The following is a 113,892-nucleotide window of genomic DNA, read 5'->3' as shown; positions in this document are numbered from 1 at the left end:
GCGACGACGGTCGGTCTCCCGCTAGGGACGGCTCTGGGGTTCCCGCTCGGGTTCGCGTGCGGCCTGCTGGTGCTCCGCCGATCGCTGGCGCTGCGGCGTCTCGCGCTCGGGAACGTCGGCGTCGAGGTCCCACGACGGCAGCTCGTGCTGCTTCCAACCCTGTCGGAGCGTCCGGACCGACCGGTCGAACTCCACCATGACGTCGATGTGCGGCCGGACGAGCATCTGGATCTGCAGTCCCTCGTACACCGCGAGCAGTTGCGTGGCCGCCTGGTACGCCGGGATCGCCGACTCCTCGGCACCGTTGTCGAAGTCGCGCTGCAGACCGTTGCTGAGCTGCTCGACGTACTCGTCGAAGCGCTTGCGGAACAGCTCGGCGAAGCCCGACTCCGAGCTCGCGACCGTGATCACGCCCGCCAGGACCCGGACGAGGCCCGGGTCGGCGACGTCCTCGGCCAGGGTCAGCCGGACGTGGTCGATCGTGCACGCCGGCGGAGCCTTCCGACGGGTGCCACGCAGCTGCGTCCACCGGTCGTACGTCACCAGCAACAGGGCTTCCCACGCGGGGAACAAGCGCTCCACGGTCTCGAGCGGGACGCCCGCGACCTCGGCCACGACCGAGGCGTCGACCGCGTCGAAGGGGTGCAGCCGGTAGGCGCGGATCGCTCCGCGAACGGTGCGCTCGGCGAGGGATTCATCATCCTCGACGCGTTCGCCGTGCAGGGGTTCCATCCGACCATCCCATCGTGTGCGGTACCCCATTGTCTCGTCCCAGAGCGGGGGCCGTCACATCCACGCCGGATCGGCGTGGACCGGATCGAAGTGGGCGGGCCGTCCAGCCGAGTCTTCAGCCGACCGTGACGGGAGCTGCCGGGGGCTTCACCCGCTGCTTCGCCCAGACGAAGAAGCCGGTCAGCGTGAAGACGCCGTAGAAGACGTACATGAGGCCCGACGCGTAGTACCCGGCCGAGAACAGGAGCGGGACACCGACCAGGTCGACCGCGACCCAGATGAGCCAGAACTCGACCCAGCCCTTCGCCATGCCGTAGGTGGCGAGCAGTGAGCCGACGAAGATCCAGGCGTCGCTCCACACCGGCTCGTACGACCCGAGGGCGCGGAACACCGGGGTGAGCAGGGCGGTCCCGCCGACCATGCCGACGACCAGCAGGAGGCGGGTCCGCCACGACGCCCAGTGCGGTTCGATCACGGTGGACGTGTCGTCGGGGCGGTGGGTCCAGCGGTACCAGCCGTAGATGCTCACGATGATGAACATCACCTGGCGGCCAGCCTGCCCGAGCAGGTTGACCGGGTTCGGGGTGTCGAACAGCGCGCCCATGAAGACGGTGAACAGGAGCGCGTTGCCGACCAGACCGACCGGCCACGCCCAGACCTTGCGGCGCATCCCGCCGAGCGCACTCAGCAGCCCGAAGACGTTGCCGATCACCTCGCGCCAGAGCACCGTCTGGTCGCCGATGACGATCTGCGCGTCGAACAGCCAGCGCACGATGCCCATGGGCCCTCCTCGTTTCCGGTCGGTGCAACGGCCGGGGGACGTCCCGCATTCCAGTGACGATCGGGGTACAAACATGTCCTCCACAGGGTGGACAAAAATCACCCCCGTTTTGGGTCCATGCGAAAGCATGTTCCCACTTGTCCGCACTTTGGGGGACGAGTAGCGTCGTCACCAGAGCGAGTCCAGCCCGCCCGAGCAGCAGATCTGCGCTCCGGAGCCCGGCGACCACTCTCGGCACCGGTCAGCCGCGACCCCTCACCCGCGAGGTCGATGACACCGTCCCACCGGCACAACGACCCGAATCACGAGCCGGTGGTGCTCAGCGCGCCCCGAAGCGCAGAACGGACCACTCCCCCATGCACAAGATCGTCACCGGCACCATCGCCGGCGCAGCCGGCATCGCCCTCCTCCTCGGTGGAGCAGGCACCTTCGCCCTCTGGAACGCCAGCGCCTCCAGCGCCGCGTCCTCGGTGAGCTCCGGCACGCTGACCCTCAGCGCGAACAACGACGGCGCCTGGACGGACATCACGAACGGCCGCTCGACCGCGATCAACCCCACCACCGCCCTGATGGTGCCGGGCAACACGTTCCAGTTCACGCAGACGCTGAACATCGGCGCGACCGGCCAGGACCTCAAGGCGAACCTGACCTACGCCAGCCAGTCCATCACCGGCGACTCCGCACTCCTCGCCGCGACGCAGAAGACCCTCGCCGTGACGTCCTCGAGCGCCACCGTCGTGCAGTCGACGTCGAACGCGAACACCTTCGTCGTCTCGCCGTCGGCGTCCACCTCGGCCGTCAAGGTCGTCTTCACGATCACGCTGCCGTCCTCGGCGACGACCGGGCAGAACGGATCGATCAACGTCGGCGCCCTGGCCTTCACCCTCACCCAGACCGCGATCGGTTCCTGATCCACCGATCGCACTGACGCGGGCCAGGCCCCTGATCCGCCGGTCGCGGCCCGCCCGGGTCCTTGTGGCCCGTCTGGGCCCCTTGTGGTCCGTCTGGGCCACGTGTGGTCCGCACCAGCAGAGGCTCACGAGCACCAGGGGACGCACATGACCGGGACACCGACGACGGCGGGCCGCCACCGCGCGGCGCGACGCCACCGGTGGGTCCTGCCCGTCGCACTCGCCCTGGTCGTCGCGGTCGCCACGGCACTGCTCGGCGTCGGCGGGACCTACGCCCTCTGGAACGGCACCGCCAGCACCGCGGCCACCACCGTCAAGTCCGCGACGGCGACGATCACCGTCGGCACCCTGTCGACGATGAACACGACCGTCCTCGGACCGGGTACCGGAGTCACCGGCACCTTCGCCGTGAAGAACACCGGCTCGATCCCGCTGTCGATGCGCGTCGCCACGACGTCCACGAAGGTCGCCTCCGCGACGAACGCGTCGTCGGCGGCCGTGCTCGGCGAGCTGACGCTCCGACTGACCAACGTGTCGTCGGCGGCGGCCTGCACCGCCGGGCTGTCCGGCGCGAGCGGCCGTCTCGCCGCCTTCGACACCGGCGCCAGTTCGTTCACGCTGCAGCCCGGCGCGAGCACGGTCGGCTGTGTCGAGCTGGTCCTCGACGCCGACGCGCCGCAGAGCGTGTCCGGAGCCGTCACCGACTTCACCCTCACCGTCACCGGAACGCAGGTCTCCGCATGAACCGCCGCCTCCGACTCGTCGTCGCCGTGCTGCTCACCGCCGTGTTCGTCGGCGGCGGATCGAGCGCCGCCTGGGCACTGTGGAGCGCGTCCGGCACCACGGCCGCGAGCGTCACGATCGGCAAGGTCTCCGCCTCGATCGCCGGCACGAGCGCGCTGACCACCACCTTCTCGTCCACGGTGACGTCGGTCACGAAGCCGATCACGCTGACCAACTCCGGTTCCCTCGCTGGCACCGCGACGACCACCGTGTCCGTCGTCTCCGGTAGCTCGACCGCACTCGCCCAGGCGGTCACCGTCGTCGCGTGGCCCGTGGCCTCGACAGCAGCGTGCACGACGAGCACCGCGGTCGGCAGCGGCTCGGTCACCGGCACCTGGGCGTCGCTGCCGAGCATGACGTCCAAGCTCGCCGCCGGCGCCTCGGCCATCTGGTGCACTCGCAGCACGCCCAAGTCCTCGGCGCCGGCGTCCGCCACGGCCACCGTGAACGTGAACCTCACCGTGGCGAGCGGCAGCTGGACCTCGGGCGTCGTGCAGGGCGGCTTCACCCTGACCACCCCGGCGACGGCCGCGGACACCGGTCCCGCTCTGGTCTGCACGGACCACGACGGCTGGTACGTCGAGGTGCGCTGGGACGCCGCGAACCGACCGAAGGACACCTGGTACGGCGCCTTCGTCGGCACCACCGCGGTCGGCCAGAAGGCGCAGGACTACTCGGCGTTCATCACCATCGCCCCGAACGACGTCCCGGCGAGCGCCGGCACCTCCGGGACGCTCACCGTGACCGTCAAGGTCCTCGACAGCGCCGGCAACCCGACCTCGACCGTCGCTGGCAGCGGCCCGGTCACGCTCTTCACGCAGAACAACGGCGCGGCGATCCGGTGTGGCGCATGACCCGCGCGACCGCCCGTCCCGAACGTGCCGAGCGCTCCGGCGCGCGCGCCGTCGTGCACGCCGTCGTCCTCGGCGTGAGCACCGGACTGCTCCTGCTCGTCGCGGCCCTCGCCGTCGTGCTCATCGTGGTGCCCAAGGCCACCGGCTCGATGCCGCTGACGGTCTTGACCCAGTCGATGGAGCCGACGCTGCCCCCGGGCACCCTGCTCGTCGTCCGTCCCACCGCCGTCGACGACATCGAGGTGGGCGACGTCGTCACCTACCAGATCGTCTCCGGCCAGCCTGCCGTCATCAGCCACCGCGTGGTCTCGGTGTCCTCGGCGTCGAACGGCGAACGCACCTTCGTCCTCAAGGGCGACAACAACGCGGAGGCCGACCCGCACCCCGTCTCCGCCGCGCAGATCCGGGGCCTGGTCTGGTACAGCATCCCCGAGATCGGTGTCGTCAACCAGCTCGTCAACGGGTCGCGGAGCTGGCTCATCCCGACCGTCGCCGGGGTCCTGTTGGCGTACGGCGGCGTGATGATCACCATCGGCACCGTCGCGGCCGCCCGCCGGCGACATTCGACGACCGGCCACGGGCGACGTGCGACGTCCGGTCGCGGGCGGCGTGCGACGTCCGGTCACGGGCGACGCAACGCATCGCACCGGGGTTCGGGGCAGGCTCCGGTCTAGGCTCGGTGGACGTGACCGACGGAGTGCAGCGAGCGAGGGAACTGCTCGACGACGCCGCACGACAGCTCCGTGCCGCCGGGGTGCCGGACGAGGCACTCGGCGAGTACGCGCAGCCGAAGGCGGTGCTCGGCATCCGCCGCGAAGCGACCATGCGGCCGCTCGGTCGCGTGTGGCGCGTCGGTGCCCTGCTCATCGGTTCGTCGCTCGAGTCCGGCGGTCGGGTCTGGGCCACCGGGTCGATCACCCGTGTGACCGATCCAGGCCGAGCGCAGTTCCAGTCGGTCTCGGCCGAGGTCCGTCGGGCCTACCGCGCTGCTGCGGCGAAGGGACACTTCGCGGCCGGCGACACTGTCAACCACGGCGCCACGGCGGTCGCGTTGGACGGAACGCTCGTCGGCTCGACCGGGGTGCTCTTCGTCGAGGACGACGTGCCGCTCGTCCGCTGGTCACCGGCCGCGGGCTCCGCCGTCCCGCTCGCCGACTACCTGGCCGATCGCGTCGGGTTGCTCGTCGAACCACCGCGGGGTGCGACCGACTGACCCGCTATCGTGACGGCATGGACGGACAGCAGCCGCGCGAACGACGCAACCCCTGGTGGGCGGTGCTGCTCGTCTTCATGTTCGGAGGCGTCCTGTCGCTGGTCGCCGGCCGGATGCTCCCCTGGCAGGACCAGGACCGGCAGGACCCCGACTACTGAGGCAGGACAGCGGCCGGAGCAACGATGTGGTGCTCCAGCCGCGCGTCGTGCGTTCAGTCGAACTCGTCGTGCCGGTACGGCCCCGATGCGCCGGCGAAGAAGACGACCTGGGCGCCAACGCCGACATCGGCTTGGATGCGCGCCGCCGTCCGGAGCCCGACGGGGCGGGTCTCGGCATCACCGAACGGCGTCCCGGCTCGTTCGGTGAGGGCACGCCAGTGCACGATCGCCTTGGCGGTGCCATCACCAGTACCCGCGGCGCGTGCCGTCCGGACGTCCCGCTCCCCGTCACGCAAGAACTCGACATCGGTTCCGGGTCGTGCACTCGGCAGCACGACGGCACTACCCGCCTCGGCCACCGTGTCGATGCCGCCGCCGGCTCCGCACCAGACATGAGCGTTGTCGCCGAGCTCGAGTTGCACACGGCTCGCGAGCACGAACGCTTCGACGCGATGAGCGTCACGGACCGCTCCGGACGGCCAGTCGAAGTCGGGCTCCCCGCGGGAATCGAAGACGTCGTTCCACGCCCGGAGGTCGTCGCGCAGCGGCCTGCTCAGCCCGAGAGCTCCAGCATCAACGCTCCCGGTGCACTCGCGCGACCCGCGGAACCAGAGCGGGGAGTCGTCGACCATGTACTCGGCCATCACGAGGACGATCGCGCTCACCACTCGCCCAGCGTACGACGCCAGAACGGGAGGGTGCGGGAGCGGCCGGCGTGCGCGACACTGTGATCGACATGAATGCCTCGTCTGCGCACGACCACCTTCGCCGCGGCCGATGGAGCAGCGTCATCGGGCTGACGCTCGTGAGCGTGGTGTCGCTCAACGCCTGCTCCGGCCGTGCGACGCCGGTCGACGACGCTTCCGCCTGGATGGAGAACGTCCGGGATCGGTGGGCCGAACAGCCCGGTGAACTCGGCGCTGGTGCCGGGACCAACGACGCATCCAGTCGGCTGTCCCTGGGCGTCGCAGACGGCGGCGAGCGCGCACACGTCCGCGTGTCCGTCGCCTGCCAGGGACACGGAACCATCCGCATGGCCGTCTGGGGCGGTCGCATCGCCGACGGCGCAGACACCGGCAGGGAACTCGCGGCGCGCTCGGTCCAGTGCGGCCACGACGAAGACCTCTACGTCGTGACGTCGGCCGACTCGATCACCATCGGGCCCACGTCGGGCGACTCGACAGTCAGCTGGTACGCCGCCGCCTACGCCGACCTCGCGGCGCAGACGCACTGAGCAGGGCGTCCGCCAGCCGACTGGCTGGTGGACGGCTTCCCGCACTGCGGACACCTCCCCGGCGAACCAAGCCGCCTCCCGACCACCGCGACGTCGAAGCGAAGGCGTCGGCTCCACCGTGCGAGCCGAGCGTGTGCAGCATGCTGAGGCCGCGGATCCGCAGGCGCGGAACGGTCTACCCGTCCCCGCACGGCTCAGACGGGCGTGACGTCGTGCGCGCGGAAGAAGTAGCCGTCCTGCCCCGGTGGGAACGGCTCGACGTCGAACCGAACGCGATCCCCGGGCTGGAGCGTGTGACACCCGTCCATGCTCAGGTTCGAGAAGTGCGCGAACACCTCCGACTCGACATCGTCCGAACGGAGCGCACCCCATCCGTCTTCATCGCTCCACCAGACGCACTCGCCTTCGACGTTCTGCACGAGGGCACGTTACCGCGCAGCGTGGTCCGGGCAGATCGCCGATGCTCGCCTCAAGGCCAGTCTCCTCACGCAGTTCGCCGCTGATCTGACGCGCATCTGGCTGGCGCACCACGAAACGCCCGGCCGTGCCGCACGGCCCGGCGTCGCGGTGTCCCGATCGACGATCGGCAGCCGGACGGTTCGGCTGCTTGGGCGGGCTTTCGTTCGTTGGGCAGGCTTAGGCTGATGCCATGCGCCCAGAGGACGAGCCGGAGCGCCCGCGGTCGGACAGAGTCGTGATGCCCCGGCGCCTGTACGAGTCGATCTTCGGGTCCGCGTCGGGAGTCACTCGTCCGTCACTTGTCCCACGAACGCCGACGCCGCCGGTGCCGCCCGAGGACACGGTGCCAGCCCTCAGGGAAGGGGAGTCAGACGTCTGGCTCACCGAGTGGCAGATCGAGGAAGACGGCTATGTCGTAGCGGTCGGCGATGAGATCGCCTGGGCGTTGTACGCGATGGACCAGCTGTGGGTCGGCCGCATCCTCAAGGTGCCTCGAAACGTCCCGCTGCAGCTCGACTTCTCCGCCGACGAACTCACCGAAGTGGATCGAGCGACTCGGAGAGACCTCCGCGGAGCCATCGTTCGCATCGACCAGGTCTCGGTGCGGTTCGTCAACGATCCGGACAGCCGTGGCGTCTCCGTGCCCGAGACCAACGGCGGGCAGCAGCACAGCGTTTCGTCACTGTCCGACCGCCGACCGCACCGCGGCGACATCATCGGGTGGATCGTCCGCGTCCGAAGCTGATGGGTACCTCGTCCGCGGCGACGCTGCCATCCGGAAGCCGGTCGCTCGCTGGGCGTTCGGAAGCAGTAGCTTCAGCGAATGGACACCGTGAGCGCGAAAGTACTGGGCACAGGTGCGATCGTGTTCGGGCTCATCTTCATCGTGACGTCCATCGTGCGCTTGAGCCGTCCAGACCTCGACGTCCTGCTCGCGGTTCTGAACATCGTCTTCGGCGCCCTCTTGCTCTACACCGGCTTCAGACTGTGGCGATCCGCTCTTCGCGGAACGAAGCGCGACCGTTAGGCGATCCTGGTGACCTCCTCCAGGTAAGAGGCCAAGCCGATCCTGTCGATCTGTTCGAAGTCACCACACCCCGGTCGCGTTCAAGATCGTGGTGATGACGACGAATGCCACGACGACGCCGATGACGACCCAGGCGCCGGGAGTCACCTGTCCGCGAGGCTCATCGTCTTGGCCCACCGGGAAGCAAGGATGTGGCTGCAGCCAATGCACAGAAGCACCGCAAGGATGCTGAGCACTGGATTGCCCTGGCCCTCCGTGGAGGATGTTGCAGAGAGCATGCGGTCACGCTACAAGGTGGATGCGGCGGGTTGTTCGGTCGATCAGCGGACGAGTCGGACGGTTGTCTCGATGGGGCCGAAGCTGGACGTGCTGCCGTCAGGTGTGAAGCCGTTCCGTCGGTAGAACGAATGAGCGCGCGGGTTGTCGGCGGCGACCCAGAGCGATGCCGGTCGTCCACCGAGTGTGGCGTCGAGAAGTGCCTGACCAGCTCCGCCTCCGTGCGCACGCGCGAGGACGTAGAGCATGGTGAGCTCTTCAGGGCGACCAGCGTCGGGCTCCGGGGTGGCTTGTACGGCGGCGAACCCGACGACGCCCGTCTGGTCCACCGCGACTGCGGTGGAGAACGTCGCCTCGTCGAGGTTCGACCGCCACATCTCGCTACGCCGATCGACGTCGAACCATGGGTTGGCATCTGGGTCGTCGACGAGGTGACCGTAGGTCTCCCGCCAGGATGCGGCGTGGACGCGTCCGATGCTCTCCGCGTCATCGGCGACTGCCGGTCGGATCACCACGGCGCGCAGCTGGCGTTCTCCCATGTCCCGACCGTATCGATCACGGGTGTCTCGGGGTGGGAATGCGTCTCACGCCGGTGGGCCGCCGGGACGGCGGCCGCCACTGTCTGCGTGACCAACTGGCTGACCCTGTTCGGAATCGCAAGGATGATCTTCGGCCCCGCCGATGCTGCCGGGAAGGTCATCGTCGCGGTGGCCCTCATCGTCCCCGGGTTGCCCGGGAGCGACGTCGCGGCCACGCTCCCGCATCACGATCCGGTGACGAGCTCCGTGCTCTCCCCCGCGCTCTGTCAGGATGCCGCTCATGGGGGACCACAGAACGACCGCATCGGTGACCGGAGCGCTGCTCGCGCTGATCCTGCTGACGGGCTGCGCCACCGAGAGCGGCCCGGCCTCCGGTGGCCCGTCGACGAGCAGCGCGCAGACCGGCACCACGACCAGAGAGCCGACGGGCGCCGCGGGCACGTACGCCGCTTCCGGGGACGGCGCCGGCCCCGGCGCCGACAGCCCACCGCAGTACGGGCTCAACGAGCGGCACCACGACCGCACCGACCTGAGCGCGGAGTCGGCGGCGGCGCTCGACGTCGCACGCGCTCAGGTGGTGCGGGAGGTCGCCGCGGAGCCGACCCCGGTCCTGCAGCCGGCGATCGAGAGGATCCTCGACGGCGTCGGAGCACCGAACCGCTGGATCGTGACGACGCAGACCGGCGAGAAGGTGCTGTTCGAGGCGCAGGTCGAGATGTCCGGTTGCCTGATCGGCGAGGTCCAGCGGGACGGCACGGCCGAGGTCACGACCGCGGGCTGGGTCCTCGACGGCGGATGCCACGCCCTCGACGGGCACTGAGCCCCCGACAGAACCTAATCTGGTCGGATGCTCTCCCGACGCGACGCCGCCGTTCGACTCGACATCACCCTCGAGATGGCGACCCACCACGGAATCCCCTCGCGTCTCAGCGAAGCCGAACTCGACGCGATCGAACAGGATCCGCCGGCGTGGCTCGCGCAGTCGCGGGCGAACCGGACGGGTGCCAAGAAGGTCTGGGTCCGCCTCGAATGCGTCGTCTGCGCGTTCGCCGAAGAAGCGCGGCCGAAGAAGTGGTGGCCCGAGTGGGACTACCTGATGTGCGACTACCACGAGCCGTACCAGGCGCCGGAACCGACCGCGGGGCTCACCCGGCGTGAGGTCGAGGGCATCGGCAGCCGGTTCATCGCCCTCGTCGACGAACGCCCCTGACTGACAGTTCGGCCCAACCCGCTGGGTACGGTCCACCCATGCCCACCGAACGTCGTCGCCTGGTCCTGCCGGGCCAGTACGGACCCCTGTTCGACGACGGTGGCCCAGCCCTCGTCGTCGAGGCACGCGAGTTCTTCACCGCTCGCCCCGTCCACCGGGCGAAGGCCCACCTGTGGCTGAGCGCCCTGCGCCACCGCGTCCACGAACTCGGTGACCGTGCCGAGCACGTCCAGGTCGACACCCTCCGCGAAGCGTTGACCGGCCGCGACGACCTCGAGGCGATCGATCCGCCGTCCCGCACCCTCCGCGCGCAGATCCGCCACTGGGGCCGCGGCACCGTGATCCTGCCGAGCCGCGGCTTCGTGACCGACGAGGACGACTTCGCGGAGTGGGCGGCCCAGGGCACGGGTCGGTTCCGCATGGAGGACCACTACGAGCGTGTCCGGCGCCGCGAGGGCTGGCTGCTGCGCGACGGCAAGCCGATCGGCGGGAAGTTCAGCCTCGACGACCAGAACCGCGAGCCGCCGCCGAAGGGCGCGGCGACCCTCGGGCTGCCCGAGCCGTGGTGGCCGGATGAGGACGACATCGACGACCAGGTGCGGCACGATCTGGACCGGTGGGAGCGGGACGGCACCGCCCGGTTCGTCGGCCGCGACGACACCCGTCGGTTCGCGGTGACGGCGGACGAGGCCCAGCGTGCGCTCGACGACTTCGTCGCGGTGCGCCTGGGCGACTTCGGGCCGTTCGAGGACGCCACGTTGACGAACGACTGGACGATGGCGCACTCGCTGCTCAGCGTGCCGATGAACCTCGGAGTGCTCGATCCGCGGCAGGCGATCGACGCCGCCCTCGAAGCACACCGCACCGAGGCCGCCCCGCTCGCCAGCGTCGAGGGCTTCGTCCGCCAGGTCGCCGGCTGGCGCGACTACGTCTGGCACCTCTACTGGTGGTTCGGCGACGACTACGGCGCGTCCGAGAACGCCCTCGGCGCGCACGGACGGCTGCCCGACTGGTGGCGCGAGCTCGACGCGTCCGAGGTCGAGGCCGTCTGCGTGCGGACCGCGATCGAGGGCCTGCACGACCACGGCTGGCTGCACCACATCCAGCGCCTCATGGTGCTCGGCAACTGGGCACTGCAGCGCGGCTACGACCCGGTGCACCTGACGGAGTGGTTCACCGACGTGTTCGTCGACGGCACCGACTGGGTGATGCCCGCGAACATCATCGGCATGTCCCAGCACGCCGACGGCGGGATGGTCGCCACCAAGCCGTACACGTCGGGCGGTCGTTACATCGACCGCATGTCGGACCACTGCGGGGGCTGCCGGTTCGACCCGACGAAGCGGGTCGGGGATGACGCCTGCCCGTTCACGGCCGGGTACTGGGCGTTCCTGTCGCGGGTCGAACCGGCGCTCCGTGACAACCACCGGATGGCCCGCCCGCTGCAGCAGATGCGGTCGCTGGCGGACCTCGACGAGGTCGTCGCGCAGGAGGCCCGTCGCACCTTGCCGTGACGTCACCCGGTCCCGATAGGGTCGTGAGCGTGAGCAACGAGGCATTCGACGACCGCTACGAGCTGCGCGAGTTCGCGCCCGGGACGGATCACGAGGGGGCACCGAACGCCGAGACGGCTGCGTGGATGCAGGCCGTCGGCCTCGGGTTCCACGAAGCCGATCCGGACGCCGAAGGCGCAGCCCGCATGGCGTCCCACTTCATCGCCGACGAGGAGACCTTCCTGGGCGTCTACGTCCAGAAGCCCTTCACCGGTTCCGTCGACGAGACCTGGCCCGCCGGCACCTTCACGTGGTTCCGCAAGGCGTTGAGCTGGGGCGACGGTTCGTCCGTCGACACGCAGGCCATCTCCGCGGTCACGGTCCGACCCACCGAGCGTCGCCGCGGCATCCTGCGCCGCATGATGACGCACGCGCTCGAGCGCGGTGTCGCCGAGGGCTACGCCGTGGCGTCCCTGACCGCGTCCGAGGGCACGATCTACCGCCGCTTCGGCTTCGGCAGCGCGATCCGTGAGCGTGCGGTGCGCGTGCGTCGCGAACGCGCACTCCCCCTCCTCGCCCCGACGTCGGGCTCGGTGTCCGTCGTCACGCCGCAGTGGCTCGCCGACGGCCCCGGCAAGGCGGTCTTCGAGCGCTTCCACACCCGCACGCCCGGCTCGATGGTCCGCAACGCGGGCACCTGGCCGGTCGTCTTCGGACTGCTCGGCAACGACGGGCAGAAGGCGAAGGACGTCCGTGCGGCGGTGCACCGTGCCGAGGGCACCGACGAGATCGACGGCTACGTCACCTGGCGCGTCAAGGAGGACCGGGGTTCCGACACCGCACTCGAGATCGTCGATCTGGTCTACGCGGACGACCAGGCCTACACGGCACTGTGGGAGTTCCTGCTGTCGATCGACCTGAACGACGTCGTGAAGTACAACCGCTCGCGGCTCGACGACCCGATCGTCGCGGCCCTCGGCGACAACCGCGCCTACGACGTCGACCACGAAGAGGACCACGTCTGGCTGCGCGTCCTCGACGTGGCCGCGGTGCTCGAGTCGCGGCCGTTCGCCGTCGACGGCTCGCTGACACTCGCGGTCACCGATGCGCTCGGCCACACGACCGGCACGTACCGGCTGGACGTCCAGGAGGCCCGTGGCAGCGTCACGCGCATCGCCGACGACGCCGACGTGGCCGGTTCCGACGTCCAGCTCGACGTGGCAGAGCTCGGTGCGCTGCTCATCGGCTCGGTCTCGCCCGTCACCCTGGCCGCCGCCGGCCTGGTCCGCGCTGCCGACCCCGCGTCGGTCGAGCTGCTGCGCGCGATGCTCCTGCCCCCTCGGACCCCGCACGGCATCACCTACTTCTGATCCACCGCCCGGGTCGTCGCTCGGTGCCGAGTTGTTCACTCGGTGCGAGGTTGTTCCCCCGCACGGAGTGAACAACCTCGCACCAGCCGCCCCCACACGACCGCGCGTGCGCCGCACGGCGTAGCCTCCGCGCCATGAGCGACGACGCGGTGGTCGAGTGGCTGCTCGACGCGGACCCGGCACTCCGGTGGCAGGTCGAGCGGGACCTGACCGGTGCGCCGCCGTCCGTGTGGCAGCAGACCCGGGCACGGGTCGCGACCGAGGGCCTCGGGGCGGCGATGCTCGCACACCAGGACCCCGACGGGCAGTGGGCCGGCGGCGCGTACTTCCCGGCGGACTTCGACTTCGACGGTCCCGAGGCGGACGAGCCCGGACAGCCCTACACGGCGACGACCTGGTCGCTGAACGCCCTGCGCGACTGGGGACTCGACTCCGCGGTCCTCGGGGACACGGCCGCACGGCTCGCGACGAACAGCCGCTGGGAGTACGAGGACCTGCCCTACTGGAGCGGCGAGGTCGACTGCTGCATCAACGCCTTCACCCTGGCGAACGGCGCCTGGCTCGGTGCCGACGTCGGTCAACTGGCGGACTGGTTCCTCGACCACCAGCTCGACGACGGCGGCTGGAACTGCGAGTGGATCGAGGGGTCGACGGTGTCGTCGTTCCACTCGACCCTCAACGTGATCGAGGGGCTCCTGCAGCACGAGCAGCTGACCGGCGGCACCCACCCGCGCGCGGCGGAACTCCGAGCGGCTCGACACCGCGGCACCGAGTACCTGCTCGAACGAAGACTGCTGTTCCGCAAGCACGACGGCGAGCTCGTCGGGCCGTGGGCGACCCGGTTCGCGTACCCGCTGCGGTGGATCTACTCGGCGCTGCGGGTCGCCGACCACCTGCGCGTGGCCGGGCTGCCGGACGGCACCGCGCCGGACCCTCGCGCCACCGAGGCGATCGAGGTCGTCCGTGCCGCCCGCAACGAGGACGGGACGTGGACCCAGGGCACCCGGCCGCCGGGTCGGCAGTGGTTCGAGGTGGACGTCCCCGAAGGCGAGCCGTCGAAGTGGCTCACGCTGTACGGCACCCGTGTGCTGCGCTGGTGGGACGCGCCCTGAGCTACGCCCGGCGCCGCACCCGCGGGTCGACGAACGCGTAGACCACGTCCACGATCACGTTCGCCGTGACGATCAGCAGTGCCGAGAACAACGTGAAGCCGACGACGACCTGCAGGTCGAGGGTGTGCACGGCATCGATGAGCAGCGCGCCGAGGCCCTGCATCGAGAACACCTTCTCGGTGATGACCGCGCCGCCGAGCAGTGACCCGAGGTCGAGCCCGAACAGCGTCACCACCGGCAGGATCGCGGTGCGCAGTCCGTGCCGCACGACGACCTGGCGCTCCCGAACCCCCTTGGCCCGAGCGGTGCGCACGAAGTCCTGCGACATCGACTCGAGCATCTCGCCACGGGTCAGACGGGCGTAGATCGCGGCGCTGATGAACGCGAGCACGCACCACGGCAGGATCAGGTGGGTGAACCAGCCGACCGGGTCGTCCGTGAACGCGACGTACCCGCTCGTCGGCAGGATGCCGAGCACGAACCCGAACAGCAGGATGCCGAGCAACCCGATCAGGTACGCCGGCGACGAGACCCCGGCGACCGCGACGGTCATCACGGCCCGGTCGACGAACGTGCCGCGACGGAGTGCCGAGACGGCTCCGCCGAACACCCCGGCGACGAGCCAGAGCACGGCGGCACCGACGGCGATCGACGCGGTGACGGGCAGGCGGGACAGGATCAGCTCGGTGACGCTCTCGTGCAGCTGGAACGAGTACCCGAAGCACGGTGCGGCGCAGGTGATCACGGACGCGCCGCTGCCGAACGTCCGACCGGTGAAGATCCCCGCCAGGTAGGCGCCGAACTGTGCGATCCACGGCTTGTCGGTGCCCAGGAACGCCTGCACCTCGCGCAGCCGGTCCGGCGTGCAGGGCTTGTCGCAGATCGCACGCGCAGGGTTCGTCGGCAGCAGCATGAACAGTGCGTAGGTGATCGCGGCGACGACGAGCAGCACGACGGCTGCACCGAGGACGCGGATCGCGATGAAGCGGAACGTGCTCATCGGCGTGCTCCTCTCGGATCGAGGGCGTCACGCAGGGCATCGCCGAGCACGTTGAACGCGAGGGTGATGAGGAACAGGGCCACTCCGGGGAACACGAGGTACATGGGGTCGGTCTGCACCCAGCCGACGGCGTCGCCGATGCTGCGGCCCCACGACGGCGTCGGCGGGGTCACGCCGACGGCCAGGAACGACAGCGCCGCCTCGGCTCCGATCATCGACGGGATCGAGATCGTCGCGTAGACGGTGATCGTCGCCGCCAGGTTCGGCAGCAGCTGGGTGCGGATGACGTGCCACCGGCCGGCGCCCATCGCGGTGGAGGCGACGACGTAGTTCCGGCTGACGAGCGACAGTGTCTGGCCGCGGACCACGCGGGCGACGGACGGCCAGCCGAAGAACCCGATGACGAGCACGACCAGGACGGGCTTCGGGAACGACGTCGGCACGATCGCGGTGAGGGCGATCATGAAGACCAGCGACGGGAAGCCGAAGATCACGTCGACCACACGGGAGAGCACCCGGTCGTACCAGCCGCCGAAGAAGCCGGTGGTGACGCCGACGAGCACCCCGATCACGATCGACAGGAAGGTCGCGGCGAGCCCGATGCCGAGCGACGTCCGGGCACCGTAGGTCACGATCGCGAACAGGTCGCGACCCGTCAGCGGCTCGACGCCGAACCAGTGCTCGCCGCTGATCCCCCCGCCGAAGCCCTTCGGCGCTCCGAACGAGTTGAGCGCGTCGATGTTGTACCCGTACGGGTCCTGCCCGGTCACGGCACTGATGAGCGGCGCCGCGACGGCGACCACGAGGAACACGACGATGACGACGGCCGAGGTCACGGCCCAGCGGTCCTGACGGACGCGGCGCACCACGGCGCGGAAGCCGGTGGTGCGTCCGGACGAGGCCACGGGGCGCTCGACGACGTTGGCGGTCACGAGGACACTCCTTCCCAGACGCGCCAGGCTTCGCGGCGGGCCGCCTGTCGCACGGGATCGGCGACGGGCGCCGCTGCGAGCAGCATGCGTGTGTAGTCCTGCTGCGGGTCGTCGAGCACGGCGTCCGTGGTCCCCCGCTCGACCACGCGACCGTCGTGCAGGACGAGCACCTGATCGGCGAGCTGCCGGACGACGGCGAGGTCGTGGCTGATGAGGAGCATGCCGAACCCGAACTCGTCCTGCAGCTGCGCGAGCAGGTCGAGCACGGCCGCCTGCACGGTGACGTCGAGCGCCGAGGTGGGTTCGTCCGCGATGACGAGTGCCGGACGGAGCGCGAGCGCCCGCGCGACGGCGACCCGCTGGCGCTGCCCGCCGGAGAGCTGGTGCGGGAACCGCTCGGCCCACGACGGGTCGAGCTGCACGGCGGTCAGCAGGTCACGGACGCGTTCCGCACGGTCGGCCGCCGAGGCCGTCCCGTGCACGAGGAGCGGTTCGGCGATGCTCCAGCCGATGGTCTGCCGCGGGTTGAGCGACGACGCCGGGTCCTGGAAGACGATGCCGACGCGGCTGCGGAGCTCGCGGAGCCGTCGGCCCCTGGCGGTGCGCAGGTCACTGCCGTCGACCTCGACCGAGCCGGCGACGACGGGCACCAGGCCCGCGAGCGCGCGTCCGATGGTCGACTTGCCGGACCCGGACTCCCCCACCAGCCCGACGGTCTCGCCGGCCCGCAGGTCCAGGTCGATGCCCGTCACGGTCGGTCCGCCGCGACGCGAGTACCGCACGGCGACGTCGCGCAGCTGCGCGACCAGCGGTGGGGAGGCGCGGCTCGTCTCCGCGAGACTCGCTTCGGTCGTGGCGAGACTCGCGTTCGACGACACGGCGTGCGTCCCGGGGGCCGCGTCCTGTCGTCCAGGCCGAGTCTCGGGGTCCGCAGCCGGCGTGGCGGACGCGGGACGGGCCTCCAGGCTGGGGACTGCGGCGAGGAGCTCGCGCGTGTAGTCGGCGGACGGGTGCGTGAAGACCTCGGCGACGGTGCCGTGTTCGACGGGGTCGCCGCGGCGCATCACCAGGAGTTCGTCCGCGACGTCCGCCACCACACCCATGTCGTGCGTGATGAGCAGGACGGCCAGGGAGCGCTCGCGACCGAGCCGGCGCAGCAGGTCGAGGATGCCGGCCTGCACCGTGACGTCGAGGGCGGTCGTCGGCTCGTCGGCGATCAGCGCGACCGGATCCCCGGCCAGGGCCATCGCGATCATGGCGCGCTGCAGCTGCCCGCCGGACAGTTCGTGCGGGTACGCCTTGCGGATCCGCTCGGGGTCGGTGAGGCCTGCGGCACGCAGGAGCTCGTCGACGCGCGCCGAGACCGCCGCACGATCGAGGCCCGTCGGGTGCGCCCGGATCGCCTCGGCGACCTGCGTGCCGATGGACAGCACCGGCGTGAAGGAGTTCATCGGTTCCTGGAACACGACGCCGATCCCGGCGCCGCGAACGGCACGGAGCGTGTCGTCGGAGGCGCCGACGAGCTCCTCGCCGCGGAACCGGACGCTGCCGGAGACCCGCGCCTCGGGCGGCAGCAAGCCGAGCACGCTCATGGCGCTGACGGACTTGCCGGAACCGGACTCCCCGACGAGGGCGAGCACACGACCGGGGGTCAGGGTGAAGGAGACGTCACGGACGACGGGCTCCGCGTCGCCGAACGCGACGCGGAGCCCCTCGACCTCGAGCAGCGGCGAACTCACTTCGCGAGCGAGACCTTGAGGTAGTTCGGGTACGCCGGGAAGTCCGCGACCTGGAAGTTCTGCACGTTCGAACCAGCGAGGAACGACTGCTTCGCGTACGTCAGCGGGACGATCGGCGCGTCGGCCATGATCGCCTTGTCGGCTTCGACCCAGAGCTTCTGCGCGTCCTGCTGGTCGACGGTGGCGCTGGCCTTCTCGATCAGCGCGTCGACCTTCGGGTTGCTGTACTTCGAGACGTTGTAGCCGCCGCCACCGATCTGCGACGAGTCGTAGAGCGGCTGGATGTTGGCGTTCGCGCTCGGGAAGTCCGGCTGCCAGCTGAACAGCGCGAGGTCGAAGTCGGTGCCGTCGGTCGTGGCGGTGTAGAACGAGTCCGTGTCGAGCGGCTTCAGCGTGACGGTGATGCCCGCACGCTTCAGGCCGGCCTGCAGCGCCTGCGCCTGCGCGAGGTAGGTCGGGTCGTTCTGGGTTGCCAGGGTCAGCTTGAGGTCGGACACACCCGCTTCCTTGAGCAGCTGCTTCGCCTTGGCGACGTCACCGCTCGCACCCGGCTTGTACAGGTCGTAGTCCTCGCGGCCCGCGATGCCCGGGGTGATCAGGGTCGTGGCGTAGGAACCGGCGAGCGCGCCACCCGCAGCGATCCGGTACGACTTCTTGTCGACGGCGTACTGCAGGGCCTGACGGACCTTGAGGTCCTTCAGCGAGCCCTTCTGCGTGTTGATCGCCATGTAGTTGATCGGGCCGGCCTTCGACGTGACGAGGCGGTCCTGGGCGGCGGGGTTGCTCCGCACCTGGTTCAGCTCGGCTGCGCCCAGGTAGCCCGCACCGAAGGAGTCCTTCGCGTCACCGTTGTCGGCGATCAGCGTCTGCGTGACGGTCGACGGGTCCTGGCTCTCCTTGAAGACGATCTTCGACGGGCCGGCCGTGCGGACGTCGTCGGTCTTCGCGCTCCACTCCTTGTTGCGGACGAGGGTGACCTGCGTGCCCTGCGTGTTCGACTGCACCTGGTACGGACCGGACGCGACCGGCTTCAGGTCGTAGGCGCCCGTGTCCGTGCCGTCGCCCTCGGGGACCGGGGTGAACGCGGGCATCGAGGCCAGCCAGGGCCAGTCACCGTAGGCGTTGTTCAACTTGAAGACGATGGTCTTGTCGTTCGGGGTCTCGATGCTGTCGAGGGTCTTGCCGTCGAACGGACCCTTGTAGCTGTCGCCGCCGACCAGGAGCGACTTGTGGTAGCTCAGGCCGCCGGTCAGCGTGGGAGCGAACGAGCGCTCGATGCCCCACTTGATGTCCTTCGTGGTGATCGGGGTGCCGTCCTGGAACTTCAGCCCGTCCTTCAGCGTGTACGTCCACGTCTTGCCGCCGTCACTGGACTTCCCGGTGTCCGTCGCGAGGTCCGGCACGACCTTCGCGGTCTTGCCGGGCTCGACGTCCCACGTGGTCAGGCGCCGCGCGACGAGAGCGAGTGACGTGATGCCCAGGCTCTGGCTCGTCGCCGGGTCGAGGTGGAACGCCGTCTGCGGCAGCAGGATGTTGAGCGTGCCGCCCTTGGCCGTGCCGTTCGCCGCGTCGTCCGAGGAGCTGCCGCCCGAGCAGCCGGTCAGGACCAGGGCTGCTGCTGCGGCGACGGCCGCGGTGATCGTCAGGCGGTTCGGGCGTCTCATGACGGTGGTGCTCCTCGTGGGAAGGGTGGTGGCGACCGTGCTGCAGCCGCTGTGGTTGCACGGACCGGGTCGCCGGGCGGCGTCCATCCTGACACCGCGGCGGTCGCCCGTCCGAATCCCGCGTGCGACAGACGTCGCACGACGAAACAATCCAAGTGCCGTGCGACGTCCGTCTATTCCCGATGGATCTGCACCGAGTCCACCCGAGGGCGTGGGTCAGCGGTCGAACAGTCCCCCGAGGAAGTCGTTGCCCAGGTTCGAGGCCTGCTCGCCGAGTCCCGACGCCTGCTCACCGAGGCCACCGAGGAGCTGCTCGCCCTCGCCCGCGATCCCCTCGAAGCCGCCGCCGAGGTCGGCACCGAGGTCGGCCAGTCCGAGGTCGCCGATGCCCGAGGCGATGCCCTCGAAGTCGACGCCGAGGTTCGCGGCCTCTGCCAGCACGGGTCCGGCGGCGGCACTGAGAACCGCTCCCCCGGCGACCGCGACACCGATGCCCCCGAGTGCCATCGCACCGGCACCGACCGCGGCACCGCCGGCGAAGGCGCCACCACGCCCACCGCCGTTGCCGTTGCCGTTGCTCGAGCCACCGAGGACACGGCGGATCAGGCCCGGACGGCGGACCTCGCCGCGAGTCATCGCGCGCGCCATGCCGCCGGCCGAGTCGTCGCGCAGGTGCTCGTGCGGCGGGAGTTCGGAGTTCAGGCGGTTGCGCACCTGCTGCCGCTGCGCAGGGGTGAGGCGGGCGAAGGCGTCGTGGTGGACCTGCTCGAGCTGGTCCGGCGACGAGGTGCGGAGCAGGTAGTCGTACTTGGCCAGCGCGACCTTGTCCGAGTCGGCCGGACTGTGCTGCTGCGGCTGGCCGTGCTGCTGCTGCGGCTGGCCGTACTGCTGCGGCTGGCCGTACTGCTGCGGCTGGCCGTACTGCTGCGGCTGGCCGTACTGCTGCGGCTGTCCGTACTGCTGCTGCGGCGGCCGCTGCTGGCCTCGGTCGTCGCCGGTCAGCCGGTCTGCCGCGCCGCGGACGACGTCACGCCAGTCGGTCCCGCCGGCGCGCTGCGCACCGTTGCCGGGCGCACCGTCCCCCTGCCCACGCTTCTGGAGCTGCTTGTCGATGACCTTCGAGGCCATGCCGAGGATGCGGTTGAAGTTCGCCATCCCCCGACCTTTGTGGATGCACATGTGCGCTCCCAGCGACGAACCGGCGGGTCGCCCCCACATCCGACGGGAAACCGCTGTGAGCGACGACCGGAATGTCACCGGACAGTTCGTCGTAGGCTTGACCCCGGTCGCGCCACAGCCGGAGCGCGATCCGGGCGAAAGTACGAAGCCCGGGACTGCGACAACAGTTCCGGGCTTCGATTCGCCTTCCGAGTGGAAAGCCAAGGGATGCACCAACCATCCCGAGTCCAACGCTCGGAACCGATGGTAGCCGAGCACGCTCGGCGACGCATCCCTCGGTCGAAGCTCCTCGTGTCAGCCGGCGACGACACCAGGAGGTCACCGATGTCGAACGACACCGATGATCGGTCCAGGCGTCGGGTGCCCTGGCTGGGGATCGCGAGCTTGCTCGTGACCGTGGTCAGGCTCCTGATCGACCTGTCCCGCAGGGACTGAGGACCCGGGTGTCCCGCATCGCGCTCGACGGTGCGGGACACCTGTCGTCACGCGAGTAGCTGTGCCGCTCGGACGACGAAGGCAGCCGATGCCGCCAGCCCGAGGATGACCGCTGCGAGTGAGACTCCGAATCCGGTGATCCGTTGCCCGGTGAGCTGCCCGGCGCGTGCCAGGCCGATCGCGCCGAAGACGATCCCCAGGACGCCGGGGATCGCGAACACGTTGACGATGAACCCGAGCAGCGCGAGGACCAGCCCGGCGTATCCGAACGGATTCGCTGCACGGGTCGCCCGGTCCTTGGCGATCCGTGCCTTCCGCCCTCGGAGCGGTTGCTCGGTGACGGCCGCGCGGTACTCCGACGGCGCGGGCGGACGCGGTGCCGGCTCCCACTGTGGTGTGGGGACAGCTGCAGCAGGTTGGGGTGCGAGTGCTCCCCAACGTGCTCCGTCCCACCACCGTGTGCGGTTCGAGTCTTGCGGGTCCGGGTACCACCCGGCGATCGGCAGCGTCACTGTGCTCCCCTCCGTTGCCTCCGAGGAGGCTACGGAACCGGTGTCGTCACGCGCACGCCCCAGTCGTGGTGCCACGCGGCACGCCCCGTCAGGACAGGACGCGCGCCAGGTACGCGTTGCGGAACCGGCCCGTGGGGTCGACGTCGCGCGCGATCGCGGCGAAGTCCGTCAGCCTCGGGTACGCGTCGTGCAGACCCTCGACGCTCATGCCGGAGACCTTGCCCCAGTGCGGCCGCGGGTCGAAGGGTGCGAGCGCCTCCTCGATCCGCGACACCGCGGCCGCCACGGCGGCAGCGTCCCGGCGGAACGTGAAGTGGATGCCGACCGACTGCCGACCGGACGACGGTGCGAGCCATGCGGTGTCGGGCGCGATCGTGCGGATCTCGGCGGCGATGAGGATCGGCGCGAACACCGACGCGAGTGGACGGAGGGCCTCGAGCGCCGTCACGGCCGAGGCCGCGGGGATCAGGTACTCGGCCTGGATCTCGGCACCGGTCGACGGCGTGAACGAGGACCGGAAGTGCGGCAGCCGCTCGGCCCACGGCCCGGGGACGCCGCCCTGCTCGGTGACGCCGGCGGGGTCGTTCTCCCCCGGGTGCACGGGGCCGGTGGCGGGCCGCGCTCCGAGGGCGACGAGGTTGACGGCCGGCGCAGCCTCGTCCACGCGGTGCTTCACCCAGACCTGCCGGGCGCCGCGGTGGTCGAACGAGGTGAACATCGACACCGAGTACGCGTCGGACATGACCTCGTCGAAGTGGGCGGACACCGCGTCCCACGGCAGGTCGAGGTGCACCGTCGTGGCGACCTGGAACGTCGGCTCGATCGCGAGCTCCACCGCGGTGACGACGCCGAGCGCGCCGATGGCCACGCGGTGGGCGTCGAGGGCCCCGTCCGGCGAGGACGCATCGACGTGCTCGATCGCGCCGGAGGCGCGGACGACGTCGAGCCCGACCACCGCCTGCGCGAGCGACGGGTTGCGGACGCCGGAGCCGTGCGTTCCTGTGGCGACGGCCCCGGCCGTGGAGATGTGCGGCAGGGACGCGAGGTTCGCGAGTGCCCAGCCACGGGCCTCCAGACCGGCCGCGACCTGACTGTGCGTCATGCCGGCGGCCACACGGACCACACGACGCGACGTGTCGATGTCGAGCACCGGCGGCAGGTCCTGCAGCGACACCTGCACGGCGTCGGTGTCGGCGATGGTGTTGAACGAGTGTCGCGAGCCGAGCGCCGTCAGGCGCGGCGTCGACGCGACGAGCCGCTGGAGCTCGTCCGTCGACGTCGGGTGCGCCAGCGCCGAGGCGCGGTAGGTGACGTTGCCCGCCCAGTTCGTCCGGGTGCGCTCGGTCGCGATCACGTCGCTCATCGTGGGGTCCTGACTCCTCAGAAGCCGCGGTCGAGACGGTGCCACGTCTGCTGGAGACGCAGCTCGTCACGGAAACCGCGGGCGGTGGTGTGCTCGTCGATGACCAGGAACTCGGTGCCGACCATGGTCGCGAGGTCCTCGACGACCTGCAGACCGACGGCCGTCGTCATGACGGTGTGGTGGGCGGCGCCGGCGGTGAGCCAGGCCTCGGCGGCGACGGGGAACGACGGGCGCGGCTCCCAGACGGCACGGCCGACGGGGAGCTTCGGCAGGGCTTCGGTCGGCGGCACGACGTCGACGACGTTCGCGGTCAGGCGGAAGCCGTCGCGGGTGTCGGAGAGCGCGACCACCACGGCCTCACCGGAGTCGGCGGTGAAGACCAGGCGGACCGGGTCGTCCTTGCCGCCGATGCCGAGCGGGTGGATCTCCAGCGTCGGCTTCGTGGTGGTGAGCGTGGGCGAGACCTCGAGCATGTGGGCACCGAGGATCTTCTCGGCACCGGGCGTGAGGTCGTAGGTGTAGTCCTCCATCAGGCTCGCACCACCGGGCAGTCCGGCGCCGGCGACGTTCATCGCACGGACCAGGACGGCCGTCTTCCAGTCGCCCTCGGCGCCGAAGCCGTAACCGTCGGCCATCAGGCGCTGGACGGCGAGGCCGGGCAGCTGCTTGAGGGTGCCGAGGTCCTCGAAGTTGGTGGTGAAGGCGGCGGACCCGTTCTGCGCGAGCAGGGTGCGGAGGCCGATCTCGATGGCGGCGCCGTCGCGGAGCGCGGCACGGCGTGGTCCGCCGTCACGCAGGTCGTCGACGACGTCGTACTGCGCGTCGTACTGCGCCACGAGCGCGTCCACCGCGGCCGTGTCCGCCGCGGCGGCGTCCACCGCCGCCGCGAGCTCGTTCACCGCCCAGGTGTTGACCTGCACGCCGAGCTCGATCTCGGCCTCGGTCTTGTCGCCCTCGGTGACGGCGACGTAGCGCATGTTGTCGCCGAAGCGGGTGAGCTTCAGCTCGCGGACGGCGGCGGCACCGGCCGCGGCACGGGTCCAGTTCGACACTCGCTGCTGCACGCGGGGGTCCGAGACGTGCCCGACCGCGGTGGCGTGCCGGACGCCGAGGCGCGCGAGGGCGTAACCGAACTCGCGGTCGCCGTGCGCGGCCTGGTTGAGGTTCATGAAGTCGAAGTCGATGTCCGCCCACGGCAGGGTGACGTTCGCCTGCGTGTGGAGGTGCAGCAGCGGCTTCGTCAGCGCCTGCAGACCACCGATCCACATCTTCGCGGGGCTGAAGGTGTGCATCCACGTGGTGACGCCGATGACCCGATCGTCGGCGCTGGCCTCGATCAGGGCGCGGCGGATGCCGTCGGCGTCCTTCAGGACCGGCTTCCAGACGAGCTTCACCGGCAGGGCGGCGGCCAGCTCGGCGTGCACGGCCTTGCTCTGCTCCTCGACCTGGCGGAGCGTCTCCTCGCCGTACAGCCCCTGGGAGCCGGTGAGGAACCAGACCTCGTAGCCCGCCAGCGTTTCGGCGGGGTCGACGACGTGCGTCATGAGAGCGCTCCTTCGGGGTTCTGTCCGTAGACGTTCTGGTAGCGATCGAAGAGTCGATCGATGTCTGGTTGTGCGATCGGGACCACGTCCCCGCCCTGCTTCGCGATGTGCACCGTCCGGGCGACGTCCTCGCACATCACGGCGGCCTTGACGGCGTCCTTCGCGTCGCGGCCGATGGTGAAGACGCCGTGGTTCTGCATGAGGACCGCGCGGGATCGGTGGCCGGTCAGCGTCTCGACGATGCCGTGGCCGATGGAGTCGTCGCCGATGATCGCGAACGGCCCGACCGGGATCGGCCCGCCGAACTCGTCCGCCATCGCGGTGATCACGCACGGGATGGGCTCCGCTCGTGCGGCCCACGCCGTCGCGTACGTCGAGTGGGTGTGCACGACACCGCCGACCTCGGGCATGTTCCGGTACACGTGGGCGTGCGCGGCGGTGTCGGAGCTCGGCCCGTGGCTGTTCTCCCAACCGTCGGCCGGCTCGCCGTCGAGGGTGCAGACGACCTGGTTCTCGGGGGTCAGGTCGTCGCTCGACACGCCGCTCGGCTTGATGACGAACAGGTCGGTGCCGGGCACGCGCTCGGAGACGTTGCCGCCGGTCCAGATGACCAGGCCGTAGCGGACGAGTTCGCCGTGCAGTCGGGCGACGCGTTCACGGGTGGCCGCGACGGCGGCCGCGGTCGCGTCGGTCCGGGTCGCGTCGGTCTCGGCCGCGTCCTGCTGGGTCGCGTCGGTCATCGGGTCACTTCCTGCTCTGCCGGGAGGCGCGGCTCGGCTCCCGCCGTCCCCTCGCCTCGGTCGGTGGTCGCGTCGGCGCCGGGGGCGGCTGCCGCACCGGTTCCGGTCGCGTCTGGTCGGGTCGCCGCTGCCGCCACGGCCTGGACGGGCAGGGCAGCGCGGTACCGGCCGAGGTACGTCTGGAAGCCCGCGACGTCGCGCGGCTCGGGCTCGGCCACGTGCACGGCGTCCCCGCCGAACACGGTCTCCGACAGGAAGTCGGCGAGCTGCTGGTCGGTGTGCTCGAGGTACGCGGCCAGGACGGCGATGCCCCAGGCCCCGCCCTCGCCCGCTGTCTCCTCGAGGGCGATCGGCACCCGCAGTGCCGCGGCGAGCAGTCGCTGCGGAGCACCGGGCGTGCGGAAGAGCCCCCCGTGCGCGGTCATCCGGTCGACCTGCACCTGCTCGCCGTGCAGCACGTCCATGCCGATCGCCAGGGTGGCGAACGCGCCGTGCACCTCGGAGCGGACCAGGTTGCCCAGGGTGAAGCGGGCTTCGGGGGTGCGGAGCAGCAGGGGCCGGCCGTCCTCGACGTGGGTGACGGGTTCACCGGCCAGGTAGTTGAACGAGAGCAGGCCGCCGGCGTCGGGGTCGGTGCTGTCCGCGATCGATTCGGTGAGCAGTGTCGCGTAGACGGTGTCGACGTCGAGGGGCTGCCCGGCCGCTTCGGCGAACCGTCCGAAGACCTTCGCCCAACTCGCGATCTCGCTCGCGCCGTTGTTGCAGTGCACCATCGCGACGGCGTCGCCCGCCGGGGTGGTGACGACGTCGAGTTCCTCGTGCGGGGTGCTGAGCGGGTGTTCGAGGACCACCATCGCGAAGATGCTCGTGCCGACGCTGACGTTGCCGGTGCGGGGTGCGACGGCGTTCGTCGCGACCATGCCGGTGCCGGCGTCACCCTCGGGCGGGCAGAGGGGCGCGCCGGGTTCGAGCGTGCCGGTGGGGTCGAGCCACGCGGCGCCGTCGGGGGTGAGCGATCCGGCTTCCTCGCCCGCGACGAGCACCTCGGGCAGGACCGCGCGGAGGTCGGGGACGTGCTCGCCGAGCAGGCCCTGCGTCGTGGCGAGCATGTGCCCGTCCCAGTCGCGGGAGCCGGGTTCGCCGGGACCGCTGTCGACGGGTCCGCCCTCGATCGGGAACACGCCGGAGGCATCCCCGACACCGAGCACGTTCCGTCCGGTGAGTCGTCGGTGCACGTAGCCCGCGAGCGTCGTGATGCCCGCGACCTCGGCCACGTGCGGCTCCTCGTCGAGGACCGCCTGGTACAGGTGTGCGATCGACCAGCGGAGCGGGATGTTGAACGAGAGTGCCTCGCTGAGCTGTTCGGCCGCGGGCCCGGTCGAGGTGTTCCGCCAGGTCCGGAACGGCACGAGCAGGTCGCCCGCTGCGTCGAACGCCAGGTAGCCGTGCATCATCGCGCTCACGCCGACCGCGCGGAAGGTGGTCGGACGCACGCCGAACTGCGCTTCGACGTCGGCGACGAGCGCGGCGTACGCGGCTCGGAGGCCGGTCTCGACGGCGTCGAGCGAGTAGGTCCAGCGGCCGTCGACGAACTCGTTCTCCCATTCGTGGGAGCCGGCGGCGATGGGGACGAGGTCCTCGTCCACCAGGCATGCCTTGATGCGGGTGGAGCCGAGCTCGATCCCGAGTGTCGTGCGGCCGTTCGCGACCTGCTGGGTGGGGTCGTCGCCCATGCGTTCCTCCAGAACTCCGTCGTCCTCCGTGAGCGCTCACATCCTGGCACGTGAGCGCTCACTCTCGCAACGTCCGGGCGCGCCGCTGGTCTCGGCTGCCCCACCGGTCGAGACACCCCGCTCAGTTCCCCCGGCCGGTCACGAACCGTCGTCCGGAGCAACTGCAGTCGACCGTTCCTGACCGGTCGGCGTCCGACGCACGGCAGGTCGTGACCGCGCGACGGACGAGGCCGACGACGACGTGCGACGCACTGGCGCCCACACTCGCGCACGTCTCGACCACCCGCCGCCCCGCGCCCGCGCATGCGGGGCTCGCCGAATCGTGCCACTCCGAACGACGGCACCGGGTACGGTCACGACATCTCGTTGCCTTCCACCGCGCGGTCACGAACTGTCAGCTGGAGGCACGCCGAGCGACGAGTCGTGACCACTCGGCGACGGGCGGCGGGGTGTCGTGACCACCCAGGGCCGACCGCGACGCGAACCAGATACCGGCACCGGGCACGGGGCACGGGGCACGGGGCCCGCGGGCTACGCGCCGGCGGTGCTCTCGCGGACGACGAGGGCCGGGGTGACCGTCGCCGAGGCCGCCGCGCCGCCGTCGATCAGACCGAGCAACGCCTGCCCGGCAACGCGCCCGAGCTCCTCGAGCCGCAGGTCCACCGTCGTCAGCGGCGGCCTCGAGGCGAGCGCCATCACGTCCCAGTCGTCGTACCCGGTGACGGCGACGTCCTCGGGGACCGATCGTCCGAGCTCCCGCAGCCGATCGCACACGCCGCGGGCGATCTGGTCACTGCCGCACACGATCGCGTCGACGTCGGGTGACTGCCGCGCGAGCACGTCGACGGCCTGGCGCCCCCACCGCTCCGACCACTCGCCGAACAGCGGCGGCGTGACCAGTCGTGGCCCGAGCACGGATGCCGCCCCCACCACCCGACGTTCGGCGGAACGGTGCCGCGCGGGCCCGGTGACGACGGCGACCCGCTGCCGCCCGAGCGCCAACACGTGCGAGGCGACGAGTGCGGACCCGGCGGAGTCGTCGAGGGTGATCGACACGTCGTCGGCCGAGGTCGACGGCGTGAACGCGTACACGACCGGGATCGCCACGTCGATCGGGGGTCGTGCGTCGGCGGACCGCCCGGTCACGATGATGCCGTCGACCCCGCGGGCCGCGAGGGAGCGGAGGTAGTGGGCCTCGCGGACGTGGTCGTCGCGGGTGTCGCAGAGCAGCACCGCCATCTGCCCGGCGGACAGGGCGTCCTCGGCGCCGAGGAGCACCGGGATCGAGAACCGACCGAAGGAGTCGGTGGTGATCATGCCGACCGTGTAGGTCCGGCCGGAGGACAGCGCGCGGGCCCGGGCGTCACCGACGAACCCCAGCTTCTCGGCGGCGTCCTTGACCCGTGCCCGCGTGGAGTCGCGGAGCTGTCCGGTGCCGTTGAGCGCCTTCGACGCCGTCCCGATCGACACCCCGGCGAGCGCGGCGACGTCGGTGATCCGGACGGGCTGCGTGCCGCGGTCGACACCGGTGCGCTCGAGGGTCACGGCAAGTTCCTTTCCGGATCGCGGGACGTGACGATGAGCATACGCAGAAAAGCGATCCCAACACTTGCGCACGCCGGATCGATGTCGTAGCGTCCCCGCCAGAAACCGTTTTCCGAAACGGATCACGTCACATCGCAAGGAGGCGACATGACCACCACACTCGCGACCGACAGCCGTGCGCACACCGCGACCCCGGTCCTCCCGACCGCCGACGCGCACCTCACGCTCCGGCCCCTGCCGACGGGCGATGCCCGGATCACCGGCGGCTTCTGGGCACTCCGGCAGGAGCGCAACGGCCGTGACGCGGTCCGCGGCGGGTACGCCCTGCTCGAGACCGCCGGCAACTTCCGGAACCTGCGGATCGCCGCCGGGCTCGAGGAGGGCGAGGCCACCGGCCCGATCTTCATGGACTCCGACGTGACGAAGTGGCTCGAGGCGGTGGCGTGGGAGTACGGCCGCGCCCCGTCCGAGGACCTGCTCGAACTGCAGCGCGAGGTCACCGCCCTGTACGCCCAGGCGCAGGCCGACGACGGCTACCTCGACTCCGTGCAGCAGATCCGTGGGAAGGGCGAGCGGTACACGGACCTCAAGTGGAGCCACGAGATGTACTGCGCCGGGCACCTGTACCAGGCGGCCGTGGCGCAGCACCGCGCGACGGGCGACACCGGCCTGCTCGAGGTCGCGGTCAAGAACGCCGACCACCTCGTCCGCACGTTCGGCGACGGCACCGCACCGGACGGCACGCCGAAGACCCGTGACGTCGACGGCCACCCCGTCGTCGAGATGGGCCTCGTCGAGCTGTACCGCGAGACCGGCAACCGCGACTACCTCGACCTGGCGCACTGGTTCGTCGACGCCCGCGGCACGGGCATCATCGAGCGCGCCGGCGGCGAGCCGACGTACTTCTCCGACCGGGTGCCGAGCCGGCAGGCCACGACCGTCGAGGGCCACGCGGTCCGCGCCGTGTACCTGGCAGCCGGCGCCGTCGACGTCGCGATCGAGACCGGCGACACCGAGCTGCTGGCCGCGAGCGAGCGGCAGTTCGCCGACATGATGGCGACGAAGGCGTTCATCACCGGCGGCCTCGGCGCGCGCTGGGACTGGGAGGCGTTCGGCGACCCGTACGAGCTCCCGACCGACCGCGGCTACGCCGAGACCTGCGCGGCCATCGGCGGTGTCCAGTGGGCGTGGCGCCTGCTGCTCGCCACCGGCAAGCCGGTCTACGCCGACGCGATCGAGCGCCTGCTGTACAACGCGTTCCTGGCCGGCGTGAGCCTGGCGGGCACCGAGTACTTCTACGTGAACCCCCTGCAGCAGCGGGACCACGCGCACCAGGACGAGAACCGCTCCCCCGCCCACGGGCGTCGCGGCTGGTTCGACTGCGCCTGCTGCCCGCCGAACATCATGCGCACGTTCGCGAGCCTGGACGGCTACCTGGCGACCGCGACCGACGGCGGCCTGCAGATCCACCAGTACGCGACGGCAGAACTCGGGCCGGTGTCGGTCGAGACCGGCTACCCGCACGACGGCCGCGTGGTCGTCACGGTGACCGAGGACGGCCCGCTCGCCCTCGGCCTGCGGATCCCGGCGTGGTCGGACACGACGACGGTGCAGGGACCGGACGGTGCCGCACACCCGGAGCCGGGCACGCTGCACGTCGTCGACCGGCACTGGACCGTCGGCGACACGGTGGAGCTCGTCTTCGACACGACGCCGCACCGGTACGTGGCCGACACCCGCATCGACGCCGCCCGCGGTCAGGTCGCCATCGAGCGTGGCCCCCTCGTGTACGCCGTGGAGCAGGCGGACCAGCAGGGCTTCACGGTCGACGACCTGACGGTCGACGCGGTCGCCCCGATCGCCGAGGAACGTCGCGACGACCTGCTCGACGGCATCGTCACGCTGCGCGTGCCCGGACACGCCCCTGCCGGACACGAGCAGGCAGCGTGGCCGTACCAGCGGCTGGACGCAAACCGGTCTGGGCCCACGCGTGCCGGTTCCGACGCGTCGCGGAGCCTGCGGAGCGACGTGGCGGCCGAGCACGTGGGGGGAGGGACGGATCACGCCGTGGACGCGACCAGCGTCGACGACGCGGCCGGCTCGCAGGGCGCCACCACGGGCCTCCCGGCCGTCACCGCGACAGCGGTTCCCTACTACACCTGGGCGAACCGCGGGGCTGCGCCGATGCGCGTGTGGCTCCCGCTGGCGCGGTGACGTGATGGACCGCAGAGCGTTCCTGGTCGGTGGTGTCGCCGGCGGCGCAGCACTCGCCCTGGCGGGGTGTTCCGGCACCCTGCCGAAGGTCGACGCGAAGGTGGCGAGCTTGGGGAAGGACGCGACCGGCACCGTGCACGTCTGGTGCCGGTCCGCGACCCAGGCCGGACTGACCTCGGCCGTGGCCGGGTTCAACAAGGCGAACCCGAAGCTGCAGGTCGAACTGACCCCGGTGCCGGACGGGCAGTACGTGACGAAGCTCGCGACGGCCATCCGCGGTGGTGAGCCGCCGGACGTCGTGGACATCGACGACATCAACTCGCAGCTGTTCATCTTCCGCGAGGCGTTCGCCGACCTGACCGACGTCGTCAAAGGCCTCGACTACTTCGACGCGATCTCGCCGGGGCACCTGCGGCTGCTCGAGTACCGCGACCGGTACTACGGGCTGCCCTACCTGGCGGACAACTCGCAGCTGTTCGTCAACACCGAACTGTTCGACCGGGCCGGGCTCGACGTCGAGGACTCCACGAAGGACCTCGACTCCCTGCTGGCGGCGGCGAAGGCCATCCGGAAGACCGGCGACGACGTCTACGGGTGGTCGATCTCCGGCAACGCCGCGGGCATCATCGGCTTCGTCACCCAGCCGCACGTCTGGGCGACCGGTGTCGACATGATGTCCGGCGAGGTCGGCTCCCAGAAGGCGAACATCACCGGCAACGAGGCGCTGGAACGGATGCTCGAGTTCTACCGGCAGCTCTGGAAGGACGGCGCGCTGTCGAAGGCGACGTACTCGGACGCCGGCACCACCTGGGGCGCGGACTTCCGGGCCGGCAAGGTGGGGATCTTCCCGACCTCGTACGGCGCCACCGTGCCCGCGGCCACCAAGGCCATGCGGGCGAAGATGCAGACGGTGCTCATCCCGTCGTGGGACGGCCAGCGGTCCTTCTTCGACGGCGGCGACAACATGTGCATCCCGAACGGGGCGGCGAACCCGTCCGGCGGCTGGGCGTTCATGCAGTACGCGAACGGCCTGCAGCAACAGCAGGCACTGCCCGACGGCGGGTACTTCCCCACCCGCTCCGACGCCGCGACGCCCGAGTACCGGAAGCGGTTCCCGTTGGCGTTCGGTCCGCTCGACGCCATCGACAAGGGCTACGCGCCGCAGACCCTGGCGTACAACCTGCTCAACAACCAGCCGTCATCCCCGTACTTCGCGATGTTCCGCGAGGCCGTGTTCGGCTCGGGCACCGCTGCCGCGATGAAGACGGCGCAGGCGGACTACACCCGCATCCTCGACCAGGTCCAGGCCTGACCGTCGTTCGTCCGTTGCACAGTCGCTCGTTGCACAGTCGCTCGTTGCACAGTCGCTCGTTGCACAGTCGCTCGTTGCACAGTCGCTCGTTGCACAGAGAGGTGCAGACATGACCACCATCTCCAACCGACGGACCGGCGCCGGCCGCCCCACCGTCGGCCGCGGCGCCGGCCGCCCGGTTCGCTCGGGCCGCCCCGGTCCGTCCCGCGGGTCGCTCACGCACCCGCCGCGCGCCGGCGCCGTGCTCGTCACCCCGGCGATCGTCTTCGTCGCGGTGTTCGTCCTCGCCCCGCTCGTGTTCGCGCTCTACATCTCGTTCACGAACTGGCCCCTGATCGGCCCGTACCGGTTCATCGGGCTGCAGAACTACCTGACGCTGTTCCAGGACCCGACGTTCGTGCACGCCATCGGGTACACGCTGCTGTACACCGCGATCGTGACGGTGCCGATCCTGGTGCTCGGCTACTTCCTGGCGGTGCTCATCCGGGCACGGCGACGGGGCAGCACCCTGCTGCGGACGGTGTTCTTCCTGCCGTACGTCGTCGGCCTGACCACGCTGTCGTTCATGCTCGTGCTCGAGGCGCAGCCGAACTCCGGAGCCGTCAACATGGTGCTCCGCTGGCTCGGCATCACCGACGGCAGCACCGCCTGGCTCGTCAACGGCCCACTCGCCACGCTGCTCATCTGCGTGCTCGTGGTCTGGGCGGTGTCCGGCCTGACGATGGTGCTCCTGATGTCGGCCATGCAGGGCATCCCCGACGAGGTGTACGAGTCGGCCCAGCTCGAGGGCGCGTCCTGGTGGCAGACCGAACGGCTCATCACCCTGCCGATGATCCGCTCGACCATCGCCCTCAGCGCCATCATCTCGGTGATCGGCTCGCTGCTCGCGTTCAACCAGTTCTACATCCTGACCCAGGGCGGGCCGGGCACCGAGACCACGACGATCGTCAACGCGATCTACAACCGTGGCTTCGTCAACCTGCAGCTCGGCGCAGCAACCGCCGAGTCGATCGCCCTGGTCGTCGTCATCGCCGCCGTCACGGTGTTCCAGTTCTGGGCACTGCGAGAGAAGGACTGAGCCATGAGCACCACGACCTCCCGTGCCGGCCTCGCGGCGCCGGACCTGTCCACCCGCACGCTGACCACCACCGGCGACGGACGCCGTCGACGCCACCACCAGGGCAGCGTCCGGCACCCCCGCGACACCGCCGTCAAGCGCACCCTGTACGTGATCGCCGCGGTCGGGTCGGTGCTCGTCTTCGGCGTCCCGCTGCTGTGGTCGATCCTGCGGGCGTTCCAGTCCGAGGCCGTCATCACGCAGGCCGCCGACCCCGCGACCTTCTTCCAGCTCGGCTGGCAGAACTTCGCGGCCGTCTTCAGCTCGTCGTCGCACCTGCTGACCGGCGTGTTCAACTCGTTGATCGTGTCGATCGCCACGGCGGTGCTGACCGCCGTGATCGCGACCATGGCCGGGTACGGGTTCGCCCGCTTCCGGTTCCGCGGGTCGGGCATCGTGTTCGGCCTGGTGCTACTGACGATGATGGTGCCGTTCCAGGCGATCCTCACCCCGCTGTACCTCGAGATGAACGCCATGAAGCTCACGAACTCGCTGCTCGGGCTCGTGCTGTTCTACACGACGGTGAACCTGCCGTTCGGGGTGTTCGTGATGCGGAACGCGTTCGAGTCGATCCCGACCGAGCTCGAGGACTCGGCGTTCGTCGACGGGGCGTCCCGCTTCCGGGTCGTCGTGTCGGTGCTCCGCCCGCTCCTGCTGCCCGGCGCGGCCACCGCTGCGCTGTACGCGTTCCTGGCGTCGTGGACCGAGTTCCTCGGGGCGCTGACGTTCCTGACGAAGGACTCGCTCTACACGCTGCCGGTGGCGCTGCTCAACCTGCAGACCGGAGCGTACGGGCAGGTGTCGTACGGCAACCTCGTCGCCGGGTCGGTGGTGGCGATGATCCCGTGCATCGCGCTCTACGTCGGGCTGCAGCGGTTCTACGTCGCGGGCCTGTCGTCGGGTGCGCTGAAGGGCTGACGGTCGGGTCAGCCCCGCTCGGTGCGAGGTTGATCACTCGGTGCGGCGCTCTTTGCTCGCACCGAGTGGTCAACCTCGCACCACCCGCGCGAGCGACGCCGCGATCCGCGCGAGCGCGGCCGCGCTACGCGCTCCGGCGCACCACGAGCTCCGGGGCCAGCAGCGTCTCGTCGCGCGGCTCGCCCTCGACCAGGGCCCGCACGGTGTCGAGCACCCGCTCCCCCATCGCCCGGAAGTCCTGGCGCACGGTGGTCAGCGGCGGCGTGAAGTGCGCGGCCTCGGGGACGTCGTCGAACCCGACCACCGCGATGTCGTCGGGCACGCGCAGGCCCTCGTCGGCGAAGGCGTGGAGCACCCCGAGCGCCATCTGGTCGTTGCCGGCGAACACCGCGTCGACGGCCGTCACGTCGATGTGCCGTGCGGCCGCGAAGCCGCTCGCGGGCGTCCAGTCCCCGTCGAGGACGACGGGGTCGAGTCCGGCCTCGCGCATGATCCGCATGTAGGTCTCGCGACGCACTTCGGACTCCTGCGAGACGGGCGGGCCGGCGATGTGCACGATCCGCCGGTGGCCGCGCCCGAACAGGTGCTCCATCACGAGCGACGTCCCGGCGGCCTGGTCGATCGCGACCGCGGCGACGGTCGACGCCGCCGGGGTCCGGACGGCGTCGCGCTGCACGGCGTTCGACACGACGACCGGCACGGTGACCGGCACGGTGAGCGACCCGAGGGCGTCGAGCACCCGGTTGTCCGCGGCGACGAGCACGATCGCGGCGACGTCCTGCGCGAGCAGCGTCGTGAGTGCACCGGACAGGTCGGTCGGCGTCGGGTCCTCGGGCAGGGTGGAGAGCAGGACGTGGTAGCCGGCCGACCGGGCCGCCCGTTCGAAGCCGATCGCGGTGCTCGACGGACCGTACAGCGCGTCACCGGCGGTGATGATGCCGAGCGCGCGGCTCCGCCCCCCGGCGAGTGCGCGGGCAGCGGCGCGGGGCCGGTAGCCGAGGTCGTGGACGGCGTCGGTGACCTGCGTGCGGAAGGCGTCGCGGACCGTCGGGTCGCCGTTGATCACGCGCGAGACGGTCTGGTGGGAGACGCCCGCGCGCTCGGCGACGTCGAAGATCGTCGGAGCCTTCCGGCGTTTGCCGCCCGTGCCCCCTGGGGCGGTCGTGGTCGTCACGAGGCCAACCGTACCGCGCAGTCCGGCCCGCGCGGCAAGATCGCGAAACGGTCACGCCGAGTTGACACCCCGGTACGAAAGCCCCAGTATGTGAGCGCTCACACGAGCACATCCCTCGGGGCACAGCAGCCCCGGCACCTGAGCGCGTCGAGGACGACGCGAGAGGAACAGAGGTACTTCGATGACGAAGCGCAGGATCATCGCGGGCGTTGCAGCCCTCGGCATCGCGATCGCACTCGCCGGCTGCTCGGCCGGTGGCCGCGCGTCCACCGACGGCGGCGGCAGCAGCAGCGACAACAAGGGCGCCCTCGTCGGCGTCGCCATGCCGACCAAGGTCTCGGAACGCTGGATCAAGGACGGCGACGCCGTCAAGAGCGACCTCGAGAAGGCCGGCTACAAGGTCGACCTCGAGTACGGCGACAACAAGGTCCAGCAGCAGGCACAGCAGGTCAGCAACATGATCACGAAGGGCGCGAAGGTCCTCATCATCGCGTCGATCGACGGCGGAGCCCTCTCCGACCAGCTCGACGCCGCCGCGAAGGCCGGCATCAAGGTGATCTCTTACGACCGTCTGCTGACGGGCAACAAGAACGTCGACTACTACGTGTCGTTCGACAACGAGAAGGTCGGCGTCGACCAGGCGACGAGCCTGCTCACCGGCCTCGGCGTCCTCGACGACAAGGGCGAGAAGACCGGCGAGAAGGGCCCGTTCAACATCGAGGTCTTCGCCGGCTCGCTCGACGACAACAACGCCAGCTTCTTCTTCAACGGCGCCATGAAGACCCTCAAGCCCTACCTCGAGGACGGCACGCTGAAGATCCAGTCCGGTCAGGACCAGCTCTCGCAGGCCGCCACGCAGCAGTGGGACCCGGCGACCGCCAAGGCCCGCATGCAGAACCTGGTCGCGAAGTCGTACTCGGGCGGCACCACGCTCGACGGCGTGCTCTCGCCGTACGACGGCATCTCGATCGGCATCATCTCGGCGCTGCAGGGTGCCGGCTACGGCACCAGCGACCGTCCGCTGCCGATCGTGACGGGCCAGGACGCCGAGGCGGCCTCGGTCAAGTCGATCATCGCCGGTCAGCAGTACTCGACCATCTACAAGGACACCCGCAAGCTCGCCAAGCAGTCGGTCACCATGGCCGAGGACCTGCTCACCGGTGACAAGCCCGAGGTCAACGACACGAAGAGCTACGACAACAAGGTCAAGGTCGTCCCGACCTTCCTGTTCCAGCCGACGGTCGTCACGAAGGACAACTACAAGGAAGTCCTCGTCGACTCCGGCTACTACACCGAAGCCGACCTGAAGTAGTCGCAACCCACCTGTCGGACAGGAGGCACGGGTCGACCCCGCCCCGTGCCTCCCGTCCGCCCCATCTGCGCGCCACGGCGCGCACCACGGAAGGCGGTCGACGTGACGGACACGATCCTCGAGATGCGTGACATCACCAAGACGTTCCCCGGCGTGAAGGCCCTGCAGGGCGTCTCGATCGAGGTCGAGCGTGGACAGGTCCACGCCATCTGCGGCGAGAACGGCGCCGGCAAGTCGACCCTCATGAAGGTGTTGTCGGGCGTCTACCCGCACGGCTCCTTCGAGGGAGAGATCCTGCTCGACGGATCGCCCGTCGAGTTCCACGACATCAACGGCTCCGAAGCAGCCGGTGTCGTCATCATCCACCAGGAGCTCGCCCTGAGCCCGTTCCTGTCGATCGCCGAGAACATCTTCCTCGGCAACGAGCGGTCCAAGGGCGGCTTCATCGACTGGAACAAGACGAACCTGGCAGCCGCCGAGCTCCTGCAGCGCGTCGGCCTCAAGGACAACCCGGTCACGAAGATCGTGGACATCGGTGTCGGCAAGCAGCAGCTCGTCGAGATCGCGAAGGCGCTGTCGAAGCAGGTCAAGCTCCTCATCCTCGACGAACCCACCGCCGCCCTGAACGACGACGACTCCGCGCACCTGCTCGAGCTGATCCGCTCGCTGCAGGCCGAGGGCATGACGGCGATCATCATCAGCCACAAGCTCAACGAGATCAAGGCGATCGCCGACAAGGTCACGATCATCCGCGACGGCAAGACCATCGAGACGCTCGACATGCACGCCGACGACGTATCCGAGGACCGCATCATCCGCGGGATGGTCGGCCGCGACCTGTCGAACCGGTACCCGGAGCACGAGCCGAAGATCGGCGAGGAGCTCCTGCGGATCGAGGACTGGACGGTCCACCACCCGCTCGACGGGTCGCGCGAGATCATCCACCAGGTCGACCTGAACGTGCGCGCCGGTGAGATCGTCGGCATCGCCGGACTCATGGGCGCCGGGCGGACCGAACTCGCGATGAGCGTGTTCGGCCGGTCCTACGGATCCGGCATCAGCGGCACGGTCTACAAGCGCGGCGAGCCGATCAAGACCCACACGGTGTCGCAGGCGATCGACCACGGCATCGCGTACGTCACCGAGGACCGCAAGCGCTACGGCCTGAACCTGATCGACGACATCAAACGGAACATCTCCGGATCGGCGCTCGGCAAGCTCGCCAGCTGGGGCTTCGTGAACGCGTCCGAGGAGACCACGGTCGCCGGGCAGTTCCTGAAGAGCCTCAACATCAAGGCACCGAACGTGGACGTCGTCACCGGGAAGCTCTCCGGCGGCAACCAGCAGAAGGTCGTCCTGTCGAAGTGGATGTACACCGACCCGGACGTGCTCATCCTCGACGAGCCGACCCGCGGCATCGACGTCGGTGCGAAGTACGAGATCTACACGATCATCAACAGCCTCGCGGACCAGGGCAAGGGGGTCATCGTGATCTCCTCGGAGCTCCCGGAGCTCCTCGGCATCTGCGACCGCATCTACACACTCTCCGAGGGCACCATCACCGCCGATGTGCCCCGCTCCGAGGCCACCCCAGAGGTCCTCATGCAGTACATGACCCAGGAACGGGAGACCCCTGTCAATGAACGCGCTTAAGTCCGCCGCCGGCTACCTCACCGGGCAGCTCCGACAGATCGGCCTGTTCATCGCGCTGATCGTCATCGTCGTCTTCTTCCAGGTGACGACCAACGGGATCACCCTGGCCCCGATCAACGTCTCGAACCTGATCGTCCAGAACAGCTACATCCTCATCCTCGCCATCGGCATGGTGATGGTCATCATCGCCGGGCACATCGACCTGTCCGTCGGGTCGGTCGTCGCCTTCACCGGCGCGATGGCCGGTGTGATGATCACGCAGTGGCACGTCCCCTGGCCGATCGCCGTCGTGCTGTGCCTGGTCGTCGGTGCGCTCGTCGGCGCCTGGCAGGGGTTCTGGATCGCCTACTTCGGGATCCCGGCGTTCATCGTCACCTTGGCCGGCATGCTCGCCTTCCGCGGTGCGGCGCAGATCGTGCTGCACAACCAGCAGATCTCACCGTTCCCGGACGGGTTCCGTGCCCTCGGCTCCGGCTTCCTGCCGTCGTTCGGCACCACCGGGTACGAGCCGCTCACGATGGTCCTCGGATTCGCCGCCGCGGCCGTCATGGCCGTCACGGCGTTCCGCGGCCGAGCCACCCGCCGCAAGTACCAGCTCGAGAGCGAACCGTTCGCCTGGTTCATCGTGAAGCTCGTCTTCGGCGTCGTGCTGGTCGTCTACGTGGCCCTGCTGCTCGCGAGCTACAACGGCACCCCGATCGTGCTCGTCATCCTCGGCGCGCTCGTGGTGATCTACTCGGTCATCATGCGGAGCGCGGTGTTCGGCCGCCACGTCTACGCCATCGGCGGCAACGCCCTGGCCGCGCAGCTGTCCGGCGTGAAGACCAAGCGCGTCACGTTCATGCTGTTCGTCAACATGGGTGTCATCTCGGCGCTGGCCGGCGTGGTCTTCACCGGCCAGCTCAACCTGGCGGCACCCGGTGCGGGCAACGGCTTCGAGCTCGACGCCATCGCCGCGGTGTTCATCGGTGGCGCAGCGGTCACCGGCGGCATCGGCACGGTCCCCGGCGCAATCGTCGGTGGTCTCATCATCGGTCTGCTCAACAACGGCATGTCGATCCTCGGCGTCGGCACCGAGTACCAGTCGCTCATCAAGGGCTTGGTCCTGCTCGCCGCCGTCGCGTTCGACGTGTTCAACAAGCGTCGGGCGGCCGCCGCGCGCAAGTAGCGCCTCCGCCGCTCCCCCGAGACTCGGGCTGAGCGACACGACTCGCGTCACCAGGCGCGAGGACTGTCGCCCAGCCCGAGTCTCGTTGCGTCAGCGGGACAGAACCGCCCACCCCCTGGCCGGGAGGCGCAGGGTTCCGTCACGCAGGTCCGCGCCGCCCGCCTCCACCTGCGTCGCATCCGCCGCGGGCACCTCGACGGGATCGGCCGACAGGTTCAGGGCGGTCACCACGGCCGCGTCCGACGTCGCGGTCCGCAGGACGACCGCCGTGTTCGTCAGGTGCACGACGTCGGTGTGCGCCCGGTGCAGCCACGGGTTGCGGCGGCGCAGGGCGATGAGGGCCTCGTACGCGTGCGTCAGGTCGCCCGCCGCGGGTGGCGTGTCCGGGAACTCCGGTCGGACCGCGTCGTCACCGCCCTCGCGTTCCTCCTTCACCCCGGTCCAGCCGTACTCGTCGCCCGCGTAGACGATCGGGGTGCCGGCGACGGTGAACAGCACCGCGGCCGCGTGCCCGGCGAACTGCTCCCCCACGGCGCTCGCGATGCGGGTGACGTCGTGGTTGCCGATGAAGGTCGTCGGGGCGAACGTCTCGAGCAGGGCGTCGTGCCGCTCGATCGCGTGCGCCAGTTCGTGGCCGTTGCCGTCCGCGATGCCGTGCCAGATGCCCTGCCACAGTTCGTACTGCGTCAACGAGTCCATGGTCGACGCCCGCGCGATCGCCGCTGCGTCGCCGTGGATCACCTCGCCGCTGAACCACGCGTCCGGGAACCGCTCGCGCACCCGCGGCAGCACCCTGGCCCAGAACGCCGGTGGCACCGCGTAGGCAGCATCGAGGCGCCAGCCGTCGATCCCGCGCTCCAGCCAGTGCGTCATCACCTGGACGACGAGGTCCTCGGTCGCCCGGCTGTCGTGGTGCAGCGCCACGAGGATGTCGTGCCCCTCGAACAGCCCGACGGGCACCGGCCGCCCCGGCGTCCACCCCGACCAGTCGATCGCGAACAGGTCGGCGGTCGCCGCGTCCGGTCCTGCTTCCTCGAGGGCCCGGAACGCCGGGTGTTCACGGCCGACGTGGTTGAAGACACCGTCGAGCAGGACCCGGATCCCCCGCTCGTGTGCCGCGGACACCAGACGGTCGAAGTCGGCGTCGTCGCCGAGCCGGGGGTCGATCCGGAAGTGGTCCACCGTGTCGTAGCCATGGGTGGAGCTCGCGAACACCGGCCCGAGTACCAGGCCGTTCAGGCCGAGGTCCACCACGTGGTCGAGCCAGGGCTCGATGCGACCGAGACGGTGCTCGACGGCGCGCTCCTCGACCGGCACCCCCGGGCGGACGTCCGCCCCGACGAACCCGAGCGGGTACACGTGCCACCACATGACGTGCGGGACCCACGCGGGCTTGGGCGGACGGATCGGTGCGGTGTCGGTGCTCACCGCTCCGATGCTGCCAGCCGCGCCTGTGCTGGGCGCTCCCGTGCTGGGAACGGACAGGGACAGCAGGACGAGGATGTGGGCATGGGACGTGCGATCAGGACGGAAGCGGACGCTGCGGCGTCGGAGTCGGCACAGGCTGATCGGACCTGTGCGTCGTGCGGCCGTCGGATGCCGTCGTCGGCAGCGCCGGACGCCAAGTGGTGTTCCCGCGCCTGCCGTCGCCACGGAGTGGACCAGACGGACCTGGCTCTCGAACAGCGCATCGACGAGCTGCTCGCCGCACGGGCACGCACCTCGAGCATCTGCCCGTCCGAGGTCGCGCGGTCGCTCGAACCGGACGACTGGCGCCCGCTCATGGAACCCGCCCGTCGGGCAGCCCAGCGCATGATGGCGCGCGGCGAGGTCGAGATCACCCAGGGCGGGTCCGTCGTGGACCCGTCGACGGCGAAGGGCCCGATCCGTATCCGTCGCCCGCGGTGAGGGAACACCTGTCGTGCACCGTCGGTTGGGGACGGGGATGACTGCAACCGGATCGACCGAAGCGACCCCCGTCCAGCCCCGAGCCCTCGTCGTGGGAGCGAGCGGCATCACCGGGTCCGCCCTGGTGAGCCACCTGCTCGACCTCGGCTGGGACGTGACCGCGCTGTCCCGCCGACCGCTCCCCCAGCAGGACGTCCGGACCGTCGCCGCGGACCTCCGCGATCCTGACAGCCTCGGCGCCGCGCTGGCAGACGAACGCCCCACGCACGTGTTCTTCACCGCGTGGCAGCGCCAGGAGACCGAAGCCGAGAACATCCGCGTGAACGGGGGCATGGTCCGCGACCTGCTCGCCGCACTCGCGCACGCCCCGCTGGCGCACGTCGCGCTCGTGACCGGGCTGAAGCACTACCTCGGCCCGTTCGAGGCCTACGCCGCGGGTGAGATGCCGGACACGCCCTTCCACGAGGAAGAGCCCCGCCTGGACACCCCGAACTTCTACTACGCGCAGGAGGACGAGCTCTTCGCCGCCGCCGAGCGTCAGGGCTTCACGTGGTCGGTGCACCGCTCGCACACCGTGATCGGGCACGCCGTCGGCAACGCGATGAACATGGGCCTGACGATCGCGGTGCAGGCGACCCTCGCGAAGGAGCTCGACCTGGACTTCGTGTTCCCGGGCAGCGAGGCGCAGTGGAACGGCCTGACCGACATGACCGAGGCGGGGATCCTCGCCGAGCAGATGGTGTGGGCGGCGACCGCACCCGAGGGCGCCGACGAGGCGTTCAACATCGTGAACGGCGACGTCTTCCGGTGGCGCTGGATGTGGCCGCGCCTGGCTGCACACCTCGGCGTCGACCCGGCCCGTGTGGTCGGGTACCAGGACGAGCCGCGACCGCTCGAGCAGCAGATGGCGCCGTACGAGTCGGAGTGGGCCGGCATCGCCGAGCGACACGGTCTGGCCGAGGCGGACATCACACGGCTCGCCTCGTGGTGGCACACCGACGCCGACCTCGGTCGCGCGATGGAGGTCGTCACCGACATGGGGAAGAGCCGCGAGGCCGGGTTCACGGCCTTCCGCCGGACCGAACGCGCGTTCGCCGACCTGTTCGCGCGCTACCGGGCCGACCGACTCATCCCCTGAGTCGTCGGCCCGGAACAGCGGGCTACAGCGCGAGCAGGAGCACCACGAGCGTCGCGACCGACAGCACCAGCAGGACGACGGCGCCCTGCAGGTCGCGGTCGTGCGCTCGGAGGTGCGCCACCACGGCACCGACGAAGTAGACCACCGCGCCGATGGCTGCAGCGATGGCGAGCGGCACCCACCAGATGCCGATGACGAGCCCGGCGGCAGCGGCGACCTCGAGCACCCCGAGCACGGTCATCTGCGCGGGCGTGACGTGCACGGCCTGCATCGAGGCGACGATCTTCGGGTTGCGGACGAGTTTCATGACGCCCGAGCCGAGCAGGGCCACGGCGAGGACAAGGGACAGGACGACGGCAGCGATGTGCACGGGGAACTCCAGGTGGTGAAACGGATGGTTGCCCCCGTTTCAAACCGGAGACTGCTCTCCGTATTCCCGGCCACGCGATCTAGGCTCGGGGCATGACCCGCCGAGACGTCGCCCGGAACCGTCAGGCGCTCGTCGACGCGGCCCGGTCCGCGTTCACCGACCACGGCCTCCAGGCTGCACTGGAACCGATCGCGGTCGCAGCGGGACTCGGCAACGCGACCCTGTACCGGCACTTCCCGACCCGCGCGGCGCTGTGGGAAGCCGTCCTGGTCGAGCCGATGCACGAGGTGCTCGACCTCGTCGAGCACTGCCGCGAGCTGTCCGCCTCGGACCCGTGGGAGGGCTTCGCGACCTTCGTCCGCGAGACGGCGGCGATCGAGGCGCGCCGCACCGGGTTCAGCGAACTCATGACCACCGACTACCGCGACGCTCCGGAACTGCTCCGGCTCCGCATCGCCGTGCAGGACGGGATCGACGCCCTCTTCACAGCCGGACGGGCGGCCGCGGTCATCCGCCCCGACGCCACCCTGGCCGACGTCGCACTCCTGCAGCTGTCGATCGCGGAGACGATCCGCACCTTCGGCCGGGTCGCGCCCGAGGCGTACCGACGCTGGGTGGACCTGGTGCTCGACGGGTTCCGGGCGGCAGACGTCCCGCGCGGCACGCTGGCCGGACGCCCCCTGCGCGGCGACCAGGTCCGTCGGGCACTGGCGGAGCGCCACCAGCCCGCCGGCCGTCAGAAGGCGTAGCGGATTGGACAGGACGGCAGGTGCTCGGCGACGAGCTCGCGGAAGCGCTCGACGAGCTGCCCCTTCATCCCGGACCGGTAGCGGACGTTCACCGCGCCGTTCTGCGACACCTTCTGCTCCTGCAGGTCGGGGCGCCAGAGCAGGTCCTCGGCCTTCGGGTGCCAGCCGAGGTTGACCTCGTGCAGGGGTTGGTTGTGCGTGAGGAAGATCACCTCGGCCGCGATCTGTGCCTTGGCGGCCGGTGACAGTACGTCGTCGACCTGCCGCAGCAGCTCGGTCCAGTCGGACTCCCACGTCGGGGTGACGATGACGGGCGAGAAGTTCAGGTGGACCTCGTAGCCGGCGTCGACGAACTCGTTCACCGCAGCGATCCGCTCGGCGACGGGACTCGTCCGGATGTCGGTGACCTTCGCGGTGTCGTGCGGCATGAGCGAGAACCGGATGCGCGTGCGGCCCATCGGGTCCCAGTCGAGCAACTCGCGGTTGACGTACTTCGTCGCGAAGGACGCCTTCGCGGTCGGGGTCATCCGGAACAGGTCGCACAGGTCGCGGACGTTGTCGCTGATCATCGCGTCGACCGAGCAGTCGCTGTTCTCGCCGATGTCGTACACCCACGACTCGGGATCGCACTGGTTCGGCTCGGTCTTCGGCCCCTGCTTCGCGATGTTGCGAGCGACGTGCTTCGTGATCTGGTCGATGTTGGCGAACACCGTCACGGGGTTGCTGTAGCCCTTGCGCCGCGGCACGTAGCAGTAGGCGCACGCCATCGCGCAGCCGTTCGCGGTGGACGGCGCGATGAAGTCGGCGGAGCGGCCGTTCGGTCGCGTGATCAACGACTTCTTCACGCCGAGCACCAGCGCCTCGGTCTTGATCCGGACCCACCGCTGCACGTTGCGCTCATCGCCGTGCACCTCGGGGATGTTCCAGTGGGACTCCACCGGCACGATCTCGGCGTCCGGCCAGCGCCCGATCACCTCTTGCCCGCGCTGCAGTTCGAGTGCGGCGGGCTCGGCGTAGATCCGGCGGACGTCGAGCATCGGGCGGGCGCGGTCGTTGCTCATCGACTCCTGTCTACCGGGGACCACTGACGGTGCAGACTCGGGGCATGACCGCCGAACCCGACGACCACTTCTTCGTCGTGGACGGCCGACGCTGGCGCCGCACCGACCCGGCCCTGCCCGAGGAACTCGCGGCCGCGCTCCGCTCCCACCTGGGGCGCGGGCGCAACGCGGTGAAGACCGCGAAACGCGCGGGCGACGACGCTGCGCTGGCCGCGGCACGGCACCGGAACGGGCTCGCGAAGCACGGTCTGGGCGAACGCGGCCCGGAGTGGTGGACGCGCCCCGAAGCCGATCGGATCGCCGACGCCGAGCAGGCCCTGGCCGACCTGGACGCTCTGCCGTGACGACGATCCGTCCGCCGCGCCTGGACCGCATCCTGAACCTCATCGCGTTCGGCCCGGTGATGATCGGGACAGGAGTCGCACTCGCGAGCGTGGCCTTCGTACCCGGAGCGTCGGCGCGGGTGTTCGTCTTCGTCCTCGGTGTCGCCTTCATCGCCGGCGGAACCTGGGCCACGGCCAGGCTCCGCCGCGTCGCCGTGCACCTATCCGACGAAACCCTCCGGTACTCCGGCTTCCTGTCGTCGTGGAGCGCACCGCGTGCGGGCATCACCGCGGTGCTCGACGACGCGTCCGTCGAGTGGCGCGACGATCGCGGTGTCGGCCACCGACGGCAGATCTGGCTGCTGACCCGAGCATGGGAGGACGACGGTACGAGGTTCGCCCCGCTTTGGCGCTGGCGACACGAGGCGCTCCTCGAGGTGCGGGCGTGGGCAGCGACTCACGAAGTCCGAAACGTCCCATGACGCCCGCGGTGGAAAGCGGAATCGGGCGTACCTGGTCGGAAGTTCCGACCTGGTACGCCCGATTCGACCAGGTCCGCCGCGAGCCGCGTCAGCCCTCGGTGTGACCCAGCGACGGCTCGAGGAGCAGGTGCGCCGTACGGGACGCCGCCGCGTGCAGCTCGAGGACGACGAGCTCGTTCCGGCCCTGGCGCAGGACCGGGCCGGGGATCGCCAGGGTCTGCTGCGGGCCGCGCGACCAGTACCGACCGAGGCAGAACCCGTTCACCCAGGCGACACCCTTGCGGAAGCCGTCGAGCGCCAGGTAGCGGTCGTCCGCCGCGTCGAGGTCGAACGACCCGGCGGCGAAGGTCGGCCCCGCGAGCACCTCGCCGTCGGTCGGCTCCGCGGCGGACAGCGCATCGAGGGCGGACGGTGCGATCGGGTCGAGCGCCAACGGTGCCGCGGTCCAGCGGGACAGCGGGACACCGTCGACGGCGACCCCGCCGATCAGGCCCTTCGGTTCGCCGATGCGCAGGCCGTAGTCGACCCGGCCCTGGTCCTCGACGAGCAGTTCGAGGGTACGGGTCACCGGCGGCAGGACGATGGCACGGTCGTGGTGCTCGCGCTCCAGGACGCCGACGACGACGCCGTCGACGGACACGATCGCGCGGTCGCGGACCTCTTCCCCGATGGTCAGCACACCGCCGGTGGGCAGGTCGACCTCGGCCCGGTACAGGACGAAGCCGCTGGCTGCACCGAGGGCGTCGAACGTCGGCGGCTCGTCGTGCGCTGACCACGTCGTGAGCGTGGGCAGCAGGGAGCGGAGTGACGCGACGCGGTCGAGACGGACGGCGAGGTCCGTGGCGGGGGCGACCCGGGCCTCCCGGTCGCCCGAACGGTCGTGGGATCCGAGGCGACCCGACCCACCCGGCTCCATGGATGCCGGCAACGGCGGCACGGGCGCGTAGCGCTCGATGACCGCGCGGAAGGCGTGGAACTTCGACGTCGGCCGACCCGCCTCGTCGAGTGGGGCGTCGTAGTCGTACGACGTCGCGATCGGCCGGTACACGCCCTTGTCGTTCGCGCCGTTCGTGAAGCCGAAGTTCGTGCCGCCGTGGAACATGTAGATGTTGACCGAGCCGCCGGCGGCGAGCAGGACGTCGAGGTCCTCGGCACTGGCGGACGCCGGCGTGGTGTGGTGGTGCTCGCCCCAGCTGTCGAACCAGCCGTCCCAGAACTCGGAGCACATCAGGGGGCCGGTGGGCTGGGCCTGCCGCAGGCGTTCGAGGCGGGCGGCGGACCGCGAGCCGAACGAGCCGGTCTTGTGCAGCGACGGCAGCGAGCCGTCCTCGAGCATCGTGCCCATCGGCTGGTCGACGCTCGTGAACGGAACCGTCAGGCCGATCGCGCGGTGCATCCTCTCGAGCTTCTGCAGGTACACGGAGTCGGAGCCGTACGCGCCGTACTCGTTCTCGACCTGCACGAGCACGATCGGGCCACCGTTGTCGATCTGCCGGGGTACGAGGACCGGTGCGAGCTGCTCCAGGTACTGCGAGACCGCTGCCAGGAACCCGGGCTCGTCGCGCCGGACACCCACGGTGCCGTCGGCGAAGAGCCAGTACGGCAGGCCGCCGTTGGTCCACTCGGCGCAGATGTAGGGGCCGGGACGGACGATGGCGTGCATGCCCTCGGCTGCGACCAGGTCGAGGAACCGGCCGAGGTCGAGGCCGCCGGTCAGGTCGAAGACGTCGGGCGACGGAGCGTGCGCGTTCCAGGCGACGTAGGTCTCGATGGTGTTGAGGCCCATCAGCTTCGCCTTGCGGATCCGGTCGGCCCACAGGTCGGGGTGCACGCGGAAGTAGTGGATCGCACCGGACAGCACGCGGTGCGGCTCGCCGTCGAGCAGGAAGTCGGTGTCGCCGATGGCGAATCGCATGAGATGACTCTTTCAGACAGCGGGGTCGTGCGGACGACGTCCGCACGACCCCGGGGAGTTGGTGCCGGTGCTACTTGGTCGAGACCGTGAAGCCCTGGTCCTTGCCGTACTTGGCGAGGGCCTTCTGCCAGGCCTCGAGGCCCGCGTCGAGCGAGGTGCCGTTCTCGTACGCCTGACCGACGGTGTCGGCGTAGACGCTGTTCGCGTACACCTGGTACGGCAGGTAGGTGAAGTCGTTGTCCGAGGACTTCGACGCGTCGACGAGCACCTTGTTGATCTGCTGCCCACCGAAGTAGGACGGCTTCTCGTCGAGGAAGGCCGACGAGTCGAGGTCAGCGGTCGTCGAGGGGAACCCACCGGACTTCATGAAGACGTCGGTCGACTCCTTGGACGAGTTCAGCCACTTCAGGAAGCCCGCGGCGAGGGCCGGGTTCTTCGACTGCTTCATGACGACCTCGGCACTGCCGCCGTTGTTCGCGGTCTGGGCGGTGCCACCGTCGTAGGTCGGCATCGGAGCGACACGCCAGTCACCCGAGGCCTGGGCGACGCCGGACTCCAGGTTGCCGGGCATCCAGGCGCCGGTGATCATCGTGGCGATCTCACCGTTGCCGAGCTGCTTGTACCAGTCGTCGGTCCAGCCGACCGTCTTCGACAGCAGGCCCTGCTCGACGAGCTCGTTCCAGGTGCTCGTCCACTTCTTGCTGCCGGCGTCCTGCAGGTTGATCGTGACCTTGTCGCCGTCGGTGGTGAACGGGGTGCCACCGGCCTGGGCGATCATGCTCGTGGTGAAGCCGGCGTCGCCGGAGTCGGCCGCGATGTAGGCGTTCGGGTCGGCCTCGTGCAGCTTCTTCGCGGCGGCGACGTACTCGTCCCACGTCTTCGGCACGGCGATGTCGTGCTTGTCGAAGACCGTCTTGTTGTAGAACAGCGCCATGGGGCCGGAGTCCTGCGGCAGGCCGTAGACCTTGTCGTCGATCGACACCGAGCTCCAGGTGCTCTTCGCGAACTTGTCCTCGAGCGAGTCGAAGCCGTAGCCGGACAGGTCGAGCAGCGAGTCGGACAGGGCGAACTGCGGCAGGGCGAAGTACTCGACCTGCGCGACGTCGGGGGCGCCCGAGCCGGCCTTCACGGTGTTCTGCAGCTTGGTGTACTGGTCGGCGCCGGTGCCGGCGTTGACGAGCTTGACCTTCACCTTGGGGTACTGCTTCTCGAACGCGGCGACCTGGGCCTTGGCGGAGGGGGTCCACGACCAGTAGGTCAGAGTGCCACCGTCCTTCAGCGCCTTGGTGATGTCGTCGGACGAGCCACCGGAGGACGAGCCGCCGGACGCGCAGGCGGCGAGGGCGATCGTGGCGGTGACGCCGATGGCGAGGGCGCTGAGCCCGCGCCGGAGACGCTTGTTCATGGGGGTGCCTTTCACTTCTTCGTGGAGAGGGGGTCGTGCTGCTGTGTGCCGGACCGGAGGTCGCGGGGCGGGGTCGCCACGGGCCTCCCGTCCGACGGATCAGGCCTTGACGGACCCGGCCGCGAGGCCGGACTGCCAGAAGCGCTGGAGGAAGAGGAACGCGACCACGATCGGGATGATCGTGAGGAGCGATCCCGTGACGACGAGGTTGTAGATCGGCTGCGCACCGGAGCCGGTGGCCTGGGCGTTCCACTGGTTCAGGCCGACCGTCAGGGGGTACCACTTCGGGTCGCTCAGCATGATGAGCGGCAGGAAGTAGTTGTTCCAGGTGGCGACGACCGCGAAGAGCAGGACGGTGACGACACCGGGAGCGAGGAGGCGGAGCGCGATGGTGAAGAAGATCCGGAACTCGCCGGCGCCGTCCATGCGGGCGGCCTCGAGGAGTTCGGCGGGGATCGCGTCGACCGCGTAGGTCCAGATCAGGTACATGCCGAACGGGCTGATGAGCGACGGCAGGATGATCGACCACGGGGTGTTGGTCAGGCCGACCTGCGAGAAGAGCAGGAAGGTCGGGACTGCCAGGGCCGTACCGGGGACCGCGATGGCACCGAGCACGATGGCGAACACCGCGCGACGGCCGGGGAACTGGAACTTCGCCATGCCGTAGCCCGCGACGGTCGCGAGCAGGGTGGCGCCACCGGCACCGACGACCACGTAGAGCAGTGTGTTGCCGAACCACTGCAGGAAGATGCCGTCGTTGTAGGTGACGGTGTCGACGATGTTCTGCCAGAGGTTGAAGTCCCCGCCGAACCAGAGCCCGAACGTGGAGAGCAGCGACGCCTGCGTCTTCGTGCTGTTCACGAGCAGGTAGAACAGCGGCGCGAACGAGTAGACGACGAAGACGACCATGACCGCGGTCAGCAGGCCGGAACGCTTCGGCTTGCGTCCGTCGACGTGCTGCTCGGCCTTCCGCTCGGCCTTCCGGGAGGCGCGGGTCGAGCGGGTGCGCGGGTCGCGCTGCGTCGTGGTCGCCTCGGTGACCGTGGCCGGCCCGGCGGCGCCGGTCGCGGGGTGCTGCATGGTGCTCATCGGTTCTCCTGGCGGGTTCCGCGGACCTGGACGACGTAGGCGATCACCGCGGTGATCACGCCCATCACGATCGCGACGGTGGCGGAGTAGTTGAACTGCTGGCCGCTGAAGGACAGCGAGTAGGCGTACATGTTCGGGGTGAAGGCGCTGCCGATGACGTTGGGGGCCAGGGTCTTCAGCAGGTTCGGCTCGTTGAAGAGCTGGAAGCTGCCGATGATCGAGAAGATCGTGGCGATGACCATCGGGCCGCGCAGGGCCGGGAGCTTGATCGAGAAGACCGTGCGCAGGGGGCCGGCGCCGTCGAGCTCGGCGGCCTCGTACAGCTCACCGGGGACCGTGCGGAGTGCGGCGTAGAAGATCAGCATGTTGTAGCCGAGGAACTCCCACGTGACCACGTTGCCGATGGAGGTCAGCACCCAGCTGGGGCTGAACGGCTGCAGCAGGTCGATGCCGAGCGCGTCGTTCGCCGCACCGGTCAGGCCGAACTGGTTGCCGTAGATGAAGCCCCAGATCAGGGCCGCGACGACACCGGGGACGGCGTAGGGCAGGAACACCGCGATGCGGAAGAAGCTCGTGCCCCAGAGCCGTGCGCTGTCGAGTGCGAGGGCGGCGACGAGTGCGAGCCCGAGCATGATCGGGACCTGGACGACCAGGAAGATCGCGACCCGACCGAAGCCGGACCAGAACTTGGCGTCCTGGAAGAGCTGGACGTAGTTGGCGAACCAGACGAACTGGTTGCCGCCGATGAGCTGGTCGCGGAACAGGCTGAGCCACAGGGCGTAGCCGATCGGGACGATGAGCATGGCGATCAGGACGACCACGAAGGGTCCGACGAACAGCCAGCCGGTGTAGCGACCCCGCGCCTTGGTCCGGCGACCTGCCGGGCGGGGGGCTGCCGGCTGCGCTGCGGCTGCCTCGCCGGGCCGCGCTGCGAGCGTGCTCATGTGACTCCTTCGTCTGCTGCGTTCGGGTGTCCGGTGTCTCGGTCGCGGCCCGGGCCCGGTGTCGGGCGCTCTGGCGATCGCAGATGTTGACGTCAACATCGAACGTCAGGACGATAGCATGGCAACGTCAACATGCGCTAGCGTCCGGGAACGCAGACTGCGTGATCCCGCAACGGAAGGAGCTCGAGCCGATGACGACCGAGTCCCCCGCCGGCACCCGCCGCTCCCCCTCGATGGCCGCCGTCGCCGACGCCGCCGGGGTCTCGATGCAGACCGTCTCGCGCGTCGCCCGCGGGTTCGACAACGTCAGCCCGGACACCCGCGACCGGGTCCAGCGCGCGATGGACACCCTGGGTTACCGGCCGAACCGTGCCGCACGGGCCCTGCGATCGGGCCGCTTCCGCACCATCGGCGTGATCATGTTCACGCTCGCGTCCTTCGGCAACATGCGCACACTCGAGGCGATCGCCGACGCCGCCGGTGCCGCCGACTTCACGATCACCCTGCTGCCGATGGCCTCGCGCACCGAAGAGGGCGTGCGCTCCGCGTTCTCCCGCCTGCACGAACAGGCCGTCGACGGCGTCGTGATCATCATCGAGTCGCACATCATCGACACGGCCGAGGTCGTGCTGCCCGACGGCGTGCCCATGGTCATCATCGACTCCACCGGCAGCACCGACCACCCCGCGATCGACACCGACCAGACCGACGGCGCGCGCCAGGCCACCCAGCACCTGCTCGACCTCGGCCACGAGACCGTCTGGCACGTCGCCGGACCGACCTCGTCGTACTCCGCCGCACGCCGGTTGGCCGCGTGGCAGGACACCCTGTCGCGCGCCGGGCGGCACGTCCCGCCGGTGTTCCACGGCGGGTGGACGACCGAGCACGGATACTCGGCCGGGCTCGAGATCGCCGCGCGCCCGGAGATCACCGCCGTGTTCGCCGCCAACGACCAGACCGCGCTCGGGGTGCTCCGCGCCGCGCACGAGTTCGGGCGGTCCGTACCGTCGTCGCTCAGCGTGGTGGGGTTCGACGACTCCCCCGAGTCCGACTCCTTCTGGCCGCCGCTCACCACCGTGCACCAATCCTTCGACGAGGTCGGGCGCCGAGCCGTCGCGAACCTGCTCGCCCAGATCGACGGCGAGTCCGTGTCCTCCGCCCCCGACCTGGTGCCCGTGCGCCTGGTGGAGCGAGCGAGCACCGCGCGCCCGCCCGCGCGCGCGCCCGCGCGCTGACGCGGCCCGGCCGCGGGTCGCTGGCCGCGCCCCGAGACTCGCGGTGAGCGACCGACCTTGCGACCGCGGGCGCGAGAAGTGTCGCCCAGGCCGAGACTCGGCCCGCAATCCCTGGACCCACCGGACGGGAGGCACGGTGCCAGCCCGCCACGGGCCTCCCGTCCGGCGGACGGCCGGGTCTCGGGCACGCCACGCCGAGACTCGGGGTGAGCGACCGATCTCGCGGCCGCGGGCGCGAGAAGTGTCGCCCAGGCCGAGACTCGGCCCCGCCGCACGCCAGCGCACGAACGAGCAGAGGACGTCGGGCGCGAGCGCCCGACGTCCTCTGTGCTCACTCGACGCCCGCCGCAACGCACGCCGAGGCGTCTCAGCCGATCGACACGGCGGTCCAGGACACGGGCGGCAGCTCGATCGTGATGGTGTCGCCGTCGCGGCTGACCGTCTCGTTCGTGCGGAGCCCGACGCGCTCGGTGGACGACAGGTCGTTCACGGCGTGGATGTCGTCGTCCCAGACGCCCTCGGCGCGGACGTCACCCGAGGCCGCCAGGCCCGCGAGGTCGATCGTGACGGTGGTCGACTCGGACGGGTGGCGGTTGATGAGGAAGACCGCCGCCTTGCCGTCCTCGGTCACGGTGGCGGCCGAGTCCACGACCGGCACCTCGCCGTACTTGCCGCCGTCGACGGTGTCACCCGAGGACTTGACCTGCAGCGACGTGCCGTTCGCCAGGCGCGACGTCACCGAGAACGGGAAGAACGTCGTCTGGCGCCAGGCCGGGCCGCCGGGCTCGGTCATGATCGGGCCGATGACGTTGACGAGCTGCGCGAGCGAGGCCGAGGCGACACGGTCCGCGTGGCGGAGCAGCGAGATGAGCAGCCCACCCACGACGACGGCGTCGGCGACGGTGTAGACGTCCTCGAGCAGACGCGGAGCGACGGGCCAGTCCTGGAGCGTGAACTCCTTCTGCATCTCGTTCCACTTGGTGATGGACCAGACGTTCCACTCGTCGAACGAGATGTCGATGCGCTTGTCGGACTTCTTCTGCGCCTGCACGTGGTCGGCGGCGGTGGTGACCGTCTTGATGAAGTGGTCCATGTTGACGCCGGAGGCGAGGAACGAGGCGAGGTCGCCGTCCTCCTCGTAGTAGGCGTGCGCGGAGATGTAGTCGACGTCGTCGTAGGTGTGCTCGAGCACGGTGCGCTCCCACTCGCCGAACGTCGGCATCGAGGCGCCGGACGAACCGCAGGCGACGAGCTCGAGGTCGGGCTGGATCTGGCGCATGGCCTTGGCGGTCATCGCGGCGAGCTTGCCGTAGTCCTCGGCGTTCTTGTGGCCGAGCTGCCACGGGCCGTCCATCTCGTTGCCGAGGCACCACATCTTGATCGCGAACGGCTCCTGGCGGCCGTTCGACCGGCGGTACTCGGACAGCGCGGTTCCGGCGTCGATGTTCGCGTACTCGAGGAGCTCGATGGCCTCGGCGGTGCCGCGGGTACCGAGGTTCACCGCGAGCATGAGCTCCGAACCGACCTGGTCAAGCCAGTGCTGGAACTCGTGCAGGCCGACCTCGTTGGTCTCGGTCGAGTGCCAGGCCAGGTCGAGGCGCTTCGGGCGCTGCTCGACGGGGCCGACGCCGTCCTCCCACTTGTAGCCGGAGACGAAGTTGCCGCCGGGGTAGCGGATGGCGGAGACGCCGAGTTCCTTGACGAGCTCGACGACGTCCTTCCGGAAGCCGTGCTCGTCGGCGGTCTCGTGCGCGGGCTCGTGGATGCCGTCGTAGACGTGGCGGCCGAGGTGCTCGACGAACCCGCCGAACAGGCGACGTCGCACCGGCCCCACGGTGAACGCGGCGTCGAGGACGAGGTGTGTGCGGGGCATGGATCTCCTTCGATCGTGCGAGAGCGGGTACTGCGGGTCGTGCGGTGCGCGTACTGGGTCCGGCGCCAGGGGTAGCGAAGCGGACCGTCACGAAAGTGAGCGCTCACCTGACCGAAACGCTACCGGGTTCCACGGCGACGCGAAAGGGGTGGCGGATGATCTTCGCGAGCGCTAATGTGAGCGCTCACGGAGCACCGACCCACGGCTCTCGTGCACGGAGCAGCAGTGTTCCGCGAATGGAGCAGCGATGCTCCGGCGGGAGCACCGACCCTGCTCCCGAGCCCGGCCCATCCCGATGGAGTGATGCCATGCCGAACCGCCCAGCAACACCCGCGTCGCGCCTCTCGCGCCGCGGCTTCCTCGCCGCAGGAGCGGCGGCCGCGACGGTCCTGCCGCTCGCCGCGTGCTCGAGCCCGATCGCAGCCGGCCTGGCCGGCAGTGCCCTCAACCCCGAGACGCTCGTCTTCTGGAACCTCTTCGGCGGCGGTGACGGCCTCCGCATGCAGGCGATGGAGGACGGCTACGCGAAGCAGCACGGCGGATCGAGCTCGCTGCAGGCCACCACGTTCGCGTGGGGCAACCCGTACTACTCGAAGCTGACACTGGCCACCGTCGGGAACAAGCCGCCGGACGTCGCGGTCGCCCACCTGACCCGGGCGAAGCCGCTGTGGGACGGCGACCTGCTCGACCCGATCACATCCGAGGACCTGGCGAGCGTCGGCCTCAGCGCCGCCGACTTCAACCAGAAGGCCTGGACGGCGCAGAAGACCGACGGCAACAACATCGCCGTCCCGCTCGACACCCACCCCTTCGTGCTCTTCTACAACGTTGACGTGTGCAAGAAGGCAGGCCTGCTCGACAGCGACGGCAGCCTCAAGGACCTGTCCGGCATGGACACGTTCGAGAGTGCCCTGGCGGCGGTCTCGAAGGTCACCGGCGGCACCGCGCTCAACGTCGCCAACGTCGTGCCGGAGACCGCCACCCCGTGGCGCTTCTTCTGGACGATGTACAACCAGATCAACGACGCGACCCCCTTCATCAGCGACGGCGGCGCGAAGCTCACGGTCAACGAGGACGCCTACAACGAGGTCACCAGCCGCACCCAGAAGTGGGTCAAGCAGGGCTGGATGAACAAGGCGCTCGACTACGCCACGGCGCAGTCCCTGATGTTCGACGGCAAGGCCGGCTTCTTCATGCAGGGCGAGTGGGAGATCAGCACGGCGCAGTCCATCAAGGGACTGAAGTTCGGCATGGCCCCGATCCCGCAGCTGTACGACAAGCCCGCGACGCAGGCGGACTCGCACACCTTCGTGCTGCCGAAGAAGGACCGCACGCCCGAGCAGCGCAAGCAGCACATGCTCTTCATCAAGCAGATGCTCGAGCAGAGCCTGACCTGGGCCGAGGGCGGGCACGTCCCCGCCTACATCCCGACCTTCGACAGCAGCGCCTACAAGGAGCTCAAGCCCCAGTCGAACTACGCGGCCGCAGCCGAGACCGCCGTGTTCGACGACGCCGCCTGGTACGGCGGCTCCGGTTCGACCTTCGAGGGCACCGTCGGCGCCCAGCTGGCACTCGTGCAGCAGGGCAGCTCGTCGCCCGCACAGGCGCTCAGTGCCATCAAGTCGCAGCTCGCGACCTACCTGAACACCCCGAGCCCCCTGTGACCGGGCACGCGACCACCGGGCATGCACCTGCCCGGCACGTGAACGCCGTGAACACCGCGCGAAAGGCACGATGACGTGACCACAGCACCTGTCCTCGACCGGCCCACGGACGCGGCCACCGCGTCGCGTCCGCGCCGGAACCGCACCTACGGCACCAGCCTCACCCGTGGCCAGGGCCGCAGCGGCTGGCTCTTCCTCGCCCCGTTCGGCCTGTTCTACGCGGCGTTCCTGCTCGGCCCGACGGTCTGGATGATCGTCTCGAGCTTCTTCAACACCTCGACCGTCCGCACAGGCCTCGGCAGCTTCGCCGGGTTCGCGAACTACGCCGAGATGCTCGGACGTTCCGACTTCTGGTCGTCGCTCTGGCACACGCTGCAGTTCACGCTCTACACGACGCCGCCGCTCGTCATCCTGGCGTTCGTCTTCGCCGTCCTGACGAACCGGATGAACCGCGGCCAGTGGTTCTTCCGACTGGCGTTCTTCCTGCCGTTCATCCTGCCGTCGGCGACGATCTCGCTCATCTGGGTGTTCATCTTCACGCCGGCGACCGGCCTGTGGGCGAGCATGCAGTCGGCCATCGGCCTCACCCCGGGCTCCGGCATGCTGTCCAGCCCGAACACCGCGATGATCGGTGTCGCGATCGCCACCGTCTGGTGGACCCTCGGCTTCAACTTCGTGCTCTACCTGGCCGGTCTGCAGGAGATCCCGCGCGAACTGTACGAAGCGGCCGCCGTCGACGGTGCGTCGAACTGGCAGCAGATCAAGTCGATCACGCTGCCGCTGCTCGGCCGCACCACGACGCTGGTCATCCTGTTGCAGATCATCGCGAGCCTGAAGATCTTCGACCAGGTGTACCTGATGACGAACGGCGGACCGGGCATCTCCACCCAGGTCTCGCTGCAGCTCATCACGGGCGTCGGCTTCACCGACAACCGACTCGGTGCCGCCTCGGCAGCGTCGGTGCTCCTGTTCATCGTGATCGTCGCGATCGCGGTCATCCGGCAGCTCGTCGAGCGCGCTGCCGCCAAGCGAGAGATCGGGGCCTGACATGACCGCCACCGAGAGCATCACCACCGGCCGCGCCAAGCTCCGCACCGGCGTCTCGGCCGCCGCCCCCGCGAACGCCGCCAAGATCGGCGTCTCCGGCAAGGGCTTCAACCTGGTCGCCGGGATCATCCTGATCGTCTTCGCGATCATCTGGCTCATCCCCAGCCTGTTCGCCCTGAAGACGTCGCTGTCCGACAACGGCGTCGCCGCCCTCGGCGCGAACTCGATCCTGTCGAACTGGAACCCGACGCTGCACTCCTACGCGTCGCTGTTCCAGGCCGGCGACATCTGGAACTGGTACCTCGCCAGCGCCATCACGAGCGTCATCACGGCCGTCCTGACGGTCATGTTCGCCTCGATGGCGGCGTTCGCGCTGTCCCGCCTGGTGTTCCGCGGTCGGAACATCGTGTTCCTGCTCATCATCCTCGGCATCATGATCCCGACGCAGGTCCTGATCATCCCGATCTTCCAGGAGCTCAACGCCGTCGGCCTGCTGAACACCTACTGGTCGGTCATCTTCCCGCAGGTGCCCGCCGTGATCGCGGTGTTCATCTTCAAGCAGTTCTTCGACGGGATCCCGAAGGAGCTGGAGGAAGCGGCACGCATCGACGGTGCCAACATCTGGAAGATCTACTGGTCGGTCATCCTGCCGCTGTCGCGTCCGGTGATCGCCGCGGTCACGATCCTGACCTTCGTCGGTGTCTGGAACAACCTGCTGCTGCCGCTGTTCGTGCTGTCGAACCCGGACCTCATGACGATCCCGGTCGGGCTCGCCACGGTCCAGGGCAGCTTCGGTCAGCGCTACGCGGACATCCAGGCCGGAGCGATCCTGGCGGCGTTGCCGCTGATCATCCTCTACCTGATCTTCCAGCGGCAGATCGTGGAGGGCGTGACGGGTTCCGGCCTCAAGGGCTGACGCCACCCCACGGCGGACGGGAGGCCCGGTGCCAGCTGGCACCGGGCCTCCCGTCCGTCGTGTTGGTCGCGTTCCGGGCGCACCTGGCGGAAACGGGCGTACCTGGTGAGAAGTTCCGTGACGGTACGCCCGATAACGCCAGGCATCGCACGCGCCATGGGAAGGAACGGGCACCGCTCAGGCGGAGACGGACTCCTTGGCCTCGTGCTTCCAGAAGCCGGAGAACGTGATGCGCGCCTTCGGCAGACCCGCACGGTGCAGGTGCCGGCGGCCCTCCGTGGCGAGGGTCGACTCGCCGACCACGAAGGCGTACCCGCGGTCGTCGACGGGCACGTGCCGCTGCAGTTCGGCGAGCGCGGCGCGGCCCGGGACGGCGTGGTGGTCGACCTCGTCGCGGACGATCCACGTGACCGCGACCCCGGCCGGTGCGTCGATCTCGCGGACGTCGCCGGCGGTGGGGACCTCTTGGATGATGCGGCCGACCGCGTTCCGGGGCAGCGAGGCGGCGATGCCGAGCACGCCGGGCAGTCCGGTCTCCTCGGCCGCGATCACGATCTCGCTGGTGTCGTCCGGGCAGTCGAAGATGCAGCCCTGGTCGAGCATCGCCAGCTGGTCGCCGGGGCGGGCGCCGCAGGCCCAGATCGCGGCACGGCCCTCGGGCTCGCCGTCAGCGTCGGTGTGCACGACGAAGTCGATGTCCATCTCGGCGGTGCCGTCGGGCATCGGGCGGAACGCGGCGACGGTGTAGTTCGCGCAGTGCGGACGGACGTCCTCGGGGATGGCCAGGAACGTCGGCCACCACTTCTTGCCGTCGAGGTCCGGCATCCGGAACGCGTCCTGGTCCGGACGCCCGGTGAACAGGCGGAACCAGTGGTCGAAGCCGAGGAACGGGAACTCGTGCAGGTCGTCGCCGGTGACGGTCACGCGCTGCATCGACGGCGTCGTGCGCTCGGTGCGCAGGACCCGGGCACGGAAGAGCCGGGGATTCTCGGGCAGGAGCCGCGGAGTCTTCGCCATGAGGCAAGGCTAACCTAAGATGTTCTCCGTGCCAGCCCCCTCCCCTGCCCTGGCTTCCGTCTCGGAGGCCCGCACCGCCGATGCGTCAGCAGCCCTCGGTGTCCACCGCGCCGCCGTCCGTCGCCGCGTCCTGGTGATCGCCGGACTGGTCGTCGTGCTGGTCCTGGTGGCGGTCGCGAGCATGCTCCTCGGCAGCAACCGGATCGGCGTCGACCGGGTGCTCGACGGCCTGTTCCGGACCGGGTCGACCACCGATGAGGCGATCGTCTGGGGCTCCCGGGTCCCGCGCACGCTCATCGGTGCCGCGGTCGGTGCGGCCCTGGGGATCGCGGGGCTCCTGATGCAGGGGCACACGCGCAATCCGCTCGCCGACCCCGGACTGTTCGGGGTCTCGTCGGGTGCCGGGCTCGCCGTCGTCCTCGGCGTCTACGTGTTCGGGGTCACGAACACCGGCGCGACGGTGTGGTTCGCACTCGGCGGCGCGCTGGTGGCGAGCGTCGTGGTGTTCTCGGTGACCATCGCGGGCAGCGGTACGGCCAGCCCGGTCCCCCTCGCCCTCGCCGGCGCTGCCGTCTCGGCCCTGTTGGGCGCGCTGACCTCGTTCGTCGTCCTGACCGACCAGGACTCGCTCGACGCGTACCGGCTGTGGGTCGTCGGTTCCCTCGCAGCACGGCAGCTCGACGTCCTCGGCGCGGTGTGGCCGTTCCTCGTCGCCGGGCTCGTGCTCGCGATCCTGAACGTCCGGGCCCTCGACGCGCTCGGGCTCGGCTCGGACCTGGCCAAGGGCCTGGGCGAGAACGTGCTCGTCGCGCGGCTCGTCGGGCTCGGGGCCATCACGTTGCTCGCAGCCGGAGCGACCGCCGCCGCCGGCCCGATCGGGTTCGTCGGCCTGACCGTGCCGCACGTCGCCCGGGCCCTCGTCGGCACCGGGCACCGGTGGACCCTGCCGGTCTCCGGGCTCGTCGGAGCGGCGCTCGTGCTGCTCGCCGACGTCGTCGGACGCCTGATCGGCGGGTTCTCGGAGGTCGAGGTCGGCATCGTCCTGGCCGTCATCGGCGGCCCCGTCTTCGTCGCCGTCGCCCGCCGCCGATCGCTGGTGTCCCTGTGACCGGCACGACCGAACGAGCATCCGCGTCCATGTCCGGCGCAGCCGTCCGAGCGCCCGGCCGGGCCGGTGTCCGCTTCGGTCCGATCGGCCTCGCCTGGCGCCCGCGGGTGTTCTGGTACACGGCCGCCTCGCTCGGTCTGGTCCTGGTGCTCGTCGTCCTCGGTGTCGCGATCGGCTCGACCTGGATCGCCCCGGGCATCGTGCTCCGCTCCCTGGTCGGGCTCGAGACCGGCCCGGACGGCTTCATCATCACCACGCTCCGACTGCCCCGTGTCCTCACCGGCGCGCTCGTCGGGCTGACCCTCGGCATCGCCGGCGCACTGACCCAGACCTTCACGCGGAACCCCCTGGGTACCCCGGACATCATCGGCGTGACGTCGGGCGCGAGCGTCGGCGCCGTGGCGGCCATCGTGCTCGGCGGGGGCACGTACTCGGTGTCCTCGATCGTGCTCAGCGGCGGGATCCCCGTGGCCGCGACGATCGGTGCGCTCGTCGCCGCCGCCGTCGTGTACGGGCTCGGTTGGCGCGGCGGGGTGCAGAGCTACCGGCTCATCCTGGTCGGCATCGGTGTGAGCGCGACCCTCGACGCCGTGACGAGCTACCTGCTCGTCCGCGCCAAGATCACCATCGCGACCGCCGCGTCGCAGTGGCTCGTCGGCAGCCTGTCGAGCACCTCGTGGTCGAGCGTCTGGCCGCTGCTCATCGTCGCCGCGGTCGCGGTGCCGATCGCCCTGGCGACGAGTGCGGCGCTCGGCATCGGACAGCTCGGTGACGAGGTCGCGACCGGGGTGGGGCTCGCCGTCCAGCGACACCGCCTGCTCGTGATCGCCCTGGCCGTCGTGCTCACCGCCGCCGCCGTCGCCGCTGCTGGACCGGTCGGCTTCGTCGCGTTCGTGGTGCCGCAGGTCGGACTCCGGCTGGCCGGGACGAACCGGCCACCGCTGCTGCTCGCCGGTCTGCTCGGCGCCGCGCTGGTCCTCGCGGCGGACCTGCTGTCCCGATCGGCGTTCCCGTGGCAGGTGCCCGTCGGCATCATCACGACCGTGATCGGTGCCCCGTACCTGATCTGGCTCCTCATCCGTCACCGCAAGGAGATGTCCCGATGACGACACCCCCGTCCACCCCGGTCCTCGAAGCCCGCGGCCTGTCCGTCGGCTACGACCGGCACCCCGTGCTGACCGATCTCGACCTGCGCGTCGAGCGCGGCACCGTGACGACGTTCCTCGGCGCGAACGGCTGCGGCAAGTCGACCCTGCTCAAGGCCTTCGGGCGAGTGCTGAAGCCGCAGTCCGGCGAGGTCCTGCTCGACGGTTCCCCGATCCGCAAGGAACCGAACCGCCAGGTCGCGCGGAAGCTCGCGATCCTGCCGCAGTCCCCCGTCGCCCCCGCCGGCACGAGCGTGCTCGACCTGGTGATGCGCGGCCGCAACCCGCACCAGTCGTGGGCGAAGCCGTGGACCGCGGACGACGCCGACGTCGCCGAGCAGGCCATCGCGGCGACCGGCCTGACCGACGTCGCCCACCGCGACGTCGCGAGCCTGTCGGGTGGCCAGCGACAGCGTGCGTGGATCGCCCTGGTGGTGGCGCAGCAGGCCGACACGTTGCTGCTCGACGAACCGACGACCTACCTGGACCTCGCACACCAGCTCGAGGTCCTGCGCCTGGTGCGCCGACTCAACCGCGAGCAGGGTTCCACCATCGTGATGGTCCTGCACGACCTGTCGCTCGCGGCCCGGTTCTCCGACCGGCTCGTCGTGCTGCACGACGGCGGGGTCGCTGCCGACGGCGCACCGCACGAGGTACTGACCCCCGCGTTGCTCGAGCACGCCTTCGGGCTGCACGCGCGCGTGTTCCCGGACCCCGTGACCGGCGCCCCGATGATCGTGCCCGAGGCCGACGAGCACGACACGTCGCTGCACCGCGAACGCGACACCGTGCTGGCGACGGCAGCAGACTTAGGTTAGCCTCTCCTAACGTGAAGCTCTCCCGACGCGGCTCCCTCCGAGCCACCCTCCTGACCTCCGTGGCCGTCTCGGCCCTCCTCCTCGCCGGCTGCTCGAGCACCGACTCGAACGACTCCGACGGTGACACCGCGGCGTCGAAGGCCTGGTCCTACGAGGACGCCACCGGCACGACCGTGAAGGTCGACCACACGCCGAAGCGCGTCGTCGTGCTGAACGACATCGCGATCTCGTTCATCGAGTACGGCCTGAAGCCGGTCGGCACCTTCGGCCAGCTGACCATGGCGAAGGACGCCCGGTTCGACGACCTGGACACCGACGGCATCACGCAGCTCGGCACCGGGTACGGCGACATCGACCTCGAGAAGCTCGCCGCGCTGAAGCCCGACCTGGTCGTGACCTCGGTCTACCCGACCGACGAGAAGGGCACGCTCGACGACACGCAGCCCGGCTACGGCTTCAAAGACAACGAGCAGGAGAAGCAGATCGAGGCCATCGCGCCGGTCGTCCAGGTCAAGTGGGGCGGCAAGGGCGAGGACGTCATCGAGAAGATCGCCGACCTGAGCGAGTCCCTCGGCGCCAAGGAGTCGACGATCGAGGCCGCCGAGAAGCGCTTCGACACCGCAGGCGACGAGCTCGAGAAGGTCGCGAAGGAGCAGGACCTGTCGGTCGTCTCCATGTACGCCGACGGTGACGGCGCCTACGTCACGCGCCCGACCGACGAGCCGCTGCTGCAGATGTACTCGTCGTTCGGTGTCGACTTCGTGAACCCGAAGCCGAAGGGCTTCTACTGGGGCATCTACTCGTGGGAGAACGCGGGCCAGATCAAGGCCGACGTCCTGCTGCTGTCGCAGCAGGGCTACCAGGTCGCGGACCTCGAGAAGCAGCCGACCTTCGCCGACAACGCGGCGCTCGAGGCCGGCCAGGTGCACAGCTTCACCTTCCCGGCGCTCGACTACGCCTCGCAGGCCGACTACATGAAGCAGCTCGCGGGCTGGCTCGAGGACAGCAAGAAGCTGTCCTAGGACGCAACCAACGATCGGACGGGAGGCCCGTTGCCAGCTGGCAACGGGCCTCCCGTCTGTTCGGTGTCGCGTCTCGTGCACGTGACCCGCTGCTGTCGTCAGCCCGCCGGCAAGGCGGCGTTCACAGCGGTCTGCGCATCGCGCCAGACCGCTGCGCGGGACCCCGCGTAGGTGCCGCCCTGACCGTTCGAGTAGTACCGCAGGTTGTGCTTCCCGCCGTCGGTGTTGCCCTGCCAGTACGCGGTCACCGCGCGCGAGCTCCCGCCGACCAACCACACCTGGTCGGCGGCGTCGGCCGTTCCGGTCTTGCCGAACAGCGTGGTGCCGTCCGGGGTCTGGCCGCCGCTCGCCGTACCGCCCCGGAAGGCGCCCTGCATGACCTCGAACGCGGTCGCCGCGGTCTGCGGCGAGACGGCCTGCGAGCAGGTGCGCGGCTGCCCGCCGAGCTCCGTGCCGTCCGGTGCGATCACCTGGTCGATCACGACCGGCGCGCAGTACCGGCCGCCGTTCGCGACGCCCGCGTACGCCGCCGCCATCGTCAGCGGCGCGATGCTCTCGGTGCCGAGCAGCGACGCTGGGTTCCACGGCAGCTCACCGCCGGCGGCCAGGTGCACACCGAGGCGCTTCGCGACGTCGCGGATGTCGCACAGGTCGAGCTGCGCGGCCATCGACTGGTAGGCGGCGTTCACGGACTGGGCCGTGGCCGAGCGGACCGAGTACGGCCCCTTCTGGCCGGGCGAGTCGTTCTTCGGCTGCCAGAAGGCCGTCGTCTGCTCGCCGCACGCCGTCCACGTGCTCTGCGGGTGCGGGGTGCCGTTCACGACCGTGTCCGGGCTGCGGCCGGCCTCGAGCCACGCCAGCAGCGTGAACATCTTGTACGTCGAGCCGGTCTGGAAGCCCGTCGAATCTCCGTCGGCCTGGTCGACGGCGTAGTTCAGCGACGTCGCCGTCGGTGGCGCCTGCTCCGACCGGTCGTAGTCGGTGTTCTGCGCCATCGTGAGCACCCGGCCGGTGCCCGCCTCGACGGTGTTCAGCGTCGCGCCCAACGCGAGACGAGTCTCGGTCTTCGGGTCGTACCGGTCGAGCAGTTCCTTCTGCTTCGCGTTCAGGTCGAGGTCGAGCGTCGTCTGGATGCGGTACCCACCCGTCCGCCAGGCATCGGCGCGCTGCTGCTTCGTCGCGCCGAGCTGCGGCAGCCGTGCGGCGACTCGCTCGGCGTAGTCGCAGAAGAACTCCGCCCCGGTCTCGACGGCCTCGCACCCCTGCTTCGGCGCGGTGATCCGGACGTAATCGGCCAGCCGCGACAGCCGTGCCGTGCGGTACTCGTCGGTCGTCAGGTGCCCCTGCTCGTGCATCGAACGGAGGATCACGTTCCGCCGCGCGGCGTTGTCGCGGTAGTGGTCCGGCGTGGACAGGTCGCGGCGCTCCGGCCACTGCACGATCGCGATGAGCGACGCGGCCTCGGCCGGGGTCAGGTCGGTGGCGGACTTGCCGTAGTAGTGCTGCGCGGCCGACTGCACGCCGTACGTCTGGTCGCCGAAGTAGGCGATGTTCAGGTACGCCGTCAGGATCTGCTCCTTGGTGTACTTCTTCGCCAGGCCGATCGCGAGCTTCATCTCGGCGAGCTTCCGCTGGGGCGACCGCTTCGTCGCCTCCTTGTAGCCGGCCTTCTGCTCCGCGAGCGTCGGCAGCTCGCTCGCCCGCTGGATCTTGATGTTGCGCACGAGCTGCATCGTGAGCGTCGAGCCACCCGAGCCGCCCTCGCCTTGCGACGCGGCGACGCTCACCAGGGAGCGGACCATCGACGTCGCGTCCACACCACCGGTCTCGTAGAACCGCTTGTCCTCGCCGTCGACCGCAGCGTGCTTCAGCTGGTCGCTGATCTGGTCGAACGACAGCTCCTGCCGGTCCTGCGCCCACACGTTCGCCAGGTGCACCGGTTCGCCACCGCGGTACGCCCAGACCTGGTTGCGCTGCGGCAGGTCCCCGATCTCGATGTGCTCCGGCAGCGACTCGAACACCCCGATCGCCGACGTCGTGCTCACTCCGGCGACCGCGATCATCGGCGTCACGCCGACCCCGACCATCAACCCGGCGAGCACACTGCCGCCCACGAAGCCGAGCGCGGCTCCCCCTGCACGTCTCATCGTCATCGCTCTGGATCCCCCGTGGTGCATCACCGCACCGATCTGGTGCGGTAATTCGGGAGCGTCCCAGCCGATCTCGGGCGGTCGCCGGGACTTCGCCGCGGAAGACCGCCGTGTCCGCTGGGAAAGTGCCCGCCGTGACGGGATCGTGACGTCAGCGGGGGCGATCTCGTCCCGCCGGACGATGACGGGCGGCTCCGAGAGTGCCCGCCTCTGCGCGTCTCGCCGCCGGCGGTCATCTCAGTACGAGCGTGCAGCACGTGAGACACGAGCTCCCGATGCACCTCCATCGACAACACGTCGGTCGTCGCGGCGCACGCCCGCGGCAACGAGGGGTCCTCGCGCCGAGCCGCGTCCCCCTGCCGGACGCACAGGCGAGCCGGACCCGATCTGCGTCGCCACCCTTGTCTCGCAAGCAACTGTCAATGACACCTTCACCGAAGACGCTTGCGAGACATGGTTGTGAGAACCGCCGCACCCCGCACCCCGGATCCCGCGGGACGGAACGCCTCGGCGGTGCTACGGACGAGACGTTTCGCAACCGTAAGGATCCGAGACCGTTGATGAGATCAGCAGGAGCGCACGATCCCCAGGAACCCATGTGGTCACCCTTCCGCGGAGTGACGTGATGCAATCGCGTTCGGGCTGGACTCCCCGCAAGCCGGATGCCACCCTTCTCATGAAAAGGGTGGCATCCGGCTTGGGCATCAAATAGGGGGCAGGAATTAGCCGTAAATCTGCACCAGGTCCGGAAGTACGATGAGTAGCGGAAGGAAGCTGAATACCGTAAGCGCAATGCCGACGATGATTGCAGCAGTGCTCAGCCCGCGTCCTTGCTCTCCAGTTCGGATTACCTGCCGTCGAGCAATGATGCCAACAATGACACCCGCGACCGGTACAACAATGGCGAGAACTATCGCTACAATAGCGAGGGTGCTGGTGCGCTCTGGCTGATTAACCGGCGGGGAAACTGTGGGTGATGAGTTCGTCATCGCTTATTCACATCCTTCGTAAGCTTGCCGGTAAGTCCGCAAGTCGTCGTCATATTCTTCACGTATGAAACGGGCCAGCCCTTCACATTCGCGTCAATCTGATAATCCTCAATCGACTTTGTCTTGCCGCCGCCCGCGCGGTGCTCCTTACAATTGACTGGAGTTACCGTGACCCCATTACTTTTAGAGCCATAAACATGGCAGTCGTGGTAACCAGCGTATCCCCTGTACTTGTTGGTCCAAGACTTTGAGCCGTTATAGTAGAACTTCCCAGACTGCCACTCTGAGTATCCGAGCTGATCATCGTGCTGTTGCCACTTCTTGGACTTGACCTTACTCGACTTCGCAGCCGCCATGATCTCCATCTTTTGAGAGTTCGACAAGCCGGGGTCCGCTCGTACATCGAGCCCGTCGACAACCTCCTCTGCGCCGGTTTCGATAGTAGTCGTGGTGGCGCAGGTGCTATCGACGTCAGATTTCGTGACAGTTCCGTTGTTCGCTCGGGCAGCAGCGTCAAGGGCGATGACACATTCGGCTGCGACCGGCTGCGCGTCCGCTACAAACGAGCGAACCGGCGTAGCGAGATACTGGGTAGTCGAAGAAGTACTGGTCGGACCGGACAATTCTGCACGCCAGTAGTACCGGCTTCCCTCAATTAGCTTCGCGGGGTCAAGCTGGTAGTCCGTAGCGATCCAGCCCGAGTCAAGGACCGGATTCGTGACGCCGTCCGCATCGAGCGAGACGGTGAAATGACGCTGGACGTAGTCGCGAAGCTGATCATTCACCGGCACGACAGCGAGCGTGTCCGACATGTCACCAAACAAGCCGTCTCCAGGGAAGTACTGGAGCGTCTCAGCCGGCCAGTTGCCACCAAATTCAGTCTGGAAGCTCGCGCTGCCATAGGACTCGTACGTGTTGGTTACGATGGTGGCGTCGATCTGATGCACTCCGCCAGTTGCAGGCAATGCCACGGATACCTTCGTGGCCTGCGTTTCGCTCAGTGCAGTAGCGGTTTCAGGCGTGCCGTCCACATCGACGTCGACCTCTGCTCCGGTTTCGGTTGCTGCCGGCACGGTGACCGTGCACTGCACGGGAGCCGTCGGGATAGTCACCGTCACCGCGCCCGCCGAGTAGGGCGCGGGGCACGAGATGGTTGGCGCCTGAGGATTTGCATACCAGCCCTGAACGTCGATGACGTAGTCAGTCGCGTCGGCGACGTTGTTGAGGTTGATCTTGCCATTCGCGCCGAGGGCGACAGTGACGGTGTTGGTGCGGATCTCGCCGGCCTGGAAGTTGATCGACGTCGTCTCCGGCTGCGTGGTCCCACTTGCCCACACAGACGCGCGGCCATCGCTACCGCCGTGTACAGCGGTCAGCGTCAAGACGACCGCAGTGAGGCCGGAGCCCATCACGGGCACCCCGGCCTTCCCCGCGACCTGGACCGCGCGTGTCTCGTTCTTCGCGAGGATCGTGTTCCCCGTCGCACGGGAGTCGTAGGCCCGCCCGACTCCGGGGGTGAAAGTCGCGCCAGTGGTGGCGGAAGCGGTGAAGTATCCCTGCAAGTCGATGACGAGGTTGATGGTCGACGAGCCGTTGTAGATCGTCATCTTCCCGCTCGAGGACAGCCGTACCTGCGCCTGGATCGAGGTGTTCACCGACGGCGCGTAGTGCAACGCGTTGTCCGGACGGGTGGTTCCGGTCGCGTACGGCGTGAGGTAGCCGTCAGAAGCGGTGGAGTTGATCGGCAGGAGGTTCACGACCGCGCCGGACGCTCCGGCCGGGACGCCGTTGGCGCCGGTGACCTGAATGTCGACGCTCTTCCCCGGTGCCAGGAGCGCCTTCGGAGCGCCGAGCCCGGAACGGGTGTCGACGATGCGCTTGCCCGCGACGGGGACAAACCCGCCGGCGGCGGTGCCGTCGGTGTTCGCGGTGTAGTAGCCCTGCACGTCGAGGATCAGCCGTGCGGCCGTCTCGGTCGACACCTGGATGGTGCCAGCGGCGCTCACGGCGACGATCGCGGTGTTGGAGACGTACTCGCCGGTGTTGGCGTTGTAGATCAGCATCGTCGTGCGCGACGTGTCCGCATCCGGACGACCGAACAGCGTGCCTGCGGACGGGGTGCCGCTGACCGTCGCGTTCAATGACACGGCACCCACGGTGCCGTCGTCGGGGATCCCGGCGACGCCAGCGATCTTGATCGTCCGGTACTTGCCCGCCTCCATTGGCGTACTGAACCCGCCGGTACCAACCTTGGTGTCCAGGACACGGCCGGACGCGGGCACGAACACGCCACCGGTACCGGTGTCGTTGATGGCCTGCGCCGGTGTGGCGACGAGCAGTGATCCGACAAGTGCGAGCGCGCCGAGTGTGGCAGCAGCGATGCTGCGCCTCCTCGAGCGCGGAGCGTGCAGCAATGTGCGCACAAAACCCCCTAGATGATCGACAGCACGGGTTGCTGTCAGCCTGCGCAGCATATGAGGAAGCTGAGTATCTGTACCCGACCCCCGTACGGGGGCAGAACCAAAAGCCCCGGTCAGAATGGGTAGTTTCACCTCGGGCTTAATGAATGCTCAGGTAAGAGTTACGCCGACGTGATCTTCGATGATCTGCGGTCGCGGCGACGGGGCGCCGCCTGATCGGCGCCCGCAACACCACGGACGGGTACTCGCCGAGACAGCTTATTGATCAGTCATGGTGCGGAGTCAGTACCGGTCTCCGCACAGGACTCGATCACGACACGAAGCACCGCGGGGACGACGACACAGAGCGAAGCTGCTCACATGCTGGCGCGCCGCCGATGAACGCAGAAGTGCCTCGCCCAGGAAGGGCGAGGCACTTCTCAGGGTTCACCTGGTCACGAACGAGAAGATCGCGAAAATGATCAATCCGATGACACCGACAAGTATCAATACTTTAAGTACAGTTCTAGTCGGCTTTTTCGAGTTTGGACTTTTTCGCTGCCTGTTTGTGGCGGTCACGGCCACAAGTGAGAGGTGCACCGCCGCCAACCGAGGGGCCGACGGGCTCGTGACATCAGCTGGCCGAGGACTCCATCGGGACGGTACCCGCGAGCAGATCGAGCACGCCGTCCGGGAACACCGGGACGTCCGTGTCGACGGGCACCCAGCGCACCGGGCTGCCCTCGTCCAGCACCACGAGTTCGGCGTCGAGCGGCACTTCGTCCAGATCGGCCGACCGGACGGCGAACACGTGGACGTACTCGTGCCCGGGCTGCCCCTCGTACTCGAACAGGTTCTCGAGGACGCCGAGCAGCCGGACCTCGTCAAGTGCGACGTCGAGCTCCTCGCGGAACTCGCGACGGAGCGCCTGGACGGCGGTCTCCCCGAACTCGATGCCGCCGCCGACCGCGCGGTGGAAGCGCAGGCCGCGCCTCTGGTCGAACGACTCGGACAGCAGCACGTGGCCGTCCTTGGTCGGCAGCCCGACCGCGATGTTCCTGATGCTCCCCATCACGCCACTCTGCCACCGGTGCGGGGTCGGTAGGTTCGGACCATGCGCGACTTCCGCTCGATCGTCACCCTCGCGATCATCTTCCTCGGTCTGGGCTTCCTGCTCACCGCCGGTGGTTCGGTCTGGACGATCCTCACCCCGGACGGCACCGGCGTGAACTTCGCCGCGGGGTTCATGTACATGGGCGGCATGGTCGTCGGTACCGCCGGGATCGCACTCGGGGTCGCCGCGCTCGTGGCCGTCGCCCGGGCGGCGAAGCGCTTCGGCCGCTAACCGGCGAGCGCCTCGGCAGCAGCACCCCACCCGGTGGGGTCGTCCCCCGGCGGGATGAACAGCATCGTGTTCCAGAGCACCAGGACGTCCCACCACGCGAGCTCGTCGGCAGTGAGCGCGCTCACCGAGCGGTAGCCGTCGAGCAGCTGCCGATGGACGGCCTCGGGGACCGGCCCCCAGTCGTGGAAGAGCGTCCCGAGCAGGACGGCCGACCGCGCCAGTTCGACGATGCGGTGGTCGCGGCGCAGGTCCTCGAAGTCGATGACGGCGACGACGTCCGCGTCGGCGCACAGGACGTTCGCCGCCCGGTAGTCCCCGTGCACGATCTGGACCGGCAGGTCGTCGGACGGCGCGGCCGTCAGCAACCGTCGCAGCGCCACCCGGGCACGGTCCGGCACGTTCGTCGTCGCACCCTCGAGCCAGTCCTCGACCTGCTGCAGGAGCGGGGCCGGCGGCGGGCGCACACCGGCTGCGCGCGCCCGATCGGGGCTGTCGCGCAGGGCGTCGTGGAAGTGGGCCAGCGTCGCACCGGCCGCGCGGACCTGTGCCGGTTCACGGACGTCCAGCAGTGTTCCGCTGATGACGTGCTGGAGCCCCATCGAGACTCCGTCGTCCTCGACCTGCACCCGTCCGTCGGGCGTCGGCACCGGGGCGGAAACAGGCAGGCCGCGCTCCGCGAGCCACGTCGTGAGGTCCGCCGCGAACGCCAAGCGCTCGAACCCCTCCGGCGCGATCGACCACTTCAGGAGCATCCGGCCGCCAGCGGTCGAGACCCAGGCGAGCGCGTTGTGGTCGCTCATCACGATGCGCTCGCAGGTATCGGCGCGCACACCCCACCGCCGCTCGAGCGTCCGGACGACCCAGGCGTCCGCAGCGGCGGCGTCCGTGAAGCCGAAGCGGTCGCGCAGGACACGGGCTGCGTCGCCCCGTTCCCACAGCAGCTCGAGTGTCATCAGCCCACCCTCGCAGGTCGCGCTACCATCCGGTACCGGTCCACGCACGGAAGCGAGTCGCCATGACCTCCCAGAGCACTCGGGTCCTGCACGTGATGTGCACGGTGTTCCTGTTGGGCGCCTTCCTGTCGGTCGGGATCGGTGGGTGGTCGCTCGCGAACGACACCGGGGGCGGTGCGAACATCGGCGGCGGCATCCTGATGCTGTTCGGCTACCTGCTCGGTCTGATCGGGATCGCGCTCGGCGTCGCCACGCTCGTCGTCGCCACCGTGTCGCGGCGACGGTCACGCACGCGCAGCTGACGCCTCAGCGGCGGCGGGTGCGGAGCCGCTGCACGCCCACCCATCCGGCGACCGCGAAGCAGCCGAGCGCGAGGACGTACGAGACGAGCAGGTCGGCCCATGCGCGCGGGTTGATCGATCCGTCGGGCAGCCGCTCCTGGAGTTGGAACGACGTCGGGAACAGCCAGTAGGACGTCGCGTAGACGGTCAGCCCCAGCCCGACGACGAGCGAGCCGACGATGATCCACCGCGCGGTGGACCGCTCGAGGCTCATGCGGTCGCCGCCTTGCCGGGACGCCGTGACGCCGACCGTGGCGGGTTCGCACGGAGGTGCTCGCTGATGCGCCCGAGGATCCGGGCGAGGTCACTCGCGTCCCCGTCCGTGATCGGCGCGAACAGGAGTCCGTGCACGGTGCCGATGTGGCCGGGGAACACGTCGGCGAGGACCTCGCGCCCGACGTCGGTGATCGTGACGACGGTGCTGCGTTCGTCGTCCGGCGACGGGGACCTCGTGACGAGGCCGCGCTGTTCGAGCAGTTGCGCTTGGTAGGTCAGCCCGCTGCGGCTGTAGACGACGCCGTCGGCGAGGTCCGTCATCCGCTGGCGGCCGTCGGCGGTGTCACCGAGGCGCGCGAGGAGCTGGAACTGGACGTAACTCAACCCACCGACGTCGCGGAGCTGCTTCTCGACCGCGGGGCGCAGGAGCGCACTCACCTCGGTCAGCGCGAAGTAGGCGCCGAGCTGTGTCGGGGTCAGTGCGGTGGGGGTTTCGCTCATACGAGCATCCTACCTGTTGCTTCGAGTTCGAAGCAGTGCTAGCGTCTCCGACAAGCGCTTCGAATTCGAAGCAAACAGGAGAGGGCATCATCATGAAGGCAGTGCAGTTCCACGAAGTCGGCGGACCCGAGGTCCTCCAGTACGGCGAGGTCGAGCAGCCGACCCCGGCAGCAGGACAGGTGCGACTGCGCGTCGCGGCGTCCGCGTACAACGCTGCGGACAACGGCATGCGGGCCGGCTTCCTGCCGATCCCGATCCAGCTGCCGCATGTCCCCGGCTACGACGTCTCCGGCACGGTCGACGCGATCGGCGAGGGCGTGACTGGTCTGACCGCGGGCGACGCGGTCATCGCGTTCCTGCCGATGGACCGCGACGGCGGGGCAGCCGAGTACGTCATCGCACCGGCGGACGCCGTGGTCGCAGCGCCGACGAGCATCCCACTGGCCGACGCGGCCGCGCTGCCGTCCGTCGCGCTGACCGCCTGGCAGGCCCTGTTCGACGACGGCCGGCTCACCGCCGGACAGCGGCTGCTCGTCGTGGGTGCCGGCGGGGTCGTCGGCAAGTACGCCGTCCAGCTCGCCAAGCGCGCCGGAGCACACGTCATCGCGACCGCCAGCCCACGCAGTGCCGACGCCGTGCGCACGGCCGGTGCCGACCACGTCATCGACCACACCGACACCGACCTGCTCGATGCCCTCGACGGTCAGGTCGACGTCCTGCTCAACCTGGCGCCGATCGAGCCCGAGCAGTTCGCGGCGGACGTCGCAGCGGTCCGTGACGGCGGAGTCGTCGTGAGCACGACGGCGTTCATGGCCACGCCGGGTGACGAGTCCCGAGGCGTTCGTGCAGCGACCGTGTTCGTCCTGCCGAACCGCGAACGCCTGATGGAGCTCGTCGCGCTGGTGGACGCCGGGGCCCTGACGGTCGAGGTCACGCGGCGCATCCCGCTCGCCGAGCTCCCCGCACTGCACGCCGAGGGCGCAGCCGGGAGGATCGCCGGCAAGGTCATCGTCCTGCCCTGACCTGACCCGGATCACCGGAGCGGCCAGTGCGACGGGCGGTCCAGGTCGCCGGGCAGCACCGTGGACGCATCGCCCTGGGCAGCGTTCACCTGGGGTTGGGTCAAGAACAGCGCGTTCGACAGGTCCGCTCCCCCGAGCCGGGTGTCGCGCAGGTCCGCCCCGAGCAGGTCGACACCCGACAGGTCGCATCCCCGCAGGTCCGCGGCGATCAGGACCGCACCGCGCAGATCGGCGCCGACCAGGACGCGAGATCGCAGGTCGCGGCCGGCCAGGTCGGTCGATGGGTGCAGGTCACCGGCCGCGTCGCCGGCGGTGGGGTACCCACCTCGAGCCTCCGCGCTGACGTCGATCAGGACGGAACGGACCCCGGACCGGAGCGACTCGACGTTCACCGCGAGGACGCCGGCCAACTCGCCGTCGAGGATCTGCTGGATGCGGAGCCGGAGCCCGGTCGGTGCGTCCGCGCTTCCCAGAGCGGTCGAGCGGGACCCCGCCTCGGCCAGGTACCAGAGCATCTCGTGGAGCTGCCGGGCGACCGCGAAGGCCCGGAACACCTGCGGCTTCGAGTCCGGCCGGTCGACCGAACTCGTGCCGTCGAAGCAATCGGTGGTGGTGCCCCCGCGGAGGCGGTGCAGCACAGGACGGAGCAGTCACCGCAGGCAGCGCGGAGCACCGAGCGGTCGCCGGTCGACGTGATCACCCGGTCTCACCCGTGGCCCAGAAGTAGGTCAGCGGGGAACCGTTGACCAGGTGGTCGCCGATCACCCGTTGCTGGAACACCACCGGGTTGTGCGACGACAGGGTCCGCGCGTTCCGCCAGTGCCGATCGAGGGATTTGTCCCGGTCGGTGGCGCTGGCCCCGCCGACCTCGAAGAGCGTGGTCGCCGCCCGGAGCACGATCTCGACCACCACTGCCTGGAGGGCGATCGTCCGGAGTTCGGCCGCATCGATCAGCGCGTCGGCTCCGTCATCACCGGACTCGATCGCGCCGTGCGCAGCGTCGATGGCCCCGGCGGCGTCCAGGACGAGGGCCTCGGCGGCGATCGCGTCCGATGCGATGCGGCCGACGACGGACTGCACGAGCGGGTCCGTGGCCGCGGTCGCCCCGACTCCGTGCTGGTAGTGCCGGGTCCGTGACCGTACGAACGATGCGGCGTCGCGGGCGGCCGCGGCGCCGACCCCGGCGAGCGACGCCAGCAGCACGGTCTGCAGGAACGCCGGCAACACGGTTCGCCGCTCCGTACGCTCGGGTCGGAGCTGCCAGAGCTCCACACGGACGCCGTCGAACTTCGTCGTGCCACTGCCGGTCAGCCGCTGCCCGAAGCCGTTCCAATCGTCGCGGACCTCCACATCGGGGTCGTCGACCCGCACGGTGACCCCGACGGTGTGCCCGTCCGGTGTGCGCGCGGAGACGGTCGTCCAGTCGGCGAAGATCGTGCCGGTGCTGTAGTGCTTCTCACCGTGCAGGCGCCAGCCGTCGCCGTCGGGCACGATGTGCGTCGACAGGGATCCGACCGCGGCAGTCGAGCGCTCGTGGCTGGCGTTGCCGAAGACCTCGCCCGCGGCGATGCGGGTGAACCACTCGTCACGGCGGACGACGTCGGGTTCGAGCAGCAGTTCCTCGACGAACGCGAAGTGCGCGCGGAGCAGCTGCGGGATGTTCGAGTCGGCCTCTGCGAGACGGATGAGCAGCGCGAAGAGGTCGGTCGCCGACGCACCCGCGCCGCCGGAGGACGTCGGCACCGTCACGGCAGTGAAGCCCGAATCCGCCAGCCACCTGACCGGTTCGTGCGGCAGGGAACGGCTCTGCTCGCGCTCCACCGCCCCGGCCGCGATCCGCTCGAACACCGGCGCGAAGCGCTCCAGCAGGGAGGTGGGGGTGGGCAGTGTCGTGGTGGTCATGACTCCTCCTGGAGGTTCCGGTGGGCGCTGACGCCCGGGATCGCGTCGAGCAACCCCTGCGTGTACGGGTCGCGCGGCGAGCGGAACACCTGGTCGGCCGTTCCCTCCTCGACGACACGACCGTCGCGCAGCACGAGCACGCGATCGCTGACGTGGTGGATCACACCGAGGTCGTGCGAGATGAAGAGCGCAGCGGTTCCGTACTCCTGTCGGATGTCGGCGAGCAGGTCGAGCACCTGCGCCTGGACGGACACGTCGAGCGCGCTGACGGCCTCGTCGAGGACGAGCACGTCTGGATCGGTGGCGAGCGCGCGGGCGATGGCGACGCGCTGTCGCTGGCCGCCGGACAGCGTCGATGGGTGCCGGCGTGCGATGGACGGGTCGAGTCCAACGCCGGTGAGCAGCTCCTCCGTGCGAGCGGTGTCGGAACGACCGTCCTCGGGTGTGCCACGGGCGGCTCGCGCCCCGGTGAGCGCCGAACGGATCAGCTCACCCACGCTGCGGCGAGGGTCGAACGACGACAGGGGGTCCTGCGACACCGTTGCGATCCGCGGTCGATCACCGCGACGAGCACGCTCCGACAGTGCCGACCAGGGCCGTCCCTCCAACGTGACGGAGCCCGAGGACGGCGGGGTCAGCGCGAGGGCGATGGCAGCCGTCGTGGACTTCCCGGAGCCGGACTCCCCCACGATCCCGAGCGTCTCCCCTGCGCGCAGGTCGAACGACACGTCGTCGACCACGGTCCGGACGACCCGGTCGGGGCCGCGGTAGCGCTTGCTGACGTGCGAGACGGAGAGCACCACCGATCCGACGACGGGCACCGGCCGCGAGGCCGGCCGTGGCGCGAGGGTTGCACGGGGAGCGTCGGACAACCGTGTGCCCGGCGCGTGCGCTGCGGGGATCGCCGAGAGCAGCCGCTTCGTGTACGGGTCCTGCGGGTCGCCGAGGACTGCGCCGACCGACCCCTGCTCGACGACGACACCGTGCTGCATCACCACGACGTCGTCCGCGAGCCGTTCGACGACGCCGAGGTCGTGGCTGATGAGCACGAGCCCGGTCCCGCCTGCACGGAGCTCGTCGAGGAGCGCGAGGATCTGCGCCTGCACGGTGGTGTCGAGCGCCGTCGTCGGCTCGTCGGCGATGAGCACCGCGGGGTCGAGGGCGATCGCCGCGGCGATGAGCGCGCGCTGCCGGAGCCCGCCGGACAGTTCCGACGGCAGCTGCCGCGCACGCAACGACGGCGACGGGATCCCGACGCGCTCGAGCAGCGAGAGCACCTGCCGTTCGCGCTCCGCCCGCGGTCCGACGCCGTGCACCCGGAGCGCGTCGGCGACGGACGCCCCGACCTTCCGGAGTGGATCGAGCGAGACGAGGGCGTCCTGCAGCACGTACCCGGCCTCCTTCCCGCGCACCTTCCGCCACGAGCCGTCGGACAGGTCGCGCAGGTCGCGTCCGCCGAGCGACAGCGTCGAGGCCGTGGTCGTCGACGTCGGACCGTTCAGCCCGAGCAGCGACCGGGCCGTGACGCTCTTGCCGGAGCCGGACTCACCGACGATCGCGACGCAGCGTCCGGCCTCGAGCGTGAAGGAGACGTCCTGCACGACAGTGCGGCCGCCGAAGGCGACGGAGAGACCTCGGACGTCGACGACGGGATCGTCGCCACCACGGAACGGGACGGACGCCGTGGCGGACGTGAGCTGCGATGCGGTGGTCACCGGGGGCCTCCAGGCTGGGTCAGGGTCTGCAGGGCGCGACCGACGGCGGTCAACGACAGCGCGAGCAGGACGATCACGACGCCCGGCCAGAAGTCGAGCCACCACGCCTGCTGCAGGTAGTTCCGGCCGGCGTTGAGCATCGCGCCCCACTCCGGGGCGGGCGGCTGCACGCCCATGCCGAGGAACCCGAGCGCGGACGCCCAGACGATCGCCTGCCCGATACCAAGCGTGACGAGCACGGTGAGCGGCCGGAAGGCGTTGGGCAGCAGCGTCCGGAACAGCACGTGCGCCGAGGAGTGCCCGAGCGCGCGTTCTGCCTGCACGTACGCGGCCCCGCGGACCGCGAGCACCTGCCCCCGCACCATCCGGGCGTACCCCGGGATCGTCGCGATGCCGACGGCCAGGATCTGTGTCCCGGCGCTCGACCCGAAGACGGCGATGAGGATGAGCGCGAGCAGGATGCCCGGGAACGCGTAGAGCACCTCGATGACACGCGTCACCACGGCGTCGACCGCTCGGCCGCCGAGTCCGCCGAGGACGCCGAGGAGGACGGCACCGGCGAGGCCGAGCGCGGTCGCGCCGACCCCGATCAGGACCGACTGACCGGCCCCGTGCACGACGCGCGAGTAGACGTCCCGCCCGGACTGGTCGGTCCCGAAGACGTGCTGCGCACTGGGTGCGTCGAAGCTCTTGCCCAGGTCGATGGCGAGCGGGTCCTGTGGTGCGAGCAGGGACGGCCAGAGGGCTGCCACCGCGACGAGCGCGATGAAGGCGGCGGCCGCCCAGAACGAGACGCGGCGCAACGGGTGGGAGGCTCGGCGCACCTTGCGGACGCCGGCCTCAGCCGGTACCGGGTCGGGTTGCAGGGCGCGGGGTTCGCTGGGTGCGATCGTTGCGGTGGTCATGCTGCGGCTCCCGTCGTGCGGCGCAGTCGTGGGTCGATGACGACGTACGCGATGTCGGTGAGGATGTTCGCCACGACGTAGACGAGCGCGACGACGAAGGTGATGCCGATGACGAGCGGCAAGTCCTGCGCGCTCACGGCCGTGACCAGGACCTGCCCGATGCCCTGGCGGGCGAAGACGACCTCGGCGATGACGGCGCCGGAGACGAGCGAGCCGAGGCCCCAGCCGGACAGCGTCACCCCGGGGAGCGCCGCGTGCCGGAGCACGTACTTCCCACGGATGGCGCGCTCGGACAGACCACGACTGCGGGCGGAGAGGACGAACGGCTGCTGCTGCTTGTCCTCGAACTCGTCGCGGGTGACCTGGCCGAGGAACCCAGCGAGCGGGATCGCCAGCGTCAGGGCGGGCAGGACGATGCCGAGCGGACCGGAGCCGATGACCGGGAACCAGTGCAGCTGCACGGCGAACACGAGCAGCAGCACGAGACCGAGCCAGAACTGCGGGAGGCCAGCAGCGACGGTCTCGACGGCGGAGCCAAGACGTCCGACGATGCCCGGGCGTCCGGCGGTCAGGAGCGTCGAGGTGATCGAGAGCAGCCAGGCGATGACGAGCGCGGACACCGTCAGCGCCAGGGTCGGGCCGATCTGCCCCGCGATGACGCTCGTGACGGACTGCTTCAGCGTGTAGGACTCCCCGAAGTCGAGCCGGAACAGCCCGCCGAGGAAGTCGCCGTACTGCGCGATGAGGGGCCGGTCGAAGCCGTACTGCTCGGTGACCGCGGCGACCGCTTCCTTCGTCGGGTGGGCCGCAGCGCCACCGAGGATCGCGACGGCGGGGTCGCCCGGCACGGCGTGCTCGAGGAAGAACACGATGGTGCCGACGGCGAGGAGCAGGACCACCCCCTCCACGATGCGCCGTGTGACTCGGATGACCATCACTTGCCTCCGTCGATCAGGTAGGCGTCGGAGAGGACGGGTTCGCCCTCGCTGGGTTCGATCCACACGCCGCCGACGCGTTCGGAGATGCCGAGGCGGGTCTGGATCGGGTAGAGCGGCAGCGTCCAGGCCTTCGACGACAGCCGCTCCTGGGCCGCGGCGTAGTACTTCGCTTGCGCAGCCGGTTCGGTGGTCGCCGTGCCCGCGACGAGCAGCCGGTCGAGCTCGTCGTCGTACGCGAACGCCGAGTTCTGCCCGTTGTCGACGTCGTAGGTCGCCTTCGAGTACTTGATGTACATGACGTGCGGGGTCGGGCTGTTCCAGTAGTTCCCGAGCAGGTCGTACGCCTTCGGGTTGCCCCACACCGCGTTCATCGACGACGAGTCGAGCGCCTGCAGCACGACCTTGACCCCGACGCGCTTCTCCATCGCCTGGATGTCCTGCAGGATCGTGACGTCGGCCGGCGGGGTCTCCGCGGAGTCCGCGTTGTACGGCAGCTTCACCGTAAGCGTCTCGCCGTCCTTCGTCCGGTAGCCGTCCGCGTCGCGTCCGGTCCAGCCGGCCTTGTCGAGGAGCCGCTTCGCCTCGGCCGGGTCGTAGGGGAAGGGCTCGTGGTACGCCGCGTCGTAGTGCGGCGTCCCCGAGGAGACGTTGTTGCCCTCGTAGGGGAACACGCCGTTGTAGGCGCTCTCCACGGCTTCCTTCGCGTCCGACGCGTGCACGAACGCCTTCCGCACCCGGACGTCGCTGAACACCGTGCTCTTCGTGTTGATGTCGAGGCTGAACGGTGCCCCTGAGTGCACGAACGACTGCAGCTCGATCGAGGGGTCCGACTTCGCCAGGCCCTCGCTCTCCGGCGGCACGTTGAAGATCACGTCCGCCTCGCCCGAACTGAGCGCGCCGTACCGGGTGGTGTTGTCCTTGAGGAACTTCCACGTGATGCCGTCCAGGTACGCGGGTCCCTGGTGCTTCGCGTCCGCCGGAGCACTGTTGTACGCGCCGTTCCGGACGAGTTCGACGTCCCGCTCGTGGTTCCACTCCGCCACCTTGAACGGCCCCGTCCCGACCGGCGACTCGCAGTTCGCGGCGAGCCCCCGTGCCATGGCCTTCGGTGACTCCATGCCGAAGAACGCCTGCGACAACGCGGCGAGGAGCGGGGAGTACGGCCGCTTCAAGGACACCCGGACGACGTGGTCGCTGATCGCGGTGGCCTTGTCGAAGTACCCCGTCAGGTACAGCAGATCGGTCGAGGACTGGGTCGCCGGGTCGAGGATCTGGGTGAAGTTGTCCACCACGGCCTGGGCGTCGAACGGGGTGCCGTCGGTGAACTCCACGCCCTGCTTCAGGGTGAAGTCGTACTGCTTGCCGTTGTCCGAGATCGTCCAGCTGGACGCGAGCCACGGCTGCACGCTGCCGTCCTCCTGCAGCGACACGAGCGAGTCCAGGTACTGCCTGGCGATGTAGGTCTGCGGCATGTCCCCGGAGTTGTGCGGGTCGAGGCAGGTCGGTTCGCGGTCCGTGGCGTACACGAGCGTGCCGCCGCGGACCGGGCCCCGGTCGCGGCCCGCGCCGGTCGACCCGTCGGCGCAGCCGGCGAGCAGCGTCACGACGGCGACGACCGAGGCCGCGACCACGAACGGTCGGAGTGAGAGACGAACCATGGGGAAGGACGGTACGGCTGGCGTTCCGTCGGCCGCGAGCGCCGGGCAACACTCCGCAACGGACGGACATCCGGCGTCACACCTGGTCCGCTCTGTGCCGTCGGATGACGTCGCCGCGCACGTAGCACTCCGTCACGAACACCGGGGATCCGGCGTCGGTTCCTACGCTCGGGGGATGCCGAAACGTCTGCTCCTCAACGTGTTCGAGATGAACTGCGTCGGCCACATCACCCACGGGCTGTGGCGCCTGCCCGCCAACAACCGGCACCGCTACACGGACATCCGCTACTGGACCGAGCTGGCGCGCACCGCCGAGGCCGGGCAGTTCGACGCGGTGTTCATCGCCGACGTCCTCGGGGCCTACGACGTGTACGGCGGCTCCGCGGCACCGGCGCTGCGCGAGGGCTTGCAGATCCCGAACAACGACCCGATGCTCGTGGTCCCGGCGATGGCGGCCGTGACGGAGCACCTCGGCTTCGGCATCACCTTCTCGACCAGCTACGAGCCACCGTTCGCGTTCGCGCGACGGATGTCGACACTCGATCACCTGACCAACGGCCGCGTCGGCTGGAACGTCGTCACGAGCTACCTCCCGAACGCGGCCCGCAACTTCGGCCTGGCGACCGAGATCCCGCACGACACCCGGTACGAGATCGCTGACGAGTACCTCGAGGTGCTGTACCAGCTGTGGGAGGGCTCCTGGGAGGACGGCGCCGTCCTGCGGGACGCCGAACGCGGGATGTACACCGACCCCGCGAAGGTCCACCCGATCGACCACGTCGGTACGCACTTCCGGGTCGCCGGGCCGCACCTGTCCGAGCCGTCGCCGCAGCGCACCCCGACCCTGTTCCTGGCGACCGGTTCGCCGGCCGGCATCGCCCGCGCGGGCCGGCACGCCGAGGTCGTCTTCACCGGCGGGCACGGCGTCGAGCGCACCGCTGACGCCGTCCGGGCCGCCGCCGAGTCAGCGGGCCGTGAGCGTGACGACGTCAAGTTCGTGACGCAGGCCGCCGTGATCACCGCGCCGACGCAGCGCGACGTGGACGACAAGGTCGCCCAGTACCGCGCGTTCCAGAGCGAGGAAGGCCCCCTCATCCACGGGAGCGTGCCCTTCGATGCCCTCGCGCACCCGCGTGGCCGCACCGTCCGGGACGCACTCGAGGCCGAAGGGGTGGAGGGCGGCGAGCGGCTGGTCGGCCGCGTTGCCCTGGACCAGACCGTGGGAGAGCTCCTGGACCGGGTGAACGAGGCATGGCACGGCGCCTTCTGGGCCGCCGGTGTCCCCGAGGCCGTCACCGAACAGATCGAAGGCTGGCTGGACGACGACGGGATCGACGGCATCAACCTGCGGCAGTACCACTCGTTCGACACCGTGCGCGACTTCGCGACCCACGTCACCCCATTGCTGCGGGAACGCGGCCGACTGCCCGAGCGGTACACCGACGGCGAGACGCTTCGCCAGCGCGTTCAGGGCGGCGGGCCGTCACGACTGCCGAGCCGCCACCCTGCGGCACGGCACCGCCGCGGAGTCGACGCCCGAGCCTGATCGCCGGGCGCATCGGCGTTCCGCCCGTCCGCAGTCCCGACGCGTACGGTGCACATGTGACCAGAACCCACCCGGCAAGACCGCACCGCCTCGTGCTGATCGCCGCCGCCGGCGTGCTGGTGATCGGCGTCGTGCTCCTGTTCACCCCGTGGGACGGGCTGGTCCCCGTGCTCGCCTGGGTGCTGATCGTGGCGTCCATCGCCCTCGGCGCGATCACCCTGTTCTTCTCACGCGCACCCCGCAGCTGAGCGCGCCGCCACGCGACAGGCACCCCGTCAGGACCGCGGCACGAGACCGTGCTCGTAGGCGAAGATCACCGCGTGCACCCGGTCACGCAGCCCGAGCTTGCCGAACACCCGCCCGACGTGCGTCTTGACCGTGGACTCGCTCGTCACCAGGTGTGCGGCGATCTCGGGGTTCGACAGCCCGCGGGCCATCGCGAGCAACACGTCGCGCTCCCGCGGGGTCAGGGGCTCCAGCGGGTCCGGACCCACCGGCCGATCGTTGGGGAGCACGGAACCGAACAGCTCGAGCATCCGCCGCGTCACCCGCGGTGAGACCGCGGCCTCGCCCGCTGCCACGGACCGGACGGCGTCGAGGAGCTGCGCGGCGCTGACGTCCTTGAGCAGGAACCCGCTCGCCCCGGCACGCAGGCCGCCGAACGCGTACTCGTCCAGGTCGAAGGTCGTCAGCACGAGCACCCGGGTCTCGGGGACCTGTTCGACGATCGCTGCCGTCGCCGTGACGCCGTCGACGTGGGGCATCCGGACGTCCATCAACACGACGTCCGGACGCAGGGCACGAACGAGGCGCACGCCCGCACCGCCGTCGCCGGCCTCACCGACGACCTCGATGTCGGGTTGTGCCTCGAGCAGCAGCCGGAACCCGGTCCGGATGAGTTGCTGGTCGTCGACGATCGCGACGCGGATCACCGGTCCTCCGTCCTGACCGGGATCGTCGCCCGGATCTGCCAACCGTCGGTGCCGTCGCGGGAGCCCGCGCGCACCTGCCCACCCAGCGCGCGGATGCGCTCCTCGATCCCGATGAGCCCTCGACCCGACCCCGTCGTGGCGTGCGCCGACCCGTCGGGCCGAGTCGGGCCTCCTGTCCGTCCGTCGTCGGTGACGACCACGGTGACCTCGGTGGCGGACGCGGCCACCTGTACGTCCACCGATCGGACGTGCTGCGCGTGCCGGGCGGTGTTGGTGAGGCCCTCCTGCACGACCCGGTACACGGCGAGCTGCAGGGCGTCGTCCTCGGGGACGACGCCGACGCGTTCGAGGGCGACGGGCGTGCCCAGCGCACGGAACCGGTCGACGAGCTGCGGGACGTCGTGGACGCCCGGCTGCGGCGCGAGCGCGGGTTCACCGTCGCCGCCGAGCACCCCGAGCATGCGGCGCATGTCGCCCATCGCGCCACGGCCGACGTCGGCGACTCCGCGCATGGCCGCGGTGGCTGCGGACTCGCCCCCACCGGACGACGCCCCGGCGGGAGACCCAGCGGACGCCCCGGCCGCCGCACCCTCGGCCAGCCGCACCATCACCGTGAGCGAGTGGGACACGATGTCGTGCATCTCGCGCGCGATCCTGGCCCGTTCCGCGGCGGTGACGAGCTGCGCCTGCTGGTCGCGCTCCCGGGCCAGCTGGTGCGCGCGGTCGATCAGCGCCTGCGTGTAGCGACGGCGGTTCGACACGTTGACCCCGATCAGGACCGCTGCCAGCAGGAACGTCGTGGGCTGCGGGTACAGGATGTCCGCGAGTCCTCCGGACCCCGGCGCGACCACCCAGACGCGCAGCGCCGTCGCCCCCGCGGCCAGCACGACGGCGACCGCGGCCGTCCACCACCCGGCGGCACGCGACCACCACACGGTCGCGGCGTATACCGTGAACAGCGCCGGGGAGTAGCCCGCTTCCGTCCAGGTCATGGCGACGACGGACGCGAGCCCGAGCACCGCCGTCGCCGCGGGGTGCGTGCGCCGGAGCGGGATGCCGGAGACGGCGATCAGCACGAGGACGACGACGGTGACCCGCGCAGCGGTGCTGCCGTCGACCTGCCACGTGCTCCGCAGCGCGACGGCCACCTCGATCGCACCCCAGAAGACGATGAGCAACGCGTCGGTCATGACCGGGTGGCGCGCCCAGAACCGCCGGAGCCGGCCGGGTGCATCGGGCAGGGCGATGCCCCCGGCACCGTCCTGGACGGCGCCGGGGTCGAGGTCGGCAGGGGTCACGCGTCCCGCTTCTCGACCAGGGCGAGCGCCGTCACCGAGGCGACGACCACCCAGGCCAGCAGCACCGCGAATCCGCTCCATCCCCCCAAGGCTAGGACGCCGTCGTGCCACCCCGACGTCACCTCGGTGCCGAACTGCATGAGCGGCTGCCCGGCGTTCTGCGGCAGCAGGTTGGTCAGCGTGCCGAGCCACTCCGCTCCCGTGAACGACTGCACCAGCTGCACCACGACCGGGGCGACGAGCATCAGCCCGAGCACACCCGCGATCGCCCCGGCGGTGGAACGCAGGACCGCACCGACCGCGAAGGCGAGCAGGGCGATGAGCGTCAGGTAGACGGAGGCGCCGAGCAACGGCATCGCGACGCTCGCGTCCAGCGACGCCTCGACGTTCCGCCCCGCGGCGATGGGCAGCGTGATGAACGCAGTGGCCCAGACGCTCACGGCACTCGTGACGAAGACGGCCACGGCGAGGACGATCGCCTTCGCCGCCAGCGCGACCGACCGCCGTGGGACCGCTGCGAACGACGAGCGGATCATGCCGGTGCCGTACTCGCCGGTGACGACGAGGGCGCCGATCACCGCGACGACGAGGACCGAGAGCATCGTTCCGCTCGTGCTGTACTGCACCAGGGCGTTCCGCGCCGCGTCGCCGGTGAGCCCCTGCCCGCCGGTGTCCGCGAAGGCCGCCAGGAGCACGCCGATGCCGATCGGCAGGACGAACAGCAGCAGGAAGCTCCACGCCGTCGACCGCAGCGAGCGGAGCTTGATCCACTCCGAGCGCAGGACGCCGGAGAAGTGGATACCGGCTCCGTCGTGCCGCGGCAGGGTGGTGCTCGTGACCGCGCTCACCGGGCCACCTCCGATCGGTACTCGACCTGGTCGTGCGTGAGTTCGAGGTAGGCCTGCTCCAGGCTCGCCTCGGTGGTGGCGAGCTGGTGCAGGACGATGCCGGCAGCACCCGCTGCCTCGCCGATCTGCTCGGCACTGAGGCCACGGACCTGCAGCGCCCCGTCTCCCTCGTACCCGATGGTGACGTCCGGTCCGGCGATCGCGTCGAGGAGCCGCTCGGGCTCCGGCGTCCGCACGGTGACCGACCGCTCCGTGGCGGCGGCGACCAGGTCCGCGATGTCCGTGTCCGCGAGCACCCGGCCGCGACCCATCACGACGATGCGGTCGGCGGTCAGCGCCATCTCGCTCATCAGGTGGCTCGAGATGAACACTGCACGTCCCTCGGCAGCCAGGCTGCGGGCGAGCCGACGCACCCACACGACGCCCTCGGGGTCGAGGCCGTTGACGGGCTCGTCGAGGATCAGCGTCTGCGGATCGCCGAGCAGTGCCGCCGCGATCCCGAGCCGCTGTCCCATGCCGAGCGAGAACCCGCCGACGCGCTTCTTCGCGACGTTCTCGAGACCGGTCATCCCGATGACCTCGTGCACACGGGCCGTCGGGATCCGGTGCGTCGCGGCGAGCGCCGACAGGTGGTCGAACGCGCTGCGTCCCTTGTGGACCGCCTTCGCCTCGAGCAGCGCCCCGACGCGGCGGAGCGGGTCGCGCAGCTCGCGGTAGGGGCGTCCGTCGACGTGGGCGGTGCCCGAGGTCGGCCGGTCCAGTCCGACGACGGCGCGCATCGTGGTGGACTTGCCTGCGCCGTTCGGACCGAGGAAGCCGGTGACGACGCCGGGACGCACCGTGAAGGACACGTCGTCGACGGCGACCTTCTCGCCGTAGCGCTTGGTGAGGTTCTGGATCTCGATCATGCGGCAACGGTACGGAGACGACCGGGTCCGCCACATCGCCGTCGCCGACGATCTCCGCGGAGCGACCGTGGTACCCCGGTACCACCCGCAGCGGTGCCGGATACGGTGGGGTCATGGTCGTCCAGCGGTGGCACGAGGACGTCCTCGGAGCGCCCTACGAGCGACTCGAGCTGCCGCTCGGCACCGACTCCGAGGGTCCGGTCGTCGCCACCCTCGTCCGTCGGCGGCACACCCCGACGGACCTGCTGCTGCACGGGCGCGGGCCGCTGCACGGTGCCGACGTGCTGTACGTGCACGGGTGGTCGGACTACTTCTTCCAGACCGAGTTGGCGGAGCGGATCGAACGGCTCGGGGCGCGCTTCCACGCGTTGGACCTGCGGAAGTACGGCCGGAGCCTCCGCCCCCACCAGACCCCGGGCAACGTCGACGACCTGGCGGTGTACGACGAGGACATCGCCGCAGCGCTCGACGCGGTGTCCGCCGAGCACCCCGGCCCTGGCGAGCGGCGGCTCGTGCTGATGGGGCACTCCACCGGCGGTCTGACGCTGTCGCTGTGGGCTGCGCGGCACCCGGAACTCGTCAACGGGATCATCCTGAACAGTCCCTGGCTCGAGTTCCAGGCGACCGCCGTGGGCCGGGCGATCGTCGCGCCCGTCATCAAGCTCGGCGCGAAGCGGAACCCCCTCGCCCCGATGCCCGCCGTCGACCCGGGCTTCTACACGCGCACCGTGTCGGCCGCGGGCGAGGGCTCGTGGACGTACGACCAGCAGTGGCGGCCGGAACGCGGGTTCCCCCTGCACCCGGGATGGCTCGCGGCGGTCTTCGCGGGGCAGGAGACGGTCGAGCACGGGCTCGACATCCAGGTCCCCGTCCTGGTCATGCTCAGCGACAAGAGCATGTTGCAGCCCCGGTGGGACCCCGGGATGGCACACGCGGACGTCGCGCTGAACGTCGACACGGTGGCCCACCGAGCCCTGTCGCTCGGCAACGAGGTGACGGTCCGGCGGTTGCCCGGAGCCGTACACGACGTGGTGCTGTCCGCGCCCGACGTGCGGGAGCAGGCGTACGACGCGATCGGACGCTGGGCCACCACGCTGCGCCCCCGCTAGCGTGGCGGGATGACCGACCGCTCCGTCCGGCTGACCCGGATCGACCCGACCGGGGTCGACCACGACGCCCTCGTCGACTTCCTGTCGACCGAGGACTTCCCGTTCCACGTGCGGCGGACGTGGAACCGGTCGGAGGCCGTCCAGGTCGTGGGGTCCGGCTCCTACCGCGACGAGGAGCACGACTCGTACTGGGTCGACCACACGGAGCACGGCCGCATCGGGTTCGTCCGGCTGGAGGACCTGGAGGACCCGGTCCCGCTGTTCGACCTGCGCATCGCCGGCGCGTTCCGCGGTCGCGGACTCGGCGTCCCGACGCTGCGCGCGGTCACCGATCACGTCTTCGGCACCCTGCCGTCGGTGACCCGCTTCGAGGGTCAGACCCGCGAGGACAACACGGCGATGCGCCGGGTCTTCGTGCGTGCCGGGTGGGTCAAGGAGGCGCACTACCGCGAGGGGTGGCCGGTCGAGGGCGGCCGCGCGGTCGCGTCGGTCGGGTACGGGATCCTGCGCCACGACTGGGAGACGGGCGAGACGACGCCGGTGCCGTGGGACGACGACGTGCTCCCCGACAGCTGAGCGGACGGGAGGCGCGGGTCACGCCCGCCACGCATCCTCGCGCCAGCCAGGTGGAGGCATCCAGGGCGTCACGTGCGATCAGCCGCCGGTGGCCGTCCGCAGCGCGGCGCACGTCCGACGGAACGCCGCGCCGAGCGACTCCCCCGCGGGGTTCTCCGCCCACGCGTCGAACGCGGCGCGCAGCGCGAGCAGCGCCAACGGCACCGCGAACCGGTCGGCGCCCTGCCACGCCGGCTGCAGCTCGAGCGTCCGTGCGGCGTCCCGCTCGAGCACGGCGGACAGCAGTGCCGGGTCGGCGACGAGCAGCGCGCGCACCCGGACCAGGCGGTCGATGTCGTCGTGGCGATCGCGTTCGAACGTCGCGAGCACCTCGGCGATCACCTCGGTCAACGCACCGAACGTCATCGGGGCGGTCACCGCTGCGGTGACGGCGTCGTGGACGTCGCGCGAGACGAACAGGAACGCGTCGACCTTCGAGGCGCAGTACCGGAAGAACGTGCGCTCGGTGATGCCGGCCGCGGTGGCGATCTCGGCCCCGGTGACGACGTCGAACCCGCGCGCGCCGACCAGCGCGACCGCGGCGTCCTCGACGGCACGCTCCGTCGCCCGGCGGTTCTCCGCCCGGACCCCGGTCACGACGCCGACCGCGCGGAGACGGTCTCGCGCTGCCAGAGCTCCGGCAGCCGGAGGTCGACACCATCGGCGTCCGCCAGGCGTGAGAACGCGCGCATCGTGACGTCGAGGCGGTCGAGCTTCTTCGGCAGCGGCCTGAGCGGACGGGTCAACGGACGCCAGAACGCGTCCCAGTGCACCGGTCGGACGACACTCGGCCGCAGGGCGCCGACGGTCTCCTGCCAGTACTGCTCGATCCAGGCCGTCGGCTTCGCGCCGGCGGCACCCGCACCCAGGTAGACGGTGTCGGCGTGGAGTCCCGCGAAGGATCCCGGGATGAAGTTCGCCGTCGGGTGGCCCAGCACCGATCCGTCCGGGTGCTCGAACAGGAACGAGGAGCACCCGCCGGTACGGAAGTCACGCATCCGGGCCGGCAGGGTGACCGGCTCGGTGATCTCGCCCGGCACCGCGTCGCCGTCACTGTGCAGGGCGTGCAGCGGCGTGACCGTAAAGGCCCCCACCGCGAACGACTCGCGGTCGTGGAGCTCCCGGAAGGGCACGCGGTCGAGCCCGTACCCGGTGGCGATCATCCGGGTGGACGCCGAGCCGCCGAGTTCCGCCCCGGTCCGGTCCGCGACCACGGGCGCGTCGAGGGCGTGGTCCGCGTGCGAGTGCGAGACGAGCACTGCATCGAGGTGGTCGACGTCGAACCGTGCGAGTGCGTCCTCGATCCGGGTGACGTCCGGTCGGAGCCGGCCGAGCATCAGCCGCGGGAACGAGGGACGACTGAAGAAGCCGTCCACGAGCAGCGACGTCGTGCCGTCGGAGACGAGGACGTTGGACACCCCGCCGAACACCGTCGTGACGCTCATGCGTGCGCCCCGCCGAGGACGTCGTCGAGGAGCCGCATCGTGCGCGCGGCGTCCTCCATCGCGAGGTCGTGGTGCACCCCGTGCACCCGTTCGACGTCCCACCCGAGGCGCTCGTAGACCGGTACCTCGGCCGCCGGCACGACGTGTCGACCGTCGTCGGTGAGCACGAGCGTCGACGGCACGAACGGCACGGTCGGCGCCACCGGGGTCGTCGCGACCGCTCGCAGGACGTCGCGCAGCATCGTGCGGTCCCAGTGCCGGTGACTCTCCTCGGCACGGGCGACGTTCGCCGGATTCCACCGCGGATCGGTGCGGTCGTACGCCTTCACGAGCAGGGGCTGCAGACCCGGCAGCGCCCAGAACGCCCGACCGAGCACGCTCCGCCCCGGCGCTCGCAGGTGGAAGCCGGGGTCGAGGTACACGGCGCGGGCCGGACGCAACCGGTCGACGGCGTCGAACAGCACCCGTCCGCCGAGCGAGTGTCCGACGACTGCGTCGAGCCCCTGCGGCAGCGTCTCGGCGAGATCGTCGGCGAACGCGGCGAGCGTGTACGACGCCGCGCGGTCGCTCTCGCCGTGACCCCGCAGGTCCGGCACGAGGAACGTGTACCGGTCGGGGTCGGCGTGGGACACGAGGTCGCGCCACACCAGCGCCGAGCCGAGGATGCCGTGCACGAGTCCGACCCGGACCGGGCCGTGACCGTGGGTCTCGACGTGGAGCTGCATGTGCACTCGATTCTGTCAGTGACTGACAGAATACACGGTCAAACGGGGCGGCTGAAGAGGTTCACGAGGTTGCCGTCAGGGTCACGGAACAGCGCCGATCGATTTCCCCAGGGCATCGTCGTCGGCGGCAGCACCACGTCGTCGAGGTCACCACGCAACCCCGCGAACGCGGCGTCGACGTCGTCCACCGCGAACTCGAGGAACACGCCGCCGTTCGTGCGGGGTTCCGGCGCGGCCGGTCCGAGCATCGCCACGGTCGCCGGGGTCGCGAGGGCGAGCACGGCGCCGCCGGTCATGATCTCGGCGAAGACGGGTGCGGGCCGCCGCGCCTCGGTCCCGGTGACGCGTTCGTAGAACCGCACCATCCCGTCGAGGTCGTCGGTGATGATGCGGATGGATGCGAACTGCACGGGAAGCCCTCCTCGCCGGCCACCGTGACCGGACTCGTCGAGCATGCGCGACCACCGCGACACCGTCCTGTCGGTGTTTCGGCAGATCGGGCACCTCAGTCCCCGAGCACGGGGCGCAGGACGCCGTGCGGGATGTCGAGCTCGTCGAGTCGGACCACTCGGGGCGGTGCCTGTTCTTCGGTCTCCTCCACCGCCAGCACCCGGTCACCACGGAAGGCCCGGACGCCGTCGCGCAACCGGCACCACGCGACGAGGTACCAGTCCTCGCCCTTCCCGATGTACCCGAGTGGTTCGACGACGCGATCGGTCTCCGCGCCCACTGCGTCGCGGTACCGCATCCGGACGACGCGCCCGCCGGTCAGTGCACCGGCGAGCGCCGTGGGAGCAGGCGTGCGCTCCCCCGACTCCAGCAGGTGCACGCGGCTCGCGAGTCGCGCTGCCCGTCGGGCGTCGTCTTCGGCGAGCACCGCGGTGACCTTGCGGGCAGCGCTGCGCGCCGCGTCGCGGAACGGGCTGGAGGCGAGCGTGCCGAGGCCGATCGCCACCGCGAGCGCTTCGTCGACGGTCAGCCCGAGCGGCGGGAGCGTCGCACGGGCGTCGATCGTGTACCCGCCGGTCCGCCCCGGCTCGGCCCAGATCGGCACCCCGGCCTGCTGCAGCGACAGCAGATCCCGCTCCACCGTGCGCACGCTGACCCCGAACCGCTCGGCGAGTCGGCGCGCGCTCCGCAGCGCGGGCGCAGCGGCGCGCAGCTCCTCGACGAGCGCGTACAGGCGGTCGGTCCGGTTCACGACGCGACCATAGCCCGTGACGCCACCGGGTACCGGACGGGAGGCGCAGTGCCAGCCGGCACCGGGCCTCCCGTCCGCCGTCCGGTCACGCGCAGGGCGCGACTCGGGTCAGGAACGCGCCAAGCGTTCGACCGTGGCGTGGGCGCCGTCGGCGATGAGCCCGTCGAGGGCGTCGCGGTACGCCGCGACGAACCGTTCGTCGTCGATCAGGTCGCCGAAGACCTGCCGGTTCGCGATGAAGGCGAGCCGGTCGTCGCGCTGGGTGAGCGCGATGCGGTGCAGCGGTTCGGCCAGCCGGTCGACGATCTGGATCGGCTCGCCGGACTCGTCCGTGCCCTCGTCGTAGCGCGCCCACGACGCGACGATGCCGGCGGACAGCGTGACGGGCCGGCCGGCGGCGAGGTTGTCGCGGACCACCGGCAGCAGCCACTTCGGGATCCGGTCGCTCGACTCGGCACACAGGCGCGCGAGGGTGTCGCGGACCTCGGGGTTCTGGAAGCGCTCGATGAGGGTGGACTTGTAGTCCTCGAGGTCGATGCCGGGCACGGGGTGCAGGGTGGGCGAACCCTCTTCGTCCATGTAGCGGCGCAGGAACGTGGCGATCGCCGGGTCCTGCGTGGCCTCGTGCGCGTAGCGGTACCCGGACAGGTACCCGAAGTAGCACAGGCCCTGGTGCGAGGCGTTGAGCAACCGGAGCTTCATCAGCTCGTACGGCTCGACGTCCTCGACGATCTGCACCTCGGCGTCCTGGTACGGCGGACGTCCGGCGGGGTGGTCGTCCTCGAGCACCCACTGGAAGAACGGTTCGGCGACGACGGGCCAGGCGTCCTCGATGCCGAGCTCGTCGCGGACCCAGGCGCGGTCCTCGTCGGCGGTGACCGGGGTGATGCGGTCGACCATCGAGTTCGGGAACGACACGTGCTCGTCCATCCAGTCGGCGAACGCCGGGTCCTGCAGGCGTGCGTAGGCGGTGAACATGTCGCGGGCGACGTGGCCGTTGCCCTGGATGTTGTCGCAGGACATCACCGTGAACGGCTGCTCGCCGCGGTCACGTCGTCGACGCAGGGCCTCGACGACGAGGCCGAACACCGTGCGCGGCGGTCCGTCGCCGCGCAGGTCCGCCGCGACGCCGGGCTCGTCCGCGACGAACTCGCCGGTGACGTGGTCGAAGTTGTAGCCGCCCTCGGTGATGGTCAGGCTGACGATCCTGGTGTCCGGGTGCGCCATCTTCTCGACCACGGCGTCCGGGTCGTCGACGGCGAGCAGGTAGTCGACGATGCTGCCGACGACACGGGACTCGCGGGTGCCGTCCGGGTGCTTGAGGACGAGCGTGTAGAGCCCGCCCTGCTCCGCCATCGCCGTGGCCATGCGGCGGTCCTGCTCGAGGACCCCGACGCCGCAGATGCCGTACTCGCGCGCCTCGCCCTGCTGGAGCAGCCGGTCGATCACCATCGCCTGGTGCGCGCGGTGGAAACCGCCGACGCCGAAGTGCACGATGCCGGCGGTGATCCCGCTGCGGTCGTAGGTCGGGACGGCGACACCGCTCGCGGCGATCTCGTCGAGGGTCTCCGGGGACAGGCGGACGGGCATCGGGTACTCCTTCGTACGGCGGTCGTTCTGGCGGACGCGCCACCGGTCGCACCGGCGGTCGCGCTGGGTGCAGTCAACCACGCGCACATCTGTTCAGAACAGAGTTTCCAGCGCGGGGTACGAACCTGAGGATGCACTCGTAGTCGTTGCACCGAGTGCATCGATGCACCTAGTGTTCTCATTCGTGACCCTCACGACCGACCGCCGCGCCACCCTCAAGGCGAAGCACCGTGCGGCGATCCTGCAGGCGGCTCGCGACCTGATCGACGAACGCGGCGGCCGCGAGTTCGGCGTCGACGACCTGGCAGCACGCGCCGACATCGCGCGGCGGACGGTGTTCAACCACTTCGCCTCGCTCGACGAGGTCCTGCTGGCCGTGTGCGAGCAGGAGCTGTCCGTGATCATCGACCGGTTCCTCGCCGACATGGCGCGGACGCCGATCGGCGACGGCAGCCGGGCCTCGATGTTCGACGAGCTCGAGTCCGCCGCACGCGGAGCCGACCTGGCAGCCGCGATCTCGAGCATGTACCGGATCCTCGGCGACCCGGGCAAGGACGACCCGAAGGCCGCGGTCCTCACCCAGACGGCGTTCTCACGGGTCACCGAACGACTCCGCGACGAGGTCGCACGTCGTTACCCGGCGGCGGATCCCCTCGACGCCGCCTTGCTCGTCGAGTCGCTCATGAGCGGCATCGTCGTGATCGCGGAACACTGGCTGGCCACCTCCGGCCCCGCTGTCGACGAGCAGTCCGTCGCCGACTGGGACGCCCTGCTGGCACGACTCGTGCACAGCGTCCGCAGCGGCTACATGCCCACCGACTGACACTTCCCTCCCCAGGGGTCCACCGGCGCACCCCGCTCCACACAGCACCTGCAACGAAAGGAACGGGGCAACCGCATGGCCGGTCTCCTCTACCGTCTCGGACGGTTCTCCGCACGACGCCACTGGCTCGTGATCATCACCTGGGTCGTGATCATGGCCGTCGCCGGCGTCACCTACAGCCTGTTCTCGGGCACGATCTCGTCGGCGATCTCGATCCCGAACACCAAGACCAGTCAGGTGCAGGACGAGCTCGCCGACAAGTTCCCGTCCGCGAACGGCGGCAACGGCACGATCGTCTTCGAGACGAAGAACGGCAAGGCGTTCACCGACGCGCAGAAGTCGGAGGTCGCGAACTTCCTGACCAAGGTCGAGAAGCTCGACGGCGTCAAGGGCGCGACGAGCGGCTTCGACACCCAGGACCAGCTCGACGAGCAGCGTCAGAAGATCGTCGACGGCCGCAAGGAGATCACCGACGGCCGCGCGAAGCTCGAGACCGGCCAGGACCAGCTCGACGCCCAGAAGGCGCAGCTGACCTCCGGCAAGCAGCAGATCAAGGACGCCCAGGCCCAGCTCGACGCCCAGAAGGCCCAGGCCGAGGCCGCCGGTGCAGCGCTCCCCGCAGCGCAGGCGCAGGCCGCGGCCGCGCAGCTCCAGCAGGCCCAGGCACAGATCGACGCGCAGCAGGCGCAGATCGATGCCGGCGAGCAGCAGATCGCCGAAGCCCAGAAGACGATCGACGCCAACACGAAGAAGCTCGACGACAGCTCCGAGGAGCTGGAGCAGGGCTCGAAGCTCCTCGACCTGTCGAAGGACGTCCGCTTCGTGTCGTCGAACGGCAGCGCCGTCATCGGCACCGTCCAGTTCACGAAGTCGACCTACGAGGTCCCCGCCGACACGAAGACCGCCATCGCGGACGACGCCGACTCGGCCGACATCAGCGGCGTGAACGTCTACGTGTCGAACGACATCGCGCAGGGCGTGCCGTCGATCCTCGGCCCGGGCGAGATCGTCGGCGTCGTCATCGCCGCGCTCGTGCTCTTCCTGATGCTCCGCACCGTCATCGGTGCGGCGATCCCGCTCGTCAGCGCCGTGCTCGGTGTCGGCGTGGCGTCACTCGCCTCGCTGTCGTTCTCCGGCCTGGTCGAGTTCATCTCGGTCACGCCGGTGCTGGGGGTGATGTTGGGCCTGGCGGTCGGCATCGACTACTCGCTCTTCATCCTGAACCGACACCGCACCCAGCTGAAGCAGGGCATGCAGGTGCACGAGTCCATCGGCCTCGCGAACGGCACCTCGGGCAACGCCGTGGTGTTCGCCGGCGCGACCGTCATCGTCGCCCTGCTCGCGCTGAACATCACCGGCATCCCGTTCCTCGGACTCATGGGCACGGTGGGGGCGGTCGCGGTGTTCTTCGCGATCCTCATCGCCACCTCGTTCACCCCGGCGCTGCTGTCCCTGATCGGGATGCGGATCCTGCGCAAGAAGGAGCGGACCAAGATCGGCAACACCGGCTCGACCCGGGTGCCGAACAAGCCGATGAAGACCTGGCGTGCGATCGTCACGCTCGTCGCCGGCGTCGCCGTGCTCGGCACCATCGCACTCCCCGCGACGCAGATGCGCCTCGGCCTGCCGACCGGTGCGTCCGAGTCCGTCGACTCGAGCCAGTACAAGGCGTACAAGGCCCTCGACGAGGAGTTCGGTGCCGGTCAGAACGGCCCGCTGCTCGTCGTCGCGACGCTGCCCGACTCGATCAGCAAGTCCGACGTCACCGCGACCGAGGTCACCATCGGTGAGGCCCTGGCGAAGAACGACGACGTCAAGGCCGTCCTGCCGATCGGCACCTCGTCGGACCGCGACATCATCGCGTTCCAGGTGAAGCCCGGCGGCGGTCCCGACAGCATCTCCACCGAGAACCTGGTCAAGGACCTGCGCGACCAGACCGTCACGACCGACGACGGCACGGTCACGCTCGGTGTCGCGGGCAACGCGTCCGCCAACATCGACGTGTCCGAGAAGCTGTCGAACGTCCTGCCGCTTTACCTCGTGGTGGTCGTCGGCCTGTCGCTCATCATCCTGATCATCGTGTTCCGGTCCTTCCTGGTCCCGATCACGGCGACGGCGGGCTTCATCCTGTCCGTGATGGCGTCCTTCGGTGGCCTGACCGCGATCTACCAGTGGGGCTGGCTCGGCTCCGTGTTCGGCGTGCACGACCCGGCACCGATCCTGAGCTTCCTGCCCATCATCGAGATCGGCATCCTGTTCGGCCTGGCCATGGACTACCAGCTGTTCCTGGTGTCCGGCATGCGCGAGGCCTACGCCCACGGCGCCTCGGCGAAGGTCGCGGTCCAGCGCGGGCTGCACGCCGGTCGCGCGGTGGTCACGGCAGCGGCGATCATCATGATCTCGGTGTTCGCGGGCTTCATCTTCTCGGACTCCTCCACCATCAAGCCGATCGGGTTCGGCCTGGCGTTCGGTGTGCTCATCGACGCGTTCGTCGTCCGCATGCTGCTCATCCCGGCCGCGATGCACCTGCTCGGCCAGAGCGCGTGGTGGTTCCCGAAGTGGCTCGACCGGATCGTGCCGGACGTCGACGTCGAGGGCGCGAAGCTCGAGCGGTCGCACCCGACCTCCGGTCAGCCCGGCCAGCCCGGTCAGCCCGGTCAGCCCGGTCACGAGGACACCCACACGGGGTCGCACGCCCTCCCCGTGGCGCCGGACGCCAACGCGCACGAGTCGGGGCACCCGCCCGCGCACCGCGCGTAGTCGACGCACCCAGCCTGGAGGCCCGGGGCCGGTCCACGAGACCGGCACCGGGCCTCCCGTGCATCCGCCCACCCCGCGCCCGGCGGCCGGACGCATGCGTCCGCACCTTCCGACGATCCACCCGTTGATCGACGCGTGGAACGTCGGAACATACACACGCATCTGATGCGTCCGCAACGTGCGACAGAACACGCGTCGATCGACTGGTGTTCTGTCGAATCCTGTGCACGCATGAACGCGGCCGTCGCGCCAGCCGGGAACACTTCGTGGGCGAACGGTATCGTGGGCGCATGACCTCCGCACCCGACCCGCTCGCGCTCGACCGGCAGCTCTGCTTCGCCCTCGCGGCCACGAGCCGGAGCGTCATCGGGCTCTACCGCGACCTGCTCGAGCCGATGGGCCTGACGCATCCGCAGTACCTCGTGATGCTCGCGCTCTGGGAGCAGGATCCACGGTCGGTGCGCGAGATCGCCGACGAACTCCGGCTCGACTCGGCGACCCTCAGCCCACTGCTGAAGCGGCTCGAGGCCTCCGGCTACGTCCGCCGGACGCGCAGTGCCGCCGACGAACGGCAGCTCGAGGTCTCGCTCACCACGGCCGGGCGGGCGCTGCGCGACCGAGCGCGAGCGGTCCCCCTGGCGGTCGCGGACCGACTCGGGTGGCCGTTGGAACGCCTCGAAGCACTCAAGGACGACCTGACCGAACTCCTGGAACGCGTCGACCAGGTGTGATCCGTGGCCGATGGTGCCATAATGATTCGTGCACGAACGAAAGGATGCACCGTGGGTCGCTTCGGCAAGTGGTACGAACGGTGGAACACGACGCTCATCGACAAGATGGGTCCGTCGCAGATCGGCGCCGGACACCCCGAGGGGGTCGACGACCGGTCGGTGGACCGCGGCTGCCCGATCTGCGGCAAGCCCCTCTCGCTGCACCAGGTGATCCGCCCCGAGGGCCAGGTCCGCTCGTCGACCCTGGTCTGCCCGCGCGACTGACGACGGGAATTGCACCGAGCAACACGACGTTCCCCTCCCTCGTGAAGCTCTTCGAACCCACCTCCTTCGGCGCTCTGCGCCTGTCGAACCGCGTCGTCATGGCCCCGCTCACGCGCACCCGCGCCGGTGAGCACGGCATCCCGAACGACCTGCTCGTCGAGCACTACCGTCAGCGTGCGGGCCTCGGCATGATCATCACCGAGGGCACTTGGCCCGTGCAGGAAGGCCGCTCCTACCCCGGGCAGCCCGGCATCGAGACCGACGAGCAGATCGCCGGCTGGCGCCGCGTCGCCGACGCCGTGCACGCCGAGGGCGGCACCATCGTGATGCAGCTCATGCACGGTGGCCGTGTCTCGCACCCCGACATCTCGCAGACGCCGCGGATCGTCGCCCCGAGCGCCATCGCCGCTCCCGGACAGACCCACACCGCGACCGGCAAGGCGGACATGCCCGTCCCCCACGAGCTGACCACCGCCGAGGTGCAGGACGCCGTGCGGGGCTTCGCGCAGGCGGCCCGCAACGCCATCGCCGCCGGACTCGACGGCGTCGAGGTCCACGGCGCCAACGGCTACCTCGTGCACGAGTTCATGTCCCCGGTGTCGAACACCCGTACCGACCAGTACGGCGGCTCCCCCGAGAACCGCGCCCGCTTCGCGATCGAGGTCACGACCGCCGTCGCCGAGGCCGTCGGCGCGGACCGGACCGGCATCCGCCTGTCGCCCGAGCACGGCATCCAGGGCGTCATCGAGGACGACGCGGCCGACGTCCGCGCGACCTACACCGCGATCGCCGAGGGCCTCGCGCCCCTCGGACTCGCCTTCATCGACGTCCTGCACGCCGAGCCGACCGGCGACCTCGTGCAGCACGTCCGCCGTACCGCGGGTGCGCCGTTCGTCGTCAACTCCGGCTTCTCGGCGTTGACCACCCGCGACGAGGCCATCGCACTCGTCGACGGCGACCACGCCGACGCCGTCGCCGCCGGCCGCCCGGCCATCGCGAACCCGGACCTCGTACACCGCTGGGAGCAGGACGCGGAGCTCAACGAGGCCCGTCCCGAGCTCTTCTACGGCGCGACCGCCGAGGGCTACACCGACTACCCGTCGCTGGCTGAGGTGCGCGCGGCCGTCTAGGGCTTCGCGCGGATCCACGACACGCGGCGCGCTGTGCGCTGTGCGTCGAGGTTCCACGACACCCCGCTCGCGTTCCGTCGAGGTTCCGATCAGGACGGTGCGTGCCCGCGAGGTTCCGAGATCTCGGAACCCCACGGGGTGGGGGCGAGCGAACGACGGACGGGAGGCCCGTGGCGAGACCGCCACGGGCCTCCCGTCTTCTCGCGGACCGCCCCAGGGCGTGACGCGCTTCTCGTAGGATCGTCGCGGTGAACACTGCAACGCCGGGCGAGCGGGGCCCCGCGCACCGCGCGCGCGACACGACGCGGTGGGACATCCAGGGTCTCCGCGCATTCGCGGTGTCGGCCGTCGTCGTGTACCACCTGTGGCCGCACGCCCTGCGGGGCGGGTTCGTCGGGGTCGACGTCTTCTTCGTGATCTCCGGGTTCCTCATCACCGGGCTGCTGCTGCGCGAACAACTCGCCGCCGGCACGATCCACCTCGGCCGGTTCTGGTCACGCCGGGCCGAACGCCTGCTGCCGGCCGCGTTCCTCACCATCACCACCACCGGCGCCGCGGTGCTCGTCGCTGTGCCGAGCGCGCTGTGGGGGCAGTACGGCCGCGAGCTCATCGCGTCGACCGTCTACCTGCAGAACTGGGAGCTGGCGGCGAACTCGGTCGACTACCTGGCGTCGACCGACGACCCCTCACCGTTCCAGCACTTCTGGTCGCTGTCGGTCGAGGAGCAGTTCTACATCGTCCTGCCGCTGCTGTTGATCGGGTTGGCCGTCGCCGTGCGCGGGCGCCGCTCGACGCTGACCACCGCTCGGCTGCTGCTCGGTGTGGTCATCGTGCTGTCCCTGGTGTGGAGCATCGTGCAGACCGGCACGAACCCCGGCGTCGCGTACTTCTCCACCGGCACCCGAGCGTGGGAGTTCGCGCTCGGCGGCCTCGCCGCGACCGTGCACCTGCCCGAGGTCCGCACCGAGGTCGCCCGGCGGGTGCGCATGATCCTGACGAGCATCGGCGCCGTGGCCCTCGTCCTGTCGCTGTTCGTCATCGGCGCGGAGACGCCGTTCCCCGGGATCGCCGCGCTGCTCCCCGTCGCCGGCGCGACCCTCGTGGTGCTGTTCGGCGGACGCACCGTGTTCGAGTCGATCGGCGCGCTCGGACCGGTCGCGTTCACCGGACGGATCTCGTACGCGCTGTACCTCTGGCACTGGCCGCTCGTCGTGATCCTGCCGATCATGCTCGGACGCCCGCTCGACTGGGCGACCGGCACCTCGGTCCTCCTGGTGTCGGTCGGACTCGCAGCCGTCACGACCATCTGGTTCGAGGAACCCGTCCGGTTCTCGACCTGGCTGCGCGATCTTCGGCCCCGCGGGGTCGTCGCCCTCGGCGTCATCTGCACCTTCACGGTCGTGACCCTCGGTGCCTCGACCCTGACCGCCGTCCACGTGCAGGAGGTCCACGCCGAAGGCGCCACCGAGCAGCTCACGAAGCGGCTCGCGACCGAACGGGCACAGGACGACGAGTCCTGCATCGGAGCAGCCGCGCGGATCAGCTCCGCCGATCCCTGCGTCGACCCGGCCCTCGCCGACACCCGGATCCCGGCCCCCGCCGCAGCCGAGGACGACGACGCGAACCGCTCCGAGTGCTGGAACAGCACCTTCCGCACCTGCGTGCTCGGCAAGGCGACCGGCTGGTCGAAGCACCTGATCGTCATCGGCGACTCGCACAGCAACGCCCTGCTCGGCGCCTACGAGAAGATCGCCGACGACAACGGGTGGCGCATCGACATGGCCGGCAGCGGCGGCTACTACCTCACCACGGCGCAGCAGCACTCGGTGAACGCCGGTGCGCTGCGCGGCTGCAACGCGTGGAAGCACGCGGCCATCGACTACGTCCGCGCCCACCGCGACGCCGACGCCCTGGTCGTCACTCACGCCGCAACGCAGATGCCCGTCAGCCTGCCGGCCGGAGCCTCGCGCGACATCGCGACCCGCAACGGCCTCGTCGACGCCTGGGAGCAGGCCGCCGGCGACCAGCTCCCCGTCATCGCCATCCGCGACAACCCGGTCCCCCGGCCCGACGTCATCGCCTGCGTGAGCAAGATGTCCGGGCCGACGAACGCGTCGTGCGACCGGCCCCGCTCCGAGGCGCTCGCCCAGACCGACTCGTCGATCGAGGCCGTGCGGGCGTTCAAGGCCGCCGGAGGACGAGCCGGGGTCATCGACCTGACCGACTACTACTGCACCGAGACGACGTGCCCCGCGGTGATCGGCGGCGTGCTGGTCTACCGGGACACCACGCACATCACGGCGACGTGGGCGACGTCGTTGGAGCCGTACCTCGAGCGCGGGCTGCAGAAGCAGCTCACGGCGCTCGGGCGTTGAGCGAGAGCGCTTCGTGAGCAGAAATGGTCGAGGTGCTGCTCGTCGAGCCGGGCCTTCAGCAGCGCCACCATCCGGGTCATCGCGGAGAGCTCGCCCTCGGTCGCGTCGAACCAGCTCGTGATCCGCCGCTTCGGGATGACGAGCGTGTGGCCAGGTGACACCGGGTGTGCATCGAGGATCGCGAAGACGTAATCGTCGTCCGCGACCCACTGCGCTGGTGGCACCTGTTCGAACACGGACGTCGTCGTCATGTTCCCCATCCAACCTCGCCGTGCTTCACTCGGACCATGACCTCGACCACCGTCCTCGCATCCTGTGCCGTGGGAACCGTCGAGTGCCACGACACCGCTTCGGTCGACCTGCTGCCCCTGCTCATCGTCGTCGCGCTCGTCGTCGTGGCGCTGGTCGCTCTGGGGATCGCGCTGCTCGGGCGTCAGCTTCGGTGAAACACGACTCACACACGAACCACCAACGACGAAGGGCCCCGGCGGAATCCGCCGGGGCCCTTCGTCTGTTCGGTGTCATGCCGTTCAACCGGCACTGTGCGCTCGAAGGGACTCGAACCCCCAACCTTCTGATCCGTAGTCAGATGCTCTATCCATTGAGCTACGAGCGCGTGGCCTTGCGGCCGTGGAAGACTCTACAACAGCTCCGGCCCGGGCGCCAATCGAGGCCGCCCGACCGCTCCACCCGGCGTGTCGCGAGGCGACAGCCGAGCCCCGACGTCACAGCACCGCGGCCTCCTCGCCGAACACCTCGGCCAGGAACACCCGCAACGCCTGCCACGATCGGCGGTCGGCGCGCTCCTGGTACTGGGCGCCGTGGTCGGGCGCGTCGGTCCCCGGCACGGCGAACGCGTGCATGGCACCGGCGTACGTGACGACCTGCCAGTCGACGCCGGGCTCGGTGCGCATCTCGTCCTGCCAGGCGTGCACGGCGTCGTCGGGCACGACCGGGTCCGCTCCCCCGGTCAGCACGAGCAGCTTCGCCCGGATCGCCGAGGCGTCCGCGGGGTCGTGGGTGATGAGGCCGCCGTGGAACGACACCGCACCGACGAGGTCGGCGCCGGTGCGCGCGAGCTCGATCGCGGTGGAGCCACCGAAGCAGTACCCGATGACGACGATGCGGGCGGGGTCGACGTCGGGGTCCTGCCGCAGCCGCTCGAGTCCGGCGATGGCGCGTGCCCGGAGCAGCGGCAGGTCCTGGTAGTACGACCCGGCGACCTGGCCGGCGGTGTCGTCACCGGGCCGGACGCCGGCGCCGTAGACGTCCGCGCCGAAGGCCACGTAGCCGAGACGGGCGAGCATCGTCACGCGTGCTTCGACGTGCTCGTTCACGCCGTGCCAGTCGTGCACGACCAGGACGGCGGGGCGGGGCCCGGCGATGGCCGTGTCCTTCGCGAGCACGCCGAGCAGGTCGGTGCCCTCGTGGTCGTAGTGGACGGGCTCGACACGGATGTCGGCGCCAGCGGGTTCGGGAACGGTCTGCAGGACGTCGTCGATGGTGGTCACGTCGTCCGACGCTACGCCGCCGTCCGGCTCAGGCGTCGATGTTGTCCCAGCCCTCGGGGCCGTTCGACCCGGCCGGGTACTCGTCGAGCGGCGTCGTGCCGGCCTTCCACGCCTCGAGGAACGGTCCGACGACCTTCCAGCCCTGCACGGCGCTGTCGCCACGGACGGACAGGGTCGCATCGCCCTCGAGCACGCCGGCCAGGACCTCGCCGTACGCGCTGAGCCGTCCGGGGTTGAACGTCGTCTCGAGACTGGTGCGGTCGATCGTGTACGGGTCGCCGGGGCCGTTGACGTTCAGCTCGAGCTGCATCTCGTCCGGGGCGATCCAGATCCGGAGCCGGTCCGGTTGCGCTGCGCCGGACAGACCGACCGGCACCTGCGGGGAGTCCTTGAACGTGATGACGATCTCGCGGCGCTGCTTCGCGAGCGCCTTGCCGGAACGCAGCGTGAAGGGGACTCCGGCCCATCGCCAGTTCGCGATCTCGAGGGTCAGCTGGGCCAGGGTCTCGGTGCCGAGCGACGGGTCGACACCGTCCTCGTCGGCGTACGACGGCAGCTTCCGGTCACCGACCGTGCCCGCGGTGTACCGGGCGCGCTTGCCGGCGGCGACGACGTCTCCGCCCCACGGCCGGACGGCGCGCAGCACGAGTTCCTTCTGGGTGCGCAGGTCATCGGCGTCGATCGACGCCGGCGCCTCCATCGCCACGACCGCCATGACCTGCAGCAGGTGGCTCTGGATCATGTCGGTGAGGGCACCGGCCTTGTCGTAGTAGCGCGCGCGACCCTCGAGCCCGAGGGTCTCGTCGTACACGATGTCGACGCGTTCGACGTGCTGCGAGGACAGCAGGGGCTCGATGATGCGGTTCGCGAAGCGCAGCCCGATCAGGTTGAGCACCGTCGAACGGCCGAGGAAGTGGTCGACCCGGTGGATGCGCTCCTCGGGGATGAACGAGTGCAGCAGGTCGTTCAGGTGCTCGGCGCTGGCGGCGTCGGTGCCGAACGGTTTCTCGAGCGCCAGGCGGGTGCGCTTCGGCAGGTCGATGTGGGCGAGCTGTTCGCAGCTCTTCTCGGTCACGGCCGGGGGCAGCGCGAAGTAGATCGCGGGGTCGTGGTCGCAGTCGGCGAGCAGCGCGCGCAGGTCGTCGGCGCTCGTGACGTCCGCCTTGCGGTACGAGGACGCGTCGATCACGGCCTGCAGCCGCTCCGACAGCGACGAGTCGCCCTCCGCCCCTTCGTCGCCCTCGTTCTTCGACGCCTGCGCGTTCTCGAAGGACTCGCGCACCTGCGCCTTCCAGTCGGTGTCGGAGAGGTCCTCGACACCCGCCCCGATGAGCTGGACGTCCCAGTCGTCCTTGACCTCGAGCAGGGTCGCGAGACCCGGCAGGAGCAGGCGCTTGGACAGGTCGCCGCTGGCTCCGAGGATGAGCAGGCTGGTCTGGAGGCTCGACATGCCTCCGACCGTACTCATCGGCCCCGGTGGACGGCCGGGCCGCTACGGTGGTGACAGTTCGGCGCGAGGGAGCACCATGAGCAGTGGGTACGAAGGACGACGCCTCCGCGTCGTCGTGATCGGCACCGGCATGATCGCGGGGGTCCACGCCCGCGCGGCCCGGGCCGCCGGTGCCGAGGTGCTCGGGGTGCTCGGTCGGAACGCATCGCGCTCCGAGCAGGTCGCGGCGCAACTCGACCTGCCTCGTGGGTACGCCTCGCTCGACGACGTCATCGCGGACGCCCCCGACGTCGTGCACATCTGCACCCCGAACGACCAGCACCACCCGCAGGCGATGGCGGTCATCGCCGCGGGCATCCACGTGGTGTGCGAGAAGCCCCTCGCGATCGACCCGGCGCAGGCCGCCGAACTCGTCGCCGCGGCGGCGGACGCCGGTGTCGTCGCCACGGTGCCGTTCGTGTACCGCTACCACCCGATGATCCGCGAGATCCGCGCGCGCATCGCCGACGGCGACCTCGGTCGACTGCTCGCCGTGCACGGCCACTACCTGCAGGACTGGATGCTCGACGAGGACGCCTCGAGCTGGCGGGTCGACCCGACCTCGAGCGGGTCGTCCCGGGCGTTCGCCGACATCGGTTCGCACTGGTGCGACCTGGTGGAGTTCGTCACCGGTGAGCGCTTCACCTCGGTGTCCGCGGCGACCGACATCGTCTACCCGACCCGGCCCGCGGCCTCGGGGCCGTCGTTCTCCGGCTCGCCGGACCCCGACCCGGTCGCCGACGCTGCGGAACGGGCCGAGGTCACCACCGAGGACACCGCGGTCGCGACGTTCCGCACCGGCACCGGGCGCATCGGCAACGTGGTGATCTCGCAGGTGGCCTCCGGCCGGAAGAACCGCCTGTGGTTCGAGGTCGACGGCACCCGCGGCAGCGCCGCCTTCGACCAGGAGCAGCCCGAGTCCGCGTGGTTCGGCAACGAGCGCGGTGCCCAGATCGTCGTCCGCGACCCGTCGCAGGGGTACCCGGACCAGCGGCGTCTGGCGATCGTGCCGTCCGGGCACCCGCAGGGCTACCTCGACGCCTTCGCCGCGTTCGTCGCCGACACCCACACCGCGGTCCGCACCGGTGTGGCGCCCGACGGGCTGCCGACCTTCGCCGACGGCGCACGCTCCGCCGACATCGTCGACGCCGTGATCACGAGCGCGGCCGAGACCACGTGGCGGGAGATCCGGTGAAGCTCGGCATGCTGACTGCCTGTCTGCCCGGGTGGTCGCTCGACCGGATCGCGGACTTCGCCGCCGAGCAGGGCTACGAGCGGCTCGAGGTCGGCGTGTGGCCCGGCACCGGTGGCCGTGACTTCGAGGCGGCGCACCTGCCCGTGGCGACGTTCACCGACGAGGACGCGGCGGCGACCCGTGACCTGCTCGACCGCACCGGCCTCGAGATCTCGGCACTCGCGTACTACGAGAACAACCTGCACCAGGACCTCGCCCGGCGCGAGGAGATCCGCACCCACCTCAAGCACGCGATCGATGCCGCGCAGGTGCTCGGCGTGCCGTACGTCGGCACGTTCATCGGCCGTGACGTGAGCCGCAGCGTCGTCGACAACATGCGGATCGGCGACCGGGTGCTCCCCGAGCTCGTCGACTACGCCGGCGAGCACGGCGTGCGGTTGATCATCGAGAACTGCGTGATGGAGGGCTGGCACCCGGACGGCTACCCCGGCAACCTGGCGTACTCGCCCGAGCTCTGGGGCTGGGTCACCGGCCTCGGCTTCGGCCTGAACTGGGACCCGTCGCACCTGACCTGGATCGGCATCGACCCGGTCGAGACGATCCTGCCGTTCGCCGAGCACATCGTGCACGCCCAGGCGAAGGACCTCGAGCTGTTCCCGGCGAAGCGCAACGCGTACGGGTTCTTCGGCAAGGTCGACAAGGGCGACGACCCGTGGGACATGGGCTGGTGGCGCTTCCGGGTGCCGGGCCGTGGCGTCGTGGACTGGCCACACGTCGTCGACCGCCTGTACGAGGCGGGCTTCGACGGCACCCTGTCGGTCGAGCACGAGGACCCGCTCTGGGGCGGCACCGACGAGAAGGTCCTCGAAGGGCTCCGCATCGCCCACCGCACCCTCCGCCCTCTCATCGCACACGACCCCCGGTCCATGTGAACGTCGTGTGACGACTTCGACGCGACACTGGCGGGTCGGCTGTGCGTCCTCATAGGTTCTCCGACGATGAACCTCCACTCCTCTCCGCGCCGCCGACGGCGCATCATCAGCGGCGCGGCCTTCGCCACCGCGGGTGTGCTCGTCGCACTGTCCGTCCCCTCCACCGCCGTCGCCGCCGAGGGCGACACGACGATCGACATCATCGACGTCAACGACTTCCACGGCCGCATCGAGTCCGAGGGCACCGCCGTCGACAAGGCGGCCGGTGCCGCCAAGCTCGCCGGTGTCGTGCAGTCGTACCGCGAGGCCAACCCGAACACGATCTTCGCCAGCGTGGGCGACAACGTCGGTGCTTCGACGTTCACCTCGCTGATCCAGCAGGACGCCCCGACGATCGATGCGCTCAACGCCATGGACCTCGACGTCAGCGCGATCGGCAACCACGAGCTCGACAAGGGTCAGAATGACCTGACCGGGCGCATCGAGGACCGTGCCGACTGGCCCTACGTCTCCGCGAACATCGTCAAGCAGGGTACGACCGAGCCCGCGTTCACCCCGTACTCCATCGTGGAGAAGGGCGGCGTGAAGGTCGGCTTCATCGGCGCGACCACCGAGGACCTGATCCCCGGGCTCGTCAGCCCCGGCGGCGTGCAGGGTCTCGCGATGGCCCCGATCGTCAGCCAGGTCAACAAGTACGCCGACCAGCTCACCGACGACGACGAGTCGAACGGCGAGGCCGACGTGCTCGTGCTCCTCGTGCACGAGGGCGCCACCACGAGCGCCCTCGCGGACGCGACCGGCACCGGCGCCTTCGGCAAGATCACCTCCGGTGTCTCGGAGAAGGTCGCGGCGATCGTCTCCGCACACACCCACGCGAAGTACAACCACTCGATCGCAGGCCCGACGGGCACACCCCGCCCCGTCATCCAGACCGCCTCGTACGGCGTGAACTTCGGGCACCTGCAGCTCACCGTCGACGCCGACAAGCAGCTCACCGGCATCACGTCCGAGGTCAAGTCGGTCAACGGTGAGACCCGCGTGCCGGCCGACACCACGTCGGTCGACGAGGTCACCGGCATCGTGACCGCCGCGAAGGCCGTCGCCGACGTGGAGGGCAGCAAGAAGCTCGGCGAGATCACCGGCGACCTGCGCCGCGCGGTCCAGTCGGACCGCACCGCTGAGAACCGCGGTGGCGAATCGGTCCTCGGCAACTACATCGCCGAGGTGCAGCGTTCCGCGACCGAGCGCAACGGCTCGCAGGTCGCCTTCATGAACCCGGGCGGGCTCCGCACGGACATGGTCTACAAGTCGAGCGGCGCGGGTGACCCGGACGGCACCGTCACCTACAAGGAAGCCGCGCTCGTCCAGCCGTTCGCGAACACCCTGGTCACCGAGGACATGACCGGGCAGCAGATCAAGAACGCCCTCGAGCAGCAGTGGCAGCCCGACGGCCTCGAGCGTCCGTTCCTCAAGCTCGGCGTCTCGAACGGCTTCGCGTACACCTACGACCCCGCGAAGGGCCGCGGTGAGCGCATCACCGGGATGACCCTCGACGGCGAGCCGATCGCGCTCGACGACACCCTCAAGGTGACGGTCAACTCGTTCCTGTCGACGGGTGGCGACAACTTCGCCGCCTTCGCGACCGGCACGAACGTCGCGGACTCGGGCCAGGTCGACCTGCAGGCGCAGGTGGACTACTTCCTCGCCAACCCGTCGGTCACCCCGCCGGCCGACCAGCGTGCCGTCGGCGCCACGGTCACGCCGACGCCCGCCGGTGGCTTCCAGCCCGGTGACGAGATCAGCATCGCGCTGTCGTCGCTCGTGTTCAGCAGCGACGACCCCACCGCAGCCGGCACCGTGTCGGTCAGCGCCGGCGACGTCGAGCTCGCCACCGCCGAGATCGACCCGACGATCGTCGACAAGACCGACGAGCAGGGTCGTGCGACGCTGACCTTCGCCGTGCCCACCATCGAGTCGTCGGCCGACGCGACGACGGTCCGCGCGGCTGCCCGTGCCGCAGCGACGACGGACGAGCCGCTCGCGGTCACCCTTCCGGGCGGCCAGACGATCACGCTCGCCGTGACCATCCCGCTCGCCGCAGCCGTCGACCCGACGGACCCGACCGAGCCCACGGACCCGACCGACCCCACGGACCCGGCCGACCCGGGCAACGGCAACGGGAACGGGAACGGGAACGGGAACGTTCCCGGAACCGGAACCGGAACCGACCTGGCGGGCGACCCCACTGACTCCACGAACGCCGGCGGTGACCTCGCCTACACGGGCGCGGACCTGACGGCGGCGGGGATCGCAGCGGGCCTGCTCCTGCTGGCGGGCATCACCGCACTCGTCGCCGTGCGCCGGAAGCGCGCACGGATCGACGCGAGCATCCAGGCGGACTGACGCCGCGCCTCCAGTCCGACACGAACGGGCCGTCTCACCACCGTGAGGCGGCCCGTTCCGTCGTCCCGGGAGGCACGGATCGCGTCCGGCGCGCACCGCGCGCGGCCCCGCTGGCGCGCTCCCTGTCCCACAGCCGCGCTGGCACTGCGGATCCGGGGATCAGCGGGGTACTCTCGGGCCTGTCGCATCGCGACGCGTCGCGCCGGGTCGCCTCTCAGGTCGGCGGTGGTTCCGTTCGACGAGACCCCGCGACGCGGGTGCCCTCCGCCTCCAGGGAAACGGCGGAGGGCGCCCTCTCCCCCCGGCGGCGTCAGCGCGCTCCGGACACGGTCAGCGGAACAGCTGCTCGCCGATGTACGACCCCTTGCGCGGTGCCGGCGGGATCGCGAACACCGCGGAGCCGATGTGCGAGACGTACTCGTTCAACCGGTCCGAGGCGCCGAGCTTCCGCTGCAGCCGGGTGAAGTGCTCCGGGTCGTTCATGTAGGCCAGGAACAGCAGCCCCGCGTCGAGCTGGCCGTACTCGTTGAGGCCGTCGGTGTAGTTGTACGGACGACGCAGGATCTTCACGCCGCCGTTCGCCTCGTGGGCGGCCAGGGCGATGTGGGACGTCGCGTCGATCTTCGTGGCACCGTCCTTCCCGGTCACCGCGAAGTCCGGCGTCGTGTGCTCGGTCCCGCCGGACAGCGGTGCGCCCTCGATCTTGGTCCGACCGAACACGCGCTGCTGATCGCTGACGACGTCGGCGTCCCAGATCTCGATGTTCATCCGGATCTTCCGCACCACCTGGTAGGTGCCGCCGGTCATCCACGCCGCACCCTCGCCCGGGTCGTCGACCCACACGAAGCGGTCGTGGTCCTCGTCCGTCGTGATGTTCCTGGTGCCGTCCTTGAAGCCCATCAGGTTGCGCGGCGTCGTCTGGTGCGGGCCGGCCGACGCACGACCGAAGCCGAGCACGGTCCACCGCACGGTCGCCGTCCCCCGGGCCATCCGGGCCAGGTCGCGGACAGCGTGGTAGGCCACCTGGGGGTCGTCGGCGCAGGCCTGCAGCGACAGGTCGCCCCCGGTCAGGCCGGCCTGCAGGTTGTCGCTCGGCAGCCGAGGCACGTCGGCGAGCGCCGCCGGGCGCTTGTCGGCCAGACCGAAGCGCTCGTCGAAGACGCCGGGGCCGAGCCCCACCGTGACCGTCAGGGACGCCGGGCCGAGGTCGAGCGCCTCACCGGTGTCCGCGCCGACGCCGTCACCGTGCGCGGGCTCGACACTTCCGACGGTCTTGCCCGCCTGCAGCTGCGCGATCGCCGCGGACCAGCGGGCGAGGAGCACCTGCAGCTCGGTCGCGACACTGGTGGACAGGTCGAAGGTCATGAAGACGCAGTACCGCTGGGGTGCGGTCTGCACCCCGCCCTGCGGCTGCCGGGCGGCGGTCGCGTAGAACGGGTGGCTCTGGGACAGGTCGATGGACTCGTCACCGTTGGCGGCCGCCGTGAACGGGTCGACCCCCGTCGCGGCCGTGGCACCGCCGATGCCGGCCGCGGCACCGGCACCCGCTCCGGCCGCGGCGAGTCCCGCGCCGAACAGCCCACGCCGGGAGACCCCGGTGCGGGCTGCGCGGTCGTCGTCGGGCTGCGTCACGCGGTGGCGACCTTCTCGGCGAGGCGGGACAGCGGGTCCTGCAGGGCCTGGATCTGCTGCGAGATGCGGTTCGCGTCGGACTGCTTGGTGCCTGCGTCCCACGTGTCGAAGCCGCCGAGGTCGTCGGCGTTGCGGTAGCCGTCCATCATCGTGTTCGTCGCGTCGAACTGCTTCGCGATCTGCTTGGTGAGGGTCGGGTCGAGCTTCGTCAGGCCCGGCTTGAGGTACGCGAAGGCCTGACGGGCACCCTCGACGTTGGCGGCGAGGTCGACGAGGTCGATGTGGCTGTACGCCTCTTCCTCACCGGTGACCTTGTTCGACTGGACCTCCTCGAGCAGGCCGGCGGCACCGTTCGCCAGGTCCTCGGGCTTGTAGTCGAGCGTCGGGACGAGCTTCGCGAGCAGCTGCACGTTCTCGGTCAGGTCGGCCGCGGTCTTCTTGGTCGACGCGGTGATCTCCCCCGCCTGGAACAGGTCCTTCTCGACGGCGTGGAACCCGCTCCAGCCGACGGCCGGGTCGAGGTTCGATGCGCGCATGTCGATCAGGTAGTCGAGGTTGCCGGCGTTGTCGGTCGCCTCGTGGCCCTTCTTGACGAAGCCGTCGACGTCGCTCTCGACGTGCTCGTAGAACGGGCGGGCGTTCGCGTAGTCGGTCTTCGCGGCCTCGAGGTCGCCGGCGTCGACGTCCTTCTGCAGGAGTTCGACCGCGGTGACCATGTCGGTGACCTGGCCGTCGACGTAGTCGGCGTAGCCCTTCGTGCCCTCGTCGAGCAGGGTGGCGGCGCTGCTGTTCGCGGTGGAGGTGACCTTGCCCGTGACCGTGAAGTCGGTGAGCTCGGTGTCCGCCCCGGGGCAGTACACCTGGTACTTCCCACCGGTCAGGGTCGCGGTGAACTGCACGGCGTCGAGGCCGGGTGCGAGGTTCTCCTTCTCGCCGAGGATCCGCTGGTCCTGCAGCAGTTCGACCTCGGTGATGGCGGTCGAGGACTCGTTCTCCACCGAGAACGTGACCGGCCCGGCCGGCACCTTCGTCTCGGAGACCGTGCACTGGTCCGAGCCGTCGTTCGTCAGGGTGATGGTGACGCGCGAGACCTTCGCGGCGTCGGTGGAGCTGTCCGAGGCACCGTCGGAGCTCGCGCAGCCGGTCAGCGCGAGGGCGGTGACGACGCCGAGGGCGCCGAGGGTGATCAGGGGTCGCACGGGCTTACCGAACGGCATAGTCGTTGCTCCTTGCAGGGTCCCCGGCGGGTGGGCCGCGTGTCGGGACGGTTTCGGGGGTGGGGTTCACGGGTGCCGTCCGACGACGGCGGTCACGGAGCGCGAGCAGCGCCTGGGCGGCGGCTGCGACGCCGAGGGCGATCGGCAACCAGGCCTCCCAGAGCAGCAGCTCGGCAGCCCGCGTGTCCGCGGTCGCCACCGCAGTGGCGGACCGCTCGACGCGGGAGTCGGGGACGGACCACACGGAGCGGTCCAGGGTCGTGGTGCGCGCGGACGGGAGGCCCCCGTCGCTCAGCGTCAGCACCGTGCGTTCGTCGCGGGTGGCGTCCAGGACCCCACCACCGACCGTCCACAGGGTCACGGTGTCGCGCACCGCCCAGCGGGCGGTGAACGGGCCGGGGTTCGTCGACGGCGAGACGCCGACCGGGATCCGGCCGAACAGGTCGACGAGGTCGACGAGCGTCAGCGTGGCGGGGCGGTCCGCTGCGGTGGCCGACGTGCGCACCCGCCACCGGTCGGCGGCCACGCCCGCTCGGGTCACGCGGCGGTGGGCCGACGTCGACAACGTGATCCGTGCCTCCTGGCCGGTGGTGGTGCCGGCGACGCGGAGGACGCCGGACGCGCCGTGGACGTCCGCCGAGACGGAGGTGGCGTCCCCGCTGACCGCAGCGGTGCGCGGCAGGTCGACCCCGCCTGTCGGCACGGCGATCGCCAGTGCTGCGGCGGCGACCGCGAGCGCACCGGCGACCGTCGCGCGGATCGCCGGAACGCGTGCCGCCGACGGACGCCAGGCCCGGGGCCAGAGGGTCAGGGCGAGGACGGGCACGACGTACAGGACCCAGCCGAGCACCTCGATCACCCGGGGATCCGGCGGGATGCCGAGCACGCCCGTGACGAGCGCACCCTGCACCGAACCGTTCGGGGCGAGCCAGGACAGGTCGACGGTCCGCTGCTGCCCGATGACGATCCACCCGGCCTCGTGCGCGCGCCGGAGCACCGTCAGCACGAGCCCGCCGGCGACGAACACCAGGAAGACGCCGGTGCCGGTGAAGAACTTCGACAGGTTCAGCCGGACGCCGCCGGTGTAGATGCCGTACCCGACGACGACGGCGCCCGCGATGCCGATGACCGCGCCGAGGGCGGCGAGACCGGTGTCCGACGACGCCTGGAAGGTGGCGAGGAGGAAGACCGCGGTCTCGAAGCCCTCCTTGAGCACGGCGAGGAAGGCCATGCCGGCCAGTGCCCACGCGGTGCCGCGGCCGAGCGCCTCGGTCGCGCTCGCCTCGAGTTCCTTGGTCAGGGTGCGCGCGTGGGTGCGCATCCAGACGATCATGCCGGTGACGAAGACCACGGCGACGATGCCGATGATCGCCTCCATGCCCTCCTGCTGCGCCTGCGGCAGGGCCTGCTCGACGACCTGCAGGCCGAACCCGACGCCGATGCTGAGCACGACGGCGACCCCGACGCCGAACCACATGGGGGCGAGGGGGACACGGTTGCGACGCAGGAACGCGGCGATGATGCCGACGATGAGCGTCGCTTCGAGGCCTTCACGGAGGCCGATGACGAGGGTGGCGAGCATGACGTAGGTGAGGCTAACCTAACCGCCGTTCGGCCCGCCAGTCGTTCGGCGTGGGGTTTGATGGTTCTCATGAACCTGCTGTCCGTCGAGGGCCTGGCGTCGGTCACGAACGTGCTCGACCTCGCCGGGGTGTTCGCGTCCGCCCTGCTCGGTGGATCGATCGCCCGGGCGATGGACTTCGACCTGTTCGGGTTCCTGGTCGTCGGCTTCGTCTCGGGGCTCGGCGGCGGCATGCTGCGCGACACCCTGCTGCAGAACGGCCCTCCGGTCGCACTCGTCGACCCGCTCTACGTGCCGGTCGCACTGGCCGGGGCGCTCATCGCCTTCTTCGTGTCGTTCTCCGAGATCACCTGGGACCGACTGTTCACCGTGCTCGACGCGGCGGTGATCGGGTTCTGGGCGGTGGTCGGGGTGCAGCGCACCTACGACGCCGGCCTGGAGTGGCCCGCCGCCATCATCATGGGCACGATCACCGCGGTCGGCGGCGGCGCGATGCGGGACCTGCTGCTCCGCCGGGTGCCCGCGGTGTTCGGCGGGAACGCGCTGTACGCCACCGTGGCCGTCGCGGCGTCGGTGGTGATGGTCGTCGCGTCCGCCCTCGGATCGCCGTCGATCGGGATCGTCGCCGCGATCGCGCTGTCGCTCGGCCTGCGCTGGGGCGCTGTCCGCCGCGGCTGGGGACTGCCCAACGGTCGCGACTGGCAGCCGAAGTCGACGCTCGGGTCCTTGCTGCGGCGCGGTCGGAGCCTGCGACCCGACGCACTCCGGCTGCTCCGACGCCCCGGACGGCGCACGGGGGCGGGCAGCGTCCGCGAAGAACACGACACGGCAACGGAATCCTCGTTCGACGACTGAGGGGTGTCATCTGTCGGTGCTCCGGCGTAGCATCCCTACCGTCGGGTATCGACCCGGCTCATGTCGTCAGCACCGAACCGACGCGACCCGAACGCGGCGGTTCCGCGCAGACGTGGTGATGGGGGCTTCGCTGATGCCGCGCGTGATCAGACGCGCGGCGCGGCAGGTCTCCCACCCCCAGCTCGCCCGCCCGGGTTCCAGCCCCGGTGCCCCGCCCCAGCAGGAACGATGAACGACGACGTCTCCGACTCCCCCACACCGAGGACCCCACGGGCCGAGGTCCGAGAACGTCTGCTCACCGCCGGCGCCGCCGTCTTCGCCGAACAGGGCGTGCACGGAGCGCGTCTCGACGACGTCGCCGCACGCGCCGGGTTCAGCAAGGGCGCGGTCTACTCGAACTTCTCGTCGAAGGAGGACCTGCTCGCGCAGGTCATGCAGCGCGGCACGAACCTGGTGCTCGGGTCGCTGCAGGAGCTCATCCGTGCCGACATCGCCGCGGCGGACATCGCGGACGTCGTGCGAGCGGCCTTCGGACGGCACGACCAGCGCGCACAGTTCGCCCTGCTGTCGGAGTTCCGCGCCTACGCGATCCGGCACACCGACCTGCTGCCCGAGTTCGTGCGGCAGCGACGGGTGCTGCAGGACGGTGTGCACGAGCTGGTGCGACTGTGGTTCGGGGCGCACCCGGAGGTCGACGCCGGCATGCCGCTCGACGTGTTCGCCACGGCGCTCGTCGCCGCCAACGTCGGGGTCGTGTTCGACGGGCCCGCGCTGCCGGGTGTCGACCCGGGCGAGGTCATCGCCGCCCTGGTCGAGGCGGTCGTCCGCCGCCGCTGACCCGGCGGCGGACGGTGCGGCGGCGGCGCGGTGCAGCGGCGCGGCGGCGATGCCGTCGTGCGGCGTTGACCACTCGGTGCGAGCTTGTTGCGCCGCACGGAGTGGTCAACCTCGCACCAGCCGGGACCCCGCCGTCAGGCGGGGCGACGGGAACGCCGACGCCCCTCGTGCGACCAGGCGGACGACGGCAGCAGGCTCGGCGGCAGCAGGCGCGACCGCAGCACCCGTCCACCGGAGACCGAGGCGTCGAGGGCCTCCCGCGCCTGCTGC

The 113,892-nt window shown here is 70.3% G+C and carries 110 protein-coding genes and 1 tRNA gene (2 of these 111 only partly in view); 54 read left to right on the top strand and 57 right to left on the bottom strand.

Going from position 1 to position 113,892, the window contains the following annotated elements:
- Positions 1-25, top strand: partial view of an ABC transporter permease gene (locus tag OGL88_RS05080; RefSeq protein WP_263090200.1) — the 3' portion only. It extends 1,199 nt beyond the left edge of the window; only the last 25 of its 1,224 coding nucleotides appear in the window; its start codon lies off the left edge, out of view; its stop codon occupies positions 23-25.
- Here OGL88_RS05080 and OGL88_RS05075 read toward each other — a convergent pair.
- The gene (locus OGL88_RS05075; RefSeq protein ID WP_263090198.1) at positions 22-732 is read right to left on the bottom strand and encodes a hypothetical protein; all 711 of its coding nucleotides are present in this window, start codon (positions 730-732) and stop codon (positions 22-24) included. The genes OGL88_RS05080 and OGL88_RS05075 overlap by 4 nt on opposite strands.
- A 115-nt stretch (positions 733-847) precedes the next feature.
- Positions 848-1,513 carry a nicotinamide riboside transporter PnuC gene (pnuC, locus tag OGL88_RS05070; protein WP_263090196.1) on the bottom strand — a complete coding sequence of 222 codons (666 nt, stop codon included), beginning with the start codon at positions 1,511-1,513 and terminating at the stop codon, positions 848-850.
- A 356-nt stretch (positions 1,514-1,869) separates the two neighbouring features.
- On the opposite strand from pnuC, the gene OGL88_RS05065 reads away from it, so the two are divergent.
- From OGL88_RS05065 to OGL88_RS05040, 6 genes are all read left to right on the top strand, one after another.
- The gene (locus OGL88_RS05065) at positions 1,870-2,424 is read left to right on the top strand and encodes an alternate-type signal peptide domain-containing protein (protein ID WP_205462908.1); all 555 of its coding nucleotides are present in this window, start codon (positions 1,870-1,872) and stop codon (positions 2,422-2,424) included.
- Between the two features lie 147 nt (positions 2,425-2,571).
- Positions 2,572-3,168: a TasA family protein gene (locus tag OGL88_RS05060; RefSeq protein WP_205462909.1), complete on the top strand. Its 597-nt coding sequence runs from the start codon at positions 2,572-2,574 to the stop codon at positions 3,166-3,168.
- The gene (locus OGL88_RS05055) at positions 3,165-4,061 is read left to right on the top strand and encodes a hypothetical protein (RefSeq protein ID WP_205462910.1); all 897 of its coding nucleotides are present in this window, start codon (positions 3,165-3,167) and stop codon (positions 4,059-4,061) included. The genes OGL88_RS05060 and OGL88_RS05055 overlap by 4 nt, the downstream gene beginning before the upstream one ends.
- The gene (locus tag OGL88_RS05050; protein ID WP_263090192.1) at positions 4,058-4,735 is read left to right on the top strand and encodes a signal peptidase I; all 678 of its coding nucleotides are present in this window, start codon (positions 4,058-4,060) and stop codon (positions 4,733-4,735) included. Before OGL88_RS05055 ends, OGL88_RS05050 begins: the two co-directional genes overlap by 4 nt.
- A gap of 11 nt (positions 4,736-4,746) precedes the next feature.
- Positions 4,747-5,274: a hypothetical protein gene (locus tag OGL88_RS05045; RefSeq protein ID WP_263090190.1), complete on the top strand. Its 528-nt coding sequence runs from the start codon at positions 4,747-4,749 to the stop codon at positions 5,272-5,274.
- Between the two features lie 17 nt (positions 5,275-5,291).
- Positions 5,292-5,432: a hypothetical protein gene (locus OGL88_RS05040; protein WP_165901085.1), complete on the top strand. Its 141-nt coding sequence runs from the start codon at positions 5,292-5,294 to the stop codon at positions 5,430-5,432.
- A 53-nt stretch (positions 5,433-5,485) separates the two neighbouring features.
- Here OGL88_RS05040 and OGL88_RS05035 read toward each other — a convergent pair whose 3' ends face one another.
- Positions 5,486-6,097 (bottom strand): hypothetical protein, encoded by a 612-nt coding sequence (locus OGL88_RS05035; protein WP_263090189.1) that lies wholly within the window; start codon positions 6,095-6,097, stop codon positions 5,486-5,488.
- A gap of 50 nt (positions 6,098-6,147) precedes the next feature.
- On the opposite strand from OGL88_RS05035, the gene OGL88_RS05030 reads away from it, so the two are divergent.
- Positions 6,148-6,666, top strand: a complete 519-nt coding sequence (locus OGL88_RS05030; protein WP_263090188.1) for a hypothetical protein — start codon at positions 6,148-6,150, stop codon at positions 6,664-6,666.
- A 194-nt stretch (positions 6,667-6,860) separates the two neighbouring features.
- On the opposite strand, the gene OGL88_RS05025 is transcribed toward OGL88_RS05030, so the two are convergent.
- On the bottom strand, positions 6,861-7,085 hold the full coding sequence (locus tag OGL88_RS05025; protein WP_263090187.1) for a cold-shock protein: 225 nt from the start codon (positions 7,083-7,085) through the stop codon (positions 6,861-6,863).
- 230 nt (positions 7,086-7,315) lie between these two features.
- On the opposite strand from OGL88_RS05025, the gene OGL88_RS05020 reads away from it, so the two are divergent.
- Both OGL88_RS05020 and OGL88_RS05015 read left to right on the top strand, forming a co-directional pair.
- The gene (locus OGL88_RS05020; RefSeq protein ID WP_263090186.1) at positions 7,316-7,870 is read left to right on the top strand and encodes a DUF6578 domain-containing protein; all 555 of its coding nucleotides are present in this window, start codon (positions 7,316-7,318) and stop codon (positions 7,868-7,870) included.
- 78 nt (positions 7,871-7,948) lie between these two features.
- Positions 7,949-8,152, top strand: coding sequence for a hypothetical protein (locus OGL88_RS05015; RefSeq protein WP_205462918.1), 204 nt, complete (start codon positions 7,949-7,951; stop codon positions 8,150-8,152).
- A 320-nt stretch (positions 8,153-8,472) separates the two neighbouring features.
- On the opposite strand, the gene OGL88_RS05010 is transcribed toward OGL88_RS05015, so the two are convergent.
- Positions 8,473-8,967, bottom strand: a complete 495-nt coding sequence (locus tag OGL88_RS05010) for a GNAT family N-acetyltransferase (protein WP_263090183.1) — start codon at positions 8,965-8,967, stop codon at positions 8,473-8,475.
- Positions 8,968-9,247: 280 nt separating this feature from the next.
- Between OGL88_RS05010 and OGL88_RS05005 the strand changes: the two genes are divergently transcribed.
- The 5 genes from OGL88_RS05005 (at position 9,248) to OGL88_RS04985 (ending at position 14,152) form a co-directional block, all read left to right on the top strand.
- Complete coding sequence (locus OGL88_RS05005; protein WP_263090181.1) at positions 9,248-9,787, top strand: hypothetical protein; 540 nt, start codon at positions 9,248-9,250, stop codon at positions 9,785-9,787.
- Between the two features lie 27 nt (positions 9,788-9,814).
- A complete protein-coding gene (locus OGL88_RS05000; protein ID WP_131879510.1) occupies positions 9,815-10,177 on the top strand; it encodes a hypothetical protein in 363 nt (120 codons plus the stop codon).
- A 38-nt stretch (positions 10,178-10,215) separates the two neighbouring features.
- A complete protein-coding gene (locus tag OGL88_RS04995; RefSeq protein WP_263090179.1) occupies positions 10,216-11,691 on the top strand; it encodes a cryptochrome/photolyase family protein in 1,476 nt (491 codons plus the stop codon).
- A gap of 29 nt (positions 11,692-11,720) precedes the next feature.
- Positions 11,721-13,040 carry a GNAT family N-acetyltransferase gene (locus OGL88_RS04990; RefSeq protein ID WP_263090177.1) on the top strand — a complete coding sequence of 440 codons (1,320 nt, stop codon included), beginning with the start codon at positions 11,721-11,723 and terminating at the stop codon, positions 13,038-13,040.
- Between the two features lie 134 nt (positions 13,041-13,174).
- A complete protein-coding gene (locus OGL88_RS04985; protein ID WP_263090175.1) occupies positions 13,175-14,152 on the top strand; it encodes a squalene cyclase in 978 nt (325 codons plus the stop codon).
- A 1-nt stretch (position 14,153) separates the two neighbouring features.
- Here the strand turns inward: OGL88_RS04985 and OGL88_RS04980 are convergent, their stop codons facing one another.
- The 11 genes from OGL88_RS04980 to OGL88_RS04930 form a co-directional block, all read right to left on the bottom strand.
- Positions 14,154-15,152 (bottom strand): ABC transporter permease, encoded by a 999-nt coding sequence (locus OGL88_RS04980; RefSeq protein WP_263090173.1) that lies wholly within the window; start codon positions 15,150-15,152, stop codon positions 14,154-14,156.
- Positions 15,149-16,084 (bottom strand): ABC transporter permease, encoded by a 936-nt coding sequence (locus tag OGL88_RS04975; RefSeq protein ID WP_205462925.1) that lies wholly within the window; start codon positions 16,082-16,084, stop codon positions 15,149-15,151. The genes OGL88_RS04980 and OGL88_RS04975 overlap by 4 nt, the downstream gene beginning before the upstream one ends.
- Positions 16,081-17,823 (bottom strand): dipeptide ABC transporter ATP-binding protein, encoded by a 1,743-nt coding sequence (locus OGL88_RS04970; RefSeq protein WP_263090171.1) that lies wholly within the window; start codon positions 17,821-17,823, stop codon positions 16,081-16,083. Before OGL88_RS04970 ends, OGL88_RS04975 begins: the two co-directional genes overlap by 4 nt.
- Entirely contained in the window at positions 17,820-19,487 is a 1,668-nt protein-coding gene (locus tag OGL88_RS04965; protein ID WP_205462926.1) for an ABC transporter substrate-binding protein, read from the bottom strand. The genes OGL88_RS04970 and OGL88_RS04965 overlap by 4 nt, the downstream gene beginning before the upstream one ends.
- A 216-nt stretch (positions 19,488-19,703) precedes the next feature.
- On the bottom strand, positions 19,704-20,642 hold the full coding sequence (locus tag OGL88_RS04960; RefSeq protein WP_263090170.1) for a cation-transporting ATPase: 939 nt from the start codon (positions 20,640-20,642) through the stop codon (positions 19,704-19,706).
- A 506-nt stretch (positions 20,643-21,148) separates the two neighbouring features.
- The gene (locus OGL88_RS04955) at positions 21,149-21,613 is read right to left on the bottom strand and encodes a DUF2510 domain-containing protein (RefSeq protein ID WP_263090169.1); all 465 of its coding nucleotides are present in this window, start codon (positions 21,611-21,613) and stop codon (positions 21,149-21,151) included.
- 88 nt (positions 21,614-21,701) lie between these two features.
- Positions 21,702-22,976 carry an FAD-binding protein gene (locus tag OGL88_RS04950; RefSeq protein WP_263090168.1) on the bottom strand — a complete coding sequence of 425 codons (1,275 nt, stop codon included), beginning with the start codon at positions 22,974-22,976 and terminating at the stop codon, positions 21,702-21,704.
- Positions 22,977-22,993: 17 nt separating this feature from the next.
- Positions 22,994-24,520 (bottom strand): L-arabinose isomerase, encoded by a 1,527-nt coding sequence (araA, locus tag OGL88_RS04945; RefSeq protein WP_263090167.1) that lies wholly within the window; start codon positions 24,518-24,520, stop codon positions 22,994-22,996.
- On the bottom strand, positions 24,517-25,260 hold the full coding sequence (locus tag OGL88_RS04940; RefSeq protein WP_263090165.1) for an L-ribulose-5-phosphate 4-epimerase: 744 nt from the start codon (positions 25,258-25,260) through the stop codon (positions 24,517-24,519). Before OGL88_RS04940 ends, araA begins: the two co-directional genes overlap by 4 nt.
- Positions 25,257-26,993: a xylulokinase gene (locus tag OGL88_RS04935; RefSeq protein ID WP_263090164.1), complete on the bottom strand. Its 1,737-nt coding sequence runs from the start codon at positions 26,991-26,993 to the stop codon at positions 25,257-25,259. Before OGL88_RS04935 ends, OGL88_RS04940 begins: the two co-directional genes overlap by 4 nt.
- Positions 26,994-27,524: 531 nt before the next feature.
- Positions 27,525-28,538, bottom strand: a complete 1,014-nt coding sequence (locus OGL88_RS04930; RefSeq protein WP_263090163.1) for a LacI family DNA-binding transcriptional regulator — start codon at positions 28,536-28,538, stop codon at positions 27,525-27,527.
- Positions 28,539-28,685: 147 nt separating this feature from the next.
- On the opposite strand from OGL88_RS04930, the gene OGL88_RS04925 reads away from it, so the two are divergent.
- The 4 genes from OGL88_RS04925 (at position 28,686) to OGL88_RS04910 (ending at position 34,099) form a co-directional block, all read left to right on the top strand.
- Positions 28,686-30,752, top strand: coding sequence for a glycoside hydrolase family 127 protein (locus OGL88_RS04925; RefSeq protein ID WP_263090161.1), 2,067 nt, complete (start codon positions 28,686-28,688; stop codon positions 30,750-30,752).
- Between the two features lie 4 nt (positions 30,753-30,756).
- Positions 30,757-32,064, top strand: a complete 1,308-nt coding sequence (locus OGL88_RS04920; protein WP_263090160.1) for an ABC transporter substrate-binding protein — start codon at positions 30,757-30,759, stop codon at positions 32,062-32,064.
- A 109-nt stretch (positions 32,065-32,173) separates the two neighbouring features.
- Positions 32,174-33,142 (top strand): carbohydrate ABC transporter permease, encoded by a 969-nt coding sequence (locus tag OGL88_RS04915; RefSeq protein WP_111086264.1) that lies wholly within the window; start codon positions 32,174-32,176, stop codon positions 33,140-33,142.
- Between the two features lie 3 nt (positions 33,143-33,145).
- Positions 33,146-34,099, top strand: coding sequence for a carbohydrate ABC transporter permease (locus OGL88_RS04910; protein ID WP_263090159.1), 954 nt, complete (start codon positions 33,146-33,148; stop codon positions 34,097-34,099).
- Between the two features lie 124 nt (positions 34,100-34,223).
- On the opposite strand, the gene OGL88_RS04905 is transcribed toward OGL88_RS04910, so the two are convergent.
- Positions 34,224-35,273, bottom strand: a complete 1,050-nt coding sequence (locus OGL88_RS04905) for a LacI family DNA-binding transcriptional regulator (protein ID WP_263090158.1) — start codon at positions 35,271-35,273, stop codon at positions 34,224-34,226.
- Between the two features lie 181 nt (positions 35,274-35,454).
- Here OGL88_RS04905 and chvE point away from each other — a divergent pair, with 181 nt between their 5' ends.
- The 3 genes from chvE (at position 35,455) to mmsB (ending at position 39,406) form a co-directional block, all read left to right on the top strand.
- On the top strand, positions 35,455-36,585 hold the full coding sequence (gene chvE / locus OGL88_RS04900) for a multiple monosaccharide ABC transporter substrate-binding protein (protein WP_123672475.1): 1,131 nt from the start codon (positions 35,455-35,457) through the stop codon (positions 36,583-36,585).
- Positions 36,586-36,687: 102 nt separating this feature from the next.
- Positions 36,688-38,238 (top strand): multiple monosaccharide ABC transporter ATP-binding protein, encoded by a 1,551-nt coding sequence (mmsA, locus tag OGL88_RS04895; RefSeq protein WP_263090154.1) that lies wholly within the window; start codon positions 36,688-36,690, stop codon positions 38,236-38,238.
- A complete protein-coding gene (mmsB, locus tag OGL88_RS04890) occupies positions 38,225-39,406 on the top strand; it encodes a multiple monosaccharide ABC transporter permease (protein WP_205462932.1) in 1,182 nt (393 codons plus the stop codon). Before mmsA ends, mmsB begins: the two co-directional genes overlap by 14 nt.
- A 90-nt stretch (positions 39,407-39,496) precedes the next feature.
- Here the strand turns inward: mmsB and OGL88_RS04885 are convergent, their stop codons facing one another.
- Positions 39,497-40,834 (bottom strand): alpha-amylase family glycosyl hydrolase, encoded by a 1,338-nt coding sequence (locus OGL88_RS04885; protein ID WP_263090153.1) that lies wholly within the window; start codon positions 40,832-40,834, stop codon positions 39,497-39,499.
- Between the two features lie 228 nt (positions 40,835-41,062).
- On the opposite strand from OGL88_RS04885, the gene OGL88_RS04880 reads away from it, so the two are divergent.
- Positions 41,063-41,314 carry a DUF3253 domain-containing protein gene (locus tag OGL88_RS04880; RefSeq protein WP_240347394.1) on the top strand — a complete coding sequence of 84 codons (252 nt, stop codon included), beginning with the start codon at positions 41,063-41,065 and terminating at the stop codon, positions 41,312-41,314.
- Between the two features lie 37 nt (positions 41,315-41,351).
- Complete coding sequence (locus tag OGL88_RS04875; protein ID WP_263090150.1) at positions 41,352-42,452, top strand: SDR family oxidoreductase; 1,101 nt, start codon at positions 41,352-41,354, stop codon at positions 42,450-42,452.
- Positions 42,453-42,474: 22 nt separating this feature from the next.
- Here OGL88_RS04875 and OGL88_RS04870 read toward each other — a convergent pair whose 3' ends face one another.
- Complete coding sequence (locus OGL88_RS04870; RefSeq protein WP_205462937.1) at positions 42,475-42,822, bottom strand: DoxX family protein; 348 nt, start codon at positions 42,820-42,822, stop codon at positions 42,475-42,477.
- Positions 42,823-42,914: 92 nt separating this feature from the next.
- On the opposite strand from OGL88_RS04870, the gene OGL88_RS04865 reads away from it, so the two are divergent.
- On the top strand, positions 42,915-43,571 hold the full coding sequence (locus OGL88_RS04865; RefSeq protein WP_263090148.1) for a TetR/AcrR family transcriptional regulator: 657 nt from the start codon (positions 42,915-42,917) through the stop codon (positions 43,569-43,571).
- Here the strand turns inward: OGL88_RS04865 and OGL88_RS04860 are convergent.
- A complete protein-coding gene (locus tag OGL88_RS04860) occupies positions 43,559-44,632 on the bottom strand; it encodes a spore photoproduct lyase family protein (RefSeq protein WP_263090147.1) in 1,074 nt (357 codons plus the stop codon). The genes OGL88_RS04865 and OGL88_RS04860 overlap by 13 nt on opposite strands.
- A 44-nt stretch (positions 44,633-44,676) precedes the next feature.
- On the opposite strand from OGL88_RS04860, the gene OGL88_RS04855 reads away from it, so the two are divergent.
- Together OGL88_RS04855 and OGL88_RS04850 are read left to right on the top strand one after the other, a co-directional pair.
- Positions 44,677-44,976 carry a biopolymer transporter Tol gene (locus OGL88_RS04855; RefSeq protein ID WP_263090145.1) on the top strand — a complete coding sequence of 100 codons (300 nt, stop codon included), beginning with the start codon at positions 44,677-44,679 and terminating at the stop codon, positions 44,974-44,976.
- A complete protein-coding gene (locus tag OGL88_RS04850; protein WP_263090144.1) occupies positions 44,973-45,437 on the top strand; it encodes a hypothetical protein in 465 nt (154 codons plus the stop codon). Before OGL88_RS04855 ends, OGL88_RS04850 begins: the two co-directional genes overlap by 4 nt.
- Before the next feature lie 88 nt (positions 45,438-45,525).
- On the opposite strand, the gene OGL88_RS04845 is transcribed toward OGL88_RS04850, so the two are convergent.
- The 4 genes from OGL88_RS04845 to OGL88_RS04830 all read right to left on the bottom strand — a co-directional run bounded on the left by OGL88_RS04845 (position 45,526) and on the right by OGL88_RS04830 (position 50,790).
- Complete coding sequence (locus OGL88_RS04845) at positions 45,526-47,352, bottom strand: glycoside hydrolase family 35 protein (RefSeq protein ID WP_263090142.1); 1,827 nt, start codon at positions 47,350-47,352, stop codon at positions 45,526-45,528.
- A 70-nt stretch (positions 47,353-47,422) separates the two neighbouring features.
- Positions 47,423-48,757 (bottom strand): ABC transporter substrate-binding protein, encoded by a 1,335-nt coding sequence (locus OGL88_RS04840; RefSeq protein WP_263090140.1) that lies wholly within the window; start codon positions 48,755-48,757, stop codon positions 47,423-47,425.
- 99 nt (positions 48,758-48,856) lie between these two features.
- Positions 48,857-49,846, bottom strand: a complete 990-nt coding sequence (locus tag OGL88_RS04835) for a carbohydrate ABC transporter permease (protein ID WP_374114421.1) — start codon at positions 49,844-49,846, stop codon at positions 48,857-48,859.
- Positions 49,843-50,790, bottom strand: a complete 948-nt coding sequence (locus OGL88_RS04830; protein WP_111086247.1) for a carbohydrate ABC transporter permease — start codon at positions 50,788-50,790, stop codon at positions 49,843-49,845. The genes OGL88_RS04835 and OGL88_RS04830 overlap by 4 nt, the downstream gene beginning before the upstream one ends.
- Before the next feature lie 191 nt (positions 50,791-50,981).
- Here OGL88_RS04830 and OGL88_RS04825 point away from each other — a divergent pair, with 191 nt between their 5' ends.
- The gene (locus OGL88_RS04825; RefSeq protein WP_276582895.1) at positions 50,982-52,025 is read left to right on the top strand and encodes a LacI family DNA-binding transcriptional regulator; all 1,044 of its coding nucleotides are present in this window, start codon (positions 50,982-50,984) and stop codon (positions 52,023-52,025) included.
- 367 nt (positions 52,026-52,392) lie between these two features.
- Here the strand turns inward: OGL88_RS04825 and arfA are convergent, their stop codons facing one another.
- Complete coding sequence (arfA, locus tag OGL88_RS04820; protein ID WP_263090134.1) at positions 52,393-53,898, bottom strand: arabinosylfuranosidase ArfA; 1,506 nt, start codon at positions 53,896-53,898, stop codon at positions 52,393-52,395.
- A 308-nt stretch (positions 53,899-54,206) separates the two neighbouring features.
- Between arfA and OGL88_RS04815 the strand changes: the two genes are divergently transcribed.
- From OGL88_RS04815 to OGL88_RS04805, 3 genes are all read left to right on the top strand, one after another.
- Positions 54,207-55,562 (top strand): extracellular solute-binding protein, encoded by a 1,356-nt coding sequence (locus OGL88_RS04815; RefSeq protein ID WP_263090131.1) that lies wholly within the window; start codon positions 54,207-54,209, stop codon positions 55,560-55,562.
- A gap of 75 nt (positions 55,563-55,637) precedes the next feature.
- A complete protein-coding gene (locus tag OGL88_RS04810; RefSeq protein WP_111086244.1) occupies positions 55,638-56,609 on the top strand; it encodes a carbohydrate ABC transporter permease in 972 nt (323 codons plus the stop codon).
- Position 56,610: 1 nt separating this feature from the next.
- Complete coding sequence (locus tag OGL88_RS04805) at positions 56,611-57,525, top strand: carbohydrate ABC transporter permease (RefSeq protein WP_263090129.1); 915 nt, start codon at positions 56,611-56,613, stop codon at positions 57,523-57,525.
- 177 nt (positions 57,526-57,702) lie between these two features.
- Here the strand turns inward: OGL88_RS04805 and OGL88_RS04800 are convergent, their stop codons facing one another.
- Positions 57,703-58,542: a siderophore-interacting protein gene (locus tag OGL88_RS04800; RefSeq protein WP_123938320.1), complete on the bottom strand. Its 840-nt coding sequence runs from the start codon at positions 58,540-58,542 to the stop codon at positions 57,703-57,705.
- Between the two features lie 28 nt (positions 58,543-58,570).
- On the opposite strand from OGL88_RS04800, the gene OGL88_RS04795 reads away from it, so the two are divergent.
- Genes OGL88_RS04795 through OGL88_RS04780 form a run of 4 tightly spaced genes read left to right on the top strand, consistent with a single transcriptional unit; the run spans position 58,571 to position 62,635 of the window.
- Positions 58,571-59,650, top strand: a complete 1,080-nt coding sequence (locus tag OGL88_RS04795) for a FecCD family ABC transporter permease (RefSeq protein ID WP_263090126.1) — start codon at positions 58,571-58,573, stop codon at positions 59,648-59,650.
- Between the two features lie 29 nt (positions 59,651-59,679).
- Complete coding sequence (locus tag OGL88_RS04790) at positions 59,680-60,756, top strand: FecCD family ABC transporter permease (protein ID WP_263090124.1); 1,077 nt, start codon at positions 59,680-59,682, stop codon at positions 60,754-60,756.
- Entirely contained in the window at positions 60,753-61,613 is an 861-nt protein-coding gene (locus tag OGL88_RS04785; RefSeq protein ID WP_263090122.1) for an ABC transporter ATP-binding protein, read from the top strand. The genes OGL88_RS04790 and OGL88_RS04785 overlap by 4 nt, the downstream gene beginning before the upstream one ends.
- A gap of 11 nt (positions 61,614-61,624) precedes the next feature.
- The gene (locus OGL88_RS04780) at positions 61,625-62,635 is read left to right on the top strand and encodes an ABC transporter substrate-binding protein (protein WP_131846752.1); all 1,011 of its coding nucleotides are present in this window, start codon (positions 61,625-61,627) and stop codon (positions 62,633-62,635) included.
- Positions 62,636-62,733: 98 nt separating this feature from the next.
- Here the strand turns inward: OGL88_RS04780 and OGL88_RS04775 are convergent, their stop codons facing one another.
- The 4 genes from OGL88_RS04775 to OGL88_RS04765 form a co-directional block, all read right to left on the bottom strand.
- Positions 62,734-64,788 carry a transglycosylase domain-containing protein gene (locus OGL88_RS04775; protein ID WP_263090120.1) on the bottom strand — a complete coding sequence of 685 codons (2,055 nt, stop codon included), beginning with the start codon at positions 64,786-64,788 and terminating at the stop codon, positions 62,734-62,736.
- A gap of 719 nt (positions 64,789-65,507) precedes the next feature.
- On the bottom strand, positions 65,508-65,774 hold the full coding sequence (locus OGL88_RS18145) for a DUF4190 domain-containing protein (protein WP_374114420.1): 267 nt from the start codon (positions 65,772-65,774) through the stop codon (positions 65,508-65,510).
- Positions 65,771-68,197: a hypothetical protein gene (locus OGL88_RS04770; protein WP_263090118.1), complete on the bottom strand. Its 2,427-nt coding sequence runs from the start codon at positions 68,195-68,197 to the stop codon at positions 65,771-65,773. Before OGL88_RS04770 ends, OGL88_RS18145 begins: the two co-directional genes overlap by 4 nt.
- A gap of 610 nt (positions 68,198-68,807) precedes the next feature.
- A complete protein-coding gene (locus OGL88_RS04765) occupies positions 68,808-69,245 on the bottom strand; it encodes an NUDIX hydrolase (protein WP_263090116.1) in 438 nt (145 codons plus the stop codon).
- 42 nt (positions 69,246-69,287) lie between these two features.
- On the opposite strand from OGL88_RS04765, the gene OGL88_RS04760 reads away from it, so the two are divergent.
- Positions 69,288-69,518 carry a hypothetical protein gene (locus OGL88_RS04760; protein WP_263090114.1) on the top strand — a complete coding sequence of 77 codons (231 nt, stop codon included), beginning with the start codon at positions 69,288-69,290 and terminating at the stop codon, positions 69,516-69,518.
- On the opposite strand, the gene OGL88_RS04755 is transcribed toward OGL88_RS04760, so the two are convergent.
- Positions 69,515-70,471 carry a phosphotransferase gene (locus OGL88_RS04755; protein WP_263090112.1) on the bottom strand — a complete coding sequence of 319 codons (957 nt, stop codon included), beginning with the start codon at positions 70,469-70,471 and terminating at the stop codon, positions 69,515-69,517. The genes OGL88_RS04760 and OGL88_RS04755 overlap by 4 nt on opposite strands.
- A 62-nt stretch (positions 70,472-70,533) precedes the next feature.
- Here OGL88_RS04755 and OGL88_RS04750 point away from each other — a divergent pair, with 62 nt between their 5' ends.
- Positions 70,534-70,773, top strand: coding sequence for a hypothetical protein (locus OGL88_RS04750; RefSeq protein ID WP_132099936.1), 240 nt, complete (start codon positions 70,534-70,536; stop codon positions 70,771-70,773).
- Between the two features lie 4 nt (positions 70,774-70,777).
- Here OGL88_RS04750 and OGL88_RS04745 read toward each other — a convergent pair whose 3' ends face one another.
- Together OGL88_RS04745 and OGL88_RS04740 are read right to left on the bottom strand one after the other, a co-directional pair.
- Positions 70,778-71,026 (bottom strand): hypothetical protein, encoded by a 249-nt coding sequence (locus OGL88_RS04745; protein ID WP_263090107.1) that lies wholly within the window; start codon positions 71,024-71,026, stop codon positions 70,778-70,780.
- A complete protein-coding gene (locus OGL88_RS04740; RefSeq protein ID WP_263090105.1) occupies positions 71,023-71,529 on the bottom strand; it encodes a MarR family winged helix-turn-helix transcriptional regulator in 507 nt (168 codons plus the stop codon). The genes OGL88_RS04745 and OGL88_RS04740 overlap by 4 nt, the downstream gene beginning before the upstream one ends.
- 92 nt (positions 71,530-71,621) lie before the next feature.
- On the opposite strand from OGL88_RS04740, the gene OGL88_RS04735 reads away from it, so the two are divergent.
- A complete protein-coding gene (locus OGL88_RS04735; protein ID WP_263090103.1) occupies positions 71,622-72,551 on the top strand; it encodes an NADP-dependent oxidoreductase in 930 nt (309 codons plus the stop codon).
- 11 nt (positions 72,552-72,562) lie between these two features.
- Here OGL88_RS04735 and OGL88_RS04730 read toward each other — a convergent pair whose 3' ends face one another.
- From OGL88_RS04730 to OGL88_RS04705, 6 genes are read right to left on the bottom strand one after another with little or no spacing between them, the layout of a single operon-like run.
- Positions 72,563-73,189: a pentapeptide repeat-containing protein gene (locus tag OGL88_RS04730; protein WP_263090100.1), complete on the bottom strand. Its 627-nt coding sequence runs from the start codon at positions 73,187-73,189 to the stop codon at positions 72,563-72,565.
- A gap of 58 nt (positions 73,190-73,247) precedes the next feature.
- Positions 73,248-74,453, bottom strand: coding sequence for an acyl-CoA dehydrogenase family protein (locus OGL88_RS04725; RefSeq protein WP_263090098.1), 1,206 nt, complete (start codon positions 74,451-74,453; stop codon positions 73,248-73,250).
- On the bottom strand, positions 74,450-76,168 hold the full coding sequence (locus OGL88_RS04720; RefSeq protein WP_263090096.1) for a dipeptide ABC transporter ATP-binding protein: 1,719 nt from the start codon (positions 76,166-76,168) through the stop codon (positions 74,450-74,452). The genes OGL88_RS04725 and OGL88_RS04720 overlap by 4 nt, the downstream gene beginning before the upstream one ends.
- The gene (locus OGL88_RS04715) at positions 76,165-77,073 is read right to left on the bottom strand and encodes an ABC transporter permease (RefSeq protein WP_263090093.1); all 909 of its coding nucleotides are present in this window, start codon (positions 77,071-77,073) and stop codon (positions 76,165-76,167) included. The genes OGL88_RS04720 and OGL88_RS04715 overlap by 4 nt, the downstream gene beginning before the upstream one ends.
- A complete protein-coding gene (locus tag OGL88_RS04710) occupies positions 77,070-78,008 on the bottom strand; it encodes an ABC transporter permease (protein ID WP_263090091.1) in 939 nt (312 codons plus the stop codon). The genes OGL88_RS04715 and OGL88_RS04710 overlap by 4 nt, the downstream gene beginning before the upstream one ends.
- On the bottom strand, positions 78,008-79,669 hold the full coding sequence (locus OGL88_RS04705; RefSeq protein ID WP_263090089.1) for an ABC transporter substrate-binding protein: 1,662 nt from the start codon (positions 79,667-79,669) through the stop codon (positions 78,008-78,010). Before OGL88_RS04705 ends, OGL88_RS04710 begins: the two co-directional genes overlap by 1 nt.
- A gap of 175 nt (positions 79,670-79,844) precedes the next feature.
- Here OGL88_RS04705 and OGL88_RS04700 point away from each other — a divergent pair, with 175 nt between their 5' ends.
- Both OGL88_RS04700 and OGL88_RS04695 read left to right on the top strand, forming a co-directional pair.
- Positions 79,845-81,215: an NtaA/DmoA family FMN-dependent monooxygenase gene (locus OGL88_RS04700; protein WP_263090087.1), complete on the top strand. Its 1,371-nt coding sequence runs from the start codon at positions 79,845-79,847 to the stop codon at positions 81,213-81,215.
- A 56-nt stretch (positions 81,216-81,271) separates the two neighbouring features.
- Positions 81,272-81,463, top strand: a complete 192-nt coding sequence (locus OGL88_RS04695) for a hypothetical protein (protein ID WP_205462960.1) — start codon at positions 81,272-81,274, stop codon at positions 81,461-81,463.
- Positions 81,464-81,490: 27 nt separating this feature from the next.
- Here the strand turns inward: OGL88_RS04695 and OGL88_RS04690 are convergent, their stop codons facing one another.
- The 4 genes from OGL88_RS04690 to OGL88_RS04675 are packed head-to-tail and all read right to left on the bottom strand — an operon-like array spanning position 81,491 to position 85,201.
- Positions 81,491-82,147: a response regulator gene (locus tag OGL88_RS04690; protein ID WP_263090085.1), complete on the bottom strand. Its 657-nt coding sequence runs from the start codon at positions 82,145-82,147 to the stop codon at positions 81,491-81,493.
- Positions 82,144-83,445: a sensor histidine kinase gene (locus OGL88_RS04685; RefSeq protein ID WP_263090082.1), complete on the bottom strand. Its 1,302-nt coding sequence runs from the start codon at positions 83,443-83,445 to the stop codon at positions 82,144-82,146. Before OGL88_RS04685 ends, OGL88_RS04690 begins: the two co-directional genes overlap by 4 nt.
- Positions 83,442-84,293, bottom strand: coding sequence for an ABC transporter permease (locus tag OGL88_RS04680; RefSeq protein ID WP_263090080.1), 852 nt, complete (start codon positions 84,291-84,293; stop codon positions 83,442-83,444). Before OGL88_RS04680 ends, OGL88_RS04685 begins: the two co-directional genes overlap by 4 nt.
- Positions 84,290-85,201 (bottom strand): ABC transporter ATP-binding protein, encoded by a 912-nt coding sequence (locus OGL88_RS04675; RefSeq protein WP_263090079.1) that lies wholly within the window; start codon positions 85,199-85,201, stop codon positions 84,290-84,292. The genes OGL88_RS04680 and OGL88_RS04675 overlap by 4 nt, the downstream gene beginning before the upstream one ends.
- 113 nt (positions 85,202-85,314) lie before the next feature.
- Here OGL88_RS04675 and OGL88_RS04670 point away from each other — a divergent pair, with 113 nt between their 5' ends.
- Together OGL88_RS04670 and OGL88_RS04665 are read left to right on the top strand one after the other, a co-directional pair.
- On the top strand, positions 85,315-86,310 hold the full coding sequence (locus OGL88_RS04670) for an alpha/beta hydrolase (RefSeq protein WP_263090078.1): 996 nt from the start codon (positions 85,315-85,317) through the stop codon (positions 86,308-86,310).
- 9 nt (positions 86,311-86,319) lie between these two features.
- Positions 86,320-86,886: a GNAT family N-acetyltransferase gene (locus OGL88_RS04665; RefSeq protein WP_263090077.1), complete on the top strand. Its 567-nt coding sequence runs from the start codon at positions 86,320-86,322 to the stop codon at positions 86,884-86,886.
- Positions 86,887-86,964: 78 nt separating this feature from the next.
- On the opposite strand, the gene OGL88_RS04660 is transcribed toward OGL88_RS04665, so the two are convergent.
- The 6 genes from OGL88_RS04660 to OGL88_RS04635 all read right to left on the bottom strand — a co-directional run bounded on the left by OGL88_RS04660 (position 86,965) and on the right by OGL88_RS04635 (position 91,886).
- Positions 86,965-87,522, bottom strand: coding sequence for a TetR/AcrR family transcriptional regulator (locus OGL88_RS04660; RefSeq protein WP_263090075.1), 558 nt, complete (start codon positions 87,520-87,522; stop codon positions 86,965-86,967).
- Positions 87,519-88,370: an MBL fold metallo-hydrolase gene (locus tag OGL88_RS04655; protein ID WP_263090074.1), complete on the bottom strand. Its 852-nt coding sequence runs from the start codon at positions 88,368-88,370 to the stop codon at positions 87,519-87,521. The genes OGL88_RS04660 and OGL88_RS04655 overlap by 4 nt, the downstream gene beginning before the upstream one ends.
- Positions 88,367-89,095 carry an alpha/beta fold hydrolase gene (locus OGL88_RS04650; protein ID WP_263090072.1) on the bottom strand — a complete coding sequence of 243 codons (729 nt, stop codon included), beginning with the start codon at positions 89,093-89,095 and terminating at the stop codon, positions 88,367-88,369. The genes OGL88_RS04655 and OGL88_RS04650 overlap by 4 nt, the downstream gene beginning before the upstream one ends.
- Positions 89,096-89,133: 38 nt before the next feature.
- Positions 89,134-89,505, bottom strand: coding sequence for a VOC family protein (locus OGL88_RS04645; RefSeq protein WP_263090070.1), 372 nt, complete (start codon positions 89,503-89,505; stop codon positions 89,134-89,136).
- Between the two features lie 95 nt (positions 89,506-89,600).
- Entirely contained in the window at positions 89,601-90,296 is a 696-nt protein-coding gene (locus OGL88_RS04640) for a helix-turn-helix transcriptional regulator (protein WP_263090068.1), read from the bottom strand.
- A gap of 108 nt (positions 90,297-90,404) precedes the next feature.
- Entirely contained in the window at positions 90,405-91,886 is a 1,482-nt protein-coding gene (locus OGL88_RS04635; protein ID WP_263090066.1) for a mannitol dehydrogenase family protein, read from the bottom strand.
- Between the two features lie 184 nt (positions 91,887-92,070).
- On the opposite strand from OGL88_RS04635, the gene OGL88_RS04630 reads away from it, so the two are divergent.
- The 6 genes from OGL88_RS04630 to OGL88_RS17990 all read left to right on the top strand — a co-directional run bounded on the left by OGL88_RS04630 (position 92,071) and on the right by OGL88_RS17990 (position 99,969).
- Positions 92,071-92,709 (top strand): TetR/AcrR family transcriptional regulator, encoded by a 639-nt coding sequence (locus OGL88_RS04630; RefSeq protein ID WP_263090064.1) that lies wholly within the window; start codon positions 92,071-92,073, stop codon positions 92,707-92,709.
- A 75-nt stretch (positions 92,710-92,784) separates the two neighbouring features.
- Positions 92,785-95,469, top strand: a complete 2,685-nt coding sequence (locus OGL88_RS04625; protein ID WP_263090062.1) for an MMPL family transporter — start codon at positions 92,785-92,787, stop codon at positions 95,467-95,469.
- Positions 95,470-95,759: 290 nt separating this feature from the next.
- Positions 95,760-96,200, top strand: a complete 441-nt coding sequence (locus tag OGL88_RS04620; protein WP_263090060.1) for a MarR family winged helix-turn-helix transcriptional regulator — start codon at positions 95,760-95,762, stop codon at positions 96,198-96,200.
- Between the two features lie 51 nt (positions 96,201-96,251).
- Positions 96,252-96,464 (top strand): hypothetical protein, encoded by a 213-nt coding sequence (locus tag OGL88_RS04615; protein WP_205462972.1) that lies wholly within the window; start codon positions 96,252-96,254, stop codon positions 96,462-96,464.
- A gap of 41 nt (positions 96,465-96,505) precedes the next feature.
- On the top strand, positions 96,506-97,594 hold the full coding sequence (locus tag OGL88_RS04610) for an alkene reductase (RefSeq protein WP_263090057.1): 1,089 nt from the start codon (positions 96,506-96,508) through the stop codon (positions 97,592-97,594).
- A gap of 248 nt (positions 97,595-97,842) precedes the next feature.
- Positions 97,843-99,969, top strand: coding sequence for an acyltransferase family protein (locus OGL88_RS17990; RefSeq protein WP_263090056.1), 2,127 nt, complete (start codon positions 97,843-97,845; stop codon positions 99,967-99,969).
- On the opposite strand, the gene OGL88_RS04600 is transcribed toward OGL88_RS17990, so the two are convergent.
- Positions 99,870-100,220 carry an HIT family protein gene (locus OGL88_RS04600; RefSeq protein WP_263090054.1) on the bottom strand — a complete coding sequence of 117 codons (351 nt, stop codon included), beginning with the start codon at positions 100,218-100,220 and terminating at the stop codon, positions 99,870-99,872. The genes OGL88_RS17990 and OGL88_RS04600 overlap by 100 nt on opposite strands.
- A 36-nt stretch (positions 100,221-100,256) precedes the next feature.
- On the opposite strand from OGL88_RS04600, the gene OGL88_RS04595 reads away from it, so the two are divergent.
- The gene (locus OGL88_RS04595) at positions 100,257-100,415 is read left to right on the top strand and encodes a hypothetical protein (RefSeq protein WP_263090053.1); all 159 of its coding nucleotides are present in this window, start codon (positions 100,257-100,259) and stop codon (positions 100,413-100,415) included.
- Positions 100,416-100,512: 97 nt separating this feature from the next.
- Here OGL88_RS04595 and OGL88_RS04590 read toward each other — a convergent pair.
- From OGL88_RS04590 to OGL88_RS04580, 3 genes are all read right to left on the bottom strand, one after another.
- Positions 100,513-100,585 (bottom strand) — tRNA-Arg (locus OGL88_RS04590).
- Between the two features lie 109 nt (positions 100,586-100,694).
- Complete coding sequence (locus OGL88_RS04585) at positions 100,695-101,480, bottom strand: dienelactone hydrolase family protein (RefSeq protein ID WP_263090052.1); 786 nt, start codon at positions 101,478-101,480, stop codon at positions 100,695-100,697.
- Between the two features lie 28 nt (positions 101,481-101,508).
- Entirely contained in the window at positions 101,509-102,930 is a 1,422-nt protein-coding gene (locus OGL88_RS04580) for a glucose-6-phosphate dehydrogenase (protein WP_263090051.1), read from the bottom strand.
- Between the two features lie 76 nt (positions 102,931-103,006).
- Here OGL88_RS04580 and OGL88_RS04575 point away from each other — a divergent pair, with 76 nt between their 5' ends.
- The 3 genes from OGL88_RS04575 (at position 103,007) to OGL88_RS04565 (ending at position 107,499) form a co-directional block, all read left to right on the top strand.
- Entirely contained in the window at positions 103,007-104,164 is a 1,158-nt protein-coding gene (locus tag OGL88_RS04575; protein WP_240347404.1) for a Gfo/Idh/MocA family protein, read from the top strand.
- A gap of 8 nt (positions 104,165-104,172) precedes the next feature.
- Positions 104,173-105,096, top strand: coding sequence for a sugar phosphate isomerase/epimerase family protein (locus OGL88_RS04570; RefSeq protein ID WP_263090048.1), 924 nt, complete (start codon positions 104,173-104,175; stop codon positions 105,094-105,096).
- 66 nt (positions 105,097-105,162) lie between these two features.
- On the top strand, positions 105,163-107,499 hold the full coding sequence (locus OGL88_RS04565) for a bifunctional metallophosphatase/5'-nucleotidase (RefSeq protein WP_263090046.1): 2,337 nt from the start codon (positions 105,163-105,165) through the stop codon (positions 107,497-107,499).
- A 330-nt stretch (positions 107,500-107,829) separates the two neighbouring features.
- Here the strand turns inward: OGL88_RS04565 and efeB are convergent, their stop codons facing one another.
- From efeB to efeU, 3 genes are read right to left on the bottom strand one after another with little or no spacing between them, the layout of a single operon-like run.
- Complete coding sequence (gene efeB, locus OGL88_RS04560) at positions 107,830-109,131, bottom strand: iron uptake transporter deferrochelatase/peroxidase subunit (protein ID WP_263090044.1); 1,302 nt, start codon at positions 109,129-109,131, stop codon at positions 107,830-107,832.
- On the bottom strand, positions 109,128-110,330 hold the full coding sequence (efeO, locus tag OGL88_RS04555; RefSeq protein ID WP_263090043.1) for an iron uptake system protein EfeO: 1,203 nt from the start codon (positions 110,328-110,330) through the stop codon (positions 109,128-109,130). Before efeO ends, efeB begins: the two co-directional genes overlap by 4 nt.
- A gap of 4 nt (positions 110,331-110,334) precedes the next feature.
- On the bottom strand, positions 110,335-111,930 hold the full coding sequence (gene efeU, locus OGL88_RS04550) for an iron uptake transporter permease EfeU (protein ID WP_263090041.1): 1,596 nt from the start codon (positions 111,928-111,930) through the stop codon (positions 110,335-110,337).
- Positions 111,931-111,999: 69 nt separating this feature from the next.
- Between efeU and OGL88_RS04545 the strand changes: the two genes are divergently transcribed.
- Positions 112,000-112,785: a trimeric intracellular cation channel family protein gene (locus tag OGL88_RS04545; protein ID WP_263090039.1), complete on the top strand. Its 786-nt coding sequence runs from the start codon at positions 112,000-112,002 to the stop codon at positions 112,783-112,785.
- A 228-nt stretch (positions 112,786-113,013) separates the two neighbouring features.
- Positions 113,014-113,622, top strand: a complete 609-nt coding sequence (locus tag OGL88_RS04540; protein WP_263090038.1) for a TetR/AcrR family transcriptional regulator — start codon at positions 113,014-113,016, stop codon at positions 113,620-113,622.
- 134 nt (positions 113,623-113,756) lie between these two features.
- Here the strand turns inward: OGL88_RS04540 and OGL88_RS04535 are convergent, their stop codons facing one another.
- Positions 113,757-113,892, bottom strand: partial view of a transglutaminase family protein gene (locus OGL88_RS04535; protein WP_263090036.1) — the end only. Its footprint extends 2,210 nt past the window's final position; only the last 136 of its 2,346 coding nucleotides appear in the window; its start codon lies beyond the right edge, outside the window; the stop codon is at positions 113,757-113,759.

The sequence above is a fragment of the Curtobacterium sp. RIT-PI-V genome, assembly GCF_025642935.1.
In the GTDB taxonomy this organism is placed as follows: domain Bacteria; phylum Actinomycetota; class Actinomycetes; order Actinomycetales; family Microbacteriaceae; genus Curtobacterium.
The sequence above is the reverse complement of the archived record's forward strand: the minus strand, read 5'-3'. Positions and strand labels throughout refer to the sequence as shown.

Coding starts and splice junctions, on each gene's coding strand:
- OGL88_RS05075 (WP_263090198.1), bottom strand. CDS start 732: ATGGAACCCCTGCACGGCGAACGCGTCGAGGATGATGAATCCCTCGCC.
- pnuC (WP_263090196.1), bottom strand. CDS start 1,513: ATGGGCATCGTGCGCTGGCTGTTCGACGCGCAGATCGTCATCGGCGAC.
- OGL88_RS05065 (WP_205462908.1), top strand. CDS start 1,870: ATGCACAAGATCGTCACCGGCACCATCGCCGGCGCAGCCGGCATCGCC.
- OGL88_RS05060 (WP_205462909.1), top strand. CDS start 2,572: ATGACCGGGACACCGACGACGGCGGGCCGCCACCGCGCGGCGCGACGC.
- OGL88_RS05055 (WP_205462910.1), top strand. CDS start 3,165: ATGAACCGCCGCCTCCGACTCGTCGTCGCCGTGCTGCTCACCGCCGTG.
- OGL88_RS05050 (WP_263090192.1), top strand. CDS start 4,058: ATGACCCGCGCGACCGCCCGTCCCGAACGTGCCGAGCGCTCCGGCGCG.
- OGL88_RS05040 (WP_165901085.1), top strand. CDS start 5,292: ATGGACGGACAGCAGCCGCGCGAACGACGCAACCCCTGGTGGGCGGTG.
- OGL88_RS05020 (WP_263090186.1), top strand. CDS start 7,316: ATGCGCCCAGAGGACGAGCCGGAGCGCCCGCGGTCGGACAGAGTCGTG.
- OGL88_RS05015 (WP_205462918.1), top strand. CDS start 7,949: ATGGACACCGTGAGCGCGAAAGTACTGGGCACAGGTGCGATCGTGTTC.
- OGL88_RS05010 (WP_263090183.1), bottom strand. CDS start 8,967: ATGGGAGAACGCCAGCTGCGCGCCGTGGTGATCCGACCGGCAGTCGCC.
- OGL88_RS05005 (WP_263090181.1), top strand. CDS start 9,248: ATGGGGGACCACAGAACGACCGCATCGGTGACCGGAGCGCTGCTCGCG.
- OGL88_RS05000 (WP_131879510.1), top strand. CDS start 9,815: ATGCTCTCCCGACGCGACGCCGCCGTTCGACTCGACATCACCCTCGAG.
- OGL88_RS04995 (WP_263090179.1), top strand. CDS start 10,216: ATGCCCACCGAACGTCGTCGCCTGGTCCTGCCGGGCCAGTACGGACCC.
- OGL88_RS04985 (WP_263090175.1), top strand. CDS start 13,175: ATGAGCGACGACGCGGTGGTCGAGTGGCTGCTCGACGCGGACCCGGCA.
- OGL88_RS04980 (WP_263090173.1), bottom strand. CDS start 15,152: ATGAGCACGTTCCGCTTCATCGCGATCCGCGTCCTCGGTGCAGCCGTC.
- OGL88_RS04965 (WP_205462926.1), bottom strand. CDS start 19,487: ATGAGACGCCCGAACCGCCTGACGATCACCGCGGCCGTCGCCGCAGCA.
- OGL88_RS04960 (WP_263090170.1), bottom strand. CDS start 20,642: ATGGCGAACTTCAACCGCATCCTCGGCATGGCCTCGAAGGTCATCGAC.
- OGL88_RS04950 (WP_263090168.1), bottom strand. CDS start 22,976: ATGAGCGACGTGATCGCGACCGAGCGCACCCGGACGAACTGGGCGGGC.
- araA (WP_263090167.1), bottom strand. CDS start 24,520: ATGACGCACGTCGTCGACCCCGCCGAAACGCTGGCGGGCTACGAGGTC.
- OGL88_RS04940 (WP_263090165.1), bottom strand. CDS start 25,260: ATGACCGACGCGACCCAGCAGGACGCGGCCGAGACCGACGCGACCCGG.
- OGL88_RS04935 (WP_263090164.1), bottom strand. CDS start 26,993: ATGGGCGACGACCCCACCCAGCAGGTCGCGAACGGCCGCACGACACTC.
- OGL88_RS04925 (WP_263090161.1), top strand. CDS start 28,686: ATGACCACCACACTCGCGACCGACAGCCGTGCGCACACCGCGACCCCG.
- OGL88_RS04920 (WP_263090160.1), top strand. CDS start 30,757: ATGGACCGCAGAGCGTTCCTGGTCGGTGGTGTCGCCGGCGGCGCAGCA.
- OGL88_RS04915 (WP_111086264.1), top strand. CDS start 32,174: ATGACCACCATCTCCAACCGACGGACCGGCGCCGGCCGCCCCACCGTC.
- OGL88_RS04910 (WP_263090159.1), top strand. CDS start 33,146: ATGAGCACCACGACCTCCCGTGCCGGCCTCGCGGCGCCGGACCTGTCC.
- chvE (WP_123672475.1), top strand. CDS start 35,455: ATGACGAAGCGCAGGATCATCGCGGGCGTTGCAGCCCTCGGCATCGCG.
- mmsB (WP_205462932.1), top strand. CDS start 38,225: ATGAACGCGCTTAAGTCCGCCGCCGGCTACCTCACCGGGCAGCTCCGA.
- OGL88_RS04875 (WP_263090150.1), top strand. CDS start 41,352: ATGACTGCAACCGGATCGACCGAAGCGACCCCCGTCCAGCCCCGAGCC.
- OGL88_RS04865 (WP_263090148.1), top strand. CDS start 42,915: ATGACCCGCCGAGACGTCGCCCGGAACCGTCAGGCGCTCGTCGACGCG.
- OGL88_RS04860 (WP_263090147.1), bottom strand. CDS start 44,632: ATGAGCAACGACCGCGCCCGCCCGATGCTCGACGTCCGCCGGATCTAC.
- OGL88_RS04855 (WP_263090145.1), top strand. CDS start 44,677: ATGACCGCCGAACCCGACGACCACTTCTTCGTCGTGGACGGCCGACGC.
- OGL88_RS04845 (WP_263090142.1), bottom strand. CDS start 47,352: ATGCGATTCGCCATCGGCGACACCGACTTCCTGCTCGACGGCGAGCCG.
- OGL88_RS04840 (WP_263090140.1), bottom strand. CDS start 48,757: ATGAACAAGCGTCTCCGGCGCGGGCTCAGCGCCCTCGCCATCGGCGTC.
- OGL88_RS04835 (WP_374114421.1), bottom strand. CDS start 49,846: ATGAGCACCATGCAGCACCCCGCGACCGGCGCCGCCGGGCCGGCCACG.
- OGL88_RS04830 (WP_111086247.1), bottom strand. CDS start 50,790: ATGAGCACGCTCGCAGCGCGGCCCGGCGAGGCAGCCGCAGCGCAGCCG.
- OGL88_RS04825 (WP_276582895.1), top strand. CDS start 50,982: ATGACGACCGAGTCCCCCGCCGGCACCCGCCGCTCCCCCTCGATGGCC.
- arfA (WP_263090134.1), bottom strand. CDS start 53,898: ATGCCCCGCACACACCTCGTCCTCGACGCCGCGTTCACCGTGGGGCCG.
- OGL88_RS04815 (WP_263090131.1), top strand. CDS start 54,207: ATGCCGAACCGCCCAGCAACACCCGCGTCGCGCCTCTCGCGCCGCGGC.
- OGL88_RS04805 (WP_263090129.1), top strand. CDS start 56,611: ATGACCGCCACCGAGAGCATCACCACCGGCCGCGCCAAGCTCCGCACC.
- OGL88_RS04800 (WP_123938320.1), bottom strand. CDS start 58,542: ATGGCGAAGACTCCGCGGCTCCTGCCCGAGAATCCCCGGCTCTTCCGT.
- OGL88_RS04790 (WP_263090124.1), top strand. CDS start 59,680: ATGTCCGGCGCAGCCGTCCGAGCGCCCGGCCGGGCCGGTGTCCGCTTC.
- OGL88_RS04785 (WP_263090122.1), top strand. CDS start 60,753: ATGACGACACCCCCGTCCACCCCGGTCCTCGAAGCCCGCGGCCTGTCC.
- OGL88_RS04775 (WP_263090120.1), bottom strand. CDS start 64,788: ATGACGATGAGACGTGCAGGGGGAGCCGCGCTCGGCTTCGTGGGCGGC.
- OGL88_RS18145 (WP_374114420.1), bottom strand. CDS start 65,774: ATGACGAACTCATCACCCACAGTTTCCCCGCCGGTTAATCAGCCAGAG.
- OGL88_RS04765 (WP_263090116.1), bottom strand. CDS start 69,245: ATGGGGAGCATCAGGAACATCGCGGTCGGGCTGCCGACCAAGGACGGC.
- OGL88_RS04760 (WP_263090114.1), top strand. CDS start 69,288: ATGCGCGACTTCCGCTCGATCGTCACCCTCGCGATCATCTTCCTCGGT.
- OGL88_RS04755 (WP_263090112.1), bottom strand. CDS start 70,471: ATGACACTCGAGCTGCTGTGGGAACGGGGCGACGCAGCCCGTGTCCTG.
- OGL88_RS04750 (WP_132099936.1), top strand. CDS start 70,534: ATGACCTCCCAGAGCACTCGGGTCCTGCACGTGATGTGCACGGTGTTC.
- OGL88_RS04745 (WP_263090107.1), bottom strand. CDS start 71,026: ATGAGCCTCGAGCGGTCCACCGCGCGGTGGATCATCGTCGGCTCGCTC.
- OGL88_RS04740 (WP_263090105.1), bottom strand. CDS start 71,529: ATGAGCGAAACCCCCACCGCACTGACCCCGACACAGCTCGGCGCCTAC.
- OGL88_RS04735 (WP_263090103.1), top strand. CDS start 71,622: ATGAAGGCAGTGCAGTTCCACGAAGTCGGCGGACCCGAGGTCCTCCAG.
- OGL88_RS04725 (WP_263090098.1), bottom strand. CDS start 74,453: ATGACCACCACGACACTGCCCACCCCCACCTCCCTGCTGGAGCGCTTC.
- OGL88_RS04715 (WP_263090093.1), bottom strand. CDS start 77,073: ATGACCACCGCAACGATCGCACCCAGCGAACCCCGCGCCCTGCAACCC.
- OGL88_RS04710 (WP_263090091.1), bottom strand. CDS start 78,008: ATGGTCATCCGAGTCACACGGCGCATCGTGGAGGGGGTGGTCCTGCTC.
- OGL88_RS04705 (WP_263090089.1), bottom strand. CDS start 79,669: ATGGTTCGTCTCTCACTCCGACCGTTCGTGGTCGCGGCCTCGGTCGTC.
- OGL88_RS04700 (WP_263090087.1), top strand. CDS start 79,845: ATGCCGAAACGTCTGCTCCTCAACGTGTTCGAGATGAACTGCGTCGGC.
- OGL88_RS04675 (WP_263090079.1), bottom strand. CDS start 85,201: ATGATCGAGATCCAGAACCTCACCAAGCGCTACGGCGAGAAGGTCGCC.
- OGL88_RS04670 (WP_263090078.1), top strand. CDS start 85,315: ATGGTCGTCCAGCGGTGGCACGAGGACGTCCTCGGAGCGCCCTACGAG.
- OGL88_RS04665 (WP_263090077.1), top strand. CDS start 86,320: ATGACCGACCGCTCCGTCCGGCTGACCCGGATCGACCCGACCGGGGTC.
- OGL88_RS04655 (WP_263090074.1), bottom strand. CDS start 88,370: ATGAGCGTCACGACGGTGTTCGGCGGGGTGTCCAACGTCCTCGTCTCC.
- OGL88_RS04650 (WP_263090072.1), bottom strand. CDS start 89,095: ATGCAGCTCCACGTCGAGACCCACGGTCACGGCCCGGTCCGGGTCGGA.
- OGL88_RS04635 (WP_263090066.1), bottom strand. CDS start 91,886: ATGCCCGTCCGCCTGTCCCCGGAGACCCTCGACGAGATCGCCGCGAGC.
- OGL88_RS04625 (WP_263090062.1), top strand. CDS start 92,785: ATGGCCGGTCTCCTCTACCGTCTCGGACGGTTCTCCGCACGACGCCAC.
- OGL88_RS04620 (WP_263090060.1), top strand. CDS start 95,760: ATGACCTCCGCACCCGACCCGCTCGCGCTCGACCGGCAGCTCTGCTTC.
- OGL88_RS04600 (WP_263090054.1), bottom strand. CDS start 100,220: ATGACGACGACGTCCGTGTTCGAACAGGTGCCACCAGCGCAGTGGGTC.
- OGL88_RS04595 (WP_263090053.1), top strand. CDS start 100,257: ATGACCTCGACCACCGTCCTCGCATCCTGTGCCGTGGGAACCGTCGAG.
- OGL88_RS04580 (WP_263090051.1), bottom strand. CDS start 102,930: ATGTCGAGCCTCCAGACCAGCCTGCTCATCCTCGGAGCCAGCGGCGAC.
- OGL88_RS04575 (WP_240347404.1), top strand. CDS start 103,007: ATGAGCAGTGGGTACGAAGGACGACGCCTCCGCGTCGTCGTGATCGGC.
- OGL88_RS04570 (WP_263090048.1), top strand. CDS start 104,173: ATGCTGACTGCCTGTCTGCCCGGGTGGTCGCTCGACCGGATCGCGGAC.
- OGL88_RS04565 (WP_263090046.1), top strand. CDS start 105,163: ATGAACCTCCACTCCTCTCCGCGCCGCCGACGGCGCATCATCAGCGGC.
- efeU (WP_263090041.1), bottom strand. CDS start 111,930: ATGCTCGCCACCCTCGTCATCGGCCTCCGTGAAGGCCTCGAAGCGACG.
- OGL88_RS04545 (WP_263090039.1), top strand. CDS start 112,000: ATGAACCTGCTGTCCGTCGAGGGCCTGGCGTCGGTCACGAACGTGCTC.
- OGL88_RS04540 (WP_263090038.1), top strand. CDS start 113,014: ATGAACGACGACGTCTCCGACTCCCCCACACCGAGGACCCCACGGGCC.